General features: G+C 72.6%; 93 protein-coding genes, 1 tRNA gene and 1 rRNA gene (1 of these 95 running past the window's edge). 39 read left to right on the forward strand and 56 right to left on the reverse strand.

All coding sequences use genetic code 11. The annotated features are described in order from the left end of the window. The 4 genes from rrf to EDF38_RS00020 all read left to right on the forward strand — a co-directional run. A 5S ribosomal RNA gene (rrf, locus tag EDF38_RS00005) occupies window positions 1–88 on the forward strand; the annotation flags it as partial. A 109-nt stretch (window positions 89–197) separates the two neighbouring features. Continuing rightward, window positions 198–1,688, forward strand: coding sequence for a glutamate--tRNA ligase (gltX, locus tag EDF38_RS00010; protein WP_123353381.1), 1,491 nt, complete (start codon window positions 198–200; stop codon window positions 1,686–1,688). Then, on the forward strand, window positions 1,685–2,623 hold the full coding sequence (locus tag EDF38_RS00015; RefSeq protein ID WP_123353382.1) for an NAD(P)/FAD-dependent oxidoreductase: 939 nt from the start codon (window positions 1,685–1,687) through the stop codon (window positions 2,621–2,623). The genes gltX and EDF38_RS00015 overlap by 4 nt, the downstream gene beginning before the upstream one ends. A gap of 53 nt (window positions 2,624–2,676) precedes the next feature. Further along, a tRNA-Gln gene (locus tag EDF38_RS00020) sits at window positions 2,677–2,748 on the forward strand. Between the two features lie 239 nt (window positions 2,749–2,987). Here the strand turns inward: EDF38_RS00020 and purL are convergent. The 8 genes from purL to EDF38_RS00060 form a co-directional block, all read right to left on the reverse strand. Further along, entirely contained in the window at window positions 2,988–5,330 is a 2,343-nt protein-coding gene (gene purL / locus EDF38_RS00025) for a phosphoribosylformylglycinamidine synthase subunit PurL (RefSeq protein ID WP_233572079.1), read from the reverse strand. Beyond that, window positions 5,327–6,022, reverse strand: a complete 696-nt coding sequence (gene purQ / locus EDF38_RS00030; RefSeq protein ID WP_123353383.1) for a phosphoribosylformylglycinamidine synthase subunit PurQ — start codon at window positions 6,020–6,022, stop codon at window positions 5,327–5,329. Before purQ ends, purL begins: the two co-directional genes overlap by 4 nt. Beyond that, window positions 6,022–6,285 (reverse strand): phosphoribosylformylglycinamidine synthase subunit PurS, encoded by a 264-nt coding sequence (gene purS, locus EDF38_RS00035; protein ID WP_123353384.1) that lies wholly within the window; start codon window positions 6,283–6,285, stop codon window positions 6,022–6,024. Before purS ends, purQ begins: the two co-directional genes overlap by 1 nt. 374 nt (window positions 6,286–6,659) lie before the next feature. Beyond that, the gene (locus EDF38_RS00040; RefSeq protein WP_123353385.1) at window positions 6,660–7,079 is read right to left on the reverse strand and encodes a Rid family detoxifying hydrolase; all 420 of its coding nucleotides are present in this window, start codon (window positions 7,077–7,079) and stop codon (window positions 6,660–6,662) included. Next, window positions 7,076–8,197, reverse strand: a complete 1,122-nt coding sequence (locus EDF38_RS00045; protein WP_123353386.1) for an aminotransferase class V-fold PLP-dependent enzyme — start codon at window positions 8,195–8,197, stop codon at window positions 7,076–7,078. Before EDF38_RS00045 ends, EDF38_RS00040 begins: the two co-directional genes overlap by 4 nt. Beyond that, complete coding sequence (locus EDF38_RS00050) at window positions 8,194–9,009, reverse strand: amino acid ABC transporter ATP-binding protein (RefSeq protein WP_304984582.1); 816 nt, start codon at window positions 9,007–9,009, stop codon at window positions 8,194–8,196. The genes EDF38_RS00045 and EDF38_RS00050 overlap by 4 nt, the downstream gene beginning before the upstream one ends. Then, on the reverse strand, window positions 9,006–9,983 hold the full coding sequence (locus EDF38_RS00055; RefSeq protein WP_123353387.1) for an amino acid ABC transporter permease: 978 nt from the start codon (window positions 9,981–9,983) through the stop codon (window positions 9,006–9,008). The genes EDF38_RS00050 and EDF38_RS00055 overlap by 4 nt, the downstream gene beginning before the upstream one ends. A 2-nt stretch (window positions 9,984–9,985) precedes the next feature. After that, window positions 9,986–10,957: an ABC transporter substrate-binding protein gene (locus EDF38_RS00060; RefSeq protein WP_123353388.1), complete on the reverse strand. Its 972-nt coding sequence runs from the start codon at window positions 10,955–10,957 to the stop codon at window positions 9,986–9,988. 114 nt (window positions 10,958–11,071) lie between these two features. Between EDF38_RS00060 and EDF38_RS00065 the strand changes: the two genes are divergently transcribed. Both EDF38_RS00065 and EDF38_RS00070 read left to right on the forward strand, forming a co-directional pair. Beyond that, window positions 11,072–11,797: a transcriptional regulator gene (locus EDF38_RS00065; RefSeq protein WP_158613276.1), complete on the forward strand. Its 726-nt coding sequence runs from the start codon at window positions 11,072–11,074 to the stop codon at window positions 11,795–11,797. 21 nt (window positions 11,798–11,818) lie between these two features. Continuing rightward, a complete protein-coding gene (locus tag EDF38_RS00070; RefSeq protein ID WP_123353390.1) occupies window positions 11,819–12,742 on the forward strand; it encodes a PfkB family carbohydrate kinase in 924 nt (307 codons plus the stop codon). A gap of 36 nt (window positions 12,743–12,778) precedes the next feature. On the opposite strand, the gene EDF38_RS00075 is transcribed toward EDF38_RS00070, so the two are convergent. Further along, a complete protein-coding gene (locus EDF38_RS00075; protein ID WP_123353391.1) occupies window positions 12,779–14,176 on the reverse strand; it encodes a GAF domain-containing protein in 1,398 nt (465 codons plus the stop codon). Between the two features lie 163 nt (window positions 14,177–14,339). Between EDF38_RS00075 and EDF38_RS00080 the strand changes: the two genes are divergently transcribed. Both EDF38_RS00080 and EDF38_RS00085 read left to right on the forward strand, forming a co-directional pair. Further along, window positions 14,340–14,855 (forward strand): Fur family transcriptional regulator, encoded by a 516-nt coding sequence (locus EDF38_RS00080; RefSeq protein WP_123353392.1) that lies wholly within the window; start codon window positions 14,340–14,342, stop codon window positions 14,853–14,855. Between the two features lie 122 nt (window positions 14,856–14,977). Next, window positions 14,978–16,480: a catalase gene (locus EDF38_RS00085; protein ID WP_123353393.1), complete on the forward strand. Its 1,503-nt coding sequence runs from the start codon at window positions 14,978–14,980 to the stop codon at window positions 16,478–16,480. Window positions 16,481–16,679: 199 nt separating this feature from the next. On the opposite strand, the gene EDF38_RS00090 is transcribed toward EDF38_RS00085, so the two are convergent. The 4 genes from EDF38_RS00090 to purD form a co-directional block, all read right to left on the reverse strand. Further along, entirely contained in the window at window positions 16,680–17,306 is a 627-nt protein-coding gene (locus EDF38_RS00090; RefSeq protein ID WP_123353394.1) for a GNAT family N-acetyltransferase, read from the reverse strand. A gap of 158 nt (window positions 17,307–17,464) precedes the next feature. Continuing rightward, window positions 17,465–18,376, reverse strand: coding sequence for a VOC family protein (locus EDF38_RS00095; RefSeq protein ID WP_233572080.1), 912 nt, complete (start codon window positions 18,374–18,376; stop codon window positions 17,465–17,467). A gap of 236 nt (window positions 18,377–18,612) precedes the next feature. After that, window positions 18,613–19,521: a phosphoribosylaminoimidazolesuccinocarboxamide synthase gene (locus tag EDF38_RS00100; RefSeq protein WP_123353395.1), complete on the reverse strand. Its 909-nt coding sequence runs from the start codon at window positions 19,519–19,521 to the stop codon at window positions 18,613–18,615. Further along, the gene (gene purD / locus EDF38_RS00105; protein ID WP_123353396.1) at window positions 19,518–20,795 is read right to left on the reverse strand and encodes a phosphoribosylamine--glycine ligase; all 1,278 of its coding nucleotides are present in this window, start codon (window positions 20,793–20,795) and stop codon (window positions 19,518–19,520) included. Before purD ends, EDF38_RS00100 begins: the two co-directional genes overlap by 4 nt. Window positions 20,796–20,897: 102 nt before the next feature. Here purD and EDF38_RS00110 point away from each other — a divergent pair, with 102 nt between their 5' ends. Both EDF38_RS00110 and EDF38_RS00115 read left to right on the forward strand, forming a co-directional pair. Next, window positions 20,898–21,278: a sterol carrier family protein gene (locus EDF38_RS00110; RefSeq protein ID WP_123353397.1), complete on the forward strand. Its 381-nt coding sequence runs from the start codon at window positions 20,898–20,900 to the stop codon at window positions 21,276–21,278. 136 nt (window positions 21,279–21,414) lie between these two features. Further along, a complete protein-coding gene (locus EDF38_RS00115) occupies window positions 21,415–21,771 on the forward strand; it encodes a hypothetical protein (RefSeq protein ID WP_148061402.1) in 357 nt (118 codons plus the stop codon). Window positions 21,772–21,889: 118 nt separating this feature from the next. On the opposite strand, the gene EDF38_RS00120 is transcribed toward EDF38_RS00115, so the two are convergent. The 3 genes from EDF38_RS00120 to purF form a co-directional block, all read right to left on the reverse strand. Continuing rightward, a complete protein-coding gene (locus EDF38_RS00120; RefSeq protein WP_199734535.1) occupies window positions 21,890–23,464 on the reverse strand; it encodes a transporter in 1,575 nt (524 codons plus the stop codon). Then, entirely contained in the window at window positions 23,446–24,261 is an 816-nt protein-coding gene (locus tag EDF38_RS00125) for an ABC transporter ATP-binding protein (protein ID WP_123353399.1), read from the reverse strand. The genes EDF38_RS00120 and EDF38_RS00125 overlap by 19 nt, the downstream gene beginning before the upstream one ends. A gap of 115 nt (window positions 24,262–24,376) precedes the next feature. Beyond that, window positions 24,377–25,837, reverse strand: coding sequence for an amidophosphoribosyltransferase (purF, locus tag EDF38_RS00130; RefSeq protein ID WP_123353400.1), 1,461 nt, complete (start codon window positions 25,835–25,837; stop codon window positions 24,377–24,379). A 71-nt stretch (window positions 25,838–25,908) separates the two neighbouring features. Here purF and purM point away from each other — a divergent pair, with 71 nt between their 5' ends. Then, window positions 25,909–27,045, forward strand: a complete 1,137-nt coding sequence (purM, locus tag EDF38_RS00135; RefSeq protein WP_199734536.1) for a phosphoribosylformylglycinamidine cyclo-ligase — start codon at window positions 25,909–25,911, stop codon at window positions 27,043–27,045. 269 nt (window positions 27,046–27,314) lie between these two features. Then, entirely contained in the window at window positions 27,315–27,503 is a 189-nt protein-coding gene (locus EDF38_RS00140) for a hypothetical protein (protein WP_148061403.1), read from the forward strand. A 298-nt stretch (window positions 27,504–27,801) separates the two neighbouring features. On the opposite strand, the gene EDF38_RS00145 is transcribed toward EDF38_RS00140, so the two are convergent. From EDF38_RS00145 to EDF38_RS00155, 3 genes are all read right to left on the reverse strand, one after another. Then, a complete protein-coding gene (locus EDF38_RS00145) occupies window positions 27,802–28,158 on the reverse strand; it encodes a VOC family protein (protein ID WP_123353402.1) in 357 nt (118 codons plus the stop codon). 31 nt (window positions 28,159–28,189) lie between these two features. Further along, entirely contained in the window at window positions 28,190–28,387 is a 198-nt protein-coding gene (locus EDF38_RS00150; protein ID WP_123353403.1) for a DUF3073 domain-containing protein, read from the reverse strand. A gap of 151 nt (window positions 28,388–28,538) precedes the next feature. Beyond that, the gene (locus tag EDF38_RS00155; RefSeq protein WP_148061404.1) at window positions 28,539–30,743 is read right to left on the reverse strand and encodes a hypothetical protein; all 2,205 of its coding nucleotides are present in this window, start codon (window positions 30,741–30,743) and stop codon (window positions 28,539–28,541) included. 184 nt (window positions 30,744–30,927) lie between these two features. Between EDF38_RS00155 and EDF38_RS00160 the strand changes: the two genes are divergently transcribed. Continuing rightward, window positions 30,928–32,094, forward strand: a complete 1,167-nt coding sequence (locus EDF38_RS00160; RefSeq protein ID WP_123353405.1) for an FAD-dependent oxidoreductase — start codon at window positions 30,928–30,930, stop codon at window positions 32,092–32,094. A 37-nt stretch (window positions 32,095–32,131) separates the two neighbouring features. On the opposite strand, the gene EDF38_RS00165 is transcribed toward EDF38_RS00160, so the two are convergent. From EDF38_RS00165 to EDF38_RS00180, 4 genes are read right to left on the reverse strand one after another with little or no spacing between them, the layout of a single operon-like run. After that, a complete protein-coding gene (locus EDF38_RS00165) occupies window positions 32,132–34,120 on the reverse strand; it encodes a glycogen debranching N-terminal domain-containing protein (protein ID WP_123353406.1) in 1,989 nt (662 codons plus the stop codon). A 55-nt stretch (window positions 34,121–34,175) separates the two neighbouring features. Next, window positions 34,176–35,102, reverse strand: a complete 927-nt coding sequence (locus tag EDF38_RS00170) for a carbohydrate ABC transporter permease (protein WP_123353407.1) — start codon at window positions 35,100–35,102, stop codon at window positions 34,176–34,178. Then, a complete protein-coding gene (locus EDF38_RS00175; protein WP_123353408.1) occupies window positions 35,099–36,187 on the reverse strand; it encodes a carbohydrate ABC transporter permease in 1,089 nt (362 codons plus the stop codon). The genes EDF38_RS00170 and EDF38_RS00175 overlap by 4 nt, the downstream gene beginning before the upstream one ends. Window positions 36,188–36,199: 12 nt before the next feature. Continuing rightward, window positions 36,200–37,459, reverse strand: coding sequence for an extracellular solute-binding protein (locus tag EDF38_RS00180; protein WP_123353409.1), 1,260 nt, complete (start codon window positions 37,457–37,459; stop codon window positions 36,200–36,202). Window positions 37,460–37,654: 195 nt separating this feature from the next. Here EDF38_RS00180 and EDF38_RS00185 point away from each other — a divergent pair, with 195 nt between their 5' ends. Further along, a complete protein-coding gene (locus EDF38_RS00185) occupies window positions 37,655–38,698 on the forward strand; it encodes a LacI family DNA-binding transcriptional regulator (RefSeq protein WP_123353410.1) in 1,044 nt (347 codons plus the stop codon). A 16-nt stretch (window positions 38,699–38,714) separates the two neighbouring features. Here EDF38_RS00185 and EDF38_RS00190 read toward each other — a convergent pair whose 3' ends face one another. Then, window positions 38,715–41,000, reverse strand: coding sequence for an APC family permease (locus EDF38_RS00190; RefSeq protein ID WP_233572083.1), 2,286 nt, complete (start codon window positions 40,998–41,000; stop codon window positions 38,715–38,717). A 330-nt stretch (window positions 41,001–41,330) separates the two neighbouring features. On the opposite strand from EDF38_RS00190, the gene EDF38_RS00195 reads away from it, so the two are divergent. The 4 genes from EDF38_RS00195 to EDF38_RS00210 all read left to right on the forward strand — a co-directional run bounded on the left by EDF38_RS00195 (window position 41,331) and on the right by EDF38_RS00210 (window position 45,147). Further along, on the forward strand, window positions 41,331–41,831 hold the full coding sequence (locus tag EDF38_RS00195; protein ID WP_123353412.1) for a VanZ family protein: 501 nt from the start codon (window positions 41,331–41,333) through the stop codon (window positions 41,829–41,831). Between the two features lie 249 nt (window positions 41,832–42,080). Beyond that, window positions 42,081–43,517: a polysaccharide biosynthesis tyrosine autokinase gene (locus tag EDF38_RS00200; protein WP_123353413.1), complete on the forward strand. Its 1,437-nt coding sequence runs from the start codon at window positions 42,081–42,083 to the stop codon at window positions 43,515–43,517. Between the two features lie 2 nt (window positions 43,518–43,519). Beyond that, window positions 43,520–44,176, forward strand: coding sequence for a low molecular weight phosphatase family protein (locus EDF38_RS00205; RefSeq protein WP_148061405.1), 657 nt, complete (start codon window positions 43,520–43,522; stop codon window positions 44,174–44,176). Further along, complete coding sequence (locus tag EDF38_RS00210) at window positions 44,176–45,147, forward strand: hypothetical protein (protein ID WP_123353415.1); 972 nt, start codon at window positions 44,176–44,178, stop codon at window positions 45,145–45,147. The genes EDF38_RS00205 and EDF38_RS00210 overlap by 1 nt, the downstream gene beginning before the upstream one ends. A 31-nt stretch (window positions 45,148–45,178) precedes the next feature. Here EDF38_RS00210 and EDF38_RS00215 read toward each other — a convergent pair whose 3' ends face one another. Genes EDF38_RS00215 through EDF38_RS00225 form a run of 3 tightly spaced genes read right to left on the reverse strand, consistent with a single transcriptional unit; the run spans window position 45,179 to window position 48,751 of the window. Continuing rightward, entirely contained in the window at window positions 45,179–46,639 is a 1,461-nt protein-coding gene (locus tag EDF38_RS00215) for a lipopolysaccharide biosynthesis protein (RefSeq protein WP_123353416.1), read from the reverse strand. 3 nt (window positions 46,640–46,642) lie between these two features. Continuing rightward, entirely contained in the window at window positions 46,643–47,365 is a 723-nt protein-coding gene (locus EDF38_RS00220; protein WP_123353417.1) for a hypothetical protein, read from the reverse strand. Between the two features lie 30 nt (window positions 47,366–47,395). Beyond that, on the reverse strand, window positions 47,396–48,751 hold the full coding sequence (locus EDF38_RS00225) for an O-antigen ligase (RefSeq protein WP_123353418.1): 1,356 nt from the start codon (window positions 48,749–48,751) through the stop codon (window positions 47,396–47,398). A gap of 325 nt (window positions 48,752–49,076) precedes the next feature. Between EDF38_RS00225 and EDF38_RS00230 the strand changes: the two genes are divergently transcribed. Continuing rightward, window positions 49,077–50,129: a glycosyltransferase gene (locus EDF38_RS00230; RefSeq protein ID WP_158613278.1), complete on the forward strand. Its 1,053-nt coding sequence runs from the start codon at window positions 49,077–49,079 to the stop codon at window positions 50,127–50,129. Here the strand turns inward: EDF38_RS00230 and EDF38_RS00235 are convergent. Further along, entirely contained in the window at window positions 50,092–51,264 is a 1,173-nt protein-coding gene (locus tag EDF38_RS00235) for a glycosyltransferase family 4 protein (RefSeq protein ID WP_123353420.1), read from the reverse strand. The two genes, EDF38_RS00230 and EDF38_RS00235, sit on opposite strands and share 38 nt — an antisense overlap. Further along, a complete protein-coding gene (locus EDF38_RS00240; protein ID WP_123353421.1) occupies window positions 51,261–52,367 on the reverse strand; it encodes a glycosyltransferase family 1 protein in 1,107 nt (368 codons plus the stop codon). Before EDF38_RS00240 ends, EDF38_RS00235 begins: the two co-directional genes overlap by 4 nt. 453 nt (window positions 52,368–52,820) lie before the next feature. On the opposite strand from EDF38_RS00240, the gene EDF38_RS00245 reads away from it, so the two are divergent. Next, window positions 52,821–53,441 carry a polysaccharide pyruvyl transferase family protein gene (locus tag EDF38_RS00245; RefSeq protein WP_158613279.1) on the forward strand — a complete coding sequence of 207 codons (621 nt, stop codon included), beginning with the start codon at window positions 52,821–52,823 and terminating at the stop codon, window positions 53,439–53,441. 2 nt (window positions 53,442–53,443) lie between these two features. Here EDF38_RS00245 and EDF38_RS00250 read toward each other — a convergent pair whose 3' ends face one another. From EDF38_RS00250 to EDF38_RS00270, 5 genes are all read right to left on the reverse strand, one after another. Next, window positions 53,444–56,404 carry a right-handed parallel beta-helix repeat-containing protein gene (locus tag EDF38_RS00250; protein ID WP_148061406.1) on the reverse strand — a complete coding sequence of 987 codons (2,961 nt, stop codon included), beginning with the start codon at window positions 56,402–56,404 and terminating at the stop codon, window positions 53,444–53,446. A gap of 149 nt (window positions 56,405–56,553) precedes the next feature. After that, complete coding sequence (locus EDF38_RS00255; RefSeq protein ID WP_123353424.1) at window positions 56,554–57,678, reverse strand: glycosyltransferase; 1,125 nt, start codon at window positions 57,676–57,678, stop codon at window positions 56,554–56,556. Continuing rightward, window positions 57,679–59,160: a sugar transferase gene (locus tag EDF38_RS00260; protein WP_158613280.1), complete on the reverse strand. Its 1,482-nt coding sequence runs from the start codon at window positions 59,158–59,160 to the stop codon at window positions 57,679–57,681. It lies immediately after the preceding gene. Between the two features lie 221 nt (window positions 59,161–59,381). Continuing rightward, on the reverse strand, window positions 59,382–60,437 hold the full coding sequence (locus EDF38_RS00265; protein ID WP_123353426.1) for an LCP family protein: 1,056 nt from the start codon (window positions 60,435–60,437) through the stop codon (window positions 59,382–59,384). A gap of 43 nt (window positions 60,438–60,480) precedes the next feature. Continuing rightward, window positions 60,481–61,137 carry a YitT family protein gene (locus EDF38_RS00270; RefSeq protein WP_123353427.1) on the reverse strand — a complete coding sequence of 219 codons (657 nt, stop codon included), beginning with the start codon at window positions 61,135–61,137 and terminating at the stop codon, window positions 60,481–60,483. A gap of 61 nt (window positions 61,138–61,198) precedes the next feature. Between EDF38_RS00270 and EDF38_RS00275 the strand changes: the two genes are divergently transcribed. The 3 genes from EDF38_RS00275 to EDF38_RS00285 all read left to right on the forward strand — a co-directional run bounded on the left by EDF38_RS00275 (window position 61,199) and on the right by EDF38_RS00285 (window position 67,005). Beyond that, the gene (locus tag EDF38_RS00275) at window positions 61,199–62,698 is read left to right on the forward strand and encodes a PLP-dependent aminotransferase family protein (RefSeq protein ID WP_123353428.1); all 1,500 of its coding nucleotides are present in this window, start codon (window positions 61,199–61,201) and stop codon (window positions 62,696–62,698) included. A 72-nt stretch (window positions 62,699–62,770) separates the two neighbouring features. Continuing rightward, a complete protein-coding gene (locus tag EDF38_RS00280; RefSeq protein WP_123353429.1) occupies window positions 62,771–65,983 on the forward strand; it encodes an efflux RND transporter permease subunit in 3,213 nt (1,070 codons plus the stop codon). A 65-nt stretch (window positions 65,984–66,048) separates the two neighbouring features. Next, a complete protein-coding gene (locus EDF38_RS00285; RefSeq protein WP_123353430.1) occupies window positions 66,049–67,005 on the forward strand; it encodes a hypothetical protein in 957 nt (318 codons plus the stop codon). A 62-nt stretch (window positions 67,006–67,067) separates the two neighbouring features. On the opposite strand, the gene EDF38_RS00290 is transcribed toward EDF38_RS00285, so the two are convergent. Beyond that, window positions 67,068–67,835, reverse strand: a complete 768-nt coding sequence (locus EDF38_RS00290; protein ID WP_148061407.1) for a hypothetical protein — start codon at window positions 67,833–67,835, stop codon at window positions 67,068–67,070. A gap of 426 nt (window positions 67,836–68,261) precedes the next feature. Between EDF38_RS00290 and EDF38_RS00300 the strand changes: the two genes are divergently transcribed. Beyond that, the gene (locus EDF38_RS00300; RefSeq protein WP_123353433.1) at window positions 68,262–70,319 is read left to right on the forward strand and encodes a DEAD/DEAH box helicase; all 2,058 of its coding nucleotides are present in this window, start codon (window positions 68,262–68,264) and stop codon (window positions 70,317–70,319) included. A gap of 400 nt (window positions 70,320–70,719) precedes the next feature. Here EDF38_RS00300 and EDF38_RS00305 read toward each other — a convergent pair whose 3' ends face one another. Both EDF38_RS00305 and EDF38_RS00310 read right to left on the reverse strand, forming a co-directional pair. Further along, window positions 70,720–71,226 carry a DinB family protein gene (locus tag EDF38_RS00305; RefSeq protein WP_123353434.1) on the reverse strand — a complete coding sequence of 169 codons (507 nt, stop codon included), beginning with the start codon at window positions 71,224–71,226 and terminating at the stop codon, window positions 70,720–70,722. Between the two features lie 125 nt (window positions 71,227–71,351). After that, on the reverse strand, window positions 71,352–71,924 hold the full coding sequence (locus EDF38_RS00310; protein WP_123353435.1) for a MarR family winged helix-turn-helix transcriptional regulator: 573 nt from the start codon (window positions 71,922–71,924) through the stop codon (window positions 71,352–71,354). 259 nt (window positions 71,925–72,183) lie between these two features. Between EDF38_RS00310 and EDF38_RS00315 the strand changes: the two genes are divergently transcribed. From EDF38_RS00315 to EDF38_RS00325, 3 genes are all read left to right on the forward strand, one after another. Continuing rightward, window positions 72,184–72,813 carry a hypothetical protein gene (locus EDF38_RS00315; RefSeq protein ID WP_123353436.1) on the forward strand — a complete coding sequence of 210 codons (630 nt, stop codon included), beginning with the start codon at window positions 72,184–72,186 and terminating at the stop codon, window positions 72,811–72,813. A 243-nt stretch (window positions 72,814–73,056) separates the two neighbouring features. After that, window positions 73,057–74,574, forward strand: coding sequence for a signal peptidase I (locus EDF38_RS00320; protein ID WP_158613281.1), 1,518 nt, complete (start codon window positions 73,057–73,059; stop codon window positions 74,572–74,574). Window positions 74,575–74,655: 81 nt separating this feature from the next. Beyond that, window positions 74,656–75,639, forward strand: a complete 984-nt coding sequence (locus EDF38_RS00325) for a magnesium and cobalt transport protein CorA (protein ID WP_123353438.1) — start codon at window positions 74,656–74,658, stop codon at window positions 75,637–75,639. Here the strand turns inward: EDF38_RS00325 and EDF38_RS00330 are convergent. The 10 genes from EDF38_RS00330 to EDF38_RS00375 form a co-directional block, all read right to left on the reverse strand. Beyond that, window positions 75,636–77,420: an alpha/beta fold hydrolase gene (locus EDF38_RS00330; protein ID WP_148061408.1), complete on the reverse strand. Its 1,785-nt coding sequence runs from the start codon at window positions 77,418–77,420 to the stop codon at window positions 75,636–75,638. The two genes, EDF38_RS00325 and EDF38_RS00330, sit on opposite strands and share 4 nt — an antisense overlap. Continuing rightward, window positions 77,417–78,544, reverse strand: a complete 1,128-nt coding sequence (locus tag EDF38_RS00335; RefSeq protein WP_199734537.1) for an amino acid--[acyl-carrier-protein] ligase — start codon at window positions 78,542–78,544, stop codon at window positions 77,417–77,419. Before EDF38_RS00335 ends, EDF38_RS00330 begins: the two co-directional genes overlap by 4 nt. After that, window positions 78,541–79,689: an acyl-CoA dehydrogenase family protein gene (locus EDF38_RS00340; RefSeq protein WP_123353440.1), complete on the reverse strand. Its 1,149-nt coding sequence runs from the start codon at window positions 79,687–79,689 to the stop codon at window positions 78,541–78,543. The genes EDF38_RS00335 and EDF38_RS00340 overlap by 4 nt, the downstream gene beginning before the upstream one ends. Further along, window positions 79,686–79,997, reverse strand: coding sequence for an acyl carrier protein (locus EDF38_RS00345; RefSeq protein ID WP_233572085.1), 312 nt, complete (start codon window positions 79,995–79,997; stop codon window positions 79,686–79,688). The genes EDF38_RS00340 and EDF38_RS00345 overlap by 4 nt, the downstream gene beginning before the upstream one ends. Beyond that, entirely contained in the window at window positions 79,967–80,452 is a 486-nt protein-coding gene (locus tag EDF38_RS00350) for a holo-ACP synthase (protein ID WP_123353442.1), read from the reverse strand. The genes EDF38_RS00345 and EDF38_RS00350 overlap by 31 nt, the downstream gene beginning before the upstream one ends. Further along, window positions 80,449–81,123, reverse strand: coding sequence for an ABC transporter ATP-binding protein (locus EDF38_RS00355; protein ID WP_123353443.1), 675 nt, complete (start codon window positions 81,121–81,123; stop codon window positions 80,449–80,451). The genes EDF38_RS00350 and EDF38_RS00355 overlap by 4 nt, the downstream gene beginning before the upstream one ends. Beyond that, window positions 81,120–82,217, reverse strand: a complete 1,098-nt coding sequence (locus EDF38_RS00360) for an ABC transporter ATP-binding protein (protein WP_123353444.1) — start codon at window positions 82,215–82,217, stop codon at window positions 81,120–81,122. Before EDF38_RS00360 ends, EDF38_RS00355 begins: the two co-directional genes overlap by 4 nt. Beyond that, the gene (locus tag EDF38_RS00365; protein ID WP_123353445.1) at window positions 82,214–85,183 is read right to left on the reverse strand and encodes an FtsX-like permease family protein; all 2,970 of its coding nucleotides are present in this window, start codon (window positions 85,181–85,183) and stop codon (window positions 82,214–82,216) included. The genes EDF38_RS00360 and EDF38_RS00365 overlap by 4 nt, the downstream gene beginning before the upstream one ends. Next, complete coding sequence (locus EDF38_RS15775; RefSeq protein WP_158613282.1) at window positions 85,180–88,494, reverse strand: hypothetical protein; 3,315 nt, start codon at window positions 88,492–88,494, stop codon at window positions 85,180–85,182. Before EDF38_RS15775 ends, EDF38_RS00365 begins: the two co-directional genes overlap by 4 nt. Before the next feature lie 118 nt (window positions 88,495–88,612). Then, window positions 88,613–89,698 (reverse strand): glycosyl hydrolase family 18 protein, encoded by a 1,086-nt coding sequence (locus EDF38_RS00375; protein ID WP_123353446.1) that lies wholly within the window; start codon window positions 89,696–89,698, stop codon window positions 88,613–88,615. Between the two features lie 194 nt (window positions 89,699–89,892). Between EDF38_RS00375 and EDF38_RS00380 the strand changes: the two genes are divergently transcribed. Continuing rightward, window positions 89,893–90,960 carry a magnesium and cobalt transport protein CorA gene (locus tag EDF38_RS00380; RefSeq protein ID WP_123354915.1) on the forward strand — a complete coding sequence of 356 codons (1,068 nt, stop codon included), beginning with the start codon at window positions 89,893–89,895 and terminating at the stop codon, window positions 90,958–90,960. Here EDF38_RS00380 and EDF38_RS00385 read toward each other — a convergent pair. Then, window positions 90,938–91,405, reverse strand: coding sequence for a VOC family protein (locus EDF38_RS00385; RefSeq protein ID WP_123354916.1), 468 nt, complete (start codon window positions 91,403–91,405; stop codon window positions 90,938–90,940). The genes EDF38_RS00380 and EDF38_RS00385 overlap by 23 nt on opposite strands. A gap of 169 nt (window positions 91,406–91,574) precedes the next feature. Here EDF38_RS00385 and EDF38_RS00390 point away from each other — a divergent pair, with 169 nt between their 5' ends. Next, window positions 91,575–92,123 carry a hypothetical protein gene (locus EDF38_RS00390; RefSeq protein ID WP_123353447.1) on the forward strand — a complete coding sequence of 183 codons (549 nt, stop codon included), beginning with the start codon at window positions 91,575–91,577 and terminating at the stop codon, window positions 92,121–92,123. Window positions 92,124–92,258: 135 nt separating this feature from the next. Beyond that, window positions 92,259–92,480 (forward strand): hypothetical protein, encoded by a 222-nt coding sequence (locus EDF38_RS00395; protein ID WP_123353448.1) that lies wholly within the window; start codon window positions 92,259–92,261, stop codon window positions 92,478–92,480. A 249-nt stretch (window positions 92,481–92,729) separates the two neighbouring features. On the opposite strand, the gene EDF38_RS00405 is transcribed toward EDF38_RS00395, so the two are convergent. The 3 genes from EDF38_RS00405 to EDF38_RS00415 are packed head-to-tail and all read right to left on the reverse strand — an operon-like array spanning window position 92,730 to window position 97,445. Next, complete coding sequence (locus tag EDF38_RS00405; protein ID WP_158613283.1) at window positions 92,730–93,371, reverse strand: ATP-binding cassette domain-containing protein; 642 nt, start codon at window positions 93,369–93,371, stop codon at window positions 92,730–92,732. Beyond that, complete coding sequence (locus EDF38_RS00410; protein WP_123353450.1) at window positions 93,364–94,269, reverse strand: ABC transporter ATP-binding protein; 906 nt, start codon at window positions 94,267–94,269, stop codon at window positions 93,364–93,366. The genes EDF38_RS00405 and EDF38_RS00410 overlap by 8 nt, the downstream gene beginning before the upstream one ends. Then, the gene (locus tag EDF38_RS00415) at window positions 94,266–97,445 is read right to left on the reverse strand and encodes an FtsX-like permease family protein (RefSeq protein ID WP_148061409.1); all 3,180 of its coding nucleotides are present in this window, start codon (window positions 97,443–97,445) and stop codon (window positions 94,266–94,268) included. Before EDF38_RS00415 ends, EDF38_RS00410 begins: the two co-directional genes overlap by 4 nt. A gap of 107 nt (window positions 97,446–97,552) precedes the next feature. On the opposite strand from EDF38_RS00415, the gene EDF38_RS00420 reads away from it, so the two are divergent. After that, the gene (locus EDF38_RS00420; protein WP_123354917.1) at window positions 97,553–98,575 is read left to right on the forward strand and encodes an LLM class flavin-dependent oxidoreductase; all 1,023 of its coding nucleotides are present in this window, start codon (window positions 97,553–97,555) and stop codon (window positions 98,573–98,575) included. Window positions 98,576–98,621: 46 nt separating this feature from the next. Here EDF38_RS00420 and EDF38_RS00425 read toward each other — a convergent pair whose 3' ends face one another. Beyond that, on the reverse strand, window positions 98,622–99,413 hold the full coding sequence (locus EDF38_RS00425) for a FadR/GntR family transcriptional regulator (RefSeq protein WP_123353452.1): 792 nt from the start codon (window positions 99,411–99,413) through the stop codon (window positions 98,622–98,624). Window positions 99,414–99,506: 93 nt separating this feature from the next. Between EDF38_RS00425 and EDF38_RS00430 the strand changes: the two genes are divergently transcribed. The 3 genes from EDF38_RS00430 to EDF38_RS00440 all read left to right on the forward strand — a co-directional run bounded on the left by EDF38_RS00430 (window position 99,507) and on the right by EDF38_RS00440 (window position 103,052). After that, window positions 99,507–100,448 carry a proline iminopeptidase-family hydrolase gene (locus EDF38_RS00430; RefSeq protein ID WP_233572087.1) on the forward strand — a complete coding sequence of 314 codons (942 nt, stop codon included), beginning with the start codon at window positions 99,507–99,509 and terminating at the stop codon, window positions 100,446–100,448. A 130-nt stretch (window positions 100,449–100,578) separates the two neighbouring features. Further along, entirely contained in the window at window positions 100,579–102,033 is a 1,455-nt protein-coding gene (locus EDF38_RS00435) for an APC family permease (protein WP_123353454.1), read from the forward strand. After that, window positions 102,030–103,052 (forward strand): acetamidase/formamidase family protein, encoded by a 1,023-nt coding sequence (locus tag EDF38_RS00440; RefSeq protein WP_233572089.1) that lies wholly within the window; start codon window positions 102,030–102,032, stop codon window positions 103,050–103,052. The genes EDF38_RS00435 and EDF38_RS00440 overlap by 4 nt, the downstream gene beginning before the upstream one ends. Before the next feature lie 124 nt (window positions 103,053–103,176). On the opposite strand, the gene EDF38_RS00445 is transcribed toward EDF38_RS00440, so the two are convergent. Continuing rightward, window positions 103,177–104,340, reverse strand: a complete 1,164-nt coding sequence (locus EDF38_RS00445; protein WP_199734538.1) for a M20/M25/M40 family metallo-hydrolase — start codon at window positions 104,338–104,340, stop codon at window positions 103,177–103,179. 181 nt (window positions 104,341–104,521) lie between these two features. Between EDF38_RS00445 and EDF38_RS00450 the strand changes: the two genes are divergently transcribed. Both EDF38_RS00450 and EDF38_RS00455 read left to right on the forward strand, forming a co-directional pair. Further along, complete coding sequence (locus tag EDF38_RS00450; RefSeq protein ID WP_123353455.1) at window positions 104,522–105,757, forward strand: exonuclease subunit SbcD; 1,236 nt, start codon at window positions 104,522–104,524, stop codon at window positions 105,755–105,757. Next, window positions 105,754–109,002, forward strand: coding sequence for an AAA family ATPase (locus EDF38_RS00455; protein ID WP_123353456.1), 3,249 nt, complete (start codon window positions 105,754–105,756; stop codon window positions 109,000–109,002). The genes EDF38_RS00450 and EDF38_RS00455 overlap by 4 nt, the downstream gene beginning before the upstream one ends. A gap of 151 nt (window positions 109,003–109,153) precedes the next feature. Here the strand turns inward: EDF38_RS00455 and EDF38_RS00460 are convergent, their stop codons facing one another. The 3 genes from EDF38_RS00460 to EDF38_RS00470 all read right to left on the reverse strand — a co-directional run bounded on the left by EDF38_RS00460 (window position 109,154) and on the right by EDF38_RS00470 (window position 111,410). After that, a complete protein-coding gene (locus tag EDF38_RS00460) occupies window positions 109,154–109,414 on the reverse strand; it encodes a DUF6458 family protein (protein WP_123353457.1) in 261 nt (86 codons plus the stop codon). Between the two features lie 288 nt (window positions 109,415–109,702). Continuing rightward, entirely contained in the window at window positions 109,703–110,518 is an 816-nt protein-coding gene (gene aroD / locus EDF38_RS00465; protein ID WP_123353458.1) for a type I 3-dehydroquinate dehydratase, read from the reverse strand. Then, the gene (locus EDF38_RS00470; RefSeq protein WP_123353459.1) at window positions 110,511–111,410 is read right to left on the reverse strand and encodes a shikimate dehydrogenase; all 900 of its coding nucleotides are present in this window, start codon (window positions 111,408–111,410) and stop codon (window positions 110,511–110,513) included. Before EDF38_RS00470 ends, aroD begins: the two co-directional genes overlap by 8 nt. Before the next feature lie 167 nt (window positions 111,411–111,577). Between EDF38_RS00470 and EDF38_RS00475 the strand changes: the two genes are divergently transcribed. From EDF38_RS00475 to EDF38_RS00485, 3 genes are all read left to right on the forward strand, one after another. Continuing rightward, window positions 111,578–112,009, forward strand: coding sequence for a GNAT family acetyltransferase (locus EDF38_RS00475; RefSeq protein WP_123353460.1), 432 nt, complete (start codon window positions 111,578–111,580; stop codon window positions 112,007–112,009). Between the two features lie 196 nt (window positions 112,010–112,205). Next, complete coding sequence (locus EDF38_RS00480; protein WP_123353461.1) at window positions 112,206–114,524, forward strand: bifunctional UDP-sugar hydrolase/5'-nucleotidase; 2,319 nt, start codon at window positions 112,206–112,208, stop codon at window positions 114,522–114,524. A gap of 126 nt (window positions 114,525–114,650) precedes the next feature. Next, window positions 114,651–115,343: the 5' portion of a type II CAAX endopeptidase family protein gene (locus EDF38_RS00485; protein ID WP_123353462.1), read on the forward strand. Its footprint extends 252 nt past the window's final position; the window shows 693 of its 945 coding nt (coding positions 1–693); its start codon is at window positions 114,651–114,653; its stop codon lies beyond the right edge, outside the window.

A 115,343-nucleotide genomic window follows, 5' to 3' on the forward strand; every position in this document is an offset into this window, starting at 1 on the left:
CGGTCCCATTCCGAACCCGGAAGCTAAGACTCTCAGCGCCGATGGTACTGCAAGGGGGACCTTGTGGGAGAGTAGGACACCGCCGGACTCCCTTTAGACAACTGCTCTGCAGTTGCCGCGAGAGCCCCTCTTCGGAGGGGCTCTTCGTGTTTAACGACCGGGCTGGGCGGCCCGTGCTGCCGGTAGGATCATGGGCGATGTCTGCTCCCTTCTCCACCGCCACCGGCGCCGACGTGCGCGTGCGGTTCTGCCCCTCGCCCACCGGTACGCCCCATGTCGGGCTGATCCGAACCGCCCTCTTCAACTGGGCGTACGCACGCCACACCGGCGGCAAGCTCGTGTTCCGCATCGAGGACACAGATGCAGCCCGTGACAGCGAAGAGAGCTACGAGCAGATCCTCGACGGACTGCGCTGGCTCAAGATCGACTGGGACGAGGGCATCGACGTCGGTGGTCCTCACGGACCATACCGGCAGTCGCTCCGTCACGACATCTACCGTGACGTCATCGACCGGCTGCTCGAGAAGGGCCTGCTGTACGAGAGCTTCGCCACCGGCGAGGAGATCGAGGCTCGCAACATCGCCCAGGGGCGCGACCCCAAGCAGGGCTACGACAACTTCGAGCGCGAGCTCACCGACGAGCAGCGTGCGGCGTACCGGGCGGAGGGGCGCCAGCCGGCCCTGCGCCTCCGGGTCCCCGACCGCGACCTCAGCTTCGACGACCTCGTGCGCGGCGAGATCACCTTCCCCGTGGGGTCGTTCTCCGACTTCGTCGTCGTGCGCCCCAACGGGGTCCCGCTGTACACGTTCGTCAACCCGCTCGACGACGCGCTCATGGGCATCACCCACGTGCTGCGCGGCGAGGACCTCCTCTCGTCGACGCCTCGGCAGATCGCGCTCTACGAGGCCCTGGTCGAGCTCGGCGTGACGACGTTCATCCCCCGCTTCGGCCACCTGCCCTACGTCATGGGCGACGGCAACAAGAAGCTGTCGAAGCGCGATCCCGAGTCGAACCTGTTCCACCACCGCGACCGCGGCTTCATCCCCGAGGGGCTCGTCAACTACCTGGCGCTGCTCGGCTGGTCGCTCACGCACGATCGGGACGTCTTCACCGTCGACGAGATGGTGGCGGCGTTCGACGTCACCGACGTCAACCCGAACCCGGCGCGCTTCGACCTCAAGAAGGCCGAGTCGATCAACGGCGACCACGTGCGGCTGCTCGAGGTCGGTGACTTCACCCGGCGCCTCCTGCCGTACCTCGAGGGCGTCGTCAGCGACCCGCCCACCGAGGCCGAGGCGCGCGTCCTCGAGCAGGCGGCTCCGCTGGTGCAGGAGCGGATGACGTTGCTCGGCGAAGCACGGGGCATGCTGACGTTCTTGTTCGTCGCCGACGACGAGCTCGAGTACGACGACGAGGCGACCGCCTCGTTGCCGGACTCGGCCGGGGACGTGCTCCGCGCCTCCTCGTCGGCCCTGCAGGGCGTCACGGAGTGGCGCACCGACGCCATCCAGGAGGCGCTCAAGGGCGCGCTCGTGGACGGGCTCGGCCTCAAGCCGCGCCTGGCCTACGGCCCGCTGCGCGTCGCCCTGTCCGGGCGTCGGGTCAGCCCGCCGTTGTTCGAGTCGATGGAGATCCTCGGGCGGGAGTCGACCTTGGCGCGACTCGAGCGCCTGCTCGGCCGCTCGTGAGCGAGCACTTCGACGTCGTCGTCGTCGGGGGCGGCCCCGCCGGCCTGAGCGCGGCGCTCAACCTCGTCCGGGCGCGGCGACGCGTGCTGCTCGTCGACAGCAACCGCCCCCGCAACAGCGCCACGCTGCTGTCGCACGGGTACCTGACGCGGGACGGCATCTCGCCGCTCGAGCTGCGGAAGCTCGGGCGGGAGGAGTTCCTCTCGTACGACGAGGGCACCCACTGGCAGACGATCGCGACGAGCATCAGCAAGCCCGGCGAGGCGTTCGTCGTCGACTGCGAGTTCCGGGGCCAGCAGGCCCGGGCGACCGCCGACGTCGTGCTCGTCGCGACGGGCCTGCAGGAGACCCTGCCGGCCATCGACGGGCTCCGCGCCTTCTACGGCACCTTCGTGCACAGCTGCATCGAGTGCGACGGCTACGGCAAGCGCGACCAGGCCCTCGCGGTGATCGGCGAGCACGCCGACCTCGCCGAGCGTGCACTGCTGCTGACCCAGTGGAGCGACGACCTCGTCGTCTTCACGAACGGGTCCGCCGAGGCGGTGACCGAGGCCGAGGAGGCGCTGCTCGCCTCCCGCGGCGTCCGCACCGACCGCCGTGCCATCGCGTCGCTGCAGGGCGGCCGCGAGGGGCTCACCGGCATCGAGCTCGAGGGCGGCGAGGTCGTGCCGCGTGAGGGCGGCTTCGTGCGGCCCGCCTGGGCCGGCAAGCTCGAGTACGTGGCGCCTCTCGGCGCCGATCTCGACGACGACGGGCTGTTGATCGTCGACGACCACGGTCGTACCTCGGTCGCCGGCCTCTACGCCGCGGGGGAGTCGACCGCCCCGGGGCCGCAGCAGTTGATCGTCGCCGCCGGCTCGGGGGCTCGCGTGGCCGCCGTCGTCAACCGTGACCTCATCGGTGGCCTCGCCGAGCTCGGAGATCGTGTACAGTAGACGTCGGTTCATCTGATGGGCCACCATGATGTAGACCTAGCGGTCGTCATCATTGGGGTATGGTGTAATTGGCAACACGACTGATTCTGGTTCAGTTGTTCTTGGTTCGAGTCCAGGTACCCCAGCAAATCGATCCCCCGTGTCCTTTCGGACCGGGGGATTTGCTGTTCGTGCTGGTTTGGCGCCCTGCCGGGCGCGCGTCGGGCTCCGCCCGACGGGGGCGGCGGCGCTTCGCGCGCCTTGGGGGGCGGCGGCGCTTCGCGCGCCTTGGGGGGCGGAGGCGGCGGCGCTTCGCGCGCCTTGGGGGCGGGGGCGGCCCTCCTCCTGGGGAGGGGGAGGGCCGCCGGGGGTGTGCTGAGGGGGCTTACTGGGGGATGGTGGCGCCGAAGTGGTCGGGGAGGGTCGCCCGGTGGGTGCGACGGAGCTCCTCGAGGGGGACGGTGAAGACGTCCTGGATCTCGAGCGAGTCCGAGGCGCCGTCCGTCACGCCGATGCGGAGCACGGGGTACCCGCGTCCCTCGCACAGCCCGCGGAAGCGCACGTCGTCCTCGCGCGGCACCGACACGACCACGCGACCGGTCGACTCGCTGAAGAGCGCCGTCGCCACGTCGACGCCGTCGCGCTCGAGCAGCTCGCCCAGCCACACCCGTGCGCCGACGCCGAACCGCAGCACCGACTCGGCCAGGGCCTGCGCCAGGCCGCCGTCGCTGAGGTCGTGCGCCGCGGCCAGCAACGACTGGTCGGCCCCGGCCGCGAGCAGCCCCGCGAGCTGCTTCTCGGCGTCGAGGTCGACGGCCGGGGGGCGACCGCCGAGGTGGTCGTGCACCACGCCGGCCCAGGCCGAGCCGTCGAGCTCGAGCGCCGTGGTGCCGAGCAGGTAGATGTTGTCGCCCTCGTCCTGCCACCCCGACGGCACGCGCTTCGCGACGTCCTGGATGACGCCGAGCACGCCGACCACGGGGGTCGGGTGGATCGGCTTCGTGCCGGTCTGGTTGTAGAACGAGACGTTGCCGCCCGTGACGGGGATCTCGAGCTCCAGGCAGCCGTCGGAGAGGCCCTCGACGGCCTGCGAGAACTGCCACATGACCTCGGGGTCCTCCGGGCTGCCGAAGTTGAGGCAGTCGGTGACGGCGGCGGGGACGGCACCGGTGACGGCGACGTTGCGGTACGCCTCCGCCAGGGCCAGGCGGGCACCCTGCTTCGGGTCGAGCTGGCAGTAGCGGCCGTTCGCGTCGGTGGCGATGGCGAAGCCGAGGCCCGACTCTTCGTCGACGCGGATCATCCCGCCGTCGTCGGGGAAGCTGAGCGCCGTGTTGCCGAGCACGTACGTGTCGTACTGGTTCGTCACCCAGCTCTTGTCGGCGAGGTTCGCCGAGCCGAGCAGCTGCAGGAACTGCTCGCGCAGCACCGCGTTGCCGGTCGGGCGGGCGAGGCGCGACGCGGAGTCGGCCTGCAGCGCGTCGATCCAGCTCGGGTAGGCGACGGGGCGGTCGTAGACCGGGCCGTCGACGGCCACCGTGCGGGGCTCGACGTTGACGATCTCCTCCCCGCGCCAGTTGATGACGAGGCGGCCCGTGTCGGTGACCTCGCCGAGCACGCTCGTCTCGACGTCCCACTTCGCCGTGACGGCGAGGAAGTCGTCGAGCTTGTCGGGGCGCACGACGGCCATCATGCGCTCCTGGCTCTCGCTCATGAGGATCTCCTCCGCCGTGAGCGAGGGGTCGCGCAGCAGGACGGCGTCGAGCTCGATGAACATGCCGCCGTCGCCGTTCGAGGCGAGCTCGGACGTCGCGCAGCTGATGCCGGCCGCGCCGAGGTCTTGGATGCCCTCGACGAGCTCGCCGCGGAACAGCTCGAGGCAGCACTCGATGAGCACCTTCTCGGCGAACGGGTCGCCGACCTGCACCGCGGGGCGCTTGGTGGGGCCGCCCGACGAGAACGTGTCGGAGGCGAGGATGGAGGCGCCGCCGATGCCGTCGCCGCCGGTGCGCGCCCCGAAGAGCACGACCTTGTTGCGGACGCCGCGGGCGTTGGCGAGGTGCAGGTCTTCATGGCGGAGCACGCCGACCGCGAGGGCGTTGACGAGCGGGTTGCCCTGGTAGACCGCGTCGAAGTACGTCTCGCCGCCGATGTTCGGCAGCCCGAGGCAGTTCGCGTAGAAGCTGATGCCGCCGACGACCCCGTCGACGACGCGGGCCGTGTCGGGGGCGTCGATCGCCCCGAAGCGGAGCTGGTCCATGACGGCGACCGGGCGCGCGCCCATCGAGATGATGTCGCGGACGATGCCGCCGACGCCGGTCGCGGCGCCCTGGAAGGGCTCGATGTAGCTCGGGTGGTTGTGGGACTCGACCTTGAAGGTCACGGCCCAGCCGCCTCCGACGTCGACGACGCCCGCGTTCTCGCCCATGCCGACCATGAGGTCTTTCTTCATGGCCGGGGTGACCTTCTGCCCGAACTGGCGCAGGTAGTTCTTGCTCGACTTGTACGAGCAGTGCTCGCTCCACATCACCGAGTACATGGCGAGCTCGCCGCTCGTCGGGCGCCGGCCGAGGATCTCGCGGATCGCCGCGTACTCGTCGGCCTTGAGGCCGAGCGCCTCGTAGGGCTGGTGCTTGTCGGGCGTCGCTGCGGCGTCAGCCACGGTGTCGGGCTTCGGGCCCTCGGGCCGCACGTCGATCAGCTCGGCGTGGTCGTTGTCGGTGCTCACTTGGCGAGGGCCCTCTCGATGACGGACGTGAAGAAGGTGAGGCCGTCGACGCCGCTCGACATGGCGTCGGGCATGTCGGGGCCGAAGCCGGCCTCGGTGGCGTGCTCGGGGTGCGGCATGAGGCCGACGACGTTGCCGCGGGCGTTCGAGACGCCGGCGATGTCGTCCATCGAGCCGTTCGGGTTCACGCCGACGTAGCGGAACGCCACCTGGCCTTCGCCCTCGATGCGGGCGATCGTCTCGGCGTCCGCGATGAACCGGCCGTCGGCGTTCTTGAGGGGGATGGTGATCTCCTGCCCCTCCGAGAAGCCCGACGTCCAGTCGGTCGACGCGTTCTCGACGCGCAGCACCTGGTCGCGACGGATGAACTGCTGGTGCGCGTTGCGGGTGTGGGCACCGGGGATGAGCCGCGCCTCCGCCAGCATCTGGAAGCCGTTGCAGATGCCGAGGACGGGCATGCCGGCGTTCGCCGCGTCGACGACCTCGGTCATGATCGGCGACAGCGACGCGATGGCGCCGGCCCGGAGGTAGTCGCCGTAGCTGAAGCCGCCGGGCAGGATGATCGCCTCGACGCCCTGCAGGTCGTGCTCGCCGTGCCAGAGGGCGACGGGCTCGCCGCCGGCGAGGCGGACCGCGCGCTGCGCGTCGCGGTCGTCGAGCGAGCCGGGGAAGGTGACGACGCCGACGCGCATCAGGCGACGGGGGCGGCGTCGAGGACGGTGATGCTCACGACGTCCTCGATGACCGAGTTCGAGAACACGTCGTCGGCGAGCTGGCGCACGTCGGCCAGGACGGCCTCGGTCACCTCGCCCTCGACGGTGAGCTCGAACCGCTTGCCGATGCGGACGTCGGTGAACGCGTTCTTGCCGAGACGGACCAGAGCACCGGCGACGGCCTTGCCCTGGGGGTCGAGCAGTTCAGCCTTGGGCATGACCTCGACGACGATTGTGGGCACGGTTTACTCCTGCGGAGGCGGCAGCGGGTGGACGCGACGAGTCTACGACAGCAGGAGGCGCGGGCCGGGTCCGCGACGCCCGCCCGCGAGGGCGTCGTCCCGGCGTGAGCCGGGGGGCCCGACGCTCCCAGCCGACTGCGAAGCTCCTCCCAGCCCCGTCATCGGATCGCGTCGCACCATTGATGCAGCGGAGGGGTCGAGGCCTCGTGATCGGGTCTCCTTCCGCTTCCCCGGTCGAGGGTTCCTGATCCGCCCGAGACCGTCAGACGCCCGGCCGGACCCCCCACCGACCGGGCGTCTCCCTTTCTCCGGCAGCGCGCCTCCGACACCGCGGCTCTCGTGGTCGCGCGGGGCGGTCGGGCGGAGGCGGGGCGTCAGCGGACGACCGCTCCGACGAACTCGATCTCGACCCGGGCGCCCTTCGGCAGGGCCGCGACCTGGTAGGCCGCGCGGGCGGGCAGCACCCCGCCGGAGAAGACCTCGGCGTAGACCTCGTTCACGACCGCGAAGTCGGCGATGTCGGCGAGCAGCACCGTCGTCTTGACGACGTGGGCGACCCCGGAGCCCGCCGCGTCGAGGATCGCCGCGCCGTTGCGCAGCGACTGGGCGGCCTCCTCGCGGACGCCCGGCCCGGCGAACTCGCCCGTGGCCGGGTCGATCGGCAGCTGGCCGGAGACGAAGACGAGGCCGCCGACGCGGACGGCCTGCGAGTAGGCGCCCACGGCGGCGGGGGCGGCGTCGGTGTGCACCGCGCGGACGGAGTCGTCGGCGTGGGCGTGGTCTGCAGTGGTCATGCGCGTCCTCCCAGGACGGTCAGGGCCGCGTCGAGCGCGGCCGGGGTGGTGGTGGCGTGCACGCTGAGGCGCACGCGGTCGTCGCCGTGGACGGTCGCCGTGACGCCCGCCGCGTCGAGCCGTGCGCCGACGGCCGCGGCGTCACCGGCGGGAACCCCCGCGACGACGATGCCGGCCCGTCGCCCGCGCTCGACGGGGGAGAGCACGGGCACCCCCGCGGCGCCGAGGCGGGCGACGAGGTCGCCCGCGGTGGCGGCGACCCGGGACGCGACGACGTCGACCCCGACGTGCTCGAGCTGCTCGAGCGCGGTGGCCAGGGCACCCGAGGCGAAGGGCGACCCGTTCGTCACCGAGAGGCGCTGCGCCCCGGGCAGCGGCGCGTGCGGCACGCCGTCGTAGCGCGACGGCCCCTCCACGCCGGTCCAGCCGCCGAGCACCGGGCGGAGGCGGTCGAGGGCCCTCGGCGACAGCGCCACGAACCCGGTGCCCCAGCCCGCGCGCAGCCACTTCTGGCCGCCGACGACGAGCGCGTCGGCGAGGGTCCAGTCGGCGTCGAGCACCCCGAAGCCCTGGATGCCGTCGACCACGAGGAGGCGGTCGCCCACCGCCTCCCGGAGGCCAGCGAGGTCGGCGACGGCGCCGGTGCGGAAGTCGACCGCGCTCACGGCGACGGCGACGGTGTCGGGGCCGACCGCGTCGGCCACGCGCTCGGGCGTCACCGGGGCGAGCGGCTGCCCCGGGACGGGCGGCAGGGGGCGCACCCGGGTGAGGCCCGCCTCCTCGGACCGCCACCAGGCGTAGAGGTTCGACGGGAACTCGGCGCTGCTCACCACGACCTCGCCGCGCGGCAGGCCGAACGCCACCTGCATCAGCCCCAGGGAGGTGCTGCCCGACAGGGCGACGCCGGCCCGGTCGACCCCGGTGAGGCGCGACACGGCCGCGAGGGCGCGGTCGTCCTCGGCGTGCAGCCCCGCGGACGGGACGCCGGCGCTCGCCGCCGCCGCGAGCCGCCCGATCGTCTCGACGACGAGGCGCGAGGGCGGGCCGTAGCTGCCGAAGTTGAGGTAGCCGGCCGGCTCCGCGAACGACGACAGGTAGGCCTCGAGGGCCGACGTCACGCCAGGACCCGCTGGAGGAACTGCTTCGTCCGGGCCTCGCGCGGGGCCCCGAGCACCTGCTCCACCGGCCCTTGCTCGACGATGCCGCCGTCGGCCATGAAGACGACGCGGTCGGCGACCTCGCGGGCGAACTGGATCTCGTGGGTCACGACGAGCATGGTCATGCCGTCGCGGGCGAGGTCGCCCATCACCTTCAGCACCTCGCCGACGAGCTCCGGGTCGAGGGCCGAGGTCGGCTCGTCGAAGAGCAGGAACAGCGGCTTCATCGCCACGGCCCGGGCGATGGCGACGCGCTGCCGCTGCCCGCCCGAGAGCTGGCCGGGGTAGGCGTCGACCTTGTCGCCGAGGCCCACCCGCTCGAGGATCGCGACGGCCTCGGCCCGCGCCTCCTTCGCGGGGCGGCGCTGCACGCGCACCGGCCCCTCGACCACGTTGCCGAGCACGGTGAGGTGCGGGAACAGGTTGAAGTGCTGGAACACCATCGCGGTGCGGGCCCGCTGGGCCGAGAGCTTCCGCTCGGTGAGCTCGTGCAGCACGCCGTCGCGCAGCTCGAAGCCCATCGGCTCGCCGCCGACCCAGACCTCGCCGGCGTCGGGCTCCTCGAGCCGGTTGAGCGTGCGGAGGAACGTCGACTTGCCGGCGCCCGACGGGCCGATGATGCAGACCACCTCGCCGCTGCGCACCGTCATCGAGACGTCGCGCAGCACCTCGTGGCTGCCGTAGGACTTGCCGATGCCGAGGGCCTCGAGGACGGGTGCTCCCTCGGCGGCTCGCGCCGCGCCTCCGGCGGTCGGGGTGGGCGTGGCGGTCACGGGGTGCTCCTCACGAGGGGTGCGCGGCCGAGGTCGGCGGCGACCTTGCGGCGCAGCGCGCGGGCGTTCGGCGGTCCGCCGGGGCGGCGGTCCTGGCGGTCGAAGCTGCGCTCGAGGTAGTACTGGCCGACGCTCGCGACGCTGACGATGACCATGTACCAGACGGCCGCGGCGATGAGCGTCTCCATCACCTGGAGGTTGAACGACGAGATGTTGTTCGCCGCCTTGATGAGCTCGAGGTAGCCGATCACCGACGCCATCGCCGTGCCCTTGAGCATGTTGATGAAGTCGTTGCCGGTGGGCGGGATGATGATGCGCATCGCCTGCGGCAGGACGATGCGGGCCATGCGCTGCAGGGGGGTCTGGCCGATCGACTGGGCGGCCTCGATCTGGCCGCGGTCGACGCTCTTGAGCCCCGCCCGCACGATCTCGGCCATGTAGGCGCTCTCGTTGAGGGCCAGGCCGAGGAACGCGGCGACGAAGGTCGTCATCACGTCGTTGGTGCTCACGTCGAGGAAGACCACGTCGGTGAACGGCACCCCCACCGTCAGGCGGGGGAAGATCAGGGCCAGGTTGTACCAGAGCAGGATCTGCAGCAGCACGGGCAGGCCGCGGAACAGCCAGGTGTAGCCGGCCGCGAAGGCCTGCGCCACCGGGTTCTTCGAGATGCGCATCAGGGCGATCACGACGCCGATGACGACGGCGCTCACCTGCGCGACGACGGCGAGCACGATCGTGCCGACGAGGCCCTGCAGGATGATCGGCGAGACGAGGTAGTAGGGGATGTCGCCGTAGGCGATGTCGCCCTGCGACGCCCCGTACGCGAGGGCGACGAGCACCACGACGATGACCGCCGCGCTGACCAACCGCCCCCAGTGCTTGAGGCGCACCTGCGGCAGCAGCTCACGCCCCGCCGAGGAGGCGCGGGTCGGGTCGGCCGTGTCGGCCCCGGCCCGCGGCCCGGGCGCGGTCACGGCTACTTCCCTCCGTTGACGGTCGCCTCGGTGACGCTGCCGGAGGTGATGCCCCAGGCGTCGAGGACCTCGCCGTAGGTGCCGTCGTCGATGAGGGAGTCGAGCGCGGCGGCGATGGCGTCGCGCAGCTCGGGGTCGTCCTTGTTCACGCCGATGCCGTAGGGGGCGCCGTCGATGACGTCGCCGGGCACGACCTCGAAGGCCTCGCCGTCCTGCGCGGTCTTCGAGATGTAGACGGCGCTCGGCAGGTCGTTGACGATGGCGTCGATGCGGCCGGTGCGCAGCTGCGTCTGGTTCTGGCTGTCGCTGTCGGTGACGGTGATCTCGAGGGGATCCTCGCCGTCGGACTCGCACTGCGTGCTCGTCGCCTCGGCGAACTCCTGCTGGCTCGTGCCGGTCACGACGGCGATCGTCTTGCCGCAGAGCGTGTCGGGGCCCGTGATGTCGGCCGGGTTGCCCTTCTGCACCATGAGGGTGATGCCCGAGGTGAGGTAGTCGACGAAGTCGATGGCCTGCTGGCGCTCGGCGGTGTCGTTCATCGCGGCGATGGTGACGTCGACGCGGCCCGACTGCAGGCTGGTGATCAGCGAGCCGAAGTCCTGGTTCTGGTACTCGACCTCGAGGCCCAGCTTCTTGCCGACCGCGGTGATGAGGTCGTGGTCGGAGCCGATCACGGTGGAGCCGTCGGCCGCGTAGAAGTTGTTCGGCGCCGACTGGACGTTCGAGCCGACCGTGAGCGTGCCGGCGTCGGCGATGTCGGACGGCACCTGCGAGGCGAGCGAGTCGTCGACCTCGACCGCGTCGAGCAGCGCGCTCGTGTCGGGGACGGTCGACGACGCGGAGGACGACGCGTCGCCCGTGGCGTCGCCGGGCTGCGGCGCGCTCGGGCCCCCGCAGCCGGTGAGCGTCAGGGCCAGGACGGCGCCCGTGGCGACGGAGCTCCAGAGCGCGGGGCGGAGGCGTGATCGGGTCATGGTGGAGCCTTTCGTGAACGTCGTCGGTCATCGGAAGCTAGCCGATCTCTCGGCACGATGAGAGAAAATTATCACAATGCGACGATTCTTTTACATGCCGGTAACCTCGGTGCCATGACGACAGCCAGCAGCGCCACCGTGGTCGACCGCAGTCGCGTGCTCCGGGCGGAGTTCGGGCCCTACCTGCCGCTCATGGACTTCCTCGCCGAGCTCCTCGGCCCGCGGACGGAGATCGTCCTCCACGACACGAGCGACCTCGGCCGCTCGATCGTCGCCCTCACCAACGGGCACGTCAGCGGTCGCACCGTCGGCGGCCCCGCGACCGACCTCGTGCTCAAGGTGCTGCAGAACCACGAGCACGACGACCGCGACTACCTGGCCAACTACCTCGCCGAGTCGCGCACGGGCGGCACGTTCCGGTCGTCGACCTTCTTCATCCGGGACGACGGCGGCGACGTGGTGGGCATGCTGTGCCTGAACATCGACGACGAGCCCCTGACCCGCGCCCGCGACCTGCTGGCGGCGATCACGGCGACGACCGGCCTCGTGAAGGGCGCCGGCCCCGCCGCCGTCGAGGTCGGGCCGCCGCCGTCGACGGTGGCCGAGAGGCTGAGCACGACCGTGGACGAGCTCGCCCTCGACGGCGTCGCCCGCATCGTCGCGGCCCAGGGCGTCGACCCGCACCGCATGACCTCGGACGAGAAGGTCTCCGCGGTGCGGGAGGTCGAGCGGGCAGGGGTGTTCCTCCTCAAGGGCGCCGTCGCGCAGGTCGCGGAGGCGCTGCACGTCTCGGAGCCGACGGTGTACCGCTACCTCAAGCAGGTGCGGCGAGGGGGCTGAGCCACGGGCCAGGATGGACGCATGAGCGCAGCAGAGCCCACGGTCGCCGTGGTCGGATCCGTCAACCTCGACCTCGTCGCGCGGGTGCGCGAGTTCCCGCGCGCGGGCGAGACCGTGCTCGGGTCCGACTACCACGAGGCGCCCGGCGGCAAGGGGCTGAACCAGGCGCTCGGCGCCGTCCGCCGCGGCGCGACCGCGCTCGTCGGCGCGGTGGGCGACGACCCCGTGGGCGACCGGGTCGTCGCGCACGCCGCGGGGCGCGGGCTCGACGTCACGGGCGTGCACCGCGTCGCCGGGCTGACCGGGCGGGCGCTGATCACGGTGGCCCCCGACGGCGAGAACGTCATCGTCGTGGCGCCGCTCGCGAACGGCGAGCTGACCGCCGGGCACGTCACGACCGAGCTCGACCGGGTCGCCCCCGACGTCGTCCTCGCACAGTACGAGATCGGGGAGGCGCCGCTGCGGGCCGCCGCGGAGTGGTGTGCCGCGCACGACGCCCGCTTCGTCTTCAACGCCAGCCCCGTGCGGGCGATCGGCCTCGACCTGCTGCGGGCCTGCGACCCCGTCGTCGTCAACGCGGCGGAGGGGCTCGCGCTGCTCCGGGCGTCGGAGGCCCTCCGGCCTCGCGACACGAGCGACGTCGCCGCGCTCGTCAGCGGGGGCGGGGCCTGGCGGCCCGCCGACGTGGCCCGTCGCCTGCTCGAGGTCTGCCCGTCGGCCGTCGTCACGGCCGGCGGCTCGGGGGCGTTCGTCGCCGACGCCGAGGGCGTCGAGCACGTCGAGGGGTCGAGCCGCGTCGTCGCCGTCGACTCGACGGGGGCAGGCGACGAGTTCGCCGGGGTGCTCGCGGCCGAGCTGGCGGGGGGTGCGACCCTCCGGGCCGCGGCCCGGGCGGCGAACGACGCCGCGGGGGCACTGGTGCAGGTGGCGCGCGACCAGCGGTGACGCGCCTCCGGCGGGGTCAGGCGGCGGTGCGGCTCGTCAGCGGGGCAGGCCGACGCTCGTGAACGGGACGCTCGACGGCACGACCGGCGAGACCGGGACGGACGAGGCCGCGGCGACGTCGGCGTGCGCACGACGCTCGGCCTCGAGCAGGGCCCGGGCCTCGGCCTCGCGGCGCTCGCGACGGGTCTGGGGCTGGTAGGCCGGAGCGACGGGCTCGTAGCTCTGCAGCTCCGCCTCGGCGCGCAGGGCGAACTCGCGCAGCTTCTCCGGCGAGACCGTCGAGGCCTTGCGGGGACGCGTGTTGTGCAGGCAGAACGTGCCGATCGTCTCGCCCGTGGTCGAGTGGATCGGGTGCCCGGCGTAGAAGTAGCCGTGGTTGAGGTCGAGGTAGGGGTTGTCCGAGAAGCGGTCGTCCTTGCGGGCGTCCTCGACCACGACGGTGTCGTCGGCCGCGACCGTGACGTCGCAGAAGGTCAGCTCGCGCGGGATCGACACCGGCAGCAGCTCGGTGTTCATCGCGTACCAGAGCTTCGTGCCGTCGAGCATGCTGACGACGGCCACGTCGACGCCGAACTCCTTCTCGGCCTCCTTCGCGAGCTCCTGCAGCGTGTCCGACCCGCCGCGGGTGGCGTTGTCGACGAGGGTCTCGGCGCCGCTCCACTCGAAGGTGCGCTCGGGCAGCGTGCGCGGCAGGCGCGCGTCGAGGTCGACGTTGCGGACGCTGTCGAGCGTCGGCGCGATGCGGTGCGCGATCGTCTGCGCCCACTGGCGGTAGCCCTCGGCGCAGCCGTGCGGCTGGCCCGGGCGCCGGAGGCCGGCGGGCAGGGCGAAGTAGGTGAGGTCGTTCTCGGCGGCGACGCGCTCGGTGATGGCGTTCATGCGCTCGGCGTGGTGCTCGGCGAACGAGCCGAGCACGGTGTCGAAGGCGTGCACCGACCGCACGGGCGGCACGCCGACCAGCACGATGCGCGCCGTGGGGTGACCGCGACGCACGATGTTGGCGACGAGCATGCGGATCTCGCGCTCCCAGGTGTCGAGCGGCGTGAGGCGGACGGCGTCGTTGAGGCCGACCATGACGAGGAACGTGTCGTAGGCGCTCATGTCGACGTCGCGGATCCAGGCGCGGGTCGACTCGATGCTCATCATCTCGTCGCCGACGTAGTCGACCGAGCACGGGCGGCCGGTGGCCCCGGCGGAGGCGCGGGCCAGCTGGCCGGTCAGCGCGTCGGCGTGCGTGGCGACGCCCCAGCCGTGCGCGGGGCCGTTGCCGATCAGCAGGAGCGTGTCGGCGTCGAGGGCCGTCGAGCGGGAGGTCGGCTCGTCCCGGGGGGAGAGGACGTGGCGCGAGCGCGACAGCCACCACAGGTACCAGAGGCGCATGACGGGTCGCATGCGCTCGTACGCCATGGGGGTGCTGCTGTACTGATCGACCATCCTGGTCACGGTCTCCTCGGTCCTTCGGGTGCCTTCCCGGTGACCACGCTAAGCACCCGGCCCCGTCGGTGCATCCCCCAGTACTGGGAGGGCGGGCTGTCCACGACGCGCCGTGGTCCGGCTCTCTTTTGAGTCGTTCAAGGAAGCGTGGCAGACTGGGGCGATGCTCCCCGAGACGACGACACCGGCCCACGCGCTGCTCCGCGACGCCGGGCTGCGCGTCACGGCTCCCCGCCTGGCCGTGCTCGCCGCGCTCGACGGCCTGCCCCACGCCTCGGCCGACGCCGTCTTCGGGCGGGTCGCCCTCGCGCTGCCCGGCACGTCGCTGCAGGCCGTCTACGGCGTGCTCGCCGCGCTCGCCGGGGCCGGGCTCGTCCGTCGCATCGAGCCCGCCGGCTCGGCCGCGCTCTACGAGTTGCGCACGGGCGACAACCACCACCACGTCGTCTGCACCGTCTGCGGCGACGTCGCCGACGTCGACTGCGTCGTCGGCCACGCGCCCTGCCTCACGCCCTCGAACGACGCCGGCTTCGTCGTGCAGACCGCCGAGGTCACGTTCTGGGGGCTGTGCTCGCGGTGCCGCGACGCCGACGACGACGTCGCGCTCGAGGCGGAGGCCGTGAGCGCGACCGGCGCGGTCGGGGCCGAGGGCCTCGAGGGCGCAGGCCGAGCGTCCTGACCGGCACCGCGCCTCCTCGTGGTCGGCACCTCGCCGACGACCGAGCAGCACCCACCAGCTTCCCCGGCAGCCAGCCGGGCGACCGACGACCCGCGACAGAACACCGAACGGAAAGAGGAGTCATGACAGACGCGACCCCCATCACCACCACCGACAACGGAGCCCCCGCGGCGAGCGACGAGCACTCCCAGACCGTCGGGGCCGACGGCCCCATCGTGCTGCACGACCACAAGCTGGTCGAGAAGCTCGCGAACTTCAACCGCGAGAAAGTGCCCGAGCGCATCGTGCACGCCAAGGGCGGCGGGGCCTTCGGCACCTTCGTCACCACGGGCGACGTGTCGCGCTACACGCGTGCCGCGCTCTTCCAGCCCGGCGTCGAGACCGAGATGCTCGCGCGCTTCTCGACGGTCGCCGGCGAGCAGGGCAGCCCCGACACCTGGCGCGACCCCCGCGGCTTCGCGCTGAAGTTCTACACGAGCGAGGGCAACTACGACCTCGTCGGCAACAACACCCCGGTGTTCTTCATCCGCGACGGCATCAAGTTCCCCGACTTCATCCACTCGCAGAAGCGCCTGCCCGGCTCGCACCTGCGCGACCACGACATGCAGTGGGACTTCTGGACCCTCTCGCCCGAGTCGGCCCACCAGGTCACCTGGCTGATGGGCGACCGCGGCCTGCCCGCCTCGTGGCGCATGATGGACGGCTTCGGCTCGCACACCTACCAGTGGATCAACGCCGAGGGCGAGCGCTCCTGGGTCAAGTACCACTTCAAGTCCGACCAGGGCAACGAGATCCTCACGCAGGCCGACGCCGACCGCATCGCGGGCGAGGACGCCGACTTCCACATCCGCGACCTGTCGGCCGCCATCGACCGCGAGGAGTTCCCGACCTGGACCCTCTCGGTGCAGGTCATGCCCTACGCCGACGCCGCGGGCTACCGCTTCAACCCGTTCGACCTCACGAAGGTCTGGCCGCACGCGGACTACCCGCTGATCGAGGTCGGCACCATGACGCTGAACCGCAACCCGGAGAACTACTTCGCGCAGATCGAGCAGGCCGCGTTCGCGCCCTCGAACTTCGTGCCCGGCATCGCGACCAGCCCCGACAAGATGCTGCTCGCCCGCATCTTCAGCTACGCCGACGCGCACCGCTACCGCGTGGGCGTCAACCACCAGCAGCTGCCGGTGAACATGCCGAAGACCGAGGTGCACTCGTACTCGAAGGACGGCGCGGCGCGCTACCACTTCAGCGAGGCCACGGCGCCGGTCTACGCGCCCAACTCGGTGGGCGGCCCCGCCGCGTCGCCCGAGGCGGCCGGCGACACCGGCGGCTGGGAGAGCGACGGCGAGCTCGTCCGCTCGGCCGCGACCCTGCACGCCGAGGACGACGACTTCGGCCAGGCCGGCGCCCTCGTCCGCGACGTGATGGACGACGAGCAGCGCGACCGCCTCGTCGCCAACATCGTCGGCCACGTGTCGAAGGTCACGCGCCCCGACCTGCTCGAGCGCGTGTTCCAGTACTGGAACTCCGTCGACCCGATCCTCGGCTCGCGCGTGCGTGCGGGGGTGTCGCCGGAGGCGCCGGGCTCGAACGAGGACCCGGCGACGGTGGGCGTGCGCGCGTAGTCGCGAGGCACGTCAGACCGCGGGAGGCGCGGTGTCCGTTCGTCGGGCACCGCGCCTCCGGTGCGTGCGGGGTGCGGGGTGCGGGCGCTGTCGCCGAGTTCGCGACATGTCGGTGAGCGGGGGCCGGGGGACGCGGGAGGCGCGGGCCAGCTGTGCGGATCTCTCTCGCTCTCGAGCCGGGCCGGGCCCGGTCGGGCCGTCAGACCATCTGGCCGTTCCAGCGGATGTCGCCGGCGGGCCACTCGGCGGCGCGGGCGCCGACCTCGCGGAGGAGCCATCCCTCGTCCTGGCTGACGAGCACCCCCGCACCGTCGGCGGAGAACGCGGTGTAGTGGCCGGTGACGGGACCGCCGGTGACGTCGTCGAGCGGCACCCAGCCGCCGCGGCGGTAGAAGCCCTGCACCGACTCGCCCGTCTCGAGCAGGCCGAAGCGGCTGCCGAGGCGCTCGAGCGCGGCGTCGACGTGGCGGAGGAGCTCGGCGCCGAGCCCCGTCCCCTGCGCGGCGGGGCTCACGGCGACCATGCCGACGGCGGTCACGAGCACGTCGGCGTCGCCGACGGTGACGAACTGGCGGCGGAGCCCGGCGTGCGCGAGGACGACGTCGCCGTCGCGGGCCACGACCCGGAGCTCGGGCTGCATCCCGGCCCAGCTGCGCGCCCCGGCGTACCAGTGGTCGTAGCTGTCGAAGGTGCGCGCGAGCATCGCGGCGAGGGCCTCGTGGTCGTCCAGGGTGAGGTCGCCCTCGGCGACGGTGCTGAAGGTCGCGGCCGCGGTCGGCGTGACGGCGGGGGTGGTGGGCGTGGCGGACTGTGCGGCGTCGGACATGAGGTCGACGCTAGTCGCGCGGGGCGGGGCTGCCGTCACCGTCGCCGCGGGGTGTCGCCGCGGTCGGGTGCTGTCGCCCGGGCGGGTGCCGTCGCCGCGGGCGGGTGCTGTCTCCCCCCCCCCCCCCCCCCCGGGTGGGCTGGCTCGTCGCCGGGACGTCAGACGCGCCCGGAGCGGGTCGTGACCTCGATCCGGTTCAGCCACGGGTCGTCGAAGCCGAGCACGCGGCCGTCGTCGCGCGTCGCCACACCGTGGTGGCCGAGGCGCTCGCCGAGGGAGCCGAGGTCGTCGGACGTCGGCACTTCGATGCGCACCAGCCCGAGCCCGAGGGCGAGCTGACGGCGGCCGGCGCCGGCGCTGTTCCACGTGTTCATGGCCATGTGGTGGTGGTAGCCGCCGGCGCTGACGAAGAGCGCCTGCGGTCCGAAGCGCGTCGTCGCCTCGAAGCCGAGCTGCTGGACGTAGAACTGGTGGGCCTGGTCGACGTCGCCGACGCTGAGGTGCACGTGGCCGACCGTCGCGGGTCGGGATGCGGTGCCGGCCAGCGCCTCCTCGGTGACGTTCTCTTGCAGGAACGCGTTCGGGTCGAGCGCCAGCGTCGCCATGTCGACCTGGCCGTGGGTCCACGACCAGGCGGTGCGGGCGCGGTCCCAGTAGAGCTCGATGCCGTTGCCCTCGGGGTCGGTGAAGTAGAAGGCCTTGCTGACGAGGTGGTCGGCGCTGCCCGTGAAGCTCCCGGGGTGACGGCTCGCGACGGCGTAGACCGCGGCGGCGAGGTCGGCCTCGGTCTCGAACAGGATCGCCGTGTGGAACAGCCCGGCCTCACGCGGCGCCGCGTGCCGCAGCTCGGGCGCGTGCTCGAGGATCACGATCGGCGTCGCGCCGCGGCCGAGCACGGTGCGCCCGGCCGAGGGCTCGTGCGTGAGCACCGTCAGCGTGACGGCGTCGCGGTAGTACGCGGTCATGGCGTCGAGGTCGGCGACCCGCAGGGTGACCGCGCCCATGCCGGTGTCGGCCGCGAGGAGGTCGGGGGACGAGCTCGGCGTGGCCGGGGCTGCGGGGGAGGTCATGCGGGCTCCTGGGTGGGTGCGGGGGTGCGGGGGTGCCCGCGTGTCGTGCGGGCGCGTCAGTCGATGACGTGTCACCGATCTGCAACCGGGGGAGGCGCGGTGCCATTCCCGGCGCCGTTCGCGCCCCGGGCGTGCGCGGCTCGGGTCGGCTCGGTCCCGGCTCGGGCCCGGCTCCGCTCGGGGTTCTTCGCGGCGTGCGGCGTGGGGTGCGCGGCGGCGGCAGCGCCGACACAGGGCTACGCGCCGGTCAGGCGCTCGATCAGCTCGCGGTAGCGGGCGGAGGTGCGGGCGACGATGTCGGCGGGGAGCTCGGGCGGGGTGCCCTCGCCGTCCCAGTTCGCGGAGAGCCAGTCGCGGACGATCTGCTTGTCGAAGCTCTCGATGCGGCCGCCCGAGCGGTAGGCGTCGGCGTCCCAGTACCGGCTGCTGTCGCTGGTGAGCACCTCGTCGCCGAGGGTCAGCTCGCCCGTCTCGCGGTCGGCCCCGAACTCGAACTTGGTGTCGGCGAGGATGACCCCCCGCGCCTCCGCGACGCCCGAGGCGAGCCGGTAGACCTCGAGCGACGTGTCGCGCAGGGCCGCGGCCGCCTCGGCCCCGACCAGCTCGACGGTGCGCTCGAACGAGATGTTCTCGTCGTGCTCGCCGAGCGGCGCCTTGTACGCCGGCGTGTAGATCGGCTCGGGCAGGCGGTCGCCGTCGCCGAGGCCCTCGGGCAGCGCGATGCCGCACACGGTGCCGTGCTCGCGGTACTCGAGCCAGCCGCTGCCGACGAGGTAGCCGCGGACCACGCACTCCACCGGGTACATGTCGAGCGGCTTCACGAGCATCGCCCGGTCACGCACGCGCGCGGGCAGGGCGACGGAGGCGCCGGTCGGGTCGACGAGGTGGTTCGGCACGGTCTCGAGCAGCGCGAACCACCAGAGGCTGAGCTGCGTCAGCAGCGCTCCCTTGCCGGGGATGCCGGGCTCGAGCACGTGGTCGAAGGCGCTGACGCGGTCGGAGGCGACCACGAGCAGGTGCTCCGTGTCGTCGAGGGTGGCGGCGTCGCCGACCGAGTCGGTGATCGGCGCCGGCACGTAGAGGTCGCGGACCTTGCCCGAGTAGGCGTGCACCCACTGCTCGAGCTCGACGGCGTCGCCGCTCATCGCTCGCCGCCGGCGACGCGGGCCGCGATGTCGCGCCGGTACTGGCCGCCCTCGAGGCCGATGCGGCCCATCGCCTCGTAGGCGCGCCCCCGCGCCTCGGTGAAGTCGCTGCCCTCGGCGACGACGCTGAGCACCCGCCCGCCCGTCGCGATGAACTGGTCGTCGAGGCGCGCCGTGGCGGCGTGGGCGACGTGCACGCCGGCGACGGCGACCGCGTCGTCGAGGCCGGTCAGCGGTCGGCCGCTGATGACGCCCTCGGGGTAGCCCTCGCTCGCGAGCACGACCGTGACGGCGCGGGTCGGCGCGAAGCGGGGGGCCTCGTGGTTGGCGAGCTGGCCCGTGGCCGCCGCGAGCAGCAGGCCGCTGAGCGGGGTGAGCAGCCGCGGCAGCACGACCTGGGTCTCGGGGTCGCCGAAGCGCGCGTTGAACTCGATCACCCTCACGCCCGCGTCGGTGAGGATCAGTCCGGCGTAGAGCAGGCCGATGAAGGGCGTGCCCTCGGTCTCGAGCTGCCGGACGGTGGGGGTCGCGATGGTGTCGAGCACCTCGTCGACGAAGTCCTTCTCGCTGCCGAAGCGGTCGGCGAGCCACGGCAGCGGCGAGTAGGCGCCCATGCCGCCGGTGTTCGGCCCCTCGTCGCCGTCGAGGAGGCGCTTGGCGTCTTGGGCAGGACTCAGCGGCACGACAGTGTGGCCGTCGCTGAGGAAGAAGAGCGACACCTCGGGCCCGTCGAGGAACTCCTCGACGAGGACCGAGCCGTGCTGCAGCCAGTAGGTGGTGTGCTCGATCGCCGCGTCGCGGTCGCCCGTGACCAGGACGCCCTTGCCCGCGGCGAGCCCGTCGGCCTTGACGACGTAGGGCGAGCCGAAGTCGTCGAGCACGGCGACGGCCTCGTCGAGCGTGCCGACGCGGGTGGCCCGGCCGGTGGGCACGCCGGCGGCTTCCATCACGCGCTTCGCGAACGTCTTGCTGCCCTCAAGGGCGGCGGCCTTCTTGCCCGGCCCGAACACGGGGATGCCCCGCGACCGCAGGGAGTCGGCGACACCGGCGACGAGCGGCGCCTCGGGCCCCACGACGACGAGGTGCACGTCGTTCTCGAGCGCGTACTCGGTGACCACGGCCCCGTTGGACGGGTCGAGGTGCACGACCTCGACCTGGGCCGCGATGCCGGCGTTGCCGGGGGCCACGACGATCTCGTGGCCCGCGTCTTCGCGCAGCAGGGCGGTCATGATGGCGTGCTCGCGAGCACCGGAGCCGAGGACGAGGATTCGCACCCGGCGATCCTACCGAGTGCGCTCCCGGCCGCCCCCGTCGCCCAGCGGACTCGGGGAGAGCGCACGGGCCGGGGAGGGACGGCCCGCGAGTAGCGTGTGCGCATGGCCAGGGCGAGGATCGACGACGGTGCCGGCGCGGCGGCCGTGCGGGAGGCGCGGGTCGCGATCTCGAGCGGAGGCTCGGCTCCCCGGGCCACCACCGCCACCGCCGTGCGCTGGCTGCTGCAGGTCATGGCCGACGCCGAGCCGGGAGCCACCGTGGAGGTGCGGGTGCCGCCGTTCGGGGCGGTCCAGTTCCGCGAAGGGCTGAGCCACACCCGCGGCACCCCGCCGAACGTCGTCGAGACCGACGCCGCCACCTTCATCCGCATGGCCACCGGCGACCTCGCCTGGGACGACGCCCTCGGCCAGGCCCTCGTGTCGGCGTCGGGCAGCCGCGCCGACCTGCGCGGCTACGTGCCGGTGCGCCTCCCCTCGGCCTGAGCCCCGGCCCGCACCGGGAGGGACCCGGGCCCCGGCCCGCGCCGGGCGGCTGGTCCAGGCGACCCGAGCCCGGCGGCCGACTCGACGTCGAGCGCTCCGACGCCCGTGTCGCCGCGCCTCTGGGATGATGGAGCCCGTGACCGACGCACCCGACCGACCTGAGCAGCAGCCCGACGCCGACGGCGTCGCCTCGACCGACGAGGTCACCGTGCGCCGCGCCCCGAAGATCGGCGTGTTCCTCATCATGGGAGCGCTCGCCGGGGTGCTCGTGTCGCTCATCCTGACCTCGCTCTTCCCGTTCGACCAGGGACAGGGCGTCGCCTCCACGTACGGCTACTTCGCGCTGTGGGGCCTCACGTTCGGCGGAGCGCTCGGCGCGGTGGTCGCCGTCGTCATCGACCAGGTCTCGTCGCGTCGTGCCCGTCGGCTGCAGGCCTCGCGCGAGCGCGTCGACGCGCCCGACGCCACCGAGGTCGAGGGCGAGCTCGAGTAGCGGGCGACCCCCGCCTCACCCGGGCCCGTTCGCCCCGACACGTCGGCCACGCCTGACACGTCGGCCACGCCCGGCACGGCGGCCACGCCCGCCGCGGCGGCCACGCCCGACGCGGCGGCTACGCCCCGTGCGCTCGCCGCAGCCGCGTCAGCAGCTCCGGCCCGCGGGCGTCGAGCCGGCGTCCGCCGCGCTCGACGCCGATCCACAGCACGGCCGCGCCGAGCAGCACGCCCACGACGAGCGTGACGACCCCGAGGGCGACGTCGCCGGTGACGAGCGAGATGATGCCGAGCGCGAGCTCGGGCGCCGCCAGGCCGAACGAGATCGCCCAGGCCGCGTACATGCCGAGCGTCGAGGTGATGCTCGCCCCGGGCGGCGACTTGAACGGGCTCTCGCCCGCCGCCGGCACCGGCATGAGGAAGGTCGCCGACGCGACGCTCGACACCCCGAACCCGGTCAGCATGACGCCGAGCCCCATGCCGAGCAGGGCGGGCAGCTGCGTCCACGCCCCGAGCACGGCGAGCGGGATCACCGTCGCGAGCACGACCACGGGCACGGCGATGACCGACAGGGTCAGCACGCGCCCGAGCCGGTCGGCCCGGCCGGAGACGCCCGTCGAGAGGTGGGCGGCGAAGGCGGTGCCGTCGTAGGAGATGTCGGCGCAGAGCGTCACGGCGAGCAGCGCCGCGATGCCGGGCCCGATCGCGAACAGCAGCCAGGTGCTGCCGCTCGTGACCGCGACGAAGACGGCGAGCACGGGCAGCAGCGGCACGACGACGAGCGACCCGCCGTAGCGGGGGTCGCGCAGCCAGTAGACCGCGGCCCGGGCGGCGACGGCGCCGGTCGGCGTCGCCGGGAACACGCGGAACGGCCCGAGCCCCTTCGCGCTGCCGCCCGACGCCTCGCCGGGCGAGGTCACGAGCGAGGCCCGCAGCCCGACGCGCCACAGCGCCAGCAGCACGCCGAGGGTCGCGAGCGCGATCAGCGCCTTGAGGCCCGCCTCGCCGGGTCGCCCGAGCGCCAGGTCGCCGGCGACCGACCAGGTCGCGCCGACGGGGGTCCACGAGAGCACGCGGGCGATGTCGGGCAGGTCGTCGCCGATCGACGACAGCCCGCGCCCGGCCACCGCGATGAGCGGCCCGGCCAGGATGAGCGGCACGAAGACCAGCACGTTCATCAGCTCTTTGTAGCGCCGCCCGCTGCCGAACGAGCTCGTCAGCGACTCGAGCGCCCGCGACGCCGCGATGCAGGTGAGCACGCCGACGGCGCCGAAGACGACGGCCGTGACGAGCGACAGCGGGTGCTGCCACCAGCTCAGGCCCGTGGCCACGGCGGCGACGGAGGTCACGACGCCCGGCACGCCGAGCACCCCGCAGACCAGCAGGGCGACGAGGAGGCGGTCGGCCGGGATCGGGAACGCGCGCAGCTTCGTGACCGCGAGGGTCTGGTCGATGCCGCGCAGCAGCAGAGGCACGACGGCCCAGCCGAGCACGGCGAGCGAGCCGCCGAGGACGGCGGCCGTCCAGGCCCAGCGCTCCGGCGCGAAGGAGAGCGCGAAGAGCCCGCCGACGAGGGCGACGAGCACGCCGAGGCCGTAGAGGGCGCCGATGATCGCGGCGACGAGCTGCCAGGTGCTGCGCTTGAAGCCGTTCAGCATCACCCGCCAGCGCAGGCTCAGGAGGTGCGCAACCACGAGGGCCCCTGGTTGTGCTGGCGTCCGCCGACGAGCTCGACGAAGCGGTCTTCGAGGCTGGAGCCGGCGCGCACCTCGTCGGTGGTGCCGGCGGCGAGCACGCGCCCCGCGGCGATCACGGCGACGTGGTCGCACATGCGCTGCACGAGGTCCATCGAGTGGCTCGACACGATCACGGTGCCGCCGCCCTCGACGTAGCCGTGCAGGATGTCGCGGATGTTGGCCGCCGAGACGGGGTCGACCGACTCGAACGGCTCGTCGAGCACGAGGAGGCGCGGGGCGTGGACGAGCGCGCAGGCCAGCGCCACCTTCTTGGTCATGCCCGCGGAGTAGTCGACGACGAGCGTGCCGCCCGCCTCGCGGAGGTCGAGCAGGTCGAGCAGGTCGCCGACCCGCATCGCGGTCGTCTGCCGGTCGATGCCGTTGAGGAGCCCGTGGTAGGTGACGAGCTGCTCGCCGGTGAGCCGGTCGAAGAGCGCGATGCCGTCGCTGAGCACGCCGACGAGCGACTTCGCCCGCACCGGGTCGCGCCAGACGTCGGAGCCGAGCACCTCGATCGTGCCGGCGTCGGGCCGCAGCAGGCCGGTCGCCATCGAGAGGGTCGTCGTCTTGCCGGCGCCGTTCGGGCCGACCAGCCCGTAGAACGAGCCGGCCGGCACGAGCAGGTCGAGCCCGTCGACGGCGACCTTCTCGCCGAAGGCCTTGCGGAGGCCCGCGATGCGCAGGGCGGGCGTGCCGCCGGGCTCCGCCGCGGGGCGGTCGGGCGTCGGGATGGTGGGGGAGCCGTCGTCGCTCATGCGGTCGAGCCTATTCAGCACCGCCGACGTCGACCACCGTCGGGCGGGTGAGAGGCGGGGGTCTCGGGGGCGGGGCGGGCGGTGCTCGGCCGCCCCGCGCCTCCGGACGGGGTGGTCAGCTGAGCTGGTTGGCCTCGACCCAGGCGAGGTACTCCGGCGAGACGGTGCCGGTGACGTACTCGCCGGTGAAGCAGCTCATCTCGAGGTCGGTGACGTCGCTGCCCTCGACGATGGCGGCCTGCATGTCGGCGACCTCTTGGTAGATGAGGTGGTCGGCGCCGAGCTCGCGCGCGATCTCGGGGATCTTGCGGTCGTGGGCGACCAGCTCGTGACGCGACGGCATGTTGATGCCGTACACGTGCGGGTAGCGGACCGGAGGCGCGGCGGAGGTGAACGTGACCTCGTTCGCCCCGGCGGCGCGCGCCATCTCGACGATCTCGCGCGAGGTGGTGCCGCGGACGATCGAGTCGTCGACGATGAGGATGTTCTTGCCCTTGAACTCGCTCGACATGGCGTTGAGCTTCTGGCGGACCGAGCGCTTGCGCTCCGCCTGGCCCGGCATGATGAAGGTGCGGCCGACGTAGCGGTTCTTGTAGAAGCCCTCGCGGTACTCGATGCCGAGCTTGCGGGCCACCTGCATCGCGGCCGGGCGGGACGAGTCGGGGATCGGCATGACCACGTCGATGTCGCCCGTCGGCGCGTAGGTCGCGATCGTGTCGGCCAGGCGGTCGCCGAGGCGCAGGCGCGCGTCGTAGACCGAGATGCCGTTCATGACGGAGTCGGGGCGCGCGAGGTAGACGTACTCGAACGAGCAGGGGATCAGGCGCGGCGACGCGTGGCACTGCTTCGACACCATCTCGCCGTCGAGCGAGACGAAGACGGCCTCGCCGGGGGCGACGTCGCGGACGATCTCGTAGCCCCCCGACTCGAGCACGAGCGACTCGCTCGCGACGATCCACTCGTCGCGCTGCCCGTCGGCGGCCTTGCGGCGGCCGAGCACGAGCGGCCGGATGCCGAACGGGTCGCGGAAGGCGAGCAGGCCGTGGCCGGCGATCATCGCGATCGCGGCGTACGAGCCCTCGACGCGGTCGTGCACTCGGGTGACCGCGGCGAAGATCTGCTCGGGGTCGAGGTCGGTGCCGTTGACCTGCTCCTGCAGCTCGTGGGCGAGCACGTTCACGAGCAGCTCGGTGTCGCTGTTCGTGTTGAGGTGCCGACGGTCGACGTGGAAGAGCTCGCTGGTCAGCTCGCGCGTGTTCGTCAGGTTGCCGTTGTGCACGAGCACGATGCCGTAGGGCGCGTTCACGTAGAACGGCTGGGCCTCCTGCTCGTTGGTCGCGGCGCCCTTCGTGGCGTAGCGGACGTGGCCGAGGCCCATCGTGCCGAGGAGGGCGCGCATGTCGCGCGTGCGGAAGCCCTCGCGGACCTGCCCCTTGGTCTTGTGCACGTGGAAGATGCCCCGCTCGGCGGTGGCGATGCCCGTGCTGTCTTGCCCCCGATGCTGGAGGAGGAGGAGGGAGTCGTAGACGAGTTGATTAGCTGGCTCGTGCGCGACGAGACCGACGATGCCGCACATGCGGATCTGGCTCCAGACCGTAGAGTTGGGGTTACTGCGTCAGTCTGCCACGACACCGAACGGATGAACGAATGGTGACTTCCCCTGCCCACTCGACCAGCGCCTCCTACGCTGCGGCGGGGGTCGACACGGCTGCGGGCGACCGCGCGGTCGAGCTGATGAAGGCCGCCGTCAGCGCCACCCACGGGCCGGGCGTCGTCGGAGGGTTCGGCGGGTTCGCCGGGATGTTCGACGTGTCGTTCCTCAAGTCGTACGAGCGGCCGCTGCTCGCGACGTCGACCGACGGCGTCGGCACGAAGGTCGCCATCGCGCAGGCCCTCGACAAGCACGACACCATCGGGCAAGACCTCGTCGGCATGGTCGTCGACGACATCGTCGTCGTGGGCGCCCGGCCGCTGATGATGACCGACTACATCGCGTGCGGCCGCGTCGTCCCGGCGCGCATCGCGTCGATCGTCGAGGGCATCGCCCGCGCGTGCTCCGAGACGGGCACCGCCCTCGTCGGCGGCGAGACCGCGGAGCACCCCGGCTTGCTCGGCCCCGACGACTACGACGTGGCCGGGGCCGCGGTCGGCGCGGTCGAGGCCGGCCAGCAGCTCGGCTCGCACCTCGTCGGCGACGGCGACGTCGTGCTCGCCCTCGCCTCGTCGGGCCTGCACTCGAACGGCTTCTCGCTCGTGCGGCACATCCTCGCGTCGGCCGACCTCGGCTACGACGACGTCCTGCCCGAGCTGTCCGGCACGATCGGCGAGGCGCTGCTCGAGCCGACGCGGCTCTACACCTCGCCGCTGCTGCGCGTGCTCGACGACCCGGCGCTCGCCGGGGCCGTGCACTCGCTCAGCCACATCACGGGCGGCGGCATCGCCGCGAACCTCGCCCGCGTGCTGCCGAAGGGGTCGTGGACCGAGGTCGACCGGTCGACCTGGTCGCCGGACCCCGTGTTCCGCGTGCTGAGCGACCTCGCCGGGTCGACGCTCGAGTCGAGCGAGGGCACCTGGAACCTCGGCATCGGCATGATCGCCGTCGTCGACGCCGCGTCGGCCGACGCCGTCACCGCGGCGCTCGTCGCGGACGGCGTCGCGACGTGGCAGGTCGGGGTCGTGTCGGTGGGTGCGGGTGCTGGGTCTCGGGGGCTCGAGGGGTTCGAGCAGGGGGCGAAGGGCGTCGACGGAGGCGCGGTGCGGCTGGTGGGGGCGTTCCGGGGGTAGGTGCGGGTGCGGGCTGTCGGCCCGTCGGCCCGTCGGGACGTCGGGACGTCGGGACGTCGGCCTTTCGGCCCGTCGGCCTTTCGCGTCACGTTTCGCGCGTGACGTCGTGGAAGAACGTGACGCCGTGCTCAGAACGTGACGCCGCGGCAGCCGGGCCCGGTGCGTGCAGCAGTGTCGGTGGCCGGACGTAAGATGCTCACATGCACGCCCGTCTCGGGCGACCACACCTGACGACGATGTCGGGTCGGACGACGAAGGAGTCGACCATCATGACCACCACCCCGCTCTCCCGCACGCCTGCCAGCTCGAGCCACCTCTGCCGTGTGCCGCTGACGAAGGCTCCCGCTCGTGTCACGTCCGCCGTCGGCGGTCGCCGTGTCGCCTCGCTCATGGCGGGCGGGCTCGGCCTGCTCGTCGTCGTCGGGCTCCTGCCCGTCGTCGCGCAGTTCGTCCGGTAGTCGGGGCGGTCGCTGCGGTCGTCACCGCGAACCGCGTTCCGAACCATGAACCGTGTTTCTTCGCGGTTCATGGTTCGGAACGCGGTTCGCGGCAAGCGAGCGTGCTGGCCGGAGGCGCGCAGAGCGCTGCGGGGGAGCCGCGCGGTGTGCCGCGCCCCGCAATGCGAGAGAACTCGGGCAAGGTGTGCGGGTCGGGCGCCAGTCGGCCCGTATTCTCGCCAATTCGGTAGGTGGCCGAAGGCGTACCGCGGAGGGGCCCGGGGGAGCCGGCGCGGGGCCGGGCGCGCGGGAGCGCTGGTCAGGGGCGGCGGGAGCCGAGCACGCAGAACTCGTTGCCCTCGGGGTCGGCGAGCACGACCCAGCTGACGTCGGCCTGGCCGACGTCGACGCGGCGGGCGCCGAGGGCGACGAGTCGCTCCACCTCGGCGTCGCGGTCGTCGGGACGGAAGTCGAGGTGCAGGCGGTTCTTCACCGTCTTGCCCTCGGGCACCTTGACGAAGAGCAGCCCCGGCAGCGTGTCGGCGTCGGGCCGGAGCTCGGGCTCGTCGTCGGTGCCGGCGGAGATGTCGACCCAGCCGAGGGCCTCGACCCACCAGGCCGCGAGGGCGTCGGGGTCGAGGGCGTCGACGACGACCTGCTCCCAGATCAGAGTCACGAGGTCACCCTTCTCGCCGACGAGGGAGCGCCTAGGCGCTCTTGTCCTGGTCGTGTCCGGCGTCGTACTCGTCGTCGAAGTCGTCGGCCCACTTGTCGACGTACTCCTCGCCGGAGTCGCTCTTGGTGGCTAGTTCTTTCTCGAGCGCACCGTAGTTCGTGTCAGGGCTGAAGTACTTCAGCTCTCTGGCGACCTTGGTGTGCTTAGCCTTTTGACGGCCGCGCCCCATGCGTGACCCCCTCGTGAACTCGGCCCGGAAAGTGTGTCGGACGAACCGGGAACTACCGACAGGTGTGGTTGCAAAACTGGACCCGATCTTATCATGGGCCCCTGCCCCCGGCGGCTCCCCCGCAGGCCGACTCGGACAGAGGCCCTCAGGGTCAGGCTCGGTGCCTCCGCCGGTTGAGCACGACCAGGACTAGTCCGAGCGCAAGAGCCAGTATCCCGAACAAGCTCGCGGCCAAGGTGGAAGGGGAAGTGCCCGTCCAAGCAAGCGCGAGGCTAGGAGCTGCAAGCTCGGATGCTGCCTCGACCGTGGCCGGCGGCGGAACGCTGGCGTCGGCGGGAGAAAGGGCTCCAGGCCCCTGCCCCTCTTCGCTTCCCTCCGAAACTGGGGTGCGCTCGAGAATACGGAACGGCAATGGTGCAGGGGAGCCCCCTTCCTGGAACGACACGTACCCTCCGAAGCCATGTTCATCAGTCAGCGTCATGCCGACGACGGTGAAGTCGCCTGGTCTGAGGCCTCGATCACCTGTCGCGACTACAACTGCGCCCGTCGTCACGTCTTCGGTCGTCTCGAGCTCGTCAGGATCGGAGTCGAAGAAGTAGACCCCTCCATCCGAAGTCGTCACAACGACTTGCGCTACGCCGATATGGCTCGCATCACGCACCGACCACGTGATCCTCACGTCGTCGCCATACGCGACCTCGCTTGGCGCCGCGACCGCGAGAATCTCAGGAGGGTCGCGATCGATGGCCCCTCCGTCGATCAAGAACGTGACAGGTGCCGATTCCGTGCCAAGGGCTCTGATGGTCACGCCCCCCTCGGCATTGTGGGCAGCAAACCGCGTGACAGTCCAGATGCCCGGGGAGGCTGACAGGTCCACGCGCCAGGTAACGAGACCTCGTTGAACGTCACCCTCCCCAGCGGGCTCCCCATCGACTTGGTAGGAAAGGGTCCGCGACTCCCCTGAAGGACCTTCCAGGTCGACATCCAAGGAAGCGACTTGAGGTAGCCCAGTCACGGCCCATTGGAAGTCGACGTCGTCACCCGCTGTGAATGGCCCAGGCGCAGATGTGATCTCCAGGACGGGAGCGCTGGGAGAAGGGCCCTCGCCCCCCGGCTCGGAGGGTTCCGGCTGGGGCTCAGGCTGGACGCCCACGACGCTGATGTTGGGGAAGGTGATGGCGCCAGGGGCGGTGAAGTCGACGTGGCCGTCGTTGGAGGCTTGGTCGTAGATGTTGACGCTGTGGGGTGTGTAGGTCCCGCCGGGCCAGATGCCGCCGTCGACTGTGGCCGTGGCGGTTCCGGTCCAGAGGTCGCCGGTTTTTGTGGCCGTGTCGTCGTTTTGGTCCCACCTGATCTGGAAGAGGGAGCCGGTGGGTGCTTCGACGTAGAAGATGGCGGCCTTGAGGGCGTTCTTCTCGCGGATGGTGAAGTCGAGGCGGATCTGGTCATCGGCACCGACGGTCGCCGGAGAAGCCAACTTCACGCCTTCCAAGATGGGCGCGGTCAGGTCAGCTGAGGCGTTGACGACGGTGATGTTGGGGAAGGTGATGGCGCCAGGGGCGGTGAAGTCGACGTGGCCGTCGTTGGAGGCTTGGTCGTAGATGTTGACGCTGTGGGGTGTGTAGGTCCCGCCGGGCCAGATGCCGCCGTCGACTGTGGCCGTGGCGGTTCCGGTCCAGAGGTCGCCGGTTTTTGTGGCCGTGTCGTCGTTTTGGTCCCACCTGATCTGGAAGAGGGAGCCGGTGGGTGCTTCGACGTAGAAGATGGCGGCCTTGAGGGCGTTCTTCTCGCGGATGGTGAAGTCGAGGCGGATCTGGTCATCGGCACCGACGGTCGCCGGAGAAGCCAACTTCACGCCTTCCAAGATGGGCGCAGTCAGGTCAGCTGAGGCGTTGACGACGGTGATGTTGGGGAAGGTGATGGCGCCAGGGGCGGTGAAGTCGACGTGGCCGTCGTTGGAGGCTTGGTCGTAGATGTTGACGCTGTGGGGTGTGTAGGTCCCGCCGGGCCAGATGCCGCCGTCGACTGTGGCCGTGGCGGTTCCGGTCCAGAGGTCGCCGGTTTTTGTGGCCGTGTCGTCGTTTTGGTCCCACCTGATCTGGAAGAGGGAGCCGGTGGGTGCTTCGACGTAGAAGATGGCGGCCTTGAGGGCGTTCTTCTCGCGGATGGTGAAGTCGAGGCGGATCTGGTCATCGGCACCGACGGTCGCCGGAGAAGCTAGCGCCAGCGACTCGAGAACAGGCGAAGTGAGATCTGGATCGACGGGAATCGGAGCTGCTTGCGCCGCAGATGCGCCGAAGAAGGACAGAGCGGCAACGATCGTCACACTCGCCTTGAGGAAGGTATTTCGTTTCACAGCTTCTCCATCACTCACCAACAGGCCCGCTGAAGGCTATAGGTGATTTTGGCTCATGCGCGCACGCCGGGGTTGCGTGATGCCGAGGCGAGCGCGCGTTTGACATCGATCACTGTCAGCCTGAAGCAGGTGGGCCTCGCCGCCCCTGCCCCCGGCGGCTCCCCCGAGCGGGCATGATGAGCGGGTGCAGCAGACCGCCGACGCGCCGACGACACGCGTCGTCGTGGTGGGCGCCGGGCAGGCCGGGCTCTCGGTCGCGTACCACCTGCGGCGCCTCGGCCTGCGGCCCCACGTCGACTGGGTCGTGCTCGACCGCGGACCCGCCGCCGGAGGCGCGTGGCAGCACCGCTGGGCCTCCCTCCGCCTCGGGGCCGCCCACCGCGTCGCCGACCTGCCGGGCATGGCCGAGCTCGGCCTCAGCTTCGACACCGCCGACCGCTCGGCCCCGGCCCGCGACGTCGTCCGCGACTACTACGCCCGCTACGAGGAGCACTTCGAGCTGCCCGTGCTGCGTCCCGCCGCGGTGCGCGACGTGATCGACCTCGGCGGGCGGCTGCGCGTGCGGTACGCGCACCGCGCCTCCGACGCGACGACGGACCCCACGACCGGCGGGTCGACCGAGGCGACCACCGACACGGCCGAGGCGACGATCGACACGGAGGCGCTGGTCACCGCCACGGGCACCTGGGGCACCCCGTTCGTGCCCTGGTACCCGGGCCGCGACGGGTTCCGCGGGCGGCAGGTGCACACGTCGTCGTGGGTCGACGCCTCCGAGTTCGAGGGCCTCGACGTCGTCGTCGTGGGAGGCGGCACCAGCGCGATCGGGTTCGTCCTCGACCTCGAGGGGGTCGCGTCGTCGACCACGTGGGTCAGCCGTCGTCCGGTCGAGTGGCGCGACGGCACCGAGCAGCTGGGCGTCGGCGCGGCCGTCGCCGCGGTCGCCGAGCAGGACGCCGCCGCCCGCGCCGGCCTCGCCCTGCCGAGCATCGTGAGCGGGACGGGCGTGCCGCTGACCCGACGGTTCCGTGCGGGCATCGAGCGCGGCACCCTGGTCGAGCGACCCGTGTTCACCGCGATCGAGCCCGACGGCGTGCGCCTCGCCGACGGCGGCTTCCGCCACGCCGACGTGATCGTCTGGGCGACCGGGTTCCGTCCCGAGCTGCGGCACCTGGCCCCGCTCGGGCTCCGGTCTGGCGGCGGGGGAGTCGCGGTCGCCGACGGCGTCTCGACCCGCGACCCGCGCGTGTTCTTCGCCGGCTACGGCCCGCAGGCCTCGACGATCGGAGCCAACCGCGCCGGCCGGGCCATCGCCCGCCAGGTCGTCAGCCTGCTCGAGTCCCGCCGCGACTGAGACCCGAGCCCCGAGCCCCGCACCTCGACCCCAGCACCTACCGCTCCGGCGCCGCCACCCCGTGCGTCGCCGCCCACACCGCCACGGCCGCCGCCGCCGACCACGCCTGCGGACGGCACGACGCCGGGTACGGCACCGGCGCCGGCACGTCGGCCCGGGCGTCGCCCGAGTGCAGCTCGGGCATGCGGTGATCGAAGGCCGGGGCCGCCGCGAGCAGCCCGTCGGCGAGCTCCTGCGCCTCGGCCGCGAACCCGGCCCGGGCGAGACCGGAGACCGCGATGGCCGTGTCGTGCGTCCAGACGCTGCCCCCGTGGTAGCTCAGGGGCCAGAAGCCCGAGCTGTCGCTCGACATCGTGCGCAGCCCGAAGCCGGCCGCCAGCTCGGGCGAGACGAGCCGGGAGGCGACCAGCGCCTCCTCGTGGGGGTCGAGCAGTCCCGTGCCGAGCAGGTGGCCGAGGTTGCTCGTGACCGTGTCGACGGGCCGCTTGGCGGCGTCGAGCGCGATGGCCGGGTAGTGGCCCGCGGGGTCGGCGACCCAGAAGGAGGCGCGGAACCGCTCCCGCAGGCGCGTCGCCCAGCTGCGCCACGCGTCGCCGCCCTCGCGGCCGAACCGGTCGAGCAGCTCGGCCCCGTGCACGGCGGCCTCGTAGGCGTAGGCCTGCACCTCGCAGAGCGCGATCGGCCCCTCGGCGAGGGTGCCGTCGCGCCACTGGACGCTGTCACCGCTGTCTTTCCAGCCCTGGTTGGCGAGGCCGTGGCCGGTCTCGTCGACGTACTCGAGCAGGCCGTCGCCGTCGCTGTCGCCGTGGTCGCGCATCCAGGCCAGCGCGGCCTGCATCGCGGGCAGCAGCGCCTCGACCTCGTCGTCGGGCAGGCCCCAGCGCCAGGCGTCGTGCAGCAGGCAGACCCAGAGCGGGGTCGCGTCGACGGTGCCGTAGTAGAGGGGAGGCAGGCTGACCCCCTCGCCGGGGATCGTCAGCGTGCGCTGCCGCAGCTCGTGCATCACCTTGCCGGGCTGCTCGGCCGTGTCGGGCACCGAGGTCGTGCCCTGCAGCCGGGCGAGCACCCGCAGCGTGCCGGCGGCCACGGTCAGGTCGAGCGGCAGCGTGAAGCGCGCGGCCCAGATCGAGTCGCGGCCGAAGAGCGTGAAGAACCAGGGCGCGCCCGCGGCGTAGAAGACGTCGTCGGGCGAGCCGGTCGTCGTGAGCCGCAGCGCCGCGAGGTCGTCGTGGGCGCGCTCGAGCCAGCGGGCGAGGCGGTCGTCGCGCGGGGCGGGCTCGGGCGCGGCCCAGGCGAGGGGGCCCGCGACGCCCGCCACGACGGCGGTGTCGTCCGCGGCGGCGAGGGCGAGGGCGACCGTCGTGCGGGACCGCGGCGGGACCACCACGGTCCACGTCGCGACGAGACGGGTGCCGTCGAGGTGCACCGCGCCTCCGGTGCTGCCCTCGGTCGCGGCGTCGACGGTCACGGCGACGCCGTCGGACGACCAGGAGGCGCGGGTCCCGTCGCCCGAGACGGTCACGTCGCCGGGGCGCTCGCCCGGCAGGCCGGCCTTGACGATCTCGAGGGCCGAGGCGTCGGGCACGAGGGCGACCGCGACCTCGAGCCGCAGCTCGCGGTCGAGCCGCGACGCGACGGTGAGGCGCTCGACGAGCCCGTCGGACGAGACCGTGCGCACCTGGCTGAGGCGCACTCCCGGGTCGGCCCCCTCGTCGTCGACCGCCCGCAGCAGCGACTCGAAGCGGATCGTCGAGGCGTCGACCGGCACGGTCGCGACGTGCTCGGGCGACCGGCCGTCGACGGTGGCGACGAGCGAGCGCACCAGGCGGACGTCGCCGAGGTAGACGCCGTGCACGGGCGAGGCTCCCATCGCGCCGTCGTCGGCCGACCAGGCCTGGGCCGGCGCCCGCAGCGCGACGGCCTGCCCGGCGAGGAAGGGCTGCAGCGGGGCGTCGGAGGTCGGCGCGGCGGCGGCGGACGCGTCGGCGGGCGAGGCGCCGTGCGGGCGCGTGGTGGTGTCGGTCATGCGGGGCTCCGGTGGGTGGGGCGCGGCGGGGTCGGTCGGGAGGGCGCGGAGGCGCTCACTCCTTCACGGCCCCGTCGCTGGCGTTCATGATGCGGCGCTGGAAGACGAAGAACACGATCGCGACGGGCACGGTCATGATCGCCGCGGCGGCGAGCTTGATCGGGTACTGCGAGCCCTGGCTGAGCTGCCCGGAGGCGAGGCTGGCCACGCCCTTCGTCAGCGTCGTCAGCTCGGGCGACTGGGTCGAGACGATGAAGTGCGAGAGCTCGTTCCACGAGCCCTGGAACGACAGGATGATGATCGTCACGAGGGCGGGCCGGGCCATCGGCAGCACGATCGACCAGAACACGCGGAAGGTGCCCGCGCCGTCGATGCGCGCCTGCTCCTCGACGCTGCGGGGGATCGACTCGAAGAAGTTCTTCATGATGAAGACCCCGGCGGCGTCGGTCAGCAGCGGCACGATCATGCCCGAGTACGAGTCGTACATGCCGAGCTGGTTGATGACGAGGAACTTCGGGATCAGCAGCACGACCGTCGGCACGGCCATCACGCCGACGAGCAGCACGAAGATGACGTTGCGCCCGCGGAACTGCAGCCGTGCGAGCGCGTAGCCCGCGAGCGAGTTGAAGAACACGCGGCCGAGCGTCACCACGACCGTGACGATGCTCGAGTTGGCGAACCAGGTCGGGAAGTCGCTGTTGAGGAAGAGCTGTCGGTACGCGGCCGTCGTCGCGGTCGCGGGGATGAGCGACAGCGGGTCGGCGGCGGCCTCGGGGTCGGTCTTGAACGACGTCGCCACGTTGATGAGGAACGGCAGGATGTAGATCGCCGCGATGACGATCAGCACCGCGTAGAGCACCGACGTGCCGGCGACGCGCGCCGAGCTGCGGCGCTCGCGCCCCGCGGGCCGGGGAGCCGCCGGAGGCGCGGCGAGGGGAGAGGGGGCGGGCGTCGCCCCCGCGATCGGTGCGGTGGTCGTCATCGACGTGCTCCCGACGTGTAGAGGGCGATGCGGCGCTTCGAGACCGCGCGCTCGCGGAGGACGATGCGCTGGAGGATCGTCAGCACGACGATGATGACGAACAGGACGAAGGCGATGGCCGCGCCGCGGCCCCACTCCTGGTCGCCGAACGCCGACGTGTACGAGAGGTAGGCCGGCGTCAACGTGGTCTTCTGCGGCCCGCCCTGCGTGCCGGTGTAGATCTGGTCGAACACCTGCCACGTGCCGATGAGCCCGAGGGTCAGCACGGTGAAGAGCGTCGGGCGCAGCTGCGGCAGCGTGATGCGCCAGAACCGCTGCCAGCCGCTCGCGCCGTCCATCATCGCTGCCTCTTGCACGTCGCCGCCGAGGTTCTGCAGCGCCGCGAGGAAGAGCAGCATGAAGGTGCCGCTCGTCGTGAAGACGGCCATGAGGATGAACGCCGACATCGCGACCGAGGGGCCGGCGAGCCAGTCCCACAGGGTGATGCCGAGGGCCGTGTGGTCGGCCAGGAAGGCCGGCGCCCGGTCGACGCCGACCAGGCCGAGCAGGTTGTGCAGCACCCCGCTCGCGTCGTTGAACCAGGCCGGGCCCGTGATGCCGACGAACGACAGCAGCTTGTTGACCGCGCCGCTCTGGGAGAAGAGGAAGAGCCACAGCACCGTGATCGCGACCGAGCTCGTCACCGACGGGAAGTAGAACGCGGTGCGGAAGAACCCGCGGCCGCGCAGCACCTGCCGGTCGACGAGCACCGCGAGCAGCAGCGACACGGCCGTCTGGATCGGCACGACGAGCAGCACGTACCAGGCGTTGTTGCGGAGGCTGAGGCCGAAGTCCTTCTCGGCGAGCCCGCCGCCCGTGAGCAGCTCACGGTAGTTGTCGGCCCCGACGAAGCCGACGCCGGCGGCGAAGGGGGAGCCGCGCCCCGTCCAGTCGGAGACGCTGACCCAGAGGGCCATCAGCACGGGCACGGCCAGGAACAGGCCGAGGATCACGAGGATCGGCGAGACGAACAACCAGCCCGAGAGGCCCTCGCCGCGCGTGGAGGCGCTGCGGCGGCGAGGTGCCCTCGTGACGACGGCGGACACGGGAGGCGCGCCTTACTTCAGGATCGCGTCGAAGTTGGCCTGCGCCGACTCGAGGATGGCCTTCGGGTCGCCGTCCTCCAGCCCGGAGAGCTGCGAGTTGAAGTCGCTGATCACCGCGGCCGAGCCGTCCTGGTTCGGGACGCCCTGGGCGAAGTCGGCCGAGTCGAGGAACGCGGCCTGCTCGGGGTTGTCGGTCTTCCACTGGTCGGCCGCCGACTGGATCGAGGGCATGACGCCGAACGCGTCGGCGAAGGCCAGCTGCTGGTCGGTGCTGGTGAGCTGCTCGACCAGGGCGACCGCCGCCTCCTGGTTCGGGCTGTCGGCGGCGATGCCCCAGCAGTTGGTGAACTGCAGGGTGCCCTGGCCGCCGGGGCCCGCGGGCAGCTCGGCCACCTGGTAGGCGACGTCGGGGTAGTCGTTGGTCAGCGCGCCGCTGATCCAGTTGCCCTCGATCGTCATCGCGGCCTTGCCGGTGCCGAAGGCCTCGCCGCCCCAGCCGGCGCCGAGGTCGCTCGAGAAGGCGGCGTCGCCGCTCGTGAGCAGCTCCTTGACGTAGGTGAGCGCCTCGACGTTCTCGGACGAGTCGAGGGTGGCCTCGGTGCCGTCGTCGTTCGTCACCGAGCCGCCGGCCTGCGCCATGAAGGCACCGACGCGGGCGTACTCGGGGCTGAAGGCGAGACCGACGTGGTCGGCCGTGGTGAGCTTCGCGGCGACGTCGGTCAGGCCGTCCCAGTCGGTGGGCACGTCGGCGTCGGTGAGGCCGACCTCGGCCCACATGTCGGTGTTGATGATGAGGCCGAGGGTCGAGAAGTCCTTCGGGGCGCAGTAGAACTGGTCGTCGACGGTGAAGCTCTGCACGAGCGTCGGGAAGAAGTCGTCGGCGTTGGTGAGCTGGTCGCCGTAGGGCAGCAGGCTGCCGTTGCCGGCGAAGCCCGCGAGGGTGTCGGTCGACACGTAGAAGACGTCGGCCGGCTTGCCCGAGGCGAAGCCCTGGCTGAGCTGCTGCGGCAGGTCGCTCGCGACGCTCACCTCGGCGTCGGTGCCGGAGTCGGACGACCACGAGGCGACGGCGTCGGTGACGGCCTTCGTCTCGGCGTCGCCGCTCGAGCCGATCAGCACGCTGAGCGCGTCGTCGCTCGAGGTGAGCGCACCGTCGGAGGCGCCGCCGCCGGAGGTGTCGCTGAAGCCGGAGCCGCCGCAGGCCGTGAGGCCCAGGACGGAGATGGTCGTGAGGGCGGCTGCTGCTGCCAGTCGGGTCGTGCGTCGTTGCATGATGGGCCTCTCGTCGCGTCGTCGCGGTGATGTCGGGGGCGGATTTGATCGATCAAATCCGCGGGGTCAGGGTAAGCAGGCGTGCGCGGGGGTGTCAAGCACCGGGGACGCAGGATGCGTTCCGCGGCCGACGGCGGGGCCTGGGGTACCGTGACTCGGGGTCGGCCACGAGGCGGGCCGGGGCGGGAGGCGACCATGACTCGGGTGCCGACACCGCGCCTCCCGACGGTCTCGGACGTGGCGTCCGCCGCGGGCGTCTCGCGCCAGACCGTCTCGAACGTGCTCAACTCGCCGGCCGTCGTGCGGCCCGACACCCGCGGGCGCGTCGAGAAGGCGATCGCCGACCTCGGCTACCGGCCGCACGCGTCGGCGCGTCGGCTGCGCACCCGCAAGAGCTCGACCATCGGCATCCGCCTCGACCCGGTGCAGAACGGCATCTCGGGGGCGGTGCTCGACCGGTTCCTGCACGCGGTGACCGAGCAGGCCGACGCGCGGGGCTACCGCATCCTGCTCTACACGGCGGCGGGGCCGGGCGACGAGATCGCGCAGTTCCGACGCCTGCTCGACGGCGCCGACGTCGACGGCTTCGTGCTCACCTCGACCTCGTTCGACGACCCGCGCACCGAGTGGCTGATCGAGGCCGGCGCCGACTTCGTCACCTTCGGGCGGCCGTGGGGCATCGACGACCTCGACGACCCGCGGCACCGCTGGGTCGACGTCGACGGCCGCGCGGGGGTCGCCTCGGCCACGCGGCAGCTGCTCGACGGCGGGGCGCGGCGGGTGGCGTTCCTCGGCTGGCCGGCCGAGTCGGGCGCCGGGGACGACCGGAGGCGCGGGTGGCGCGACGCGATGACCGCCGGCTCCGCGCTCGCCCCGGCCCAGCTCGACGAGCTCGACCTCGCCGTCGAGGACTCGGTCGCGCTCGCCGCGGCCCGGGTGCAGGAGCTGCTCGACGCCGGCGTCACGGTCGACGCGGTCGTCTGCGCGAGCGACACCCTCGCGCTCGGGGCGTCGACGGTGCTCGGGCCGGCGACCCGCGTCGTCGGCTACGACGACACCCCGGTCGCCGCGGCGCTCGGGTTCTCGAGCGTGCAGCAGCCGCTCGAGGAGGTCGCGGCCGCGACGCTGGGGCTGCTGCTCGACGGCGACCGCGACGGCGACGGCGACCGCGACGGCGACGCCGGGCCCGGCCCGGCCGACCGTCACCGGCTGCTGCGGCCGACGACCGTCTGGCGCTGAGGCCCCCGACTCCGCCCTACTTCTTGCGGCGGGTGGCGCTGCCGCCCGGGCTGTTGCGGGCGGCCGAGCGCTCCTTGCGGGCCGCCTTCGCGGCGGCGCTGCGCGAGCCCTTGCCCTTGCCGCCGCTGCTCGAGGCGCCCGGGCGGTGGCCGTGGGCCGAGCCCGGGGTGACGACCGAGCCCGTCTCGGTCGTGACCGGGTCGCCGTGGGGGCCGACGGCACCGCCCTCGGCGGCGGCGCCGGGGAGGCCGGCGGGGCCCGCGCCTCCGGCGGTGGGGTCGACGGCGGCCCCGGCCGGGGTGAGCACGCGGCGGGGGACCGGGCGGATGGGCTCGCCGCGGCGGTCCATGCCGGGCACGGGGCGCGAGCGACGGCCGTAGAGCATCTCGGACGAGTCGAGCAGCCACGGCACGAGCGAGATGGTGACGCCGTGCACGAGCATCAGCTTCTGGCGGATGCGGCGGCTCTTGTGGTTGTGGAGCGCGGCCTCCCACCAGTGGCCGACGATGTAGATCGGCGTGTAGATCGTGACGACCTCCGAGCCGTGCTCGGCTCGGTGCGCCTTGAGGTACTTGATCAGCGGCATGCTGATGTCGCGGTAGGGGGAGGCGACGATGCGGAGCGGCACCTCGATCTCCTGCTCGGCCCACTGGCGCTGCAGCAGCGCGGTGGCCTCGTCGTCGATGCCGACGTGGATCGCCTCGAGCGACTCGTGCCGGGCGGCGATGGCGTAGTCGAGGGCCTTGAGCACGGGCTTCTGCATGGTGCCGACCAGCACGATGGCGTGGTCGCCGTGCGAGCCGAACGTCGTCGTGGCGTCGGGCTCGATCTCGACGCGCACGTCGCGGTAGTAGCGGTTCACGCCGAGCATCAGCGTGAAGAGGATCGGCATGATGACGAACACGAGCCACGCGCCGTGCGTGAACTTCGTCACGGTCACGACGATCAGCACGGAGGCGGTGAGCAGCGCCCCGAAGGCGTTGATGCCGCGGGCGCGGTACACGGCGCCGCGATCGGCGCAGCCCTCGCGCAGCATGCGGGTCCAGTGCACGACCATGCCGGTCTGACCGAGGGTGAACGAGACGAAGACGCCGATGATGTAGAGCTGGATCAGCCCGGTGACGCTGGCCTGGTACACGAGCAGGATCGCGCAGGCGACGAGCGCCAGCACGATGACGCCGTTCGAGTAGATGAGGCGGTCGCCGCGGGTGTTGAGCGCCTTGGGGGCGTACTGGTCGCGGGCGAGGATCGAGCCGAGCAGCGGGAAGCCGTTGAACGCCGTGTTGGCGGCGAGCAGCAGCACGGCCGCGGTGCAGGCCTGGATCAGGTAGAAGGGGATGCCGAACAGCGAGCCGCCGAAGACGGCGCTCGCGATCTGGGCGATGAGGCTGCGCTGCGGGGTGCCCTCGCAGTCGACGAAGCCCTGCAGGTCGCAGGCGTCCTCGGCGTAGTGCACCTTGGCGATGAGGGCCACGGCCACGAGGCCGGCGAACAGCACGATGGCGATGCTGCCCATCAGCACGAGGGTCTTCTGGGCGTTCTGCACCTTCGGGCGGCGGAAGGCCGGCACGCCGTTGGCGATGGCCTCGACGCCGGTGAGGGCCGAGCAGCCGCTCGAGAAGGCGCGCAGCAGCAGCAGCACGAAGGCGGCGTGGGCGAGCTGGTCTGCCTGCACCGTGTACTCGGCGCTCTCGGCGACGGGCGGGTCGCCGAGGGCGGTGCGGACGAGGGCGATGACGATCATCACGAAGACGCTCGAGACGAAGAGGTAGGTCGGCACGGCGAAGGCCTTGCTCGACTCGCGCACCCCGCGCAGGTTGACGGCGGCGAGGGCGATGACGAAGAAGATCGCGAGCTCGACGCGCACGGGGGCGAGCTCGGGCACGGCCGAGATGATGTTGTCGACGCCCGAGGCGACCGAGACGGCGACCGTCATGACGTAGTCGACGAGCAGCGCGGAGGCGACGACGAGGCCGGCCTTCTCGCCGAGGTTGCGGTGGGCGACCTCGTAGTCGCCGCCGCCGGAGGGGTAGGCCTTGATGAGCTGGCGGTACGAGGCGACGACGACGAGCAGCAGCACGACGACGGCGACGGCGACCCACGGCGCGAGGGTGAGGAACCCGAGGCCGCCGATCAGCAGGATCATCAGCAGCTCCTGCGGCGCGTAGGCCACGGAGCTCAGCGGGTCGCTGGCGAAGATCGGGAGGGCGAGGTGCTTCGGGAGCAGCTGGCCCTCGAGCTTCTCGGAGGGGAGGGGTTCACCGATCAGCCACCGCTTCGGCGACCTGGCGTCGTCTGTCACGAGCGGCGACTCTACTCCGCGGCGAGGGCCTGTCAACTCGCGGCGCGACGCGGATATTCCCTGGTCGGCGCGGGACTCCCGAACCAGTTCGTACCGGCGGTCACGGGTGCACGACAGGTGTCGGGGTGCCATCGTGGGGCGCGCGTCGGGCGGGCGCTCAGCCGGTGGTCGGGTGCGGCACAGCCGACGGCATGGTCCGCGCCGCTACCGTTGCCGGATGCTGCTCAGCCCCGCACCCGTCGACGACCCGAGGAGGCGCGTCGCCGCCCCCGGGGATCGCCCGCGTCGGGCTCGTCTCGCCTCGTCCGCCGCGGGCCCGGGCGTCGCCGCGTGACGGCGCGTCGCCGCCGGCCTCGTCGGGCCCGGGCGACGACGGGCAGCCGCCTCGTCGCCACCCTGCTGTTGCTGGTCTACGGCGTGCTCGTCGCCGCGGTCGCGTACTGGCCGACGCCGGTCGACCGGGGGATGCGGCCGCGCATCGACCGGGTGCTGGCCGCGCTGCACCGCCGGGGCCTGCCCGACTGGTTCGGCTACGACCAGCTCGAGTGGTGGGCGAACGTCGCGTTCTTCGTGCCGCTCGGCCTGCTCGTGGTGCTGCTGATCGGCGGTCACCGCTGGTGGGTCGCGGTGCTCGTGGGCGGCGCGGCCAGCGTGGCGATCGAGGTCGGGCAGCACCTCTTCCTGCCGTCGCGCTACGCGACCGTGGACGACGTCGTCGCGAACACGCTCGGGGCGGCGCTCGGGGCTCTCGCGGGGCTGGCGCTGCTGGCCGTGGTGCACGCGCGTCGGCGCGCGAAGGACCGGCGGGCGGTGCGGCGGCTCGAGGTGTGAGGCGCTCGAGGCGGTGGGCCGCGCCGACCGTGACCCTCGTTGTGGGGCCGCGATGAGCGCTGCACCATACCCTTCGTCGCATTCCTGCGCCCCACGTCAGGTCGCTCATGTGCGAGTATGAGAGAAGGCCTGAAGTGACGATGTTTCGTCGATAGCGCGAGCTGCCGATCCGTCGCCCTTCTTCATGGAGCCGTCCCGGGGGTCACTGTCTGTTGAGCCCCCCTGCCGACCGACAAGAAATGGGGCCACGTGGAACTGCGTGACTACATCCGGATCCTCCGCAAGGGCTGGATCCTCATCGTCGCCGTCACCCTCGCCGGCATCGCCGCGGGTGCCCTGGCCTCGATCCTCGCGACGCCCAAGTACGTCTCCTCGACGCAGCTCTTCGTCAGCGTGCAGTCGTCGGACTCGAGCAGCGCTTCCGACCTGGTCCAGGGAGGCAACGCCGCCCAGCAGAAGGTCCGTTCCTACGTGGATGTCGTCACCAGCACCAGCGTGCTGACCCCCGTCATCGAGCAACTCGGTCTGGACATGAGCTCGCAGGAGCTCGCGAACCAGGTGACAGCGTCGTCGCCCCTGAACACTGTCCTGATCAACATCACCGTCGAGGACCCGAGCCCGGAGCTCGCCGCGGGCATCGCGAATGCGGTCGGAGAGAGCTTCGCGACCGTCGTGTCCGACGATCTCGAATCGCCGGCTGGCGACGGACCGAGCCTTGTGAAGATCGCCACGATCGAGCCTGCTATCCCGGCCACGGCACCATCCTCGCCGAGAACGTCACTGAACCTCGCGATCGGATTCCTCGTCGGACTGGTCCTCGGAGCCGGCGTGGCGGTGCTCCGAGGCACGCTCGACACGCGCATCCACGGCACCCACGACATCGAGATGGTCACTGAAGCGCCCATCCTCGGGGGCATCAGCTTCGATCCTGGCGCACGCAAGCGGCCGCTAATCGTCAACGCGGACCCGCGGAGCCCCCGGGCGGAGTCCTTCCGCTCGCTGCGCACCAACCTCCAGTTCGTCAATCTGGAGTCGACGTCGAGGTGCCTCGTCATGACATCGTCGCTGCCGGGTGAGGGCAAGACGACCACGACATCGAACCTGGCGGTAGCCCTCGCCGAGACCGGTGCCAGTGTTGCTGTCATCGACGGAGACCTTCGACTTCCTCGCCTCGCAGACACCATGGGTCTCGAGGGCGCGGTGGGCCTCACGGATGTGCTCATCGGCCGAGCCGATCTCCAGGACGTCCTGCAGCCCTGGGGTCGTGGAAGCTTGTACGTCCTTCCCGCGGGGCGCATCCCACCGAACCCGAGCGAGCTGCTCGGATCCAAGGCGATGGTGTCGCTCATCGAATCCCTCACGTCCTCCTTCGACTACGTGCTCATCGATGCGCCACCGCTGCTGCCGGTCACCGATGCGGCCATCTTGTCGAAGCTCACGGGCGGTGCGATCGTCGTGGCTGCTGCAGGGCGGACGAAGCGGAACGAGCTCCAGTCGGCCATGCGGACCCTCGATCACATCGGCGGTCGTGTCCTCGGCGTCGTCGTGACGATGCTCCCGACGAAGGGACCCGACGCATACGGCTACGGGAACTACGGCGCGTACTACGGCATGGATCAAGACAAGGTCGACGGTCCCAACGAGATGCCGAGCGACAACGCGAAGACGCAGGTGAGATCGCGGTGAGCATGGCGTTCACCTTCGATCGGACGCCTCTTCCCCCCACCTTCCGCATCCTGACCGTCTGCACCGGCAACATCTGCAGGTCGCCGTTCGCCGAGCAGTACATCCGCCGAGGGTTGGACACCGCCGGTGTCGGGAACGTCGTGGTGGAGAGCGCTGGCACCATGGCCCGAGATGGCCAAGAGATGCCCGACCAAGCGGCGGAGCTGTCTCGTCGATACGGCGCCGATCCATCGACTCATCAGGCTCGCTACCTCGTAGAGGGGTTCGTCTCGCGCGCCGACCTCGTCTTCGCCATGGGCCGTGACCATCGTCGAGCCATCGTCTCGATGCATCCGCGAGCGTCGAGAACGACTTTCACCCTCCGCGAATTCGCACGGCTCGCCGAGGGAATGGAAGAGGGCGATTTCCGCGATATCGCCGCGTTGCCCCTCGCGCAGACTGCAGAACGCTTCCGGGCTCTCGTAGCTGCGGTCGCGGCTCGGCGCGGACTCGTCGAGCCCGCTCGGCAGCCAGAGGACGACGACATCGTGGACCCCTATCGTCTCGACGACTCCGTCTTCGACGAATCAGGCCGTCAACTCGTACCCGCGGCCGACATCGTCGTCGACATGCTTCGCCACGCCGCGACCACAACAGCAGGAACAGGAACCCACCCCTGATGGCCAAGGACAAACGCCGCCGCCGCGGCTCCGCATTCAAACGACCGCTTCTGATAGGCGGGCTCGCCCTCTTCCTCGCGGTCGATGTGGCCTTGGTCGGTTACGCCGTTCTGGGGCAGGGCGACGCGCCCTCTTCCGATGCCTACACGCCAGTCCCTGTGGCCTCGGCCAGTGACGACCCGTCTGAATCCGACGCGGGCTCGACGACCCCGGAACCGACTGCGGTCGCTGTCGCGGCACCGACGACTTACCTATCGGCGGTCGATGAGAGCGTCGCTTACCGAGTGGCGGCCGGGACCTGCTCGGCGACGTCCCGGCCCGTCCTGGAGAAGACCGATGACGGCGGTTCGACCTGGATCGCGTCGACGTCCACCACGGACCTCTCGTCAGTCTTCCGGTTGCAAGCCGTCGACCAGTCGTATGCCTACATGGTCGGTCTCGGCGGGACGTCCTGCCTCCCTGGACTCACCGCTACGTACACGTCGGGTTCAGGCTTCCAGACCTACCCGGACCGAGTGGCGAGCGCATGGTTCCTGGACCCCGCGAATCCGGCCGTCGTCCATGCCCCGGGCGGCAACGCAGCTGCCCCGTGCGCCACGGGAGCGGTGCTGGCCCCGCTGGACGACCTCAGGGCTGCCCTCCTCTGCGACGACGGTGTCATCTACCGGACTGCGAACTCAGGCGTCGTCTGGGACGCTGGCACGATCATCGAGGGTGCCTCTTCCCTCGCCGCGACCGGAAATGGTTACGTCGTCGCTGGCCGTCAGGCTGAAGACTGCGCAGGCGTCGCGGTCGTCGGCCTGAGTGCGTCGAGCGCGGGCGCCGCCCCGGTCGCCGTCGGTTGCGCGGCGGAGACCCTGGCGGCCGAGGACACGACCGGTCCGATCGCCATCGCAGCGACCGATGAGTCGGTTTGGATCCAGCTGGGCGGGACTGTGACGGTGTCGGCCGACGGAGGTCGGACGTTCTGACGACGGCGGCCATCGTCGGCCTTGCCTGGGGTCAGAGACGGCCGCGCTCGAATACGGTACGCCGTGCGATGCGAACGACGTCGACGACTTGTCGGCGTGCCAGGAGCGCGTAGGTCAGCCCGTAGACCAGGACGAAAGCGATGATCGCGAGCCAGAGGGGAGCTGTGCCCATGATCGCCGCTGCGGAGCCCCAGGCCAGGACCAGGCCCAACATCGCGGTTCCCCAGCCAGCGAGGTAGGTCGTCAGTCGGTACTGGATGATGCGGCGGAGAACGAGCATGCGTACCGGCCAGAACACGTACTGGCGGACGACGACGGCGGCGGCGACGGCCACCAGGCCGAACGGGCCGGCCACCAGGAGCAAGGCCACCCCGAAGCCGGCCTGACCCACACTCAGCCAGAAGGCCGTGGAGGCCCGTCCGACTGCGATGAGGACTGACCTGTCGAAGATGAGCAGCGAGTTCAAGGCCCCGAGGAAGATCAGGATCTGAAGGATGGGTATGGCGGGCAGCCATTGCGAGCCGAAGACGACGGGGACGAAGAAGCTCGCGAACGCGCCGATCGCGGCGAATACCGGAACCGTAGCCAGGCTCGTCGTCGAGGTGAGTCGATACAGCAGTGCGCGGAGTCGAGGTCGATCGTCTTGCAGTTTCGAGAACGCGGACAAGCCGACATTGGAGAAGACGGCAGTGAAGAGCTCGATGGACAAGGAGATGATCCTCATGGCGAAGAAGTACTGACCGAGCGGCTCGACTCCGAGGAAGATCGCGACGATGAGGCGGTCTGCCTGCGAGTTGACGAACGTCACGAACTGGATTCCGAGGACGCCGAGGCTCGTGTTGAACAGGTCCCGCAAGCTCCCCAGGTCGAAGGCGATGCTCATGGACCGCCAAGTCGAGACCCAGACGAGGACGCCTCCGATGACGGCGAAGCCCAGAGATTGCACTACCAGGGCCCAGACGCCGCCTCCTACGAGAGCGACGACGACCGCTGCGGTGCCCGAGAGAAAGGTCGCAGAGGTCCGCCGGATGGCCAGGGCCTTGAATTGCATCTCACGTTCGAGCAGGGCCGCGGGGACGGACGAGAGGCCTTGGATGAAGAGTGAGACCGAGAGGGCTCTGAGGACGCCAGCGGTCTGGGGGCTTCCGAATAGATCGGCGACGGCGGGCGCGGAAAGGAGACTCACTCCTCCGAGGGCGAGGCCGAAGACCGCGCTCACGGAGAAGGCGGTGCCGATGTCCCGCTTCGTCAGGTGGGCCTTCTGGATGAGCGCGTTGCCGAAACCAGCATCGACGAAGATGGTGACGAAAACCACGTAGGACGTCGCCAGCGCGACCGCACCGAAATCGGACGGCGTCAACAGCCGGCCCAGGATCACGAACACGACAAGGGTGAAGATTCGGGAGATCCACTTGTCGAGGAACGACCAGAAGATCGACTTCCCGAGACGCCTTCCGAAGTCCCCGGACGCCTGTACGGGGGCGCTCGGCACTCCTCAGCCGATCGTGGGGTAGAGGCGGATGGCCCGCCGGGTCACGTCGTCGAGGGCTGCCACGAACTCGCGACTACGCCGTTCTGGCTGTGGACCGGGCTTCCTGGCGAAGATCTTCTGTGCTTTGCCGAGGTACGTGTCCAATACGGATCGCTGGTACCCGGCCCTCAGGTCACCCGTGTAGTGACGGATGTGGTCGACGAGATCAGGGTCGAAGGTGTTGTTCCACTCGAGAGGCAGACGATCGGCTCGTGAGACGGTCCGATCCACGTAGATGAAGTTCCCGTTCTCGTACTTCAGGCCCGCACGGTCCTCGAGGGAAACGGACTCGGTCAGCGTGGCGAGGACCCGATCAATGTAGCCGCGAGAAGCCTCGCTGTTCCTGGCGAATATGACGCCGGAGTTCACTCGCCCAGAGCGTCCCTCCGCCATGTGGACATCGACGGTCCCTGAGGTGATGGATTCGCGAAAATCAGGCGCCTGCTCGCTGACGACACAGTCAGCGTCGATGTATGCAACCCACTTTCGAGGGCTCGCTAGCGCGGAAGCCAGGAGAGGGACCTTCAGCCAGGCAGCCAGTGCGGGGTCCTTCACGAAGGGCTTGGTCACGCTGACGTGTTCCGCGCCGAGCCGTCGCGCATAGGCCTCTTGGGAACGAATGGCCCGTCGGTACGACGTGCCGTAGCCGTTCAGGGCAACCGTGTAGAGCAATGTGTCGTTTGTCATGTCGGTGTTGACCGTGAACTTTCGATTATTTCAGGAACGGCCGAGGGCGTTCTTGGGGGTCTTGAAGCCTCGTGTCGCACTGCGAGCCGCCCGGCCGTGGGCCGAAGGAGCTACTGCTTGATCGGACTCGAGCCCCTCTTCCAATTCGAGGGTCGCCTGAGGAGACGGACCGAAGACGTGAGCGAGGCTGATGCCGAGGAGGAAGAGGATCGCCGGGTTGGACTCGAGGCCGTTGAAGGAAGCGAGCATGATGCCGAACGTGATGACGAGTCCGAGGCCGGCCAGGTCACCTCGCCGAAGTGTCCGTACGAGTGCCACTGCCAGGATCATGGCGAACAGCGCGACACCGGGGATTCCTGCGCTGATGAACAATTGGAAGTACCCGTTCTCGATGAGGTATCCCTCCGGGTTGAACTGCAGAGCAGCTGCCGTCGACGTGCCGACACCGGAACCGACGTAACCGAAGTAGTCACCTGCAGCCAAGACGATTGCATTGATGCTCTGTCGAGCTGCTACCGAAGAGAGAGCTTCAGCCGAGAACAACCGTTCCTGCAATTGAGGGATCTGGAACGCGGCCAGGCCGGCGACGATCAGGGCGAAGGAGATACCCACCTTGCCACCGAGATTGAGGCGGGTCTGTCGGAACACGGCCAGCGTCGAGATAGCAACGAGGGCCAGAGCCAGGACTGCGATTCCGCCTCGCGAGATCGTCAGCACGGTCGCCAAGCTCGCTAGCCCCGCTACCACGAAGTAAGACCGCCGGCCGTTCACGATCGCCCAGCCATAGGCGAACGCGGCCGACATGCTGTAGAAGAGCGCTGCATAGAGGGGGTGACCAAAGGATGCATTCGACCGGTAGACCGACCACGTGCGTACCAATGGACTGTCCAATAGCTGTCGCAATTGGTCGTAGATGGGATTGGACCCGAGCAGGAACTCCAGGATGCCGTAAAGGGAGAGAACAGCGGCCGTCCAGATCCAGACCTTCCTGAGGACCAGGACGGAATCAGCTTCCCGGCTGCCAACGACCACCAGGACGACGCCCAGCACGAACGGTGCGATCCAGCCGAGGCTGGTCAGTTGGTTAAGGCTCCAGGTCAAGGTCGCGGCGAACCATGCCAGGGCGACGACGAGCAAGGCCACGAGCCTGATCTTCGCTCGCCTGTTCTCCGGGTCGGACGTTCTCTCCCCGAGAGTACGGAGGACCCAGACCGCGACGACCCAACCGAATGGGGGGATCCCTTGGATGATCGAGTTCTCGCTGTAGATGAATCGCGGCAAGACCACGAAGACGACTAGAGCTATCCCGAGCCCATAGCGTTTGGGCAGCACCATGGCGAGGACCACCCCAAGGCCCCCGAGCGCGAGGGCGATGCCGCTACCCAAGACGCCACTCCTCAGCGTCGAATCGAAGGTGACAGGGTGGGACGACTGAGGTCATGTGCATGCTCAGTTCCTTTCAGAGGACGCCCCCGCCCTCAACACCACGTGAGATGCCTTCGAGTGGTTCGCGGGAGGTCACACGAACCGATGGGGTGCCTGCTGATCATCAGGCTGTCTGCTGGTGAGAGCCTATCAACACTGAAGCTCGTTCCATGAGGGGCGGGTTGTGTGCTCGAATTGGTGTCGTTGCGTTCAACTCGGATGAAGTCGGGGAACTATGAGAGTGCTGATCACCGTGAGGCGGTCGACTTCGACGTCGAATCCGTATGTGGATCTCTTCGAGGAGGGTCTACCTCCGGCCGTACACACCCTGAGGTTCTCTTACCGGGCAGCCTTGCTGGGGCGTTATGACGTTGTCCACGTCCAGTGGCCGGAGTACATCTTCCGCGGCTCGACCGGACCGAAAGCAGCTGTCAAGGCGATCATCGGCCTGACGTTCCTCGCCCGCCTCCGTCTTCTCGGAGTGCCGGTCGTTGAGACGGTGCACAACCTTCGTTCTCACGAACCTGCTGGACGCCTGGAACGGATGCAAGTTCGTCTCCTCGAGAAGCTCACAGTCGTCAAGGTGTACCTAAACGAATCACCCGAGAACGACATGGCGGCCGGTGTCGTCGTTCTCCATGGTGCGTATCCGGTCAGCGATGTCGGCCTTGAGCGCACATCGCGCGGGAGCTCCAAGATCCTGACATTCGGGCAGGTACGCCCGTACAAGGGTGTGGAGGACCTCATCACCGCCGTCGGCCCACTGGCGGACGTCGAACTCGTGATCGCCGGCTTGCCCATCGACCTCAGCTACGCCCGACGAGTCAGGGAGCTAGCGCACGCGGTCGGACAGCACGTGACTCTGAGGCTCGAGCACCTGGACGACAAGGCCCTGGAGGCGACCATCCGCGCTGCAGACCTCGTCGTCCTTCCGTACAAGCGCATGTACAACTCGGGAGCTGCTCTATTGGCACTCGGGAGTGCCAGACCGGTTCTTCTCCCCCGTAGCGGATCGACGACGGCACTAGCCGAAGAGGTGGGGCATGAATGGGTCACCCTGTTCGACCCCCCGATCGCAGCTTCGGACGTTCGAGTCGCGAGAGAGAGGGTCGAAGGCCTGGCGGCGGCGGCCCTACCTGACTTGTCGCGCCGAAATAGGCAGGTCGTCGGCCGTCTGCACGAGAAGATCTACGCGACGCTCCTGGCAGAGAAGCACAATGGCGGCACATCTCGGGCCGGGTGGCGAAGCGGGGTGCTACGACGCCTGGCCGGAGATGACGAGTTCCGTCGCCACTCGCGTTTCAACGCCGACGGTGGGGGCGGGACTGCGTCTGACTGACTGCCTCATGAATTTCACGCACCGATGCCTCGAACATGAGTCGAAGTCGGTGATCGCCGAAAGCGGTGGTGACGCCTTTGCCGTTCCCGGTCAGAGCCGACATCTTCTCGGGCGATCGAAGAACTTCGTCTAGGACGTCGCGGAGGGCTTCAGGCCGACCCGATGAGAAAGTCAACCCGTTGACGCCATCTGTGACGACCTCGAGTGGTCCTCCCTGGTCGGGAACGACGACCACCGCTCCGTGCGCGAGGCCTTGGACGACGACCTGCCCGAAGGGCTCGGGGAATCGGGTGCTCAAAACCATGACGTCGATGCGATCCAACACGCTGTCGACGTCATCGACGTGACCCCTGAACGACACGGGCACCGGCGATTCTCGCGCCAGGCGCTCGACTTCGGTGACGAAGACGGGATCCGAGAAGAACGTGCCTCCGTAGATCTCCAGCCGCACGGCGCGGCCGCGGATGATCGGCTCGAGTTGAGCGACGGCCTCGATGAGGATGTCGGTGCCCTTCCATCGGTCAGGACGGCTCAGAGAGGCGATGACGAGCTCTTCACCTGTCCCGCTAGGCGCGACCCGGCCGGCGGAAGATGTCTCGTCCACGCCCGAGATGGGATAGGCGACGCGGACAGGGCGGCGCGCGAGGCGGCGGGGGATGCAGGAGGCCGTCCATTCACTGTTGGCCAGGAAGCCATCGAACTGCCTGAACAGGAGCCTCATCGCAATGACGCGCTTGATGCCACGAAGGGTCTCCATCGAGACCCGCGAATAATAGATGCGCGTGATGTTGCGGGGTAGGCGTGCGAACGCCATCGTGATGGTGCTGTACAGGCTGTTCGCGACGATCACGTCGGGCGACTCGCGGCGCACTACGCCGGCGAGGCGAGCGCTGAACCGGGGCGCCCGCGAGAAGCTGAACTGTGACTCGTCGTCGATGACCGTCACGCGGTGGCCCAGAGCCCGTATCTGTCCTACGAGCGCCCCGCCGGTCAGCAGGATGACCGACACGTCGAAATCCGTCACGTCCCTGAGGTAACGCAAAAGCCCGAGTTGACCCCCGCCAGGGTCAGCGGAATGATCTATCAGGACCACCTTCAGGCGGGCGGGCACGGGAGCGCTGCCTTCGTCAGTCATCTTGTCCTCTTCGTCTCGAGGTGGGTCTGGACCGCCCGACGCATGCTCGCGACCGACACCGACCAGTCGTACCTTGCTTGCCAAGCCTCCGGCGCCACACTGGTAGCGCGCGCCTCCGCCGGCTGAAGCGCGGAAGCGACTCCCGCCGCGATCGCAGGCGGTGAGAGCGGGTTGACGAAATGTGCCACGGAGCCGACGGTCTCGTGGAAGACCGGCAGATCGCTGACGACGATCTCCGAGCCGAAATAGGCTGCCTCGACGGGGGGCATGCCGAACCCTTCTCCGAGGGATGCGAACACCGTGCACGACGCATTCTCGTAGAGCCACCTGAGCTCACCGTCCGAGACGAACCCGGCGAAACGCACGACCCCACTGTCGACAGCGCGGCGTTGCGCGTCGGTCTCAACGTCCGACCTGCCGTCCCCGGCGCCCACGATCAGCAGGGGCCGTTCTCTCGAGATGACACCCGCATCGAGACATCCCTCGATGACACGCGCCAGATTCTTCCGTACGTTCAGCCGGCCGACAGCAAGGACGTACGAACCGGCCTCGACTGGCGAGGCTGTCCTGACACGGTCGTCGGGTACCGCCTGCACGAGCTCCTTCGACAACCCGATGCCCACCGCCAAGACCGATCTGGGCTTGGACCGCGACCTGATGCGCGCTGCCTCCGTGCTCGTCGACGTGAACACGACGTCTGCCCGAGGCGCCAGGCGTGGCATGAAGCTGAAATACGCGCGTTCTGTGGGGGTGAACCATTCTGGGTGATCGACGAAGAGCACGTCGTGGAGGAAGACGGCGCTGACGCCTCGGCGGAAGCGGGCGGCGAAGTTCTGCGCCAAGACTGCGTCGGCTCTCCAGCGCCGCGCCGAGCGGGAGAGCGAGACCGCGGCCACGACAGCGTGGGGGTATGCCCTCGAAGGGAAGAGGGTCACTCTGGAGGGCAGCTCTCGACGAGCTTCGTCCGCATCGCGAGCGCGGACGACGAGCCCGACCTCGTCACCGGGGAACTGATCGAGCCAAGTCGTAACCATCTCTCGAAGTACATGTCGCTGCGATGGTGGACCGCTGATGAACCAGAACCCGTCGAAAAGGATCTTCATCTGAGGGCCGTTCGGCCTCGTCGTGAATGCATGTGGGATCCCCTCGTGGTGGTTTCAGCCTCGGGGCTGCCGTCCTCATGGATGGTCACGGACTCGCTCGTCGACGTGACCCACCTGCGGCCAGCACCCCCATTGGGCCGCACCTATGCTAATTGGTGTTTGTGCGCCTGTGGCATCGGGGTTGGACGGCGGAGATCGCCCGACTTGCCGTCAAAGGCTCCACAGTCTTGAGATCGAGCGGGGAGACGAATGATGAAGGTTCGCGGCGTCGAGGCATTCCAATGGAATCCCAGGCGGCACAGGTTGCCGTACTTGCGGCCCAGGCACAACAATTTCGGCGACTTGCTCGGCCCTGTCGTCGTTGCGAAGCTCCTGACTGACATGCTGCCCCAGGCCGACGTCGCAGCTCGACGAGGATCGCCAGCTCGCAAAGTCATGTCCGTCGGGTCCGTGATGCACTTCGCAGACGACGACGATGTGGTCTGGGGCACAGGTGTCAACGGGAAAGTTCGGACTGATGAGCACCGGTTTTCGAGACTCGACGTCCGAGCGGTACGGGGGCCCCGAACGCGCAGGTGGCTGATGGAGAACAAGGGCTTAGAGGTGCCGGAGGTCTACGGGGATCCTGCACTTCTCCTGGCTCCACCAGAAGGCACGGATCGCAGGCATGAAACGCGCGAGCTGACCGTCATACCGAACATGAACGAGATCACGAAGTTCAAGTCGCACCCCGCATTCATCAGCCCGAGACGGCCTGTGAAGAACGTCTTGGAGACCATTGCCGCTAGTGAGGTCGTCGTCGGTTCCTCTTTGCATGCGATCGTGCTGGCCGAGGCGTTCGGAGTGCCCTGCGCGCTGCTCAGATCGGCAGTGGAATCACCCTTCAAGTACTCCGATTACTTCGAGGGGACCAACCGCTTCGACGTCCCGACCTTCGATGATTTCAGTTCAGCGGTCGCACACGCAAAAAGTATCGACAAATCCACGTACGAACCGTTGGAGGCCTGGGATCCGACCCTGCTCCGAGAGTCATTCCCGTCGGACCTCTGGGCCCCGCCCCGGCAGGCTCACTAGGTCTACTTCATGCAGGCTGCGGGGGCCGTCTTCACGCTGCTGGGCGACACCGTGTTCGAGCACTTGATCACGGTTCCATTGGCTGCGAATCCGTAGATAGCCAGGGAGTTGGTCGTTGCCTTGGAGAATGTGATCGTGTTCTTCGTGATCACGTTGCCTTCTCCCCAAGTCGCTCCGTCGGAGTACGGACCCGACAGGATGCGAATTCCCTGCTCGAGTGAACTGGTGAGGCTGTTGCCGTACACGACGTATTTGCTGCCCTTGATCTGGAGAGACGAACCCGTGATGTCGTTCTGGCCGGATGTGGCTCCCACCGTGTTCTTATAGATCATTCCGCCGACGGTCTGCTCTTTGGCCTCGATTGCCTCGCCCGTCGTCCCGGTGATCGTGTTATAGGCGATCACGTTCCGGCTGCTCCGGTCAGCCGCACACGAGGGCTCGCAAGTGTCATTGCCTAGCGAACTCCCGACGTAGATGCCTTCTCCGAATCGCGCATCCCGCTTGCCTGTCTGCGAGATTGTCGAGTGTGCCACCACGTTGTCGGACGAATTCTTGCTCAGGTAAATGCCGGCCTGTGAGGTCTGAGCAACTCGGAGGTAGTCCATGACGAGATTGGTGCTCGAGTGAGCCTCAACGCCAGCATGCACGAGCGCGATGTCGATGTTCTCGATCCGGATCCAGCTGGAGTCTTCGATGAGGAAGCCCGCGTTCAGCTTGGAGTAGTCGACGTCGCTGCCACTGAGCCGGATGTTTGAACCAGATACCCCGCAGATGCTGATGGGTGCGGCGGCGGTGCCGTGACGGTCCGAGATGGTGAAGCCTGCGTAGAGACCCGGCGCCCTCTCGCGCCCCCGGTAGGTGCCAGGCTGGAGTTTGATCGTGTCACCGGCTTTGGCCTGTGTCAGGGCGACTTGTAGCGCCGCGCCGTCTCGGACAGTCGCAGTGGGGTTTGCGCACCTCGAAGATCCGAGGGCCTTGTTGACGCCGAGCGACCCCGTCGTCCGGTTGACGGTCGAACTGGATTGTGAGGAGAAGCCCCACCTGTCTCGTGCAATGAGGCGGTAGGCAAATGCCGTGTTCTCGGCGAGACCAGCGTCAACGTATGAAGTCTTGTCGGGCAGATCGATGTTGGTGGCAGCACCGCCTGCCTCAGAACGGGTCAGTCTGTAGGTGATGGCGTCGCGGCTTTTCGTGGCCGGCTTGGACCAGGTGATCGCGGCCCCGAGAGCCGGTGCGGTGCTGTCTGCCGAGGCGATCGCAACGGAAGACGGCTTCGTGGCGCTCAGATCCGACACGACGAAGGCGTCCAGGTGGATGGACGCCGACGACGCGGCAGAGTTCTTCTTGCCCGTCCACTGGATCTCGATGGTGTGAGTGCCCGAAGTCAGTCCCTGCTTGAGGAACAACGTCTGCTGGTAGCTCGTCGTCGCCGCGTAACGGTCGACGTCCGGTTGAGCGATTCCGTCGATGGTGACCTTGGCTATGCCTGAACCTGCACTCTTCCGGCCGACCCAGGCGATGCCCGTGCCGGAAAAGGAGAGTGTGGCATTGGACGCCGACATGGCATAGCGGCTCTGTCCGCCTTGCTCTCCTGAACTGGGTGACGTGACCCAGGGGCCTTCGTAGGCGATGGCCGACGAGTCGTCCCCGATCACGCCCGGGGCTGCGACGAAGGCGCTCGCAGCGTTCTCAACTCGGAAAGCGTCGAAGTGGAGTGCATCCGACGACGCTTCCGTGTTTTTCTGACCGCTCCAGGTCACGGAGATCGTGTGAACACCGGCGCTGAGGTCCTTCTTGGAGAACAGGACGTTCCGGTATGCGGGCGCAGCCGAGTACCTGTCCACCTTGCCGGCCACTTTCCCGTCGATGGTGATCTCGGCTATGCCAGAACTCTTCGACAGCCTGCCGATGTAGGCGATGCTCGTCCCCTTGAACGTGAGGGTGGCCGACGACCGGGAATTCGCGTAGATGCTCTTCTCCCCGCTGTCCAAGCTGCTCGTCGTGGCTGTCCACGGGCCGGTCAGGGACACGTCCGGGGAATCTTCCTCGAACATGCCCGCGGAGACCGGGCTGCGGGCGCCCCGGACCACGAAGGCATCCAGGTGCAGGTGAGTCCCACGCGACTGCGCATTGGTCTTGTTCGTCCACTCGATCGTGATGGTGTGGACACCGTCCCGAAGATCGCGGAAGCGGAACAGTTCCTGCTGGTAGTCGTTCGTGGGGGAGTACCTGTCCACATCCGGCTGGCGTATTCCGTCGAGCACAACTGCGCCAATGCCCCCCGCGGAAGACTTTCGGCCGATCCACGAGATGTCCGTTCCGCGGAACGTGAGCGTCGCGGTGGCGGTCGCAGATGCGCTTGAACTGGTCCCACCTGAATCTGCAGCGTTCGCACTGCGAGTCCAAGCGCCCGTGAGGGTCAGGTTCGGATCGTCCTGCTGGTAGACACCGGGGCCCACGGCGATGCTCTCGTCCTTTACGACCATGGCGTCGAGGTGCGAACTCGTTCCCGAGGCCGCTGCGTTCTTTCGTCCAGTGGAGGTCACCGTGATGACGTGGGATCCCGCGCCGAGGCCGTCCCTGGACCATACGATCTGGTTGAACTTGTCCGAGGGGCTGTAGCGGTCGACGGTGCCGACAACTGCCCCGTCGAGAGAGACGCTCGAGATGCCCGACGATGGTGAGGTGCGCGCTAGCCACGACACCGACGTGCCGGTGAAGCGCAAGGAGAACGACGCCTGTCCTGAGGCGTAGTAACTACTGCCGCCGGAATCCTGAGCGTTGGTGAGCTTGGACCATTTGCCTGTCAGGGCTACCCCCGTCGATGTTTCCTCGTGGCGGCCCGCGCCCACAGTGGCGGCCTCCTGGGCGAACGACGGTGTGACCGCGATCGGGACGAGCAGGGCAGCCAGGGCTGTCGCGGCCATCAGGGAACGGACGAAGTAAGCCATGTGCTTCGACAAGGTGATCCTCGATCTGGTTACGGGCAGAGGCCTGGACAAGCGGCAGGAGCCCGATCGACGTGTGGTCCTGTCCCACGGTAGACGAACCCGTCCGCTCGTGTGGTCTCGAAGTTTTGGTCTCGTACCCCCAGACCTGGCCACATGCGCACTCAGACGGTGCGTACCAGCTCGCGGAGCGCCCCTGCGTAGCGATCGAGAACGGTGGACCACGAGTACTCAGCCCTGGCCCGGGTCATCGCGGCGCTCGACAGCTCAGCCTGCCGAGCCGGGGCATTCAGTAGGCCTAGGACGGTATCGGCGATGGCAGCCGCTTCGGGCGGCACGAGCAAACCAGCATCGGCGAGGACCTCGCGGTTGTAGACCGTGTCCCGCGCGACTGTGGGTGCTCCCAACATCATCGCTTGGACGAGCGCAGGATTAGTCCCACCGACGCTGTGGCCGTGGAAGTAGGCACCGGCGTGCTGCCACAGCGCGAAGAGCCTCTGATCATCGCTTACATGGCCGAGCCAGCGCACGCGAGGATTCGCCGTGGCGAGCCCAGACACCTTCTCGTCGAGGTCGCCTCCATAGCCACTCGAACCGACGATGACGACGTCGTGCGTCTGGGCGATCATGGATGCCGCTTCGACGAACTCGTCGATGGTGTTCTCGGGGACGAAGCGTGCCACGACGAGCGCATAAGACCGCTCGGCCAGGCCTTCCTCCAAGGGCAGCGCAGTTGGCGCCTCCTCACCGCCGTACGGGATGAAGACTCCGTCCCGGCCGAACCCATCCTGCCAACGTCGAGCAATGGCATGAGCGTCGAAGACGAGGCGATCTGCCCACCAAGCGGTCGTCTTGGCCCCCCAACGGAACACCGCTTTAGCCAACGCACCCCACTTGGCTCGCTCCCATTCGATTCCATCGACGTTCACGAGAGTGGGTATGCCGCGAAGCTTCAGGAGCGGCAGCCAAAAGCCGTTGGCGACGTTCATCACGAGTGCCACGTCCGGTTTGCGGATCATGCAGTCGACGACCGCAGTCAGGCCGTAAGTCAAGGTGCTCAAGGACTTTGTCTCGAGGCCCCGCGTCTCGCGACGGACCACCCTGTCGTCGATGTCGCGATCATCGCCTCGAGTGGCACCGGGCCGTCCGTAGACGGTCACATCCCAGCCTGTGCCTGCCAGATAGGGTGCCAGCTTCCGCACCGCGGTCTCGAAGCCGCCGTAGTAGCTGGGGTAGCCACGCGTGCCGATGATGGCGACTGATCGCGTCGCCTCGTTCTTCTGGGACATCTAGTAGGCACCGCTCCCGCGGACAACGGCGCGGGCAGTACGGCCGAGCAGGATGAGATCGTTGAGCACTGACCAATTCTCCACGTAATACAGGTCGAGGCGAACCGAGTCCTCCCACGACAGGTCGCTGCGACCGCTGACCTGCCAGAGCCCGGTGATGCCAGGGCGGACCAGGAACCGACGGAAGTTGTGCTTCTCGTAGGCCTTGGTCTCGGCGTCGAGCGGCGGGCGGGGCCCGACCAGCGACATGGTCCCGTTGATGACGTTGAAGAGCTGGGGCAGTTCGTCGAGGCTGTACCGGCGGAGGAAGGCACCAGGTCGCGTGAGGCGAGGATCGTCCTTCATCTTGAAGAGGACGTCGTTGCCGGCGTCACGGTTCTGGGCTGCGAGCGTCGCGAGGTGCGCCTCGGCGTCGACTCGCATCGACCGGAACTTGTACATGGTGAAGGTCTCGCCGCCGAGGCCCACGCGCTGTTGCCGGAAGATGACGGGGCCCGGCGACGTGAACGCGACGACCAGCGAGATCGTCAGGAGGACGGGCGAGAGGACGAGCAGCGCCAGGGCGGCGGCCGTCTTGTCGATGGCGACCTTGGTCCACACCTTCCGGCCGCCGTAGACGGGCGACTCCACGTGGATCAGGGGCAGACCGGCGACCGGACGGGTGTGCATGCGCGGGCCGGCGATGTCGGTGAGAGCCGGTGCGACGATGAGCTCGGTTCCGGAGGCCTCGAGGGACCAACCGAGCCGGCGCACCTCTTTGGCGGGAAGCTCGTCACTGCTGGTGACGATCACGCAGTCGATGTGGCCGCGATCGAGGACTGCTTCGACGTCGGTCAGGGAACCCGCGACCTCGATGCCGTGGATCGTCTCGCCCCGTCGTGCGTTGGGCACGCAGATGAGCGCCGGCTTGTAGCCCGCAGCCGGCATCTGGGAGAGGCGCTCGGTCAGGTGCAGGACCGATTCGCGAGAACCGACGAGCAGTGCTGAAGCCGTGTACGTGCCTGCGCGTCGCTTGGACACGAGCCATTGCCGCCACGCCCATCGAGACAGCACCAACGACACGGCGGCGACCGGGAACGCCGTCAGCACGAAGCTGCGACCGAGGTCGAGCCGGAAGGCGACCGCCAGGATGGCGAAGGTCCCGAAGAGCATCAGGGAGCTTTCCAGGACGCGCTTGTACTCGAGTGCGCCCTGGCCGATGATCCGGGCGTCGCGCGTTCCGTAGGACGTGAGGACGAAGAGCCAGCCGGCGGTGAGCGCCAACGTCGCGATCGTGTGACGGGTCGCCGTAGGGGTCCACGCCGCCCATCCCCAGGTCGCCGCGATGTTGATCGTGTACCACAGCAGCTCCGCGACACCGACGGCGATGAGGACGATGAGAGTGTCGGTCAGAGCCAGGCGTCGTGCGTAATGCCGCGCCCAGGGTGCAGGCGCCTCGCCGACGATGCCATGCCTCAGGCGCGCATGTTCGGTCGTCGTCACTGGCTCCCCCCTCAGGCAGCATCGATTCCGAGGTGTCCAACCGGGAGTCTTCTCGGGTCCGGTTCCGAGGCCGGTGGCCTCGAGATCGGATACTTCTGCGTATCCAGTCAGTGCACTCTCAAAGGGCCATCGTAATGACTTCGAGTCACGTTGTGGTGGCGGACGACAAATACTCAAGCTGCCCCCCCGATCGTGGGGTGCAGCTGCCGGAGCCGGATCGCCTACTGCAGAGTCAGGAGGAAGGACTCCATCGTGTCGTCCTTCAGCGCTGTCTGGAGGCGAGGGATCGCCTCCGTGTTGAGGTTGACGATGGACTGACCGTCGGCAGACGTTCCCGTGCCCGAGGTCGGGACAGTGAAGAAGTTGATGTCCTCCTTGGACAGCCCCCGCAGGCTGACGCCGAGTTTGGCGAGCGCACCGGCATCCAGGGTGTCGTCCACCGACAGGTACTCCGACACGGAACCGACGAAGTCGGAGATCTTGGCCGGGTCCGTCAGGGTGTCGCGGCTGATCACCTTGTCGACGATCGAGGTCATGAACGCCTGCTGGTTCCGGACGCGGGTGTAGTCGCCGTCCGTGAACGCGTATCGCTCGCGGACGAAGTTCAGCGCGTCCTCGCCCTGCAGGTGGTTCAGGCCCTCGACGATCGTCGTCCCGCGGGCCGTGAAGCCCTTCTGGCTGAACACGTCGACGCCGCCGAGGGCGTCGGTCATGCCCTTGAAGCCCTCGAAGTCGATGATGGCGACGTGGTCGATGCGCGTCTGGAGCAGCTGCTCGACCGTCTGCACGGTCAGGGGAGCGCCTCCGTAAGCGAAGGCGGCGTTGATCTTGGCCTCGCCGTGACCAGGGATCGGCACCCAGAGATCGCGCATGATCGACATGACGTAGACGTTCTTGCGGTCGGCGTCGACGTGCATGAGCATCATCGTGTCGGTGCGCTGGTCGCTGGGCCCGGCCTCGTCGATGGTGGTCTCGTCGGCCCGGGAGTCGCTGCCCATGAGCAGGATGTTCATCGAGCCGTCACTGGTGGCAGCCGGACGAGTGGACTCTTCCGGGAAGGCTTCGGGGATCTTCGTCGTCTTCTGGTCATAGCTTCGGGCCAGGTTCATCGCATAGACCCCGCCGATCACGCCGACGACGACGAGCACGCCGACGAGCACCGACGCGAGGATCACAAGGGTCTTGACGGGGCCTGACATGCGGCGCTTGCGCTTGCGCGTCGGCTCCGGGGTGTCGTCGTGACGGTCGTCCGGGCCGGTGTTGAAGATGTCGGTCATGAGGCTCCCTGGGGCGCACGAAGACGCGCCCCCTGTTCGTCGGTCAGACGAGAGTAACAAGAGGATCGCCCGTTCTCGGGTCGACCGCGTCCCCAGCTCGGGGCTGACGGCGGGCCGCGCGGCGCCGGCCGTCGAAGAGCGGCAGCGTCAGCGCGACGAGCGGCCCGATCAGCAGCGCCTCCGCCGCGGTGCCGATGCCGACCTGCCCGCCGAGCAGCCAGCCGACCGCCAGCACGGTCACCTCGATGCTCGTGCGGGCCACGCCCACCCGCCAGCCGAGCCGCGCGTGCAGCCCGAGCATGAGGCCGTCCCGCGGCCCCGGCCCGAAGTCGGCCCCGATGTACAGCCCGCTCGCCACCGCGAGCAGCAGCAGCCCGAGCGCGAAGGTCAGCCCCTGCGCCCACCACACCGTCTGCGTCGGCAGCGCCCGCAGCGCCAGGTCGGCCGCCGGCCCGATCATCAGCGTGTTCGCCACGGTGCCGAACCGCGGTCGCTGCCGCAGGGGGATCCAGAACAGCAGCACGACCAGGCTCGTCCCGAAGATGACCCACCCGTACGGCAGCCCGGTCTGCTTCACGATGCCGAGCGTCAGCACGTCCCACGGGGCCACCCCGATGCTCGCGCGCACCATCAGCGCCAGGGCGACGCCGTACAGGGCGAGACCGACGACGAGCTGCAGGAGGCGACGCGTGAGGAGCATGGACCGATCCAATCCCACGAGTGGCCTGGTCGCCAAGGGCCAATCGGGCTACGGTGGCCGCATGTCGAACCACATCGGCGCCGGCGCCGCCGTCTCGTCCCGAGCGCTGGGCACGCTGCTGGACTCGTGGCGCGCCTCCTCGTCGCCCGGGTACGCGGCGCTGGCCGACCGCCTCCGCCTGCTCGTCGTCGACGGACGCCTGCCCGTCGGCACGCGCCTGCCGTCGGAGCGCGAGCTCGCCGCCCACCTCGGCGTCAGCCGCACCACCGTGGCCGCGACCTACTCGTCGCTGCGCGAGACCGGCCACGTCACCAGCCTGCGCGGCAGCGGCAGCGTGGTCCGCCTGCCCTCGCGCTCGACCACGCCGCGGCCCACCGACCGCGGGGGAGACGTCGTCGACCTCACCAAGGCCGCCCTGCCGGCCGTCGACGGCATCGGCGAGGCCGCCCAGCGCGCCGTCGACGCCCTGGGCGCCTACCTGCCCGACAGCGGGTACGACATCGTCGGACGACCCGTGCTCCGCGAGGCGATCGCCGCCCGCTACCGCGAACGCGGCCTCGACACCCACGCCGACCAGATCGTCGTCACCCTCGGCGCCCAGCACGCCATCGCGCTGCTCGCCCGCGTGCTCGTCGGGCGCGGCGACCGCGCGATCGTCGAGGTGCCCGGGTACCCGCACGCGTTCGAGGCGCTGCGGGCGGCGGGGGCGCGGCTCGCACCGGTGAGCGTCACGGTCGACGACGGGTGGGACGAGTCGGCGCTGCTGCAGACGCTCCGCCGCACGAGCCCGCCGGTCGCGTACCTCATGCCCGACTTCCACAACCCGACCGGCGCGACGATGCCGGCCGAGCAGCGCGTGCGCGTGCTCGAGGCGGCCGCCGCGGAGGGGACCGTCGTCATCGCCGACGAGACGATGGCCGAGCTGCGGGTCGGGGGCGACGGGGAGGCGCGGGGCCTGCGGGACGTGGGGCGCGCCTCCTCGTCGTCCTCGTCGGCGGCTCCGGCGCCGCTGCCGATGGCGGCGTACGGGCCGGCCGTGATGATCGGCTCGGCGGGCAAGTCGCTCTGGGGCGGGCTGCGGGTCGGGTGGATCCGTGCCGAGCGGCCCCTCGTGGAGCGCCTCGTGCGGGCCCGGTCGGCGGGCGACCTCGGCACCCCCGTGCTCGAGCAGCTCATCGTCGCCGACCTCCTCGGCGACATGGAGAGGGTGCTGGAGGCGCGGGCCGCCCACCTGAGGAGGGGCCGCGACCACCTGGTGGCCGGGCTGCGCGCCGCGTTCCCCGGGTGGAGCGTCCCCTCGCCCGCCGGCGGCCTCAGCACGTGGGTGAACCTCGGCGCCCCGGTCAGCTCGCAGCTCACGGTCGCGGCCCGGCAGCACGGCCTCGCCGTCGCCGCGGGGCCGATGTTCGGGGTGGACGGGGCGTTCGAGCGGTTCCTGCGGCTGCCGTTCTCGTACTCGGCGGAGGAGACGGACCGCGCGCTCGCGGCGCTCGCCGCGGCGTGGGAGGGGATCGACGGGGTGCAGGCGTCGAGCGGGACGGCGTTGTCGGAGGTCGTGTGAGCGCGCCCTGACGGGTCACGGTTGCCTGGCAACGCGGCACGGATTGTCAGAGGGGACGGTGAGAATGTCCCCGTGCATCTCCTCTCGGTCTTCAGCCTGCGCAACCGCGCCCTCATCGCCCTCGTCACCATCGTCGTGGCGGTGTTCGGCGGCATCGCGCTGACCTCGCTGAAGCAGGAGCTGGCGCCGAACGTGCAGTTCCCGCAGATCGCGATCGTCAGCTCGTACCCGGGCGCGACGCCCGAGGTCGTGAGCGACGACGTCTCGACCCCGATCGAGCAGGCGGTGCAGATCATCCCCGGGCTCGAGGGCACCACCGCGACGTCGAGCACGTCGCAGAGCACGGTCTCGGCCGAGTTCACCTACGGCACCGACCTGAACTCCGCCGAGCAGAAGATCCAGTCGGCGATCAACCGGCTGTCGCTGCCCGACTCCGTCGACACCCAGGTCGTCACCGGCAGCCTCGACGACCTGCCGATCGTGCAGATCGCCGTCACCGGCTACTCGGCCGACGACGCGCAGACCCTCGTCGACCGGCTCACGACCACCACCGTTCCCGACCTGCAGAAGCTCGACGGGGTGCGCGAGGCCAGCGTCTACGGCGACGCCGGGCAGCGCGTCACGATCTCGCCCGACCAGACGGCGCTCGCCGCGGCGGGGCTGACGACGCAGGCCTTCCAGGACGCGCTCGACGCGAACGGCACGCTGATCCCCGGCGGCACGATCACCGAGAACGGGCAGACGCTGTCGATCCAGGCCGGCCAGCGGCTGACCAGCGTCGACGAGATCGCCGCCCTGCCGCTGCTCGGCGGCAGCGCCGTCGAGGCCGACGGCAGCCCGGCGCTGACGACCGTCGGCGACGTCGCCGACGTGCAGCTGACGAGCGCCCCGATCACCTCGATCAGCCGCGTGAACGGGCAGGACGCCCTCACCGTCGCCGTCACCAAGACCCTCGACGCCAACACGGTCGACGTCTCCGAGACCGTCAAGGCGGCGATCCCCGGCCTGGCGGCCGACCTCGGCGACGACGTCGAGCTGACGGTCGTCTTCGACCAGGCGCCGTTCATCCAGCAGTCGATCGACAGCCTCGCCACCGAGGGGCTGCTCGGGCTCGCGTTCGCGGTCGTCGTGATCCTCGTCTTCCTGCTCTCGATCCGGTCGACGATCGTCACCGCGATCAGCATCCCGACCAGCGTGCTCATCACCTTCATCGGGCTGCAGGCCTCCGGCTACACGCTGAACATCCTCACCCTCGGCGCGCTGACGATCGCCATCGGGCGCGTCGTCGACGACTCGATCGTCGTCATCGAGAACATCAAGCGCCACCTCACCGCCGGCACCTCGCGGCTGCAGGCCATCACCACCGGCGTCCGCGAGGTCGCGGGCGCCATCACGGCGTCGACGCTCACGACGGTCGTCGTCTTCCTGCCGCTGGCGTTCGTCGGCAACATCACGGGCGAGCTGTTCCGGCCGTTCGCGCTGACGGTGACGATCGCGCTCGTCGCGTCGCTGTTCGTCGCGCTGACGATCGTGCCCGTGCTGGCGTACTGGTTCTTGCGGGCGCCGAAGGTGCACAAGCACGCGGGGGTCGGTGCGGGGGTCGGTGCTGGGGCCGGGGCCGGGGCCGACGCCGTCGATCCTTCGTCGGAGACGGCGTCGGCCGAGCCGCTGACGACCGCGGCCTCCGACCCGAGCGACCCGGTGAAGCTCGACCGGCTGCGTCGCGTCTACGTTCCCGTGCTGCGGGGCACCCTCCGCCGGCCGGTCGTGACGATCGTCGTCGCGCTGCTCATCCTCGGCGGCACCGGTGCCGTCATCCCGCTGATGAAGACGAACTTCCTCGGGTCGAGCGGCCAGAACACCTTCACCGTCACCCAGACGCTCGCGCCGGCGTCGAGCCTCGACACGCTCTCGACCGCGGCCACCAAGGTCGAGGACGTCATCGAGGGCATCGACGGCATCGACACCGTGCAGCTGACCATCGGCTCGAGCGGCACGTCGATCTCGAGCTTCTTCGGCGGCACCGGCGACAGCACGGTCACGTACTCGATCACCACCGACGAGGACGCCGACCAGGAGGCGCTGCAGGCCGACGTCCGGTCGCAGCTCGCCGACGTGCAGGACGCAGGCACCATCGAGCTCGCGGCGTCGAGCGGCTTCGGCACGAACAACGACATCACCATCGACGTCTCGGCCCCCGACCCCGACACCCTCGCGACGGCGACCCAGGCCGTGCTCGACGAGGTCTCGTCGCTGCCCGGCACGGCCGAGTCGAGCTCGAACCTGCAGTCGGCCCAGCCGATCATCGGCGTGACCGTCGACCGTGACGCGGCAGCGGCCCTCGGCTACAGCGAGGTCGCCGTCGGCGGCATCGTGTCGCAGGCCGTCCAGCCGTTCCGCGTCGGGTCGCTCGAGATCGACGACAACGCGGTGGACGTCTACACGATCGACGCGACGCCGCCCTCGACCCTCGACGACCTGCGTGCCCTCGAGCTGCCGAGCCCGACCGGGCCCGTACGCCTCGACTCGATCGCGACCGTCGAGCAGTCGACCGGCCCGACCTCGGTCACGACGAAGGACGCCGTCCGCACCGCGACCGTCACGGTCACCCCGTCGAGCGACGACCTGTCGTCGGCCGGCACCGAGGTGAACGACGCCCTGGCCGACGTCGACCTGCCGGCCGGCGCCGACGCGGTCGTCGGCGGGGCCACGGCCGACCAGGCGAACGCCTTCTCGCAGCTCGGCCTCGCCGTGCTGATCGCCATCCTCATCGTCTACATCGTCATGGTGGCGACGTTCCGCAGCCTGGCGCAGCCGCTGCTGCTGCTCGTGTCGATCCCGTTCGCGGCGACCGGCGCGATCCTGCTGCAGCTCGCGTCGGGCATCCCGCTCGGGGTCGCGTCGCTGATCGGCGTGCTGATGCTCGTCGGCATCGTCGTGACCAACGCGATCGTGCTGATCGACCTCGTCAACCAGTACCGGGCGAAGGGCCTGCGCGTGCGAGAGGCGCTGCTCGAGGGAGCGTCGCGCAGGCTCCGCCCGATCCTCATGACGGCGACCGCGACGATCTTCGCGCTCACCCCGATGGCGCTCGGCATCACCGGCCACGGCGGCTTCATCTCGCAGCCGCTCGCCATCGTCGTCATCGGCGGGCTCGTCTCGTCGACCCTGCTGACGCTGGTCGTGCTGCCGGTGCTGTACTACCTGTACGAGCGGATCTTCGAGCGCCGGGCGGACCGGCGCGCGGAGGGTGAGTCGGGGGCGGCGGCGTCGGCTGCGGCGTAGCTCGACGACGCCAGGAACCGTGACGGCGCGGCTGTCTAGGCTGGCGACGGCAGAGGGGGGACGCCGTGGACGTCAGCGCCGTCGAGGCGAAGGAGGGGGAGGCGGCGCTCGTCGTGTTCCGGGCCGTGTCGCGAGCGCCACGGCCGTCGCGGTCGACCCGAGGCGAGTGGGTGCGGGCTCGGCTCTTCTGGTCGGAGATCGCCGGCAACCGGAGCTCGTTCCTCGAGATCTGGGACGCCGACGGCGAGCGGTGGGGCATCTTCTCGCCCCGTGAGGTGGACGCGCCCCTCCGGTGGTTGCGTGCCGAGACCGCGACGCCGGGCGAGGGAGCCTGGCTCAGCCTCTTCCTCACCGTCACGCGCGACGGTCGGCACAGCGTCGAGTACGACTACGACCACCGTCCGTCGTGGACGAACTCCGACGACCCGCTCGCCGGACACCCGGGCGACTCGCCGGCCGACGAGTCGCTGATCGTCGATCTCCGCCGGTACCCGCGTCGGCCCGAGGCGCTGCCCGCCTGGTACCCGGTCGAGCGTCCGGCGCCCGACGGCCCGCGGGTCGCAGCCCCGCGAGCCCGGGCCGACCGATCGGCCCCGATCGCGCCTCCGGCGTCGGTGGCGGCCGTGGTCGCGCTGCCCGGGTGGGACGTCGTCTGGCAGGCCGTCGTGGCCCACCTCGACGACGTCGCGACCCCGGAGGTGCTGGGGCAGCTCGCGTCGACCCCCGCGGGCGACCGGGTGCAGGAGACGGACGACGTCGTCGACGCGGTCTGGGACGCCGTCTGGCAGGAGCTGGTGCTGCCCCTCGACGGTCGGGGCGCGGTCGCGTTGTGGGAGCCGTGGGCCCGGGCGACCGACCTCGACCGCGACCTCGAGCTCGGCAGCGAGGTGCCGCCGGAGGCGCGGGCGGCCGACGTCGGTGAGCCGAACGCTCCGCTCGATCTCGTGCTGCAGGACTTGGGGGACGTCGTCGACGAGCTGGTGGAGTCCGCGCTCGACGCCCGGCTCGACGGCGTCGGCTGAGGATCGGGCCGGCGGGTCGGTTCGTGCTCGGGCCGGCGGGCTCGGTCGACGCCGGTCGGGGCTCAGTGGAGGTCGTTCATCCGGGAGTCGTTCGCGCCGCGGGCCCGCAGGGTCTCGACGGCCGCGGTCGCCACGAGCACGTCCGAGAACGCCGCGACGTCGTCGGGGTCGAGGGCGTGGTCACCGGCGTCGACGACGACGAGCGTTCCGGCGGCCGACAGCACGGCGAGCATCGAACCGGGCGAGCCCGGTGAGCCGTAGCGCGGCAGCACCTCGAGGTGCAGGCGTCGCAGGTGGTCCGTCACGACGGCGCGGGCCCGCCGGGCGGCCGACCGGAACTCGACGATCGACGGGTCGTGCGATGCGAGGGCGATGCGCGACCACCCCCGGCGCTCGAGGGCAGCCGAGGCCTCGCCGGCCCGTCCGGACGCGACCAGGAGGGGCGACTCGGGCCTCGTCAGCGGGCTGAAGCCGAAACGGGTCGTGAGGGCACGCTCGACGGGGTCGTGGGCGGGGTCGAGGGCTGTGCCTGTCGCCTGGTCGTGACTGACGTCGGGTGCGGCGGGCAGTCGTCGCAGGACGTCGTCTCGGAGGCGGGCCAGGGCCGAGGGCCAGATGCCCGCCCCGCGGTCGTCGAGGAGCTCGTCGTGGTCCCCGGAGCCCAGGGCGTCGGCGACCACGTCGTCCAGCCGGGCGAGACGACGCAGGGTCGGGCCGTCGACGCCCGGGGGCAGCTCGAGACGAGGACGCAGGAGGCGCGCGACGGCACGCTGTCGCTCGGTCGCGTCGCGAGGGCGGCCGGCTCCGACGGCGCGGGTCGGGGGCGTCACGGCCGCGCCGCCGTGGCCGGCGTCACGGGCGGTGCTCCGGGCGGCGTCACGAGCGGTGCTGCGGCCGGTGTGCAGGTCGGTGTCGCGTCACGTCGTGCAAGGCGTCGGGTCAGGCCGACGGCCGGGTCGGGGCGTGGGGTCGACATGCGCTGATCCTAGGCGCGGGTCGGGTCGGGCGTCGGGAGCGGGGGGTTACGGTCTGGGGCTCGAGCGGGTAGGCTCTCTCGGTCGGCTCAAGACACCGCGCCTGTGGCGCGAAGGATCGTCAGCTGCGTACAGCGGCGATCATGCATGAGGGTTTTGTACGTCTTGTGGGCCGGATTCTCGACGGATGTCGTCGGGATGAATTCACGATGGTGAACGGTCCTGGCCAAAGGCTGCCCGGGTATTGCTGTGCGTCATCAGACAAGCCCGGAGAGAACTGACATGCCCCCCTACGACAAGACGCCCAAGCGCTCCGCCCCGAAGGCCGACGGCTACAAGGCCGGCTCGAAGAGCGCCAAGCACCGCGGCCACCGTCCCGACGAGGCCGCCGCCCCCGAGCGCAAGCAGCGCTGGAACAGCGACGCCCGCTCCGAGCGACGCGGCGACGCCCCCCGCAGCGGCAGCAGCCGCCCCAACTGGGAGCCCCGCGAGAAGACCGGCAACAGCCGCTTCGCCCCCCGCGACCACGACGCCCGCAACGCCGAGCGCGGCCGCGACGGCTCCGCCGGACGCTTCGGCCGCGACGGCGGCAAGGAGGCCGCGCGCTACGGCCGCGACACCCGCCCCACCCGCAGCTGGGACCGCGACGACCGCGCCCCCCGCAGCTACGACCGCGCCGACCGCCCGGCCCGCGACGACCGCGCCCCGCGCAGCTACGACCGTGCCGACCGGCCCGCCCGCGACGACCGCGCCCCGCGCGGCTACGACCGTGCCGACCGGCCCGCCCGCGGCTACGACCGCGACGAGCGACCCGCCCGCCGCGACGACCGCGCGCCGAAGAGCTACACGCCCGCCGGGCGCCCGCCCCGCGAGGACCAGCCGTCGCGCTCGTACGGCGACCGTCCTGAGCGCGGTGGACGCGCCTCCGGCGGTTCGTACGACCGCGCCGACCGCGCTCCCCGCAGCTTCGACCGGAACGACCGCGGCGGCGACCGCGCCCCCCGCAGCTACGACCGCGGACCCGGCGCCGCCGAGCGCAACGACCGCAGCGACTTCTACCCGAAGCGCGACTCGGGCACGCACTACACGCCCGAGGACGACGTCAAGCTCGAGAAGCTGCAGGCCGAGGTCGTCACGGCGGCCGACGTCGAGGGCGTGAGCTTCGGCGACCTGGGCCTCGGCGACAACATCGAGCGCCAGCTGGCGTCGATGGGCGCCGCGGCTCCGTTCGCGATCCAGGCGGCGACGATCCCCGACGTGCTCGCCGGCAAGGACGTGCTCGGCCGCGGCCGCACCGGCTCCGGCAAGACGATCGCCTTCGGCGCCCCCCTCGTCGAGAAGCTCATGGAGAACAACGGCGCGAAGAACCGCAAGATGGGCCGCCGGCCGCGTGCGCTCATCCTCGCCCCGACGCGCGAGCTCGCCATGCAGATCGACCGCACCGTGCAGCCCATCGCCCGCTCGGTCGGCCTCTTCACCACCCAGATCTACGGAGGCGTGCCCCAGGCCCGCCAGGTCGGCGCGCTCAACCGCGGGGTCGACATCGTCATCGGCACCCCCGGCCGCATCGAGGACCTCATCGACCAGGGCCGCCTCGACCTCAGCGAGGTCGTCATCACGGTGCTCGACGAGGCCGACCACATGTGCGACCTCGGGTTCCTCGAGCCGGTGCAGCGCATCATCCGCGAGACCGCCGACGTCAAGCCGAACGGCGACCGCGCCCAGAAGCTGCTCTTCAGCGCGACCCTCGACAAGGGCGTGGCGAAGCTGGTCGACGAGTTCCTGGTCGAGCCGGCCGTGCACGAGGTCGCCGGCGAGGACCAGGCCAGCGCCACGATCGACCACCGCGTGCTGCTCATCGAGCAGCGCGACAAGACGGCCGTCATCGAGCAGCTCGCGTCGGGCCCCGGCAAGACCCTCGTCTTCGCCCGCACCCGCGCCTTCGCCGAGCAGCTCGCCGACCAGCTCGAGGACGCGGGCATCCGCGCCACGAGCCTCCACGGCGACCTGAACCAGGCCCGTCGCACGCGCAACCTCGGCCTGCTCACCAGCGGCCGCGTCAACGTGCTCGTCGCCACCGACGTCGCCGCCCGCGGCATCCACGTCGACGACATCGAGCTCGTCGTCCAGGCCGACATGCCCGACGAGTACAAGACGTACATGCACCGCTCGGGCCGCACCGGCCGTGCCGGCAAGGAGGGCACCGTCGTCACGCTCATCACGCGCCAGCGCCGCCGCCGCATGGAGGAGCTGCTCGACCGCGCCGAGATCGACGCCGAGATGGTCGACGCCCGCTCGGGCGACGCCCTCATCGACCAGCTGGCCGGCGCTCAGGCGTAGGTCTGGGCCAGCGGGGCGCTGCGCCGGTCTCCCCCTCGGGGAGGCGGGGCGCGCCTCCTTCGTCCTGACGGGCGTCCACCTCCAGGGTGGGCGCCCGTTCGGCGTTCGCGGGGTGCGTGTGGGGGGCGCGTGCTCGTGCGTGGGCGCGTCCCGAGCGCGTGCCCGAGCGGGTCCGCACCCTAGGAACCCGCACAGACCCTCGGGCGCGCCGACGGGTGCGGGCGGGTTCGTGGGGTGCGCGCGGGTCCGTGGGGTGCGCGCGGGTCCGTGGCGTGCGGCTCGGTCCGGGGGTGCGGGTCGGGCGTGGTGACACCGTCGGTCCGGCGATGCACCCCCTGGGCAGACGGTGTGGTGCGGGTCCGACGGTGCGGCGCGGGCCCGAGGGCGCCGCGCCGGCGGGTCAGCGGCGGTCGAGCAGGCCTCGCACGTAGGAGGCCTGGCCCAGGTGCTGCACGCAGTCGTTCAGGATGCTCACGAGGCGCGACCCGGCGGTCACGGGCGGGTCCCACGCGTCGTCGACCACGTCGTCGTACGAGGCCGCGTCGAGGTCGTCGAGGTAGCCGCGCGTCCGCAGGGTCACCGCCTCGAGGTAGCCGACGAGCAGCTCGGCCTCGACGCGCACGGCGCCCACGTCGGACGGGCTCATGCCGTAGCCCATCTCGCCGGGCGCGAACGGCAGACCGAACGAGTCGACCCAGCCGTCGACGACCCAGACCTGGTCGCTGCCGGCGAGGTCGGCGACCTGCACGTCCTGCCCGCGGGCGGTGTGCCAGACGAGCCAGGCGATCGTGTTCGCCTCGTCGTCCGGACGCCACGCGAGGTCGTCGACCGAGAGGCCGTCGACGGCGAGGGTCGCGATGGCGGGCAGGCGCGAGAACGCCTCGATCAGCACGTCGGAGGGAGTCATCGCGCCACCCTACGACCGCGTCGGGGCCGCACGTCCAGCACCCGGGCCCGAGGGCACCAGGCGGGGGACCGCAGGAGGCGCGGTGCCGGTCGTGCCGACACCGCGCCTCCTGCAGGGGGTCGCGCCTACGCCTCGGGGGCCGCGGCCTCCGCAGCAGCAGCAGAAGCCGGAGCAGGAGCCGCAGCCGCAGCCGTCGCTGCGGTGTCGGCCTCGGCGACGACGGCCGCGCGCGTCAGCGAGTCGCCGATCGCGCGCATCGCCGCGGCGAGGAAGTCGAGGTGGTTCGGGTCGACCGCGTCGCGGAAGGCCTGCCGGTAGAAGACGTCGATCTCGTCGATCGCGTCGCGGCCCGACGGGGCCAGCTCGAGCACGACGCTGCGGCGGTCGGTCGGGTGCGGCGCCCGGTGCACGAAGCCCGCGGTCTCGAGCCGGTCGATGAGGCTCGTCGTCGCCCCGGTCGACAGCTCGAGGAACTCCGCCGTCATCTTGGGCGTCGCGTCGCCGGTCTCCGCCACGAAGCGCAGGCACCGCAGGTCGCTCGTGCCGATGCCGAAGTAGGTGGCGACGAGGCGCTCGACCTTCTCGTTCTGCTGCTGCAGCTGGCGGAACGCGCCGAGCACGCGCGAGACGTCGAGGGCGCCGTCGACGTCGAGGTCGGGAGCGGCGCCGGCGGGCGGCTGGGGCGAGACGTCGGTCATGCGGGGGAGGGGCTCCTGACGGGCGGGGGCGAGTTCGATCGCAGTCTAGCTCGCCGAGCGAGTAACTCGATCATCGAGTCATGTCCCCACCAGTGGGGGTATCGCTCGCATTGCGTGCATCTCGGAGCCTGAGTAACTTGATGGTCGTACCACTTGAGAAACGAACCACTCACTCACCGAGCCACTCGGGCATCGAGCATCTCAGCTGGTCGTCCACCAGTCTTCCCACCCGTTCCTTCCCCACCACCTGGAGCTCCTGATGTCCCGTCCCACCTCCCGCACAGCCCGCATCGCCGCCTGGATCGCCATCCCCGCCGCCCTCGTCGCCTCCGGCCTCGTGGTCTCGCAGGCCTCGTACTCGGCCTTCTCGTCGACGACGACGAACCCCACCAGCAACTGGAGCAGCGGCACGGTCGTCCTCGCCGACGACGACGGCGGCACCTCGGCCAACTCCGCCCTCTTCCAGGCCACGAACCTCAAGCCCGGCCAGACGGGCAGCAACTGCATCGCCGTCACCTCGACCGGCACCCTGGCCTCGACCGTCAAGCTCTACGGCACCGCCGCCGCGACGACGAACAACCTGGCCTCGAACATCACCCTCAGCGTCGTGCAGGGCACCGGCGGCGGCTTCGGCTCGTGCTCGGGCTTCACCCCCCTCGCCACCGGCTCCTCGCTCTACGCCGGCACGCTCGCCTCCTTCGGCACGAGCTACACGAACTTCGCGAACGGCGTCGGCACCTGGGCCCCCACCGGCACGACCGGCTCCGCCACCACCACCTCGGAGACCCGCGTCTACCAGGTCACCTACACGGTGAACGCGAACGCGGCCAACTCCGTCCAGGGCGGCACCGCCTCCCTCGGCCTCACCTGGGAGGCCCAGAACAGCTAACCCCCGCCGGGCGGCGCCCCGAACCCGCCGCCCGTGCCGAGACCCCCGCCGCCGGCGCTCCCCCCTCCCCCCTGCATGCCGGCGGCGGGCACCACCGCAGCGCACCCGCCGCCGCCCCCTGCAGCGCACCCGCCGCCGCACCGCCGCACCACCCGCAGCGCCCCCGCCGCCGCACCCCGCCCCACCACGCAGCGCCCCCAGCCGCCGCGACCCACCGCCGCACCACCCGACCCGAGGCACCCCATGACCACGTTCGACCTGCTGCAGCCGGCCACCGCCGCCCAGCGGATCGTCGGCTCACGGGGTGCCTCGCGGTCGTGGCCCCACTGGCTGCGCCTCGTCGTCGGCGTCGTCTCGCGCACCGTGCTCGGCACCCTCGTCGGCCTGCTGCTCTGGGCCGCCGTCCCCGCCGTGATCGGCTGGACCCCCACCACCGTCATGACCGGCTCGATGGAGCCCCGCATCCACCCCGGCGACGTCGTCGTCGCGAAGCCCGTCGCCGAGACCGAGATCCACCGCGGCCAGGTGCTGCTCTTCCAGGACCCGGACCACGCCGACCACCTCCGCCTGCACCGCTACGACGACAACGGCCAGGGCACCCAGATCATCACCAAGGGCGACGCCAACCCCGCCGCCGACAGCACGCCGATCGACCGCAGCGCCGTCGTGGGCGTCGGCTACCTCCGCGTCCCGTACCTCGGCACGCCCTTCGTCTGGGCGCAGTCGCACCAGTTCGGGCACCTGCTCGTCACCGGCGGCGTGCTGCTCCTCCTGCTGCTGGGGGCCCGGGCGGACGGCTACCTGCGCCGCGCCGCGACCGGCACCGAGACCGACGCGACGGCCGACGAGGAGGCGCCCCGCGCCTCCCGACGCCCGGTCGCCCACCAGGGCGGTCGCGCCGAGCGCCGCCGGCTCGACCGTCGTCGTCGTCGCCTCCGGGCCGCGGCCGGCACGTTCGCCGTCGTCGGGGTCGCTTCCGGACTCGCCCTCACCCTCGTCGTCTCGGGCGGCGCCGGCGCCGCGTTCTCGGCCCCGACGACGAACCCGACCAGCACCCTCGCCGCCTCGACCTCGTTCGACTGCCTCAGCCCGACCATCACCGACTCGCCGGTCTTCGCCTGGGGCTACAACGAGGCGTCGGGCACCACGACGGCCGACAGCGGCTCGGCGGGGCGCACCGGCACCCTCTCGGCGGGCGTCTCCCGCGTCGGCGGCACCTGCTCGTCGAGCCCCTACGTCACCCTCAACGGCACCTCGGGCCAGGTCACGAGCTCGGCGGCGGCCGTCGCCGCTCCGTCGGCCTTCACCCTCGAGACGTGGGTCAACCTGCCGACGACGAGCACCGGCGGCAAGATCGTCGGCTTCGGCAACCAGGCCTCGGGCCTCTCGGGCGCGTTCGACCGCCACCTCTACGTCTCGTCGACGGGCGTCATCACCTTCGGCGTCTACAACGCCGGCACCAAGACGATCAGCACGCCGAAGACCTACCGCGACGGCGCCTGGCACCACGTCGTCGCCACGATGGGCGCGAACGGCATGGTGCTCTACGTCGACGGCGTCAGCGTCGGCACCAACGCGAACAAGGCGGCGGAGGCGAACAACGGCTACTGGCGCGTGGGCTACGACAACCTGTCGGGCTGGCCGAACGCGCCGACGGCGGCCGCGAACTACTGGCTCGCCGGCAGCCTCGACGACACCGCGGTGTACACGACGGCGCTCAGCGCGGCGACGGTGACGGCGCACTTCCAGGACGGGCGGTAGCGCGGGCCGCGCCCTGCGGCGCCGCGCGACGGACCTCCTCGCCTCGCACGGACAGGGCCGCGGCCCTGCGAGACTCGGGGGATGCCCCTGCTCATCAACGACGTCTACGTCGACGGCCGGCTCAGCTCGTCGCCCGCGACCCTCGACGAGACCTACGCCGCGCTCACCGCCACCGGCGGCACGGCCTGGGTCGTGCTCAGCGAGCCCGACGGCGCCGAGCTCGCCTCGCTCGCCGACCGCTTCGACCTGCACGAGCTCGCCGTCGAGGACGCCGGCCACGGCCACCAGCGCGCCAAGCTCGAGCGCTACGGCTCGACCCTCTTCGTGGTCGTGCGCCCCGCGGTCTACCAGGACGCCGAGGAGTCGGTCGCGTTCGGCGAGATCCACGTCTTCGTCGGCCCCGACTTCTTCGTCGCGATCAACCACGTCGCCGACATCGACCAGCGCTACCTCGCCCGCAGCACGAGCCGGCTGCGCGCCAAGCCCGAGCTGCTCGAGGTGGGGCCGCAGGCGATCCTCTGGGCCGTGCTCGACGCCGTCGTCGACGCCTACACGCCGGTCGTCGACGGCCTCGAGAACGACATCGACGAGATCGAGCAGCAGCTCTTCGCCGGCGAGGCCACGGTCGCCCGCCGCATCTACGAGCTGTTCGGCGAGGTCGCCGACTTCCAGAAGGCGACGCGGCCGCTCGTCGGCATGCTCGACGGGCTGATCCGCGGCGGCGAGAAGTACCGCATGGGCACCGAGCTCGAGCGCCGGCTCCGCGACGTGCAGGACCACGTGATCCGCGTCGTCGACCGCGCCGACACGTTCCGCGCGGTGCTGCAGAACGCCCTCTCGCTCAACGCGACCCTCGTCGCCCAGGTGCAGAACGACGTGACCAAGCGCATCTCGGCCTGGGCCGCCATCCTCTTCGCCCCGACCCTCGTCGGCGCGATCTACGGCATGAACTTCGACGTCATGCCCGAGCTGCACTGGACCTTCGGCTACCCCTTCGCCCTCGCGCTGATGGTCGGCATCGGCGGAGGGCTCTGGGGCGCCTTCAAGCTCAAGCGCTGGCTCTAGCGAGCGCCGGGCCCCGCGGTGCCGAACGCCTCGGCGACGCGGGCGCGGACGATCTCGGCGACGGTCGCGCGCATCCGGGGGGCGAAGAGCGAGTGGTCGCCCTCGGGCACGCGGACGACCTCGACCCCGCCGCCCAGCTGCTCGACCGCGTCGGGCCCGCCGAGCTGGTCGAAGAGCTCGCCGTCGAGCGGGCTCATGACGAGCACCGACCGGCTGCCGGCCTGGACGACCGGACCGAGGTGCGCCCCCACGTCGCCCGCTGGTCCGCGGCGGGCGAGCTTGAGCCGCAGCCACGGCGGAGCCCAGCGGTTGAACCGGTCGCGGGCCCAGTGGCGGGCGGCCGAGACGTCCTCGACCTCGCGGGCCGCGTCGACGTAGGCCCCGGGCGCGGCGGGCTTGCGGCGGTAGTCGTTCGGGCTGATCTCGATCACGAGGCGCGGGGCCTCGGACGCCGACCGCGCGGCGAGCCACGCTCCCGAGCACATGCCGACGACGGCGAGGTCGTCACCCGCACCGGCGGCGCCGGCGCGCACGGCCTTGACGACGGCGGCCTGGTCGTCGATCCACTCCTGCGAGAACATCAGGTCGAGCTCGTCGGCGCTGACCGGTCCGCTCTCGCCCGTGCCGCGGCGGTCGAACCGCACGACGCGCACGCCGTCGCGGGCGAGCTGCCGGGCCAGGTCGACCTGGTAGTCGGCGGCGCCCACGCGGTGCTCGGACGCGCCGTTGTGCAGCACGACCACGGGGAGGCGCGGGCCGGCCCCCGCAGGCACGCTCTCGACCGCGAACAGCCGGTCGGGCCCGAGCGTGGTCACCCGGTCGACGACGTCGCCGTCCGGGTGCCGGACGAGCAGGTGGTCGTCGAGGTGGACGGGAGCCGTGAGCCGGTCGACGTCGGAGGCGCCGGGCGCCTCGGTCGAGGCGGGGACGTCGGGGACGTCGAGCCCGTCGGGCCCCGAGGGGGCTCCCGCCGCGCCGAGGAAGGCGTCGCGCGCCCAGTCGGCGACGACCTCGACGACGCCGCCGGGGATGCGCGCGGCCATGCTCGTGCCGTCGAGCAGCTCGGCGGTGCCGGGCGGGTCGACGTGCGCGGCTCCGGGGGCGAGCCCGGGCGGCACGGGCGCACCGGGCCGCGTCACGGCCAGCACGGGGCCGTCGCCGTCGGAGCCGATCGTCATCGCGGCCAGCCGGTCGGCGACCCCGGGCGCGAGGTCGATGCCGACGAGGCTCTCGCGGTCGCCGACGGTGCGGTCGGCGCCCATGCTCATCGTCGCGAGGGCGCGCTGGCGGCGGACCCAGGCGCGGCCCGACGCGGGCGCGTCCCAGACGACGAGGCCCGCGCCCGGCAGCCGCCGGGCGGCCTCGGCGGCGATCAGCGCGCCCGAGGTCAGGCCGACGAACACGACGCGCGCCCAGCCGGCGTCGCGCAGCAGCGCGGCGGCCGTCAGGGCGCTCGTGACGGGCGCGTCGGGCGAGTCGTCGGGCGCGCTGTCGCCGGTGCCCGAGGGGTCGAAGCGGACGGAGGCGACGCCGCGGGCCGAGAGCTCCTCCGAGAGCAGCCGCAGGGTGCGGTAGGCGACGACGTGGTCCTGCCCGAGGGGCGGGCAGACGACGACGGCGGTCGTCGGGGAGGCGGGGCGCGCCTCCTCGGGGCCGTCGTCGGCGGGGCGCCGCGGGGCGTCGGGGGTCGCCGGCAGGTGGAGGGCGACCCGGATCGCGGGCTCGCCCGTCCAGCCGTGCCGCACCGTGCCGGCGGGCGCGACGGCGCTGGCGGGGCTCACAACGAGAGCGCCGTGCGGGCCTCCGCGGGCCACGCGTCGACGTCGGAGCCGTGGACGCCGAAGAGCGCCAGGGTGATCCGCTCGAGGCCGAACGCGAGGCAGGCGCTGTGCGCGGTGCCTCCGTCGGCCGTGGTGATGCCGAAGGCCAGGCCGAAGTGGTCCTCGTGCAGGTTCGCCGAGGCGATCGCCGTCCAGGGCTGGTCGGCTCCGTAGACCGGCGTGATGAACTCGAACTTCAGCGACTGCGCGACCTGGTTGCGCGCGAGGATCTTGCCGACGCGGCCGAAGAACGGGTCGTTCGCGGGCACGACGTCGATCTCGAGGCCGAACGAGCGCAGCAGCTCGGCCATCGGCTCGACGTGCGAGTCGCGGTGGCTGCGGGCCGAGGCGGGCGTGCCGACGTGCACGAACTCGTGCATGTGGAATGCCTGCAGGCGCATCGGGTCGAGCGACGGCTCGTGGCGGAACGAGTCGCCGTCGACGTCGAACATGCGGCCGCCCTCGGGCAGCTGGCCGGAGAGCAGCGCGTAGACCGGGTGGCAGGCCGCCGGGGTCAGCATGACGTCGGCGGGCTCGAGGAAGCGCTCCCAGCGCTCGCCGGCGGCGCGGGCCGCGAGCAGCTCGCGGTGCTCGCGGTCGCCTCCGCGGAACGACGACACCGCGGCGGCGAGGTCGGGGAAGGACGCGATGTAGTCGGTCTGCTCGAACGTCGGCAGCGTGATCACCGGCGGGAAGCGCAGCAGGTCGGGCTCGAGGTCGGCGTTGGCGGCCGTCCACGTCGCGCGCACGGCCTGCATGACGCGCTCGAACGCGCGGCTGCGGCCGTAGAGGCCGGGGCGGCCGAGGTCGACCAGCACCCGGTCGTCGAGGAGGCGCGCCCGGAACGTGGCCCGCGCGGCCTCGAGGTCGTCGGCCGACCCGGTGGGCTCGGCCAGCGTGCTCACCAGCGCCCCGAGGTCGACCGCGGGGGCGGTCGCCGGCAGGTCGGCGGGCGTCACGGTGCTGCTGTCGTCGGCGTCGGCGGCGTGCACCGGGACGACGGCGGCGGTGTCGGCGGTCACCGAGGCGGTGGCGGCCGTGGCGTCGTCGGCGGCGGGGGTGACGCCGTCGGTCGGGCCGGTCACAGCGTCGCCCCGGAGAGGAGGGCGAAGCCCGCGTCGGTCTGGAGGAGCCGTTCGTTGCTGATCATCATCGATGCTCCGTGTGCGTCTCTGAGGTGGCGCCCGAGCGAGAGGTCGCTGTCGAGGCGGTAGGCGGCGATCCCCACGATGCGGAGGGCGCGGGTGACGATGTCGACCACCGCCTCCGACGTGGCGATCTTGAGGCCGTTGGCGGTGAGGGTGTACGACACGGCGCCGAGGGCGTCGCGGTCGTCGGCGATCTGGTCGAAGCGCGCGGCGGCGTGCCGCGTGCTGTCGGCCATCGTCTGCAGGGCGACGAGCAGCTCGGCGAGCCGAACGGCCGCCGGGGGCGTCGTGCCGATCGCCGTGCGGGCCTGCTTGCGCACCGCCTTGCGGGCGATGTCGGCCGCCGACGCGGCGATGCCGAGCCAGGTCGACGCCCAGAGGACGTGCGACACCGGCACGATCGTGTGTGCCGAGATGGTCGCGTAGTCCTCGGGCAGCACGAGGCCGGCGTCGACCTCGGCGTCGAGCAGGTAGCCGCGGCTGTTCGTGCCGCGGAATCCGAGGGTGTCCCACTCGGAGGTCGGCGTCATCGCCAGGTCGGCGACGGGCACGACCACGAGGCGCTGGTCGCTGGCGGGCGCGTCGGGCGCGCGGCGGGCCGTCACCAGCACGGCGGCGGCCTCGGTCGCGTACGAGACGACGGGGCTGTCCTTGCGGAGGTGCACCCGGCCGCCGTCGACCGGCTCGACCGAGCAGGTGCTGCTGCCGGTCGCCCCGCCGCCGCCCTTCTCCGTGGTGGAGGAGGCCATCAGGCCGCCGGCGAGCACGACCGTGATCGCCTCGGCCACCGCCGGGGAGTCGCCGCCGTGGCGCCAGAGGGCCATCGCCTGGCCCTGGTGCATCGAGAACACCATGCCCGTCGCCGCGCAGGCACGGCCGAGCTCGGTCGCGATCTCGGAGAGCTCGGCCAGCGTCGCGCCCTCGCCGCCGAGGGAGACGGGCACGGCCGCGGCCAGGAGGCCGTTCTCGCGCAGCGCGGCGATCGCCTCGGCGGGCGGGCGCGCGTCACGGTCGACCTCCGCCGCGTGGGCGGCGGCGACGGCGGCGCTCGCGGCCGCACGGGCCGCGAAGCGGCCGGTCACTGGTCGGCCGCGGTGGCGGCGGCCACGAGGGCGCCGACGGTCTCGAACGTCGACCGGGTGAGCAGCTCGTCGGGGAACTCGACGTCGAGCTCGGTCTCGATCGCGAGCATGACGTTGACGGTGGCGTGCGACGTGAGGCCCAGGGCGTAGAGGTCGGCGTCGGGCGCCACCGACGACGCGTCGGCCGTGAGCCCGCCGTACTGGGAGAGCGCGCGGCGGACGGCGTCGTGGGCGGCGGAGAGGGCGGCCTGGCCGGGTCGACCGACGGCGTCGTCGGTCATCGAGGTGACGTGGTTCGGGTAATCCATAGGGGGAGGGTAACCCCAAGAAAGATGCTCCGACGAGGCCTTTGTACCCTGCACGCAGCGATCGCCACCGCGACCCCCCGTTCGTGGGACAGGCTGATCACGACGTGCCCGAGGCCCTGCTCGACGGCGAGGCGGGCCGCGCCGCCGGACAGCTCGACGGTGGGTGCCCCGCGGTCGTCGTGGACGACCGCGACGTCGTGCAGCCCGACGGCGTCGGTCGGTCGGGGGCGCAGCACCTTGAGCACGGCCTCCTTTCCGGCGAAGCGTGCGGCGAGTCGGGCGGGGTCGTCGTGGCTCTCGGCACGCTCGACCCACGTGAAGACGCGGTCGAGGTACCGGTCGCCGAAGGTCGCGATCGACGCGGCCACGTCGTCGGCGGAGGCGACGTCGCAGCCGAGGCGGAGGTCGCCGCGGCGCTCGCGCGGCTCGGGGGCGCCGGGGGTGCGGGCGCTCACGCAGGGCGTCCGCTCGCGAGCGTGAGCACGCGGGTCGCGCGGGCCGCGAGGTCGTCGTCGTGCGTGGCGACGACGACCGCGAGGCCGTGCTCGGCCGCCTCCGCGAGCAGCAGGTCGACGACGCGTCGCGCGTTGACGGCGTCGAGCTGCGCGGTCGGCTCGTCGGCGACGAGCAGGGCCGGCCGGGTCGCCAGGGCCCGGGCGATGCCGACGCGCTGCTGTTGGCCGCCCGAGAGCTCGTCGGGGCGCTGGCCGGCGTGCTCGGCGAGGCCCACGAGGCCCAGCACCTCGGCCACGCGGGCGTCGCGTCGCGCGACGGAGGTGCGCCGGACGCGCAGCGGCACCTCGACGTTCTCGGCGGCGGAGAGCACCGGGATCAGCCCGAACGACTGCGGCACGACGCCGAGGCGGTCGCGGCGGAGGTCGGCGAGGCGCTGCTCGGACAGCGACCCCACGGCCTGGCCGTCGACGACGACCTCGCCGCTCGTGGGCCGGTCGAGGGTCGCGAGCAGGGCGAGCAGGGTCGACTTGCCCGCGCCCGACGCTCCGCGCACGACGAGCACCTCGCCCGCCGAGACCTCGAGGTCGACGTCGGCGAGGGCGGTCACCGGGCCCGCGGGGGTGTCGAAGACCCGGCCGAGACCGGTGGCGCGGAGGACGGGGTCGGTCACGGGCGGGGCTCCTCGTCGTCGGCGGCGGTAGCCGGTGCCGGTGCCGGTGCCGGTGCTGGTGCTGGTGCCGGTGCCGCTGCGGGTGCGGGTGCGGGTGCGGGCGCCGGGTCGTGACCGGGGCGCACGGCGACGTGGTCGGGCTCGAGCGAGAGCCGCACGCGGTCGCGCAGCCCGAGCTGCTGCTGGAACGCCTCGGGCAGCTGGAGGCGCCCGACGCGGTCGATCACGGAGAACTCCTCGGCCACGACGTCGCCCTGGTCGGCGTCGGCGAGCGTCCGCCGGGCCGTGCCGGTGCCCATCCCGGTGTCGACGTCGCCGGTCGCGGCGGTCGACCCCGCGCCCCCGGCGACCGGCTCGCCGCGGCGCCGCCGCAGCACCTCGGTCGACGTGCGCCCGTCGCGGATCTGCACGGTGCGCCGCACGTGCTCGGCGACCGACGCGTCGTGCGTGACGATCAGCGTCGTGACGCCGCTGCGCTCGTTGAGCAGGCGCATCGCCTCGAGCACCTCGGCGCTCGTCTCGTCGTCGAGCGCGCCGGTCGGCTCGTCGGCGAGCAGCACCGCAGGGTCGCCCGCCACGGCCACGGCGAGGGCGACGCGCTGCTGCTGGCCGCCGCTGAGCTCGCGGGGGAGGCGGTCGCCGAGGTCGGCCACGTCGAGCAGCCCGAGCACCTCGTCGACGCGTCGTCGACGCGCCCGACCGCCGCGCAGGCCCGCGACGGCGAGCACCGCGGCGACGTTCTGCGCGGCCGTGAGGAACGGCAGCAGGTTTCGGCTCGTCTGCTGCCAGACGAAGCCGACGCGGTGCCGGTGGAAGAGCGCGCGGTCGCGGGCCGAGAGGCCGGAGAGGTCGACCCCGGCGACGACCGCGGAGCCCGCGGACGGCTCGTCGAGCCCGGAGAGGATCGTCAGCAGCGTCGACTTGCCCGAGCCCGACGCCCCCACGAGCGCCGTGATGTCGCCGCGCTCGACGACGAGGTCGAGTCCCTGGAGCGCCTGCACCTCGACGTCACGGGTGCGGAAGATGCGCACGAGGTCACGGCACACGATGTCGGGGCCGTCGTGCTCGCGTCGGTCGGTGGGGCGGGGGCTCATCGTTCCTCCTCGGGGGAGACGGGCGGTGCGGCCGGGGGTGTCGGCGGTGTCGGGGGTGTCGGGGGTGTCGGGGGCGTCGGCGGGGCAGCGGGCCGTCCGGGGCCGCGACGCGAGGCGGCGTGGGCTCGGCGGCCGGCGGCGGGGGAGGCGTCGTGCCCGGCGGGCGCCTGCCGACCCGGTGAGCCCCGGCCCGGTGCCTGCTCGACCGACGACCGCTCGACCGGCGACTGCTCGACCGACGACCGCTCGCCCGGCGTCCGCCGCCCGCCGCGGGCCCGCCGCTCGCCTCCGGTCGCGACGGCCACCGCGACGACGGCGGCGACGAGCAGCAGCCCGACCCCGACCGCCCCCGCGGCGGAGGCGTCGACGTGCACGGGCGGCCGGGTCGCCCCGCCGGTGAACGAGCGCAGGTCGGCCGCGGACAGCACGACCGCGACGACGGCGACCGAGGTGAGCACGCCCGTGACGAGGGCGAGGAGGCCGACGGGCGCGGTCTCGGCGACCAGGAGCCGCGCCTCCTGTCGGCGGTCGAGCCCGGCCACGCGCAGCTGGCCCGTGCGCTCGCGGCGGTGCGGCACCTCGAGCAGCACGCTGGCGAGCAGCGCCGCGAGGGCGAGCAGCCCGCCGACGAGGGTCGCGGCGGTCGCGAGCTGCCGGATGCCCGGCACGCGCGGGTCGGCCTCGAGGCGGGCGCGCGCGTCGGCGGCGGTCTCGACCACGACCGCGGGGGTGTCGACGAGGGCGGTCCGCACCTCGGCGACGACCGCGTCGACGTCCGCTCCGGGGGCGGTCGCGACCAGCGCCCGGGACGGCAGCACGTCGACGCCGTCGAGATCGTCGACGGCGGAACGGTCGGCGAGCAGCCAGAGGCGTCCCGTCGCGAGGGACGTGTCGGGGGCGGCCTCGCCGACCACCTCGAGGTCGTCGTCGCCGACGGTGAGCCCGCCGGAGCCGAGCACCTCGGTCAGCGCCGAGGACGCGACGACGGGGACGGCGGCGGGCTGTGCGCCTCCGGTCCCCGCGCCTCCGGCGGCGAGGTCGGCGGGCAGCTCGGGGGCCCCGGGCACGCCCGCGGTGGCGGCGGCGAACCGGTCGGCGTCGACGACGAGCAGGTCGGCCTGCCGCCGCTGCCCGCCGCCCTCGACGTTCACCCGGGCCACGACGACCCCTGCGCTCGCCGCGACCCCGGGCAGCGTCGCGAGGTCGTCGACCGCGGCGTCGGTGAGCACGGGGGCGGTCACCGAGACGTCCGAGCCGACGGAGGCGCGGGCCGCGTCGTCGAGACCGCTGCGGAGCGTGCTCAGCACGACCCCGGAGAAGAGCGCGACCGACACCCCGACGACCGCGGCCAGCAGGGGCAGCGCCGTTCCCGCCGCCGAGCGGGCGGCGAGGGCGAGGCCGACCGCGAGCGACGGGCCGCGGCGGCGGCGGGCGCGTCGGTGCAGGGCCCCGAGCAGGCGCGGCCCGACGCGGGTGGCGACGACGCAGCCGACGAGGCAGAGCAGCAGCGGCAGGGCGGCGGCGAGGGGGTCGACGCCGCCGTCGGGCGTCGTGCTGCCGAGCCCCTGGCGCGTCACGACCACGGCCGCGGCGACGGTCGCGCCGACGAGGACGACCTCGACGAGGAGGCGCGGGCTGCGTCGCCGACGCGGCAGCGCGTCGGGCAGGCCTGCGGCCACCGCGGCCACCGGCACGAGCGCTGCCGCGACGACGGCCCCGACCACGAGGGCTGCGGTGCCGGGCGACACGGCGCCGCCCCCCGCTCCGACGCCTGCGCCGCCGGTCCCGGCGCTCGTCACGGCGGCCACGGACCACGCGGCCGCCGCGCCCAGCACGGCGCTCGGCACGGTGGCGGCGCCGACCAGGGCCGTGGTCACCGCGGTGAGTCGCCCGCGGCCGGCCCCGCGGGCGGCGACGAGGGCGAGGGCGGGCCCGGCCCGGGCGAGCAGCAGCCGCGCGAGCAGCAGGTCGAGGGCGACCGCGGCGCCCGCGGGGCCGGTGAGGAGCGCCAGCGCGAGCGACGTCGTCGTGGCGCCGCGGGCGAGGGACGACTCGACGACGTCGCCGAGCCCCGTCGAGAAGGTCAGGGCCGAGCCCTCGCCCGGCAGGTGCGGCGCGGGCTGGCGCACGCTGGTGACGCGACGGGTCTCGGCGGCGACCTGGCGGGCGTCGGCGCCCGACACCGCCCCGGGCCGGAGGGGGAACCAGGCCGAGCCCGCCACGACGCCGGGCAGGGCGGCGACGACCGGGTAGGAGGCGGGCGCGACCGTGCCCGTGACGTGCACGACGATCTCGCCGCTGCGCAGGGTCTCGAGGGCGGGCTCGAGGGTGGCGACGGCGTGGCCCCAGTACGGGTCGTCGGGGTCGACCGCCCGCCAGGTGCCGCTGACCACGGCGTCGACCTCGGTGCCGTCGGCGAGCGAGAGGGTGCGCGTCTGCCCCACCGGCCAGGCCGCGCGCTCGGACGAGGCCACGCTGATCGTGACCGGCACGACGCCGCCGGGCTCCGCCGTCGGGGGCTCGGCGCCCTCGACGAGGCGGACGCGCCCGGCGAAGTCGGGGTCGGCCGCGATCGACAGCGAGCCGCGCGGGGCCCCGGCGGGCGCGGCGTGCGGCAGCCGGTCGGTGACGACGACGTGGTCGGCCGGGCCGACGGCGCGCTGCAGCACGGCGGGGAAGTCGTCGCGGACGGCCGCGAGGTCGGCGTCGAGGCCGCTCCACGGGTCGTCGTCGTCGGTCGTCGCGACGCTGCGGATCGGGGCGGTGAGGTCGCGCCGCACCGGCGTCGCGGCGGTGAGGTCGTGCCGCAGCCCCTCGGTGAGCAGAGCCGAGAGCGCGAGCGGGGCGAGCACGGCGAGGACGGTCACGACGAGCGTCACGACGGCGGTCGCGACCAGGGGCCCGCGCTCGGCGAGGCCCGCGCGGACGAGCATCGCGCCGTCGGAGAGGCCCGGGCGGCGCGTCACCGGTCGCCCTCCGCGAGGGTCGCGGTGCGTGCCGAGCGGGCGACGACGAGGGCGTCGACGACCACGACGACGGCCAACGCGGCGACGAGGGCGGCGACCGCGAGGCCCCACGAGACCGGGTCGACGCCCGGGGTCGACCGCACGATCGCGCTCGACCCGGGCACCGCCGCGAGGGCGAACGGCGCGACGGCCGTGCCGACGACGGCGGCCCCGACGGCCACGCCTGCCACGACCGCGGCGAGCAGCACGGCGACGCTCTCGGCGGCGCGCTGGGCGGCCTGCCGCGCCGGGCGGACACCGAGCTGGCGCAGCACGGCGACCTCCTCGAGGCGCTGCCGTCGCTGACCGGCCGAGGCCGCGGCCGCGACGAGCACGGCGAGCACCCCGGCGGCCGCGGCGGCGGCCCACGCCGCGGTCACGGCGGGACGCACCACGGGGGCGACGGTGGTCGACGCGGCGGACCGGACCACCGCCTCCTCGTCGACCGCGCGGACGAGGTCGACGGTGGCCTCGGCCGTCCGCCCGTCGCGCGGCGCGACCCAGAGCGAGCCGGGCGTCGGCACCCGGTCGCCCGCGAGCACGGCGTGGTCGGTGAGCGCCCGCAGGTCGACCGCCGCCGACCGCGACCGGCCGGAGCCGGGCAGGGCGTCGACGACGCCGGCCACCACGGCGGGCACGGGATCGCCCGTCGTGCCGGGGAGGACGTCGACGGAGTCGCCGACGCCCGCGCCGGTGCGGGCGGCGAGGGCGGAGGTGAGGACGACGGGGACGTCGGGGAGGGCGGCGTCGCCCCGGCCGGTGCCGCCCGGGCCGACGTCGCGCGGGTCGGTCTCGGCGGCCGCGGGGCCGAGGGGGACGCGCTCGACGGCCTGCTCCTCGACGACGAGGAAGCGCGCGGAGAGGTCGACGGGCTCGGTGGCGGTCTCGGGAGCCGCGGCGTCGGTCCCGTCGGCGGTGCCCACGCGCAGCGACCCGATCGCGACGTCGACCGCCACCGGCGCGGGCTCGGGGTCGCCGGGGAACTCGGCGAACGGCGCGAAGGTGAGCTGCATCGTCGACTGGGCCGCGAGCAGGCGCCATGAGCCCCGGGCCGCCGGCAGCTCGGCACTGACCTCGGCGTCCTCGCCGAGCCGGAGGGAGCCGCGGGAGGCGGAGGCCGCGTTGGCGTCGGTCTCGGGACCCGTCTCGGTGTCGGTGCCGGTGCCGGCGTCGGTGCCTGCCGCGGCCTCGGTGTCGGGGGCGGCGCCTCCGGCTCCCGTGCCGACCAGCGGCACCTCGACCACGACCCCGTCGTCGTCCGCCGCCCAGAGCACGGTCGAGACCGTCCCCCCGGCGAACACGGGCGACCCGTCGGCCGACGACGTCGGCTCGCCGACGGCCAGCGACGCCGTGACGCGCCGGGTGCCCTCGGGCAGCGGCGTGCCCGCGAGCGACGGCGGTGCCAGCCGGTCGGACAGCGAGGAGGCGCGGGCCGGGTCGTCGAGGAGCCCCGCCCACCGGTCGGACGCCAGCCCCACGAGCGCCACCTCGTCGTCGCCGACCGTCGCCGTGTCGACGACCACCGCCGCGGACGCCGTGACGTCGTCGGAGCCCGCGAGCGCGGCCGACCGCAGCGGCACGGCTCCCGACTCGACCGAGCGGGCGTCGGACACGGTGGCCGTGAGCGGGGCGCCGACGCGCACCGCGGCGGCCGACGCGTCGACCTCCCGCCACGTCGAGGCGAAGCCCGAGGCCAGGCCGGCGGTGGCCACGGCCGCCGCGACCGCGGCGGCGACGGCGACCGCCTGCCATGGTCGTCGGGCGACCTGCCGGGCGGGCAGCGAGGGGGCGAGCCGCGGGCCGCGCGCGGCGACCCGGGCGACCCCGGCCGACGCGGGCACGAGCAGCAGGCCCGCGACGAGCACCCCGGCGACGAGCACGAGCACCGGGCCGAGCGCCGCGACCGGGTCGACGCCGACGACGGTCCCCGCCGCGGTGCCGTCGTCGGTGCGGAACGGCGTGCCGCGCTGCAGCAGCCGCGCGGTCGTGAGGCCGGCGCCGAGCAGGGCGACGACGCCGGCCGCGACCAGGGGGACGACGGGCGACGCCCCCGCGCGACCGGGGGCCCGCCCCCGGGCCTGCGCGCGTGCGTCGACGAGGCCCACGAGCCCGGCGACGACGACGCTGCCGACCACGACCGCGAGCAGCGCCGCGGCCGTGGCCGCGAGCCCGGCGACGCCGCCGGAGGCCCCGAGGCCGACCGCGCCGCCGACGAGGCCGGCGACGAGCGCGACGACCCCCGTCTCGACCACGGCGAGGAACGTGAACTGCCCGGTCGTCGCCCCGCGGGCCCGGAGCAGGTCGTGCTGGTCGCGCCGCGACCGGGCGAGGAGCGTGCTCACCTGCAGCACGGCCGTCGCGGCGAGCACCCCGGCGAGGCTCAGCGCCACGGCGGCGAGGGCGAGCGCCGACGACCGCGCCCGCACGAGGTCGTCGAGGGTGCGGCCGAGGGCGCCGTCGACGTCGGGCACGGTCGAGCCGCCGAGGTCGGCGTCGGCGAGGTCGTCGGGCAGCGTCGAGAGCGCGGCCGCGACGTCGGACGCCGTCCCGCCCCGAACGCCGGTCGGCGTCGCCGCGAGCACCCACGAGGCCGTCGCGGCGCCGGGCACGTCGCCCGCGGAGCCCTCCGGCACGACGACCAGCCCGTCGCTCGTCGTGGTCGCCCCGCCGGCCGCGGCGGGCTCGCCCCACCAGGCGGTCGCCGTCGGGTCGGCGGCCCGCCAGGTCGACGTCACCTCGAGCTCGAGCGTCTCGTCGTCGGTGCCCACCGTCAGGCGGTCGCCGATCGCGAGCCCGAGCGCCTCGGCCGCGTCGGCCTGCACGGCCGCCGGCACGACCCCCGACGAGGAGGCGCCCCCCGCGTCGAGCGCCTCGCCCGCCACGACCTCGGCCAGGTCGCCGAGCGCGGGCTCCGTCCCGACGACGACGGGGCTGCCCAGGGCGCCGGCCGGCCCGGCGGCGACGGTCAGCGGGGCGCTGCGCGTGCGGGAGAGCACGTCGACCGAGTCGGCGGGGAAGCGCTCGGCGACGAGCGCCCGGACGGCGTCGTCGGCGGCCGCGGGGTCGTCGGCCAGGGGCGCCGAGACCCGGGCCGAGGCGGCCTGGGCCGGCTGCGCACGCAGCACCTCGACGGCCCCGCGCGAGGCGCCGTCGTCGACGAGCCCGAGCACGACGGCGACGAACGGGACGGTCAGAGCGGCCACGAGCGCGACGGCGGAGACGAGGGCGCGGCGGGCCAGCGCCCGGCGCCACAGCAGGCCGATCGTCGTCACGGGCCCCCTCACCGACCGTCGCGGGCTCGGCGCCGACGACGGGTCATGGCCGCCCCCACCCGGGCGGTCGTCTGGTCGAGCATGCCGCACGGGCCGGGCGCCGACAAGTCCCGGGCCCCTATCGCGCGAGCTCGACGGGGTCGGACAGGTCGAGCGACCACACGGCCACGCCCGCGATGCCGAGCCGCTGCGCCAGGTCGACCCGTACGGCGAGCGAGCGGGCGTCGGACCACCAGACGACCCCGCCGTCGGCGAGCGTCGCGGTGTGCTCGCCGACGTCGTCCTGCCAGGTGGAGGCGGCGGCGCCGGCCAGGTCGCGAGCGGCCGCGTCGGAGACCTGCGCGGCGGGCTCGTCGCCGCCCCAGCGGTAGCCGTAGCCGGCGACGCCGAGCACGACCTGGTCGGCGGGCGCGAGCGCGGTGAGCGCGTCGACCGCCTGGGCCGTCCAGTCGAGCGAGCCGACGGGACCGGGGTCGTCGGCCTCCCACGGGCCGTGCTCGTCGTAGGCCATGAGGGTCAGGTGGTCGAGCGACGACGCGAGGGCGGGGACGTCGTAGCCGAGGTCGGCGTAGCCCTCGGGCGTCGTGGCCGCCTGCAGCGCGACGTCGAGCCGCACCTCGGGCCCCACGGCGGCGCGCAGCTCGGCCGCGAAGGCGGTCAGCCCGGCCGTCTCGTCGCCGCTCATGCCCTCGAGGTCGATCATCACCGAGTCCCAGCCGCCGTCGGCCAGGTCGGCCGCGAGCGACGCGACGACCGCCGCGCGGTGGTCGGGCGAGCCGAGCAGCCCCGCGGCCACCGCCTCGCTGAAGTCGCCCAGGCCCTCGTCGAAGTTGCTGACCACCAGCTGCGCCGTGAGCCCGGCGTCGTGCGCGGCGTCGCGCTGGGCGAGCGCGTCGTCGGACGGCGACCCCACGCCCGAGCCCACGCCCGACCCGTCGTCGGCGAGCAGGACGCCGTCGACCCCGACCACGTCGAGGGAGGCCGCGCTCGCGGCGACGAGCCCAGGGTCGGCGCCCTCGAGCACGAACCCGGTGACGTCGAGGCCGGCCGCGTCGGCCGGGGCCGCGGCAGGCTCGACGGCGGGACCGGAGGCCGCCGGCGCGACCTCGGGCAGGGTGCTCGCCACCGTGCAGGCGGCGAGCACGAGGGGGAGGGCGAGCAGGGCGGCGACGACCCCGCGCCTCCTCGTCCGGCGTCCTCGCACGGCAGCTCCTCGGTCGCGTCGGCACCGGCGGAGAGCCGGTCGGTCGGCCCGAGCCTAGGGGCGACCGCCGACACCCTCGTCACGACGCCGTAGGGATGCCGTGAGGACGTCCGGAGGCGCGGGTCGGCCGCACTAGGCTGCCACCGGCCCACGAGGGGCCGGGCCCGGGAGGGCCGCACGGCCCGGAGGTGCTCATGGCGCTCATCGACAACGGCATCTACGTGGGCGGGGCGCGGACGCAGACGCCCGGCGACCTCCGCTCGACGTACGAGGCCCTCGACCAGACCCCCGGCGGCATGGCCTGGATCGGGCTGTTCCGGCCCAGCCCCGCCGAGCTCGACTCGGTCGCCGCCGAGTTCGACCTGCACCCCCTCGCCGTCGAGGACGCCCGCAAGGGCCACCAGCGCGCCAAGCTCGAGCGCTACGGCAAGACCCTCTTCATCGTGCTGCGCTCGGCCTGGTACGACGACGAGCACGAGGCCGTCGAGTTCGGCGAGGTGCACCTGTTCGCCGGGTCGCGCTTCGTGGTCACCGTGCGGCACGCCGAGCGACCCGACCTCGGGCTCGTGCGGAAGCGGCTCGAGGGCGATCCCGAGTTCCTCGCGAAGGGGTCGGAGGCCGTGCTCAGCCGCGTGCTCGACGAGATCGTCGACGGCTACGCGCCGGTCGTCGCCGGGCTGCAGGACGACATCGACGAGATCGAGGACGACCTCTTCGACGGCGACGTCGACCCCGAGTCGTCGAAGCGCATCTACCAGCTGCTGTCGGAGGTGATCGGGTTCCAGCGCGCCATCGGTCCGCTGCCCGGCATGGTCGACTCGCTGCTGCGCGGCGCCCAGAAGTACGGCACCGACGACGACGTGCAGCACCAGCTGCGCAACGTGCTCGACCACACGATCCGCATCACGGAGCGGGTCGACACCTTCCGTGTGCTCCTCGAGAACGCGCTGACCCTGCACTCGACCCTGGTCACCCAGGAGCAGAACGACGCGATGCGGCGCATGACCAGCGCCAGCCTCGCGCAGGGCGAGGAGAGCAGGCGGCTGGCCCGCGCCTCCATGGAGCAGGGGGAGCAGGTGAAGAAGATCTCGTCGTGGGCGGCGATCCTCTTCGCGCCGACCCTCGTCGCGTCGATCTACGGCATGAACTTCGACGTCATCCCCGAGCTGCACTGGCGGTTCGGGTACCCGTTCGCGTTGGGGCTGATGCTGCTGCTCGGCTTCCTGCTGTGGCTGGTGTTCAAGAAGAAGCGCTGGATGTAGCGGCGTCGCCGGGCGCCGCGTCGCCGTCCTGTGCGGCGGCTGCGGGGCCCTGGGCGGCGGCCACCGGGTCCATCCAGCCGAACTCGAGGATGTTGCCGTCGGGGTCGGCGAGCTGCCGCTGGTACATGAAGCCGTAGTCGCTCGCCGGGCGCTCCTCGACGCCGCCCGCCGCGAGGCCCGCCGTGACGACCGCGTCGACCTCGTCGCGGCTGCCCTGGAAGAGGGCGGTCGTGACCGAGACGGTCGTGGAGGGGTCGCCGACGGGGCGGTCGGAGAAGGTCTGGAAGTAGTCGCGCACCAGCAGCATGAACGCGTTCTGGTCCTCCTCGACGACGATGCAGGCGGCGTTCTCATCGCTGAAGGCCGGGTTCTGCGTGAAGCCGAGCGCCGTGTAGAACCTCACCGCACGGTCGAGGTCGGTCACGGGCAGGTTGACGAACATCATGGGGGACTCCTTCGACAGCGGTGCACGGACGGGCGCGCGCGGGGAGTCGAGCACGCTCGGTCGTGATGGTGCACCCGCCCAGGGCCGCGGTCAAGGGCGTGCTCGGCGGACAGAACGGTCCGGTTCGGTACAGTGAGCCGACCTCAGTACGACGACGTGAACGGACACCATGAGCCAGCCGCCCTCCTTCCCCGCCGGACCGCCCGCTCCTCCCGCCGGCTACGGCGACCAGCCCGGAGCGCCGCGCCGGAGCGACGCCGACCCCTCCACCCCGTTCTTCTGGGCGATCGTGCTGCTGCCGCTGGTCGGCCTCGTCAGCGTGTTCTTCATCGACATCGACACGTGGGTCGGCGACATGATGCGTGCGGGCACGTCAGGCGACGGAGCCGTCAACGCCGCCACCCCGCCCGGCCTGGTCGCGGCGCAGCTGATCAGCTGGGCTTCGTTCGCGCTGACCGTCGTGCTCGCGTTCTTCGACTGGCGGGCGCTGCGGGCCCGTGGCATCGACCGGCCCTTCCCGTGGCCGTGGGCGTTCCTGTCGGTCGTCTACGTCATCGGCCGCACGGTCGTCGTGAAGCGCCGGACGGGCCGCGGCCTCGCGCCGCTCTTCGTCTACATCGGCGTCTGGCTGGTCAGCGTCGTCGTCGCGAGCATCGTGGTCGCCCAGGCGCTCGCCGTGATCGGCTCGATGACGCCGGGCGTGCCTGCGGGGTCGTAGCCGGGCGTCGGCTGCCGCCAGCTTGCGGGCGGCTGCCGGGCCAGGTCACCCGCCGGGGAGGCGCGGGCCGGCCTCCCGAGGACGGGCGCGTCGGCGCGACGCACCTCACCACCGTCGGCCGGGTAGGACTGAGCGATGAAGAACGATCGGCTCGGCCACGTCGTGTGGGGCATCAGCGTCGTCGTCGCGATCGGCATGATCGCCCTCGTCTGGCTCGTCATCGAGCCGAGCGTCTGGTTCTCGATCCTCTTCACGGCGTTCGTCGTCGTCATCACCGCCGTCAACGGTCGCAAGGCCTTCGGCACGACGCCGCCCGCCGACCAGGGCGGCGGGGACCGCGCGCCGGGCTTCTTCTAGACCGCGCCTCCGGCCCGGGGCCCTGGGGCGGGTGCGCTACGGGCGCGGGGCCGCGAGCTCGAGGTCGATGTCGTCGGGGTCCTGGAGCGAGAGGATCACGAGGCCGAACGGCGGCAGGTCGGTGACCTCGCCGTGGACGATGCCCGCGGGGTCGAGGCGGGCGGCGGCGGCGTGCAGCTCGTCGACCGAGCCGACGCGGAGGCTCAGGTGGTCGAGCCCGACGCGGCTTCCGCTCGCCGGAGGCGCGGGTCAGCTCACCGGCACGGCCAGCGTCCCCGGGCGGGCCGGGTCCTCCGACCCGGCGCCGACCACGCACGCGCCGGCGTGCCGCGCGGCGTCGACCACGCCGCGCACCACGTCCGTGCTCGTCGGGTCGAGCTCGCTCGTGGGGTCGTCCAGGCAGAGGACGGCCGGCTCCGCGACCAGCGCCCGCGCCACCGCGACCCGCTGCTGCTGACCCCCGGAGAGCTGCTCGAGCAGGTTGTGCCAGCTGGCCTCCGGCACGCCGAGACGGCCGAGCAGCTGCTCGACGCGGGCCCAGTCGGCGAGGCCGCCCGCCGAGCCGGCCAGCAGCGGCAGCGCGACGTTCTCGGCGGCCGTCAGGGTGCCGAGCAGCTCATGCTGACGCGTGACGAGCCCCACGGCGGGGCGGCCGGCGGCGTGCAGCTCGACGCGTCCGGCGAGCGGCTGCTCGAGCCCCGCGACCACCCGCAGCACGGCCGAGGGGACGCCGTCGGGGTCGCCGACGAGCACGACCTCCGCGCCGGAGGGCACGACGAGGTCGATCGGCGACGAGGGCGCGCCGTCGGGCCGACGCACCACGAGCCCGACGAGGCGGAGCGTGGGGAAGGTGGGGCGCGCCTCCGGCGGGCGGTGGTCGGGGTCAGCCACGGTCGTCTCCTCCGTCCGCCGGCACGCTCGCCCGGCCACCCGCATCCGCCCGGGACCCAGCACCAGCCCCGGCCCCCGCCCCAGCCCGCCGCACGCGCAGCTCGCCCGGCGCGACCTCCTCGACGGAGACGAGCGAGCCGTCGGCCCAGTCGGCCCGCAGCGCCTGCGGCAGCTGCAGCGATCCGTCGGTGCCGACGACCGACCAGCGTCCCTCGGCCGTCGCCTCCTCGCCGACCCGTCCGTCGCGGAGGTGCACCATGCGCTGCATCCGCGCCGCCACCGCGTCGTCGTGGGTGACGACGAGCACGGCGGTGCCCGACGCGTCCGTCGTCTCGACGAGCAGGTCGAGCAGCGCGTCGCGGGCGACGGGCCCGAGGCGGCTGGTCGGCTCGTCGGCGAGCAGCAGGCGCGGGCGCGGGGCGAGCGCCACGGCCAGCGCGACGACCTGCTGCTCGGTCGGGGTCAGCTGCCCGACGGGGCGACGGTCGCCGGCGAGCCCCGTCGCGCGGAGCACCCGCCGCCCGACCCGCAGGTCGTCCCGGGCGCGGCTGCCGACGGCCCAGGCGAGGTTGCCGAGGGCGTCGTCGTGCAGCAGCAGGTTCGCCGGGGCGCCCTGCATCATGAGGCCGAGGGTGCCGCGGCGGAGGCGCCGGACCGTCGCGGCGCTCGCGGTGGCGAGGTCGGTGCCGAAGACCTCCGCGCGGCCGGCCGAGGGGCGCGTCACCCCGGCCACGATGGAGAGCAGCGTCGACTTGCCCGAGCCCGACGGGCCGAGCACCGCGACCCGCTGCGCCCCGGGCACCACGAGGTCGACGCCGCGGAGCGCCGCCACGTCGGTCCCCGCCTCGCGGTAGACGTGCACGAGCCCGCGGCAGAGCAGGGCGAGGTCGTCGCTCATCGGGTGGTCCCTCCGTCGCGGTGGTCGTGCCGAGGGTCCCGACGCCCGTGTTCGACCCGGGCCGCGACCCCGGCCGTGCCGGCCAGCAGCGCCAGCGTCCCGACGACGACGAGCGCCAGCGGCAGCCAGGCCGGGGCGAGGTCGGGCGGCGGAGTCCGCCCCGAGTCGACGACGAGGGGCAGCCCGGGGATCGTCAGCAGGTACGCGACCAGCCCCGCGACCCCGCCGAGCACCGTCCCGACGGCCGGCGGCAGGAACACCTCGAGCCGCGTCGCCCGCCTCAGCCGCCCGCCCGGGATGCCCGCCGCCTCGAGGGCGGTCCGGTCGCGTCGTCGCGACGGCGCCGACACGACCCGGGCCGCGACGGTCGCCGCCAGCGTCAGCAGCAGCGCCGCGCCCCCGACGACCAGGGCCAACGAGGAGGCGCGGGTCGGCGCCGCGTGCCGGTAGCCGTCCGCCGTCGCCGCCAGGGTCGTGGTGGTGACGACCTCGATCCCCTCCCGTCGCAGGGCCGACACGACCCGCGCCTCCTCGTCGGCCGTCGTCGGGGCGAGCCAGACCTCGTGCTCCGACTGGGAGAGGGCCGGGTCGGTGACCCGGTCGAGCATCGCGAGGTCGACCAGGACGCCCTCGCCGCCGAGCCGCGGCAGCACCCAGGCGTGGCCGACGTCGGCGAGCAGCCGGGAGCTCAGGTCGGGCCCGATGCCGACGACCCCGCCGTCCACGCCGGCGAACGGCTCGACCGCGGTCCCCTCCGCGACGAGGGCGGGCAGCGGCTCGGGGGCGTCCCGCGGCGCGATCGACGCCGTGTCGCCGCCCTGCTCGTCGAGGAGGGTGAGCTCGAGCCCGGGGCGTCCGTCGGCGTCGAGGACGAGCGCGGTGGCCGGACGCGTCGGGTCGACGTCGTCGCCGACCCGGTCGTGCCAGCGGTCGGCCGCGAGCCAGCCCTCCGTCTCGTCGGCGCCCTGTCGGTCGGTCGAGACGCCCGTCACCGTCAGCGAGACGCCGAACGGCGGCGTCGTCGCGCGCGAGCTCGTCGCGCCCAGCCAGACGACGCGGCAGCCGGCTTCGCAGGGGAACCGCCCGGGCACGCTCGTGAGCGTGCCGTCGCGCGGCGAGCCGAGATCGACGGTGTGCCAGCCGTCGTCGGCCTGCACGACGAGGCGCAGGGAGACGTCGGCAAGGTCGGTGGGGAAGGCGTCGGTCGTCAGCCCGCTCGGCGCCGCGGTCGCCACGTCGGCGACGTCGAGCGAGACGCTCGAGCCCGTGAGGACGAACGAGTCGCCGGCGGGCGGCGAGAGCAGGTCGTGCAGGCGTTCGGCGGTGCCGGCGTCGCTCCAGGCGGGCGACCAGGCCGCCACCGCGCCGAGGCGCTCGGAGTCGACGGCGACGAGCCGCCCGACGCCGGTGCCGCGGGTGAAGACGTCGACCGCCATCGCTAGCCGGCCGTCGGGGTCGGCGGCCCGCACCGCCTCGACGAACGGCACGTCGCCGGGCACCGAGACCGAGAGCGCCGTGGCCGCCCCGACGGAGGCGCGGGCCCGGTCGACCTGGAGGCGGTCGGCCGTCGTCGCCACCTGCGTCGCCCAGCCGGCGACGGCCACCCCGAGGCAGACGAGCACGGCGGCGGTGAGCACCGAGGGCGCCCGGCCGAGGCGCCGCGTGACGAGCACGGCCGTCAGCGAGCGCGGCGGTCGGCGGGCGGACCGCGCCGCGAGCAGGGCCACGACGCGGAGGGCGACGACGCCGAGCAGCACGGCCACGAGGCTCGGGGCGAGGAGGGCGACGCCGGGGGCCGCGGCGGTGCCGGCGTCGGTCGTGCCGGTGCCGGTGCCGTCGCCCGCGCCGGTGCCGACGCCGCTCGTGGCCAGCGCGACGAGCACGGTGACCGTGACGAGCGCGAGCCCGGCCTGCACGGCGACGCCGACGCGGCCGAGGCGCTGGGGGTCGGCCTGCCGCGCGAGCAGCTGGTCGAGCGGCACCCGCGCCGATCGCAGGCTCGCGACGCCGAGCGCCGCCAGCGACCCGAGGAGCGCGAGGGAGGCGGCGCCTGCCACGAGCGGGCTGGTGGGCTCCACGGGCACCTGCGACCCGAGGCCGGAGCGGACGGCGACGACGGCCGCGCCCCAGCCCGCCAGCGCGCCGAGCACCGCGCCGACGAGCACGGCCAGCGCAGGCTCCGTGAAGACGGTCGCGAGCCACCGGGCACGGGAGAGCCCGCGCAGCCGCGCGAGGCCCCATTCCGCCGAGCGGACGCGGGCGAGGCGCTGCACGACGAGGGCGACGCCGAACCAGGCGAGCGCGAGGGCCTGCAGGGCGGTCGCCGCGGCGATGACGGCGGCCGCGTCGGACTGCCGGTCGAAGCGCTCGAGCACCCCGGTCAGCCCGGTGCGGAGCTGCGCCCGGGCGGCGGCCCCGTCGGAGCCGAGGGTCGACTCCTCGATCGCCGCGACGTCCGCCCGCACGCCCACGACGTCGTCGAGCGCGAGGGGGCGGGTCGGCACGAGGGCGCCGTAGATCTTGGCCTGCAGTGCCAGCTCGTCGAAGCCGCCGCTCGTGACGACGAGGTCGTCGACGACGGGCACGTCGACGCTGACGGCTCGCGAGGGCGCCGCGAAGAACCGGCCGTCGCCCCGGCTCGCGTCGTAGCGGCCGGTCACGGTCAGCTCGACGGCGCCGTCGTCGGTACGGGCGACCAGGGTGTCGCCGACGGCCACGCCCTCGGTCGTCGCCGAGGCCATCACCTCGTCGTCGGCCGTGGGGCACCGGCCCTCGACGAGGTCGGTGTCGCCGCAGTCCTCCCGGTAGAGGCCCGCGACGCGGGCGCCGCCGGTCACGTCGGGAGCCGCCGTCGTCGACCAGGTGACCTGCGCGCCCGACTCGAGGGCGGTGACGGCCGGTCGCCACACGCCGCCGACCTCGACGTCGCCGACGACGTCGCGGACGTTCGAGGTGCGGACCACGGCCGAGCCGTCCTCGGCCGCGGAGACGACGACGAGCGTCGTCTCGTCGACGTGCGAGGGGGCCGTCGCCTCGGCGAGCGACTGCTGCTCCACGGCGCGGAGCGTCATCGGCGCGAGCACCGAGACGAGCACGGCCAGCGCGGAGAGCACGACGAGCGACACGGCTCCCGCCGGTCGGCGGAGCACGCTCGTGACCCAGGAAGGACGAGCCACCGGCACCTCCTCGTGCGGTCGTGGACGAGCCGACCCTATCGGCGAACGGCGCCTCCGCCCGGCTCGGCCCGGGCCACGGCGGGCCGCCGCCTGCGAGACTCGGGGGCATGCCCGTCCACGGTTCCCCCCTGCAGCGCCTCGGCTTCCTCACGATCGGGTCGTTCGACCCCGCCTCGCCGGCCGGCGGGCACGAGGACACCCTCCGCGTCATCGAGCGCGGCGAGGAGCTCGGCCTCGACAGCGCGTGGCTGCGCCACCGCCACCTGCAGCCCGGCATCTCGTCTCCCGTCGCGATCATGGCCGCGGCGTCGCAGCGCACGAGCCGCATCGAGCTCGGCACCGCGGTGACGCCGATCGGGGCCGAGAACCCGTTCCGGCTCGCGGAGGACCTCGGCACGGTCGACGTGCTCCTCGGCGGTCGCCTGAACCCCGGCTTCTCCGCGGGCACGCCGATGAACTTCGACCTCTACCGCGACGCGATCTACCCCGACACGCTCGAGCACGAGGACCTCGGCTACGACCGCCTCCTCCGCCTCCGCGACCTCGTGCGCGGCGACGTCGTCAGCGCGTCGCCGGGCACGCGGGGCATCGAGCAGTTCAGCGACGTCGTGCAGCCGCACAGCCCCGGCCTGGTCGACCGCCTCTGGTGCGGCGTCGGGAGCACCCGGTCGGCCGTCTGGGCGGGCGAGAACGGGTTCCACCTGCTGGCGTCGAGCGTCACGAAGGCCGAGCACGGCACCGACTTCGCGGCGAACCAGCGCGCCCAGATCGACGCGTACCGCGACGCGCACGCGGACGGCTCCTCCGCCCGGGTCTCGCAGGGGCTCGTCGTCGTGCCGACCGACTCGGCCACGCCCGAGCAGCGTGCCCGCTACGCCGCGTACGCCGAGTCGCGCGCCGGCCGGGTGGGCGTGCCGCAGGGCCCCGGGCAGCTGCTCTTCGCGGCCGACCTCGTCGGCACCTCGGCGGAGATCGCCGACGCCCTGCACGCCGACCCCGCCTACCAGGCCGTCGACGAGGTGGCCTTCGCGCTGCCCTTCGCCCTCGAGCCCGACGACTACGCGCAGATCCTCACCGACCTCGCCGAGCACCTCGGCCCCGAGCTCGGCTGGTCGCCCACGCCGGCCTGACCCGCCCCCGCCGCGGCCACCCCCGCGGCAACCGGCGCCGCTCCCGTCAGCCCTCCCCGCCGCCGTGCACCACGCGCTCGAGCAGCTCGAGGTCGATGCCGACGTGGGCGCGGGCGAGGCGGGCCGCCTCGGCCGCACGCCCGTCGTCGATCGCGGCGACGATCGCCTCGTGCTCGGCGAGCGCACGCAGCTCCATCTCGCGCATGCCGTCGGGTCCTCCCCAGACGTGGGCGGGCGCGGCGATGCTGACCCGCGCCTCCAGCTCGAGGAGGACGTCGCGCAGGGTCGCGTTGTGCGCCGCCGCGGCGATCGCCACGTGCAGCAGCTCGTCGGCCTTCTGCGACGCGAGGCCCGAGTCGGCGGCGCGGTAGGCCTCGAGGCGCTCGCGCAGCACGACGACGTCGGCGTCGGTGCGGTTCTCGGCGGCGGCCTCGGCGACGGTGCCGTGCAGCCGGCCGATCGCCTCGCTCGTGTCGCGGAGGTCGCTCCAGCGCGCCGCGAGCGTGCGCCGCGCGACGGCCGTCGCCGTGCCGCCGTCGGGCGCGAGGACGAACGAGCCGCCGCCGCGCCCCCGCTGGGTCTCGATCAGGCCGTGCTCGACGAGGCGGGCCAGCGCCTGCCGCACCGTCATGCGCCCGACGCGCAGCGACGCCGCGAGCTCGCGCTCGGCGGGCAGCCGCTGACCGGGCAGGTACTCGCCGGTGGCGATGGCCGTGACGAGCCGGTCGGTGATGTCGTCGGCGCGGGTCGTGGTCTCGAGCGGGGCGTGCAGGGCTCCCGAAGCGGGGGAGGCGCCCGTCGCCTCGACGGGACCGGCGGCGGCCTCGCTCGTCGTCATCCGTCCCTCCCCAGCCCCTCGTCGTGTTACACCCACGTTAAGTCACGCAGAAAGGTCTTGGCACGAGACCTTTGCGGGTGCATGCTCTCTCGCATGTCCACGAGCACCGAGTCCTCCCTCCCGTTCCGCGACGGCCAGACGTGGTTCCAGGTGACCACGCCCGACGAGCCGCGCGACGGCGCGCTGCCCCTCGTCGTGCTGCACGGCGGCCCCGGCATGGCCCACGACTACCTCCGCAACCTCACGGCCCTCGCCGACGAGACCGGCCGCACCGTCGTCCACTACGACCAGTTCGGCTGCGGCCGCAGCAGCCACCGGCCCGACGCCCCCGTCGAGACCTGGGGCGCCCCGCTCTTCGTCGCCGAGTTCGAGGCGCTCGTGGCGCACCTCGGCCTCGAGCGGTTCCACGTGCTGGGCCAGTCGTGGGGCGGCATGCTCGGCGCCGAGATCGCCGTGCGGCAGCCCGCCGGCCTCGCGAGCCTCGCGATCTGCAACTCGCCGGCCTCCATGCAGCTCTGGGTCGAGGGCGCCGCCGAGCTGCGCGCGCTGCTGCCGACCGAGACGCAGGAGGCGCTGCAGCGTCACGAGGACGCCGGCACCACCACCGACCCCGAGTACCTCGCCGCCACCCAGGTCTTCTACGAGCGCCACGTCTGCCGCGTCGTGCCCATGCCCCAGGACTTCGTCGACAGCGAGGAGCAGATGGAGGCCGAGCCCACCGTCTACCACACGATGAACGGGCCGAACGAGTTCCACGTCATCGGCACGATGCGCGACTGGACCGTCGTCGACCGCCTGCCGCGCGTGAGCGCCCCGACGCTCGTCGTCGCCGGCGAGCACGACGAGGCGACGCCCGCCACGTGGCAGCCCTTCGTCGACGGCATCGCCGACGTGCGCAGCCACGTCTTCGCCGGCGCCAGCCACTGCAGCCACCTCGAGCAGCCGGAGGAGTTCCGCCGCGTCGTCGGCGAGTTCTTCGCGGCGCACGACGCCACGACCCCCACCGACTCGACCCCCGCCGACCTGGCCCCCTGACCGGCGCGGGTCGCGCTCCCTGAACCGACGCGACCCGCGCCTCCCGCACGACCGCCCCACCGCACCTCTCCTGCGGCACCCCCACCGCACCTCCTCGTCGTTCCCCCGCCTCGACCCGAGAAGAGACACCATGTCCGAGAAGACCGCGTCACCCGAGCTGAGCAACCAGCAGCAGCTCGAGCAGTACGGCTACACGCAACAGCTGAAGCGGTCGGTCTCGACCGGCGACCTGCTCATCTACGGCCTCATCTTCATGGTGCCGATCGCGCCGTGGGCGATCTTCGGCACCGTCTACAACGCCTCCTCGGGCATGGTGCCGCTGGTCTACCTCGTGGGCCTCGTCGCGATGATCTTCACGGCGCTCGCCTACGCGCAGATGGCGAAGTCGATCCCGCTGGCGGGCTCGGTCTTCTCCTACGTCGGGCGCGGAATCCACCCGATCGCCGGGTTCTTCGCGGGCTGGGCGATCCTGCTCGACTACCTGCTCGTGCCGACGCTGCTCTACGTCTTCGCGGCCGAGTCGATGATCGGCATCTTCCCGGGCACCGCCCGCTGGATGTGGGCGCTCATCTTCGTCGCGATCAACACCGCGGTGAACCTGCTCGGCATCAGCTCGATCAAGCTGATGAACCGGGTCTTCCTCGTGATCGAGGTCGTCTTCATCGTGATCTTCGTCATCATCGCGGTCACGGCCCTCAACGGCGGCACGATCCCCGGCGCCGAGTTCACCACCGACCCGGTCTGGGACTCCAGCAAGGTCACCGCGCCCCTGATCGCCTCGGCGCTGTCGATCGCCGTGCTGAGCTTCCTGGGCTTCGACGGCATCTCGACCCTCGCGGAGGAGAGCACCGGCAAGCGCGGCGGAGCGGGCAAGGCCATGATCATCGCCCTCTTCATCGTCGCCTTCTGCTTCGTGCTGCAGACCTGGCTCGCCAGCGCGCTCGCCGCGGGCCGCGACTCGTTCCCCGAGGGCGAGGCGGGCAACGCGTTCTTCGAGCTGGTCCGCGAGGCGTCGAACAGCGGCTGGGCGACGGCGTTCTTCGTCGTCAACGTGCTCGCCGTCGGCATCGCCAACGCCATGGCCGCCCAGGCCGCGACGTCGCGCCTGCTGTTCTCGATGAGCCGTGACGGGCAGCTGCCGAGATTCCTCTCGACGATCAACGCGCGCCAGGTGCCGCAGGCCGCGATCCTCGTCGTGTCCGCGCTCTCGGCGGTGCTCGTGCTCTTCTTCGTCGGCCAGATCGACGTGATCTCGTCCCTCGTCAACTTCGGGGCGCTGTTCGGCTTCATGCTGCTGCACGTGTCGGTCGTCGTGCACTACGTCGTCAAGAAGAAGTCGCGCAACTGGCTGCTGCACATCGTGGTGCCGGTGATCGGGTTCCTCATCATCGGCTACGTGCTGGTGAACGCGGCCCCCGAGGCGAAGATCGGCGGCCTGGTCTGGCTCGTCGTCGGGGCCGGCGTCTTCCTCTACTACCGCAGCCGGGGAGGCGCGGCCCCCACCCTCGGACAGGCCGCCGACGGCGAGGCGGTCACCGCCGCCCCCGCCGCCCCCGCGGCCGACAGCGAACGGCACGACGCGTGAGCGGGGTCGAGGCGGGCGCCCCGGGTGCCGCAGGCTCCGGTGGCGGGGCGGCCCGCGCCTCCTCGTCGGGTGCGGGCGCGGGTGCGGGTCTCGAGGGCGTCGACCACCTCCTCGGCAACGAGCTGGGCCGGCCGGGCTTCAGCGCCGCGGTCGAGCCCGTGCTGCGCATCACGCCCGGCACCGGCGAGACGATCGGCTTCGAGACGAGCGACGCGGTCTACGCCGAGCTGCACGACCACCACGACCTCGCGGCGCTGTCGGTGCCGATCAACCCCGTCACCGGACCGGTCTTCGTCGAGGGCGCGATGCCCGGCGACGCGCTCGCCGTGACGGTGCACGACATCCGGCTGGTCGACCACGGCTGGTCGGTGAGCCTGCCCGGCTCGGGGGCCCTGCAGCACGTGATGGGCGACGAGATGTTCACCCGACGCGTGCCGATCGACGCCGAGGGCGTGCACGTGACCGACCGGCACGTCTTCGCACCGCGTCCGATGATCGGCTGCATGGGCACCGCTCCCGCGGAGGGCGAGAACTCGACGATCATGCCCGCCTACCCCCAGGGCGGCAACATGGACGTCACCGAGAACGCCATCGGCTCGACCGTCTACCTGCCCGTCATTGTCGAGGGCGCGTACCTGTCGATCGGCGACGTGCACGCGATCATGGCCGAGGGCGAGTCGTCGTTCGTGGCGATCGAGGCGCAGGGCACCGCGGTCGTGTCGATCGACCTGGTGAAGGGCGCGGGCCTGCGGGCGCCGCGCATCGAGACCGCCGACGACTGGATCTTCGTCGGCCTCGGCGACCCCGTGCAGGAGAGCGTCCGGCGCGGGTACGAGGACGCGTTCTCGTTCCTCGTCGACGACCACGGCTGGACGCGGGGCGACGCCTACGCCGTGCTCAGCGCGGTCGGGCACTCGCGGCTGGGCGGGCCGACGGGGTCGGTCGCGCCCGACCCGCTGCACCCGTTCGCGGCGGTGGGGGCCGTGACGCTGCACCGCGTGCCGAAGTCGGTGCTGTAGCCGCGCCTCCTGCGGCGGAGGCGCGGGGTGCTCGGGCGCCCCGGTGCCGGCGGAGAGACGCCCCGGTGCCGGCGGAGAGACGTGCCGGTGCCGCCGGTCCAGGCCGGAGGCGCGGGGTGCGTCCCTACGCCAGCTCGGCGAACAGCGCGGTCACGAACTCGGTCCGCTCGACCATGCCGTCGAGGCTGATCCACTCGTGGCGGGCGTGGGCCCCGCCGCCGACCCCGCCGACGCCGTCGAGCACGGCCGCGCCGAGCGCCGCGGCGAAGTTGCCGTCGCTCGCGCCGCCGACCGACACCTCGCGCAGCTCGAACCCGAGGTCGGAGGCGACCCGTGCCGCGCGCTCGTAGAGGGCGCCGGTCTGGGGGGAGCGTTCCATGACGGGACGGTTCCAGCCGCCCGTGACCTCGACCCGGGCGAGCGGGTCGTGCGCGGTGAGCGAGGCGAAGAGCCGCTCGACGCGGGCGGCCTCGTCGGCCGTCGTCACGCGGACGTCCACCATCGCGCGGGCGTGCCCCGCCCGCACGTTGGTGCGCGTGCCGCCCTGCACGATCCCGACGTTGATCGAGGTGCCGGCGTCGATGTCGGCCTCGCCGTGCAGCTGCAGCACGAGCCGCGCCATCTCGTCGACGGCGCTCGCGCCGGCCCGCGGGTAGAGGCCGGCGTGCACCTCGACCCCGAAGGCCTGCACCTCGAAGATGCCGACGCCCTTGCGGGCGGTCTTGACGGCGCCCTCGGCGGCGGACTCGAAGACGAGCACCGCGCCTCCACGGCCGACCTCCTCCTCGATGGAGGGGCGGGACGCGATGCTGCCGACCTCCTCGTCGCCGTTGAGCAGCAGACGGACGCCGGGCCGCGGCAGGCCCAGCGCGTCCGAGACGGCGAGGGCGTGCCCCAGCTGCACCAGCCCCGACTTCATGTCGAAGACGCCGGGGCCCGTCATGCGGTCGCCCTCGATCGTGACCGGCCACTCGGCGAGCGTGCCCTCGGCCCAGACGGTGTCGTAGTGGCAGAGCGCGGTGACCCACTCGGCCGAGCCCGTCGGCGAGGGGAAGTCGAGCGCCACGGTGTCGCCGTAGCCCTCGACGACCCGCACGCGACGGTCGGCGGCGGGGCCCGCGGTGCGCCCCAGGAACGCCTCGATCCACGCCAGCCCGACCTCGAGCAGGTCGACGTCGTCGGACGGCGTCTCGAGCGAGGCGTACGTCACGAGGTCGTCGACCATGGCGTCGCGTCGGGCCTCGACGGCGGTCCGCATCGCGGCGCGGTCGGTGGGGGAGAGGGTCACGGGGGCTCCGTCGGTGGGCGTTCTGCGGTCCCGACCATCGTGCACCCTCCACGCGACGGGCGCGGGCGCGGCGGGCGGGCGCGACGGGGCGGGCTCGGGCCCCGGGGAGGGCGCGGCGATGTCGGGGGGGGGGGCGTCGATACAGTGACGACGACCACCGAGCCGTGACGAGAGGGGCCCCGTGCGCATCCTGCACACCAGCGACTGGCACCTGGGGCGCACCCTGCACGGCGTCGACCTGCTCGAGCACCAGTCCGCGTTCGTCGACCACCTCGTCGAGCTCGTCGTCGAGCGATCGGCCGACGTGGTCGTGGTGGCGGGCGACGTGTACGACCGGGCCGTCCCCTCGGTGCCGAGCGTGCGCCTCCTCGGCCAGGCGCTGCGGCGGCTGAGCGAGCACGCGGTCGTCGTCGTCACGCCGGGCAACCACGACTCGGCGGTGCGGCTCGGCTTCGCGGCCGAGCTGATGCGACCGGGGCTGCACGTGCTCGCCTCGGTCGAGCGCCTCGCCGAGCCCGTCGTCGTGCACGACGAGCACGGACCGGTCGCCTTCTACGGGCTGCCCTACCTCGACCCCGACACCGCGCGGCACACGCTGGCCGAGCCCTCGGCTGCCGCGGGGCCCACCGACCCCTCCGCGGAGGAGGCGCGGGTCGGCCCCGACGCCCCGCCGCCGGTCCCCGAGCCGCTCGCGCGGTCGCACGAGGCCGTCGTCTCGGCCGCGCTCCGGCGCGTGCGGGGCGACCTGGCGGCGAGGCCCGGCACGCGCTCGGTCGTCGTCGCCCACGCCTTCGTCTCGGGCGGGGCCGTCAGCGACAGCGAGCGCGACATCCGCGTCGGCGGCGTCGACTCGGTGCCGAGCGGGGTGTTCGCCGGCGTCGACTACGTCGCCCTCGGCCACCTGCACGGCGCCCAGCGCGTCGGCCCGGCCCGCGACGTGCGCCCGGTGCTGCGCTACTCGGGGTCGCCGCTGGCCTTCTCGTTCGGCGAGGTCGGGCACGTGAAGTCGACGGCGCTCGTCGACCTCGCGGCCGACGGGTCGGTCGAGGTCGAGCTGGTGCCGACGCCCGTGCCGCGGCGCCTGGCCGAGGTGACCGACACGCTCGGGCACCTGCTCGACGGGCGTCACGACCACCTCGCCGACGCCTGGCTGCGCGTCAGCGTGACCGACCCGGTGCATCCCGACCGCCTGTACGCCCGGGTCACGGAGCGCTTCCCCCACGCGCTCGTCGTGTTGCACACCCCGGTCGGCGCCGTCGACCAGCCCCGGCTGCGGGTCGTCACGGCCGAGACCGACCCGGTCGAGGTCGCCGCCGACTTCGTCGCGTTCGCCTCGGGCGGGCCGGCCAGCGAGCCCGAGCTCGCCGCGCTGCGCCACGCGTACGAGCAGGCCCGGGCGAGCGAGGCCAGCGCGTGATCCTGCATCGCCTCACCCTCTGCGCGGTCGGTCCGTACGCCGGCGAGCACACCGTCGACTTCGCGGCGCTCGGGGCCTCGGGCATCTTCCTGCTCGAGGGCCCGACCGGCGCCGGCAAGTCGACCGTCATCGACGCGATCGTCTTCGCGCTCTACGGCGGGCTCGCGGGCGAGGGCGCGAGCATCGACCGCCTGCGCAGCCACCACGCGCCGCCCGGGGTCGAGCCGTTCGTCGAGCTCGTCTTCGAGACGGCGGCGGGCGTGCACCGCGTCCGGCGGACGCCGAAGTGGCAGCGCCCCAAGTCGCGCGGCACGGGCACGACGACCGCCAACGCGACGGCCTCGCTGAGCCGCCTGACGTCGCCCGACGCCGTCGGGGGCGAGCCGGTGTCGACCAGCACGCAAGAGGTCGGGGGCGAGATCGCCCGCATCCTCGGCCTGACACGGCAGCAGTTCGTGCAGACCGTGGTGCTCCCGCAGGGCGAGTTCGCGGCCTTCCTCCGCTCCACCGGCGAGCAGCGCCGACTCATGCTGCAGTCGCTCTTCGGCACCGAGATCTACGAGCAGACCACCGCGCAGCTCGTCGAGGGGCGGCGGGCGGCGCACGCGGCGGTCTCCGCGGCCGACCGCGCCGTCGAGCTCGGGGTCGCCCGGCTGCGCGAGGCCGTCGGGGTCGGCGGCGACGAAGCGAGCGCCGACGGGCCGGCCGTCGACGGGTCCGCCGCCGACGGGCTGGCCTCCGACGACGTCGCCGTCGACGTCGGCGAGCAGGCGCTCGTCGCCGAGCCGGCTCGGCCGACCGTCGGCGAGGCCTTCGAGCAGGCCGTCGGACTCGGCGGCGCCGCCACGATCGACGGTGAGGCCCTCGACGCCGTCCTCGGCCGACTGATGCACCACGCCGACGTCGAGGCCGCCCGCCGCGACACCGCCCGCGCGGCCCGCGACGAGGCCGCGACCCACCACGACGAGCAGGTGCGACGGCGCGCGGCCCTCGATCGTCGCTCCGAGCTGCTCGAGCGTGCGCGGCGGCTGGCCGAGGCCGAGCCCGACGTCGAGGAGGCGCGGCTCCGCCTCGACGCGGCCGGTCGCGCCGACGGCGTGGTCGGCTCCGCCCGCGGGGCCCGAGAGTCCGAGGCGGCCCTCGAGCGCGCCGGGGAGCGCCTGGCCGACGCACGGGCGACCGCGGAGGAGCACGGCGCGACCGACGGCGCAGGACCAGCCGCAGCCGTAGCCGACCTCAGGGACGCCGCCACCGACACCGACACCGACGCCGACACCGACACCGACGCCGACGCGGCGCACGCGTCCCTCTCCACCGCCCTGGGGCTGCTCGTCGCGCGACGAGACGCGCTCCGGGCCGACCTCGTCGGGCTCGGCACCGTCGCCGCGCTCGAGCGGGAGCTGCCCCGGCGGCGCCGCGCCCTCGAGGTGGCCGAGGCCGACCTCGTGCGCCTCGACGACCGGCTCGCCGAGACGACGGCCGACCTCGTGCAGCGTCCCGGGCGCCGTGCCGAGCTCGACGCGGCCCGCGCGGCGGTCGCCGCCGCGGCCTCCGCCGTCCCCGTGGCGGAGGCCGCCCTCACGGACGCCCGCCGCACCCTGGCCGCGGTCGACCTCCTCGACGGGCACCGGAGCGAGGCCGACCGCCTCGCCGACCTGCTCGTCACGGCGACCGAGCGGGCCCTCGCCGCCGTCGAGACCGAGTCCGCCCTCCGCCGACGCCAGATCGCGGGCATGGCCGGTCAGCTCGCCGCGGCCCTCGTCGACGACGAGCCGTGTCCGGTCTGCGGCTCGGTCGACCACCCCGCTCCCGCCTCGCTCACCGACGACCACCCGTCCGACGACGACGTCGAGGAGGCCGCCGGTGCGACGCGGTCGGCGCAGGGAGCCCAGGCCGACGCCTCCGCGGCCTGGCGGACGGCGACGACCCGTCGAGACGACGCGCTCCTCGGGCTCGGCGACGTCGACCGCGAGACCGCACAGGCCGCCGTCGAGCGGGCGACGAGCGACCTCGAGGCCGCCCGCGCGGCCGTCGCGGCGGAGGCCGCGGCCGTCGCGACGCTCCGCGACTTCGACGCCGAGACCGAGGCCGTCCGCGGCCGGCTCGACGCCGAGCGACTCGAACGGGCGACGCGGCGGGAACGACTCGACGGCGACCGCCGTCAGCTCGACGACGACGCGACCGTCGTCGCCGGGGCGCTCGAGGCCGGCGCCGCCTCGGCCTCCGTCGCCGACCGGGTCGCGGCCGTCACCCGGCGCGCCGACGCCCTCGACGTCCTGGTCGAGGCGACGCGTGCCCACGACGCGGCGCGCGACCGCCGCGACGAGCGGCGCCGCGAGCTCGCCGACGCCCTCGAGAGGTCGGGCTTCCCCGACGCCGGGGCGGCCGCGGCCGCCGCGCTCGAGCCGGGCGAGCGCTCCGCGCTCCGGGCCCGCGTCTCCGCCCACGACGTCGAGGCCGCCGTCGTCACCTCCGGGCTGCTCGAGCCGACCGTCGCGGCCCTGACCGGCGACGAGCCCGTCGACGTCGCCGCCGCCCGCGCCCGCCTCGACGAGGCCGAGGCGCAGCTGGCGGAGCGCACCGACGACGCGGCCCGGGCCCGCGACCGGGCCACGCGGTCGGGCGAGGCCCTCGCGGCGCTGCGGCGAGCGGAGGCCGCCGGGGCCGAGGTGGCCGAGGAGGCGCGGGCGGTGGTGCGGATGGCCGACCTGGCCAGCGCCTCCTCGTCGGTGAACCCGACCGGCGTCACGCTCGGCACCTACGTGCTGCTGCGCCGCTTCGCCGACGTGGTGGCCGCCGCGAACGTGCGGCTCGCCGTCATGTCGAGCGGCCGGTACGCGCTCGAGTCGTCCGACGAGCGCGAGCAGGGGTCGCGCTCGCGCAAGACGGGGCTCGCCCTGGCGATCCGCGACCGGACGACCGACAGCACCCGCGACCCCGCGAGCTTCTCGGGCGGCGAGACGTTCTACGCCTCGCTCAGCCTCGCGCTCGGCCTCGCCGACGTCGTGCAGGCCGAGGCCGGCGGGCTCGAGCTCGGCACCCTCTTCGTCGACGAGGGGTTCGGCTCGCTCGACCCCGAGACGCTCGACGCCGTCATGACCGAGCTCGGGCGGCTGTCCGACTCAGGCCGGGTCATCGGCATCGTGAGCCACGTCGACGAGCTCAAGCAGCGCATCGCCGACCGCCTCGAGGTGCGCCGGCTGCCCGACGGGTCGTCGACGCTCCGGTCGACGGTCGGCCCGTGACGCCGACCCCGAGCCCTCGGCCCGTGACCCCGAGCCCGAGCCCTCGGCCCGTGACCCCGAGCCCCGACACGCAGGCGGCGGGCCGTGCGTCCCGTCCCGGCCGGTGCCGAGGGGACGCACGGCCCGCCGGGGGTCGTGCGGGTGGCGCGGGTCAGACGACCGGGCCGCCGCCGTCCGTGGTCGAGCGGCGCGTGACCTGCTCGCCGCTCGTGGGGTCGACGGCCGTGCGGGAGGTCGAGGTGACCTGACGACGACGCGTGAGGAAGACGATGCCGAGCAGCGTCACGACGACGCCCGCACCGATGAGGATGTAGCCGATCAGCTGGATGTCGATCCCTGCGACCTGGAAGTCGAGAGCGAACGCGAGGATCGCGCCGATCACGATCAAGGCGATGCCGCCGCCGATGCTCATGTGGTCTCCTTGGGTAGCCGACGACGGGTCTCGTCGGGTGCCTCACCGTACCGACCCCGCGCCTCCCCGGTTACGTGACCCACCCGGTCTGGGGGTCGAGGGTCGCTGCGGTCGGCAGCTCGTGCCCGTCACCGCGTGCCGCGAAGTCAAGGGGGCTGACGACGCGCGCGACCTGAGGTAACCTCGTCACACCCCGGCCGGTGCCGCCCCTGTGACTCCTTTCAGAGCGACGACCGTCGTTCGATTCCCGGTGGTGGAGAACAGGCGGCACCGCCGGGGACCCTCGCCTCAGCCGAGCGTGCCGCCGAGAGCCCGCAGCGCCGCCCGCAGCGATCGAGCGTCGACCTGGCCCGGCGCGCTCGCCTCGCCCGCGGCGCCGAACGTCATCGCCGACCCGACCGTGTCGCCGGCCAGCCGCGACACCGCGCCGAGCGCGCCCATCGACATGGTGACGGCCGGCACGAGCCCCGGTCCGCGGCGGAACTCCTCGGTCGCGGCGAGCAGCGTGAGCACATCGGCCGGCTCCCGGGGCATCGCCGCGAGCTTGACCACGTCGGCGCCGTGCTCCTGCTGCTCGACGAGGCGCGAGACGATCTCGGCCCGATCGGGCGTCGCCGTGAAGTCGTGCGACGACAGGAGCACGACGATCCCGGCCGCATGGGCGGCGTCGACGACCCGCTCCAGCACGTCGGGCTGCGTGTACATCTCGACGTCGACGACGTCGGGCCGGGTCGCGGCGTCGAGCCCGATGAGCCGCTCGAGCAGGCGGCCGTAGGCGTCGGGCGTGATGTCGCGCGCCCCGCCCTCCTGCTTCGTGCGGAACGTCGCGATCACCGGCACCTCGTCCGGCAGCGCCGCGCGCACGACGCCGACGGCCTCGGCGACGCGGTCGAGGTCGTCGACGGCCGTGAGGTGGTCGAGCCGGAGCTCGACGACGTCGACGGCGTCACGCCACGGCCCGGCCGCGTCGGCCAGCTCGGCCGCGCGGCCCGCGAGGGCGTCGGCGGTCGCGGCGACGAGCGGCACGCAGATCGCGGGCGTCCCGTCGCCGAGCGTGATCGACCGCAGGGTCACGGGCCGGGGCACGGGCCGCACGTCAGCCACCCACCGACGAGGAGGCGCGGCTCGGCTGCGCAGGCAGCCCGACCGAGCGTCGCATCGCGTCCCGCACCGCGTCCTCGTCGGGCAGCGCCGTGTCGGGCCGCACCGCGCCGGCCGAGCGCGCGTCGCCCGCCACGAACAGCCGCACCTGCCCGATCGCCTGCTCGACGAGCATGTCGAGCCCGCTCAGCACGATCCCGCCCTGCTCGGCCCAGCGGCTCGCGAGGCGCGTCGGCCACGGGTCGTAGGCGACGTCGAACAGCACGGAGGAGGCGCTGCGCGGCGCCAGGTGCAGGTCGTCGGCCGCGCCGCCGGGCAGGGTGCTGACGACGAAGTCGAGGGGCCCGAGCACGGCGAGCTCGGTGAGCGGCGCGACCGAGACGTCGGCGCCGAGCGACGCCGCGAGCGACGTGAGCTCGCCCGCCTTGCCCGGGGTGCGGAGATGCACCGAGAACGACCGTGCCCCGAGACGGTGCGCCGCGAGCATCGCCGAGGCCGCCGTGGCGCCCCCGCCGAGGATCGTGGCGGCGGCGGGCCGGGCGTCGTGCCGTCGCTCGACCGAGCGGACGATGCCGTCGACGTCGGTGTTGTGCCCGTGCAGAGCGCCGTCGTCGCCGCGCACCACCGTGTTCGCGACGCCGAGGTCGGCGGCGAGCGGCGAGACGGTGTCGAGCAGCGGCAGCACCTCGCGCTTCAGCGGCATGGTGAGGCTGAGCCCGAGCCACGACGCGTCGAGCCCGTCGACGAAGGCGGTCAGCCCGCCCGAGGCGACCTCGGCCCGGCCGTACTCCCAGTCGAGGCCGAGCACGTCGTAGGCCGCGGCGTGCAGCGTCGGCGACAGCGAGTGCCCGATCGGGGAGCCGAGCACGGCCAGTCGGCGGGGAGCTGCGGTCACTCGGGCACCTCGGTGTCTCAGGTCGGGTCGGGGAGGGCCGCACGGCTCGACCGGGGCGGCGCGGCGGGGGACGACCCACCCTATTACCGGCGGCTCCGGGGCTCGACGGCACCGCGCCTCCTCGGGGGTGCTCGTCCCGGCCCCCGCCGGTCTGGCACGATCGGGCGATGGAGATCCGTCCGTTCGAGCCCGCCGACACCGAGGCCGTCGTCGCCCTCTGGGAGGAGTGCGGCCTCACCCGACCCTGGAACGACCCCCGCGCCGACATCGCCCGCAAGCTGCTCGTGCAGCCCGAGCTCTTCCTGGTCGGCGTCGAGCCGGGCGACGGACGCGAGGAGGCGCTGGTCGCCACGGCCATGGCCGGTCACGAGGGCCACCGTGGCTGGCTCCACTACGTCGCGGTGTCGCCGTCGCTCCGCGGTGCGGGCCGCGCGCGGAGCCTCGTGGCCGAGGTCGAGCGCCTGCTCACCGAGGCCGGCTGCCCGAAGCTGCAGCTCATGGTGCGGACCGGCAACGAGCCCGCCCTGGCCGCGTGGCGGCGCCTCGGGTACGAGCCGGCGGACGCCGTCGTGCTCGGGAAGCGGCTGATCGCCGACTGAACGGCTGCTGGCCGGGGGCTGGTCGCCGCCTCGTCGACTCGGCGACGACCGTCGCGTTAACAACACGTGACGAACGGCACGAGGGGCTTGTCAGAGTTCACAGCGCTTGCTTAGGGTCGTGTGGTCGGGCCCCCGTGCGGGGTACACCGCCGACATCGCCCCCGCACCAGCCGGCCCACCAGGAGAACCCCACAGCATGCGCGAGAGCCGCCCCTCCACCACCACGACCGGGACGGGGGCGCGACGACGTCGTGCGGCCCTCTCCCTCGTCGCCGTCGCCACGCTGGGAGCCGGCCTCGTCGCCGCCGTCCCGGCGCAGGCGGACACGACCACCATCGACATCCTCGGCATCAACGACTTCCACGGTCGCCTCGCGCAGGAGTCCTCCCCGACGGCCGGCGCGGCCGTCATGGCCGGCAAGGTGAACGAGTACCGCGCCGCCAACCCGAACACGCTCTTCGTGTCGTCGGGCGACAACATCGGCGCCTCGACCTTCACCTCGTTCATCCAGGACGACGAGCCGACGCTCGACGCGCTGAACGCCATGGGCCTCGACGTGAGCACCCCCGGCAACCACGAGTTCGACAAGGGCCAGGACGACTTCAACGGTCGGGTCACCGCGAACAGCGAGTTCCCCTACGTCAACGCGAACATCTACGAGACGGCGACCGGCGAGCGCGCGTACGACCCCTACTCCGTCCAGGACGTCGACGGCGTGCAGGTCGGCTTCATCGGCGCGATCACCGAGCTCATGCCCGAGCTGGTCAGCCCGGCCGGCATCGAGGGCCTCGAGTTCCGCGACATCGTCGACTCGGTCAACGACGCGGCCGCCGAGCTCACCGACGGCGTCGACGAGGCGGGCAACGCCGAGGCCGACGTCATCGTGCTGCTCGTGCACGAGGGCAACGCCTCCGCCGACGAGGCCGACGCGACGGGCGACTCCGACTTCGCCGACATCGCGCTCAACGTCTCGCCCTCGGTCGACGCCATCCTCTCGGCGCACACGCACGCCACGTACGACTTCACCGACATCGTCCCGACCGGCGGCACGAAGCCCCGCCCGATCGTCCAGACCGGCAGCTACGGCGCGAACCTCAGCCACCTCGTCGTCGCGCACGACGACGTGACCGGCGAGAACACCGTCACGAGCGAGCTCGTCCCCCTCTACGAGTCGGCCGACCCCGACCCGACCGTCGCCGGGATCGTCGCCGACGCCGAGGCGTTCGCCGCCGTCGCCGGCCGCGAGCCGGTCGGCACCGTCACGGGCGACCTGAACCGCGCCCGCCAGAGCGACGGCTCCGAGAACCGGGGCGGCGAGTCCACCCTCGGCAACCTGGTCGCCGACGCGCAGCTCGCGGCCACCCAGGACCAGGAGGCGCAGCTCGCCCTCATGAACCCCGGCGGCCTCCGCGCCGACCTGGCCTACGCCTCCAGCGGTGCTCCCGGCGACGCCGACGGCGTGGTCACCTACCAGGAGGCCGCGGCCGTGCAGCCCTTCGCGAACACCCTGGTCGTCTCCGACCTGACCGGCGCGCAGATCCGCGCGACGCTCGAGCAGCAGTGGCAGCCCGCGGGCTCGTCGCGGCCGTTCCTCAAGCTCGGCGTCTCGAAGGGGCTGTCGTACACGTACGACCCCGCCGCCGCGCAGGGCGAGCGCGTCGGCGTCGTCACCCTCGACGGCGTCGTGCTCGACGAGGCCGCCACCTACAAGGTGACCGTCAACTCGTTCCTCGCCTCGGGCGGCGACAACTTCACCGCCCTCGCCGGCGCCTCGTCGCAGGCCGACAGCGGCAAGATCGACCTGCAGAGCGCCGTCGACTACTTCGCGTCGAACCCCGTCGTGTCGCCCGACCTCGCCCAGCGCGCCGTCGGCGTCTCGTCGCCCGACGTGGTGCCCGCCACCGGCTACGCGCTCGGCGACACGATCACGGTCGACCTTTCGTCGCTGACCTTCAGCGACCAGGAGGCCCCCGCCGCGCTCGACGTGGCCTACGAGGGACGCTCGCTCGGCCAGGTGCCGATCGACGCGACCATCGTCGACCAGAGCGACGAGCAGGGACGTGCCCAGCTGAAGCTCGACGTCGTCGACGGCGCCCAGGGCGACGTCGGCACCGCGGCCGTGCGCGAGCTGCAGGTCTCGGTGCCCGGCACCGACACCGTCGTGACGGTCGCCGTGCAGATCCCGGACGAGGCCACGCTCGAGCTGGCCGCGGCGGTCGACCCGGTCGACCCGACGCTGCCGGTCGACCCGACGCTGCCGGTCGACCCGACGCAGCCCGTCGACCCGACGCAGCCCGTCACGCCGACCGACCCCGCCGCCCCCGGCGCGGGCGGCGGCTCGGGCCCCGGGACGACACCCGCCGGCGGCGACCTCGCCTACACCGGCTCGGACGCGGCCTTCTCGGGCCTCGCCCTGGCGCTCGCCCTGCTGGTGGCCGGCGCCGGTGCGCTGACCGTCACGCGCCTCTGTCGTCGCCGCCTCGCCGCGGACGCGTCGGGCACCACCGCGGACTGACCACGCAGGGCTCGGCCCGCACCACCCGCACGGACCCGGACGGCCCGGTCGCACCTCACGAGGTGCGGCCGGGCCGTCGGCGTGCGGGCACGGCTGGTCGTCGGACGGCGGCGCTAGCCTCGTCGGGTGACCGTCGCCTACCACCGCCTGTTCCGCGAGCTGCCGAGGTACCGCTGGTACAAGCCGGTGCTCGCGCTGCTGCTCGGGGCGTTCCTCTACCTCGTCTTCTCGAACGCGGTCGTGCTGGCGCTCTACGCCGTCGTGCGCTCGGTCGGCGGGCAGCCCGCGGCGGCGGCCCTCGGCGCGGGCATCGTCGACGACCCGCTCGACTCGTCGCAGCCGCTCGTGCTGCTGGCCACGCTCGGCTCGATCGCCACGATGCTGCCGGCGGTGCTGATCGCCGTCCGGCTGACCGGGCTCGGCTCGTCCGGTCAGCTCTCGAGCGTCGTCGGCCGACTGCGCTGGCGGTGGATGCTGCGCTCGCTCGGGCCCGCCGCCGTCTTCATGGGCCTGACCGTCGGCCTCAGCTACCTCGTCGTGCCGCTCGTCGTCGGCGACCCGCTCGGGACGGGGCCGGTCACGACGCCACCGACCGCGCTGGCGTGGTCGGTCGTGGTGATCCTGCTGCTGGTGCCGCTGCAGGCGAGCGCCGAGGAATACGTCTTCCGCGGCTTCGCGACCCAGGCCCTGGGCTCGTGGATCGCGTGGCCGGCCGTGGCCGTCATCGTGCCGACCGTGGCCTTCGCGCTGTCGCACGCCTACAACCCGTGGGGCATCGTCGACGTCGCCGTCTTCGGCGTCACGGCCGCGTGGCTGACC

This window comes from Frigoribacterium sp. PhB160 (assembly GCF_003751785.1).
Taxonomy (GTDB): domain Bacteria; phylum Actinomycetota; class Actinomycetes; order Actinomycetales; family Microbacteriaceae; genus Frigoribacterium.

Excerpts from the sequence above, each read along its gene's own strand:
- EDF38_RS00305 (WP_123353434.1), bottom strand. The coding sequence starts at position 71,226 with ATGACTCCCTCCGACGTGCTGATCGAGGCGTTCTCGCGCCTGCCCGCC.
- EDF38_RS00265 (WP_123353426.1), bottom strand. The coding sequence starts at position 60,437 with ATGACCGACATCTTCAACACCGGCCCGGACGACCGTCACGACGACACC.
- EDF38_RS00205 (WP_148061405.1), top strand. The coding sequence starts at position 43,520 with ATGGCGTTCACCTTCGATCGGACGCCTCTTCCCCCCACCTTCCGCATC.
- EDF38_RS00100 (WP_123353395.1), bottom strand. The coding sequence starts at position 19,521 with ATGAGCGGCGACGCCGTCGAGCTCGAGCAGTGGGTGCACGCCTACTCG.
- purF (WP_123353400.1), bottom strand. The coding sequence starts at position 25,837 with ATGTGCGGCATCGTCGGTCTCGTCGCGCACGAGCCAGCTAATCAACTC.
- EDF38_RS00090 (WP_123353394.1), bottom strand. The coding sequence starts at position 17,306 with ATGTCCGACGCCGCACAGTCCGCCACGCCCACCACCCCCGCCGTCACG.
- EDF38_RS00110 (WP_123353397.1), top strand. The coding sequence starts at position 20,898 with ATGGCCAGGGCGAGGATCGACGACGGTGCCGGCGCGGCGGCCGTGCGG.
- purQ (WP_123353383.1), bottom strand. The coding sequence starts at position 6,022 with ATGCGCGTCGGCGTCGTCACCTTCCCCGGCTCGCTCGACGACCGCGAC.
- EDF38_RS00240 (WP_123353421.1), bottom strand. The coding sequence starts at position 52,367 with ATGAAGATCCTTTTCGACGGGTTCTGGTTCATCAGCGGTCCACCATCG.
- EDF38_RS00480 (WP_123353461.1), top strand. The coding sequence starts at position 112,206 with ATGCGCGAGAGCCGCCCCTCCACCACCACGACCGGGACGGGGGCGCGA.
- EDF38_RS00220 (WP_123353417.1), bottom strand. The coding sequence starts at position 47,365 with ATGACAAACGACACATTGCTCTACACGGTTGCCCTGAACGGCTACGGC.
- EDF38_RS00235 (WP_123353420.1), bottom strand. The coding sequence starts at position 51,264 with ATGACTGACGAAGGCAGCGCTCCCGTGCCCGCCCGCCTGAAGGTGGTC.
- EDF38_RS00425 (WP_123353452.1), bottom strand. The coding sequence starts at position 99,413 with ATGACGACGAGCGAGGCCGCCGCCGGTCCCGTCGAGGCGACGGGCGCC.
- EDF38_RS00040 (WP_123353385.1), bottom strand. The coding sequence starts at position 7,079 with ATGACCACTGCAGACCACGCCCACGCCGACGACTCCGTCCGCGCGGTG.
- EDF38_RS00180 (WP_123353409.1), bottom strand. The coding sequence starts at position 37,459 with ATGCAACGACGCACGACCCGACTGGCAGCAGCAGCCGCCCTCACGACC.
- EDF38_RS00315 (WP_123353436.1), top strand. The coding sequence starts at position 72,184 with ATGTCCCGTCCCACCTCCCGCACAGCCCGCATCGCCGCCTGGATCGCC.
- EDF38_RS00395 (WP_123353448.1), top strand. The coding sequence starts at position 92,259 with ATGAAGAACGATCGGCTCGGCCACGTCGTGTGGGGCATCAGCGTCGTC.
- EDF38_RS00385 (WP_123354916.1), bottom strand. The coding sequence starts at position 91,405 with ATGATGTTCGTCAACCTGCCCGTGACCGACCTCGACCGTGCGGTGAGG.
- EDF38_RS00435 (WP_123353454.1), top strand. The coding sequence starts at position 100,579 with ATGTCCGAGAAGACCGCGTCACCCGAGCTGAGCAACCAGCAGCAGCTC.
- EDF38_RS00410 (WP_123353450.1), bottom strand. The coding sequence starts at position 94,269 with ATGAGCGACGACCTCGCCCTGCTCTGCCGCGGGCTCGTGCACGTCTAC.
- EDF38_RS00275 (WP_123353428.1), top strand. The coding sequence starts at position 61,199 with ATGTCGAACCACATCGGCGCCGGCGCCGCCGTCTCGTCCCGAGCGCTG.
- EDF38_RS00080 (WP_123353392.1), top strand. The coding sequence starts at position 14,340 with ATGCTCCCCGAGACGACGACACCGGCCCACGCGCTGCTCCGCGACGCC.
- EDF38_RS00380 (WP_123354915.1), top strand. The coding sequence starts at position 89,893 with ATGGCGCTCATCGACAACGGCATCTACGTGGGCGGGGCGCGGACGCAG.
- EDF38_RS00165 (WP_123353406.1), bottom strand. The coding sequence starts at position 34,120 with ATGACCGACACCACCACGCGCCCGCACGGCGCCTCGCCCGCCGACGCG.
- EDF38_RS00345 (WP_233572085.1), bottom strand. The coding sequence starts at position 79,997 with ATGGATTACCCGAACCACGTCACCTCGATGACCGACGACGCCGTCGGT.
- EDF38_RS00140 (WP_148061403.1), top strand. The coding sequence starts at position 27,315 with ATGACCACCACCCCGCTCTCCCGCACGCCTGCCAGCTCGAGCCACCTC.
- EDF38_RS00460 (WP_123353457.1), bottom strand. The coding sequence starts at position 109,414 with ATGAGCATCGGCGGCGGCATCGCCTTGATCGTGATCGGCGCGATCCTC.
- EDF38_RS00210 (WP_123353415.1), top strand. The coding sequence starts at position 44,176 with ATGGCCAAGGACAAACGCCGCCGCCGCGGCTCCGCATTCAAACGACCG.
- EDF38_RS00430 (WP_233572087.1), top strand. The coding sequence starts at position 99,507 with ATGTCCACGAGCACCGAGTCCTCCCTCCCGTTCCGCGACGGCCAGACG.
- EDF38_RS00095 (WP_233572080.1), bottom strand. The coding sequence starts at position 18,376 with ATGACCTCCCCCGCAGCCCCGGCCACGCCGAGCTCGTCCCCCGACCTC.
- EDF38_RS00255 (WP_123353424.1), bottom strand. The coding sequence starts at position 57,678 with ATGTCCCAGAAGAACGAGGCGACGCGATCAGTCGCCATCATCGGCACG.
- EDF38_RS00060 (WP_123353388.1), bottom strand. The coding sequence starts at position 10,957 with ATGACCCGATCACGCCTCCGCCCCGCGCTCTGGAGCTCCGTCGCCACG.
- EDF38_RS00320 (WP_158613281.1), top strand. The coding sequence starts at position 73,057 with ATGACCACGTTCGACCTGCTGCAGCCGGCCACCGCCGCCCAGCGGATC.
- EDF38_RS00270 (WP_123353427.1), bottom strand. The coding sequence starts at position 61,137 with ATGCTCCTCACGCGTCGCCTCCTGCAGCTCGTCGTCGGTCTCGCCCTG.
- EDF38_RS00360 (WP_123353444.1), bottom strand. The coding sequence starts at position 82,217 with ATGAGCCCCCGCCCCACCGACCGACGCGAGCACGACGGCCCCGACATC.
- purM (WP_199734536.1), top strand. The coding sequence starts at position 25,909 with ATGGTGACTTCCCCTGCCCACTCGACCAGCGCCTCCTACGCTGCGGCG.
- EDF38_RS00070 (WP_123353390.1), top strand. The coding sequence starts at position 11,819 with ATGAGCGCAGCAGAGCCCACGGTCGCCGTGGTCGGATCCGTCAACCTC.
- gltX (WP_123353381.1), top strand. The coding sequence starts at position 198 with ATGTCTGCTCCCTTCTCCACCGCCACCGGCGCCGACGTGCGCGTGCGG.
- EDF38_RS00325 (WP_123353438.1), top strand. The coding sequence starts at position 74,656 with ATGCCCCTGCTCATCAACGACGTCTACGTCGACGGCCGGCTCAGCTCG.
- EDF38_RS00185 (WP_123353410.1), top strand. The coding sequence starts at position 37,655 with ATGACTCGGGTGCCGACACCGCGCCTCCCGACGGTCTCGGACGTGGCG.
- EDF38_RS00390 (WP_123353447.1), top strand. The coding sequence starts at position 91,575 with ATGAGCCAGCCGCCCTCCTTCCCCGCCGGACCGCCCGCTCCTCCCGCC.
- EDF38_RS00075 (WP_123353391.1), bottom strand. The coding sequence starts at position 14,176 with ATGGTCGATCAGTACAGCAGCACCCCCATGGCGTACGAGCGCATGCGA.
- EDF38_RS00170 (WP_123353407.1), bottom strand. The coding sequence starts at position 35,102 with ATGACGACCACCGCACCGATCGCGGGGGCGACGCCCGCCCCCTCTCCC.
- EDF38_RS00300 (WP_123353433.1), top strand. The coding sequence starts at position 68,262 with ATGCCCCCCTACGACAAGACGCCCAAGCGCTCCGCCCCGAAGGCCGAC.
- EDF38_RS00150 (WP_123353403.1), bottom strand. The coding sequence starts at position 28,387 with ATGGGGCGCGGCCGTCAAAAGGCTAAGCACACCAAGGTCGCCAGAGAG.
- EDF38_RS00085 (WP_123353393.1), top strand. The coding sequence starts at position 14,978 with ATGACAGACGCGACCCCCATCACCACCACCGACAACGGAGCCCCCGCG.
- EDF38_RS00310 (WP_123353435.1), bottom strand. The coding sequence starts at position 71,924 with ATGACCGACGTCTCGCCCCAGCCGCCCGCCGGCGCCGCTCCCGACCTC.
- EDF38_RS00065 (WP_158613276.1), top strand. The coding sequence starts at position 11,072 with ATGACGACAGCCAGCAGCGCCACCGTGGTCGACCGCAGTCGCGTGCTC.
- EDF38_RS00245 (WP_158613279.1), top strand. The coding sequence starts at position 52,821 with ATGCACTTCGCAGACGACGACGATGTGGTCTGGGGCACAGGTGTCAAC.
- EDF38_RS00125 (WP_123353399.1), bottom strand. The coding sequence starts at position 24,261 with ATGAGCGACGACGGCTCCCCCACCATCCCGACGCCCGACCGCCCCGCG.
- EDF38_RS00475 (WP_123353460.1), top strand. The coding sequence starts at position 111,578 with ATGGAGATCCGTCCGTTCGAGCCCGCCGACACCGAGGCCGTCGTCGCC.
- EDF38_RS00420 (WP_123354917.1), top strand. The coding sequence starts at position 97,553 with ATGCCCGTCCACGGTTCCCCCCTGCAGCGCCTCGGCTTCCTCACGATC.